The sequence below is a fragment of the Sphingomonas sp. LHG3443-2 genome (genome assembly GCF_049896405.1).
Taxonomy (GTDB): Bacteria; Pseudomonadota; Alphaproteobacteria; order Sphingomonadales; family Sphingomonadaceae; genus Sphingomicrobium.
In genome coordinates this window covers 443,959-552,870 of the sequence record NZ_JAFCUG010000001.1, presented here as the reverse complement: position 1 = coordinate 552,870, position 108,912 = coordinate 443,959, and the positions used below count along the sequence as shown (strand labels likewise).

Annotated in this window: 118 protein-coding genes, 2 tRNA genes and 1 pseudogene (1 of these 121 only partly in view); 61 read left to right on the top strand and 60 right to left on the bottom strand. The window is 66.2% G+C overall.

Annotation, left to right across the window (positions count from 1 at the left end; all coding sequences use genetic code 11):
* Positions 1–19: 19 nt before the first annotated feature.
* The 9 genes from ACP69Z_RS02760 to ACP69Z_RS02720 all read left to right on the top strand — a co-directional run bounded on the left by ACP69Z_RS02760 (position 20) and on the right by ACP69Z_RS02720 (position 8,244).
* Positions 20–2,077 carry a copper resistance system multicopper oxidase gene (locus ACP69Z_RS02760; protein ID WP_426266020.1) on the top strand — a complete coding sequence of 686 codons (2,058 nt, stop codon included), beginning with the start codon at positions 20–22 and terminating at the stop codon, positions 2,075–2,077.
* 526 nt (positions 2,078–2,603) lie between these two features.
* Positions 2,604–3,482, top strand: coding sequence for a copper resistance protein B (locus ACP69Z_RS02755; RefSeq protein ID WP_426266019.1), 879 nt, complete (start codon positions 2,604–2,606; stop codon positions 3,480–3,482).
* 11 nt (positions 3,483–3,493) lie between these two features.
* Positions 3,494–3,979, top strand: coding sequence for a YybH family protein (locus tag ACP69Z_RS02750; RefSeq protein ID WP_426266018.1), 486 nt, complete (start codon positions 3,494–3,496; stop codon positions 3,977–3,979).
* Positions 3,928–4,695, top strand: coding sequence for a DUF2231 domain-containing protein (locus ACP69Z_RS02745; protein ID WP_426266017.1), 768 nt, complete (start codon positions 3,928–3,930; stop codon positions 4,693–4,695). Before ACP69Z_RS02750 ends, ACP69Z_RS02745 begins: the two co-directional genes overlap by 52 nt.
* A gap of 11 nt (positions 4,696–4,706) precedes the next feature.
* The gene (locus ACP69Z_RS02740; RefSeq protein ID WP_426266016.1) at positions 4,707–5,198 is read left to right on the top strand and encodes a DUF305 domain-containing protein; all 492 of its coding nucleotides are present in this window, start codon (positions 4,707–4,709) and stop codon (positions 5,196–5,198) included.
* A gap of 21 nt (positions 5,199–5,219) precedes the next feature.
* Complete coding sequence (locus tag ACP69Z_RS02735) at positions 5,220–5,765, top strand: DUF411 domain-containing protein (protein ID WP_426266015.1); 546 nt, start codon at positions 5,220–5,222, stop codon at positions 5,763–5,765.
* A gap of 51 nt (positions 5,766–5,816) precedes the next feature.
* Entirely contained in the window at positions 5,817–6,677 is an 861-nt protein-coding gene (locus ACP69Z_RS02730; RefSeq protein ID WP_426266014.1) for a DUF305 domain-containing protein, read from the top strand.
* Between the two features lie 125 nt (positions 6,678–6,802).
* Positions 6,803–7,507 carry a PepSY domain-containing protein gene (locus ACP69Z_RS02725; RefSeq protein WP_426266013.1) on the top strand — a complete coding sequence of 235 codons (705 nt, stop codon included), beginning with the start codon at positions 6,803–6,805 and terminating at the stop codon, positions 7,505–7,507.
* The gene (locus ACP69Z_RS02720) at positions 7,504–8,244 is read left to right on the top strand and encodes a PepSY domain-containing protein (RefSeq protein ID WP_426266012.1); all 741 of its coding nucleotides are present in this window, start codon (positions 7,504–7,506) and stop codon (positions 8,242–8,244) included. The genes ACP69Z_RS02725 and ACP69Z_RS02720 overlap by 4 nt, the downstream gene beginning before the upstream one ends.
* Positions 8,245–8,323: 79 nt before the next feature.
* Here the strand turns inward: ACP69Z_RS02720 and ACP69Z_RS02715 are convergent, their stop codons facing one another.
* The 7 genes from ACP69Z_RS02715 to ACP69Z_RS02685 form a co-directional block, all read right to left on the bottom strand.
* A complete protein-coding gene (locus ACP69Z_RS02715) occupies positions 8,324–8,917 on the bottom strand; it encodes a cation transporter (RefSeq protein ID WP_426266011.1) in 594 nt (197 codons plus the stop codon).
* 76 nt (positions 8,918–8,993) lie between these two features.
* Positions 8,994–12,230 carry an efflux RND transporter permease subunit gene (locus ACP69Z_RS02710; RefSeq protein WP_426266010.1) on the bottom strand — a complete coding sequence of 1,079 codons (3,237 nt, stop codon included), beginning with the start codon at positions 12,228–12,230 and terminating at the stop codon, positions 8,994–8,996.
* 64 nt (positions 12,231–12,294) lie between these two features.
* A complete protein-coding gene (locus tag ACP69Z_RS02705; protein WP_426266009.1) occupies positions 12,295–13,497 on the bottom strand; it encodes an efflux RND transporter periplasmic adaptor subunit in 1,203 nt (400 codons plus the stop codon).
* Positions 13,498–13,508: 11 nt separating this feature from the next.
* Positions 13,509–14,828 carry a TolC family protein gene (locus tag ACP69Z_RS02700; RefSeq protein WP_426266008.1) on the bottom strand — a complete coding sequence of 440 codons (1,320 nt, stop codon included), beginning with the start codon at positions 14,826–14,828 and terminating at the stop codon, positions 13,509–13,511.
* Between the two features lie 56 nt (positions 14,829–14,884).
* Positions 14,885–15,217 (bottom strand): hypothetical protein, encoded by a 333-nt coding sequence (locus tag ACP69Z_RS02695; protein ID WP_426266007.1) that lies wholly within the window; start codon positions 15,215–15,217, stop codon positions 14,885–14,887.
* Positions 15,218–15,261: 44 nt separating this feature from the next.
* Complete coding sequence (locus ACP69Z_RS02690) at positions 15,262–15,753, bottom strand: methyltransferase family protein (protein WP_426266006.1); 492 nt, start codon at positions 15,751–15,753, stop codon at positions 15,262–15,264.
* Between the two features lie 147 nt (positions 15,754–15,900).
* Complete coding sequence (locus tag ACP69Z_RS02685) at positions 15,901–16,530, bottom strand: cation transporter (protein ID WP_426266005.1); 630 nt, start codon at positions 16,528–16,530, stop codon at positions 15,901–15,903.
* 279 nt (positions 16,531–16,809) lie between these two features.
* Here ACP69Z_RS02685 and ACP69Z_RS02680 point away from each other — a divergent pair, with 279 nt between their 5' ends.
* The 4 genes from ACP69Z_RS02680 to ACP69Z_RS02665 all read left to right on the top strand — a co-directional run bounded on the left by ACP69Z_RS02680 (position 16,810) and on the right by ACP69Z_RS02665 (position 19,169).
* Positions 16,810–17,229, top strand: a complete 420-nt coding sequence (locus ACP69Z_RS02680; RefSeq protein WP_426266004.1) for a MerR family transcriptional regulator — start codon at positions 16,810–16,812, stop codon at positions 17,227–17,229.
* A 65-nt stretch (positions 17,230–17,294) separates the two neighbouring features.
* Positions 17,295–17,684 carry an antitoxin Xre/MbcA/ParS toxin-binding domain-containing protein gene (locus ACP69Z_RS02675; protein WP_426266003.1) on the top strand — a complete coding sequence of 130 codons (390 nt, stop codon included), beginning with the start codon at positions 17,295–17,297 and terminating at the stop codon, positions 17,682–17,684.
* A 287-nt stretch (positions 17,685–17,971) separates the two neighbouring features.
* The gene (locus ACP69Z_RS02670; protein ID WP_426266002.1) at positions 17,972–18,571 is read left to right on the top strand and encodes a hypothetical protein; all 600 of its coding nucleotides are present in this window, start codon (positions 17,972–17,974) and stop codon (positions 18,569–18,571) included.
* Positions 18,564–19,169, top strand: a complete 606-nt coding sequence (locus ACP69Z_RS02665; protein WP_426266001.1) for an HAD family hydrolase — start codon at positions 18,564–18,566, stop codon at positions 19,167–19,169. The genes ACP69Z_RS02670 and ACP69Z_RS02665 overlap by 8 nt, the downstream gene beginning before the upstream one ends.
* Positions 19,170–19,341: 172 nt before the next feature.
* Here ACP69Z_RS02665 and ACP69Z_RS02660 read toward each other — a convergent pair whose 3' ends face one another.
* The 7 genes from ACP69Z_RS02660 to ACP69Z_RS02630 form a co-directional block, all read right to left on the bottom strand.
* A complete protein-coding gene (locus ACP69Z_RS02660; protein ID WP_426266000.1) occupies positions 19,342–21,138 on the bottom strand; it encodes a hypothetical protein in 1,797 nt (598 codons plus the stop codon).
* Between the two features lie 134 nt (positions 21,139–21,272).
* Positions 21,273–21,348 (bottom strand) — tRNA-Phe (locus ACP69Z_RS02655).
* A 45-nt stretch (positions 21,349–21,393) separates the two neighbouring features.
* Positions 21,394–21,570: a DNA gyrase inhibitor YacG gene (locus tag ACP69Z_RS02650; RefSeq protein WP_426265999.1), complete on the bottom strand. Its 177-nt coding sequence runs from the start codon at positions 21,568–21,570 to the stop codon at positions 21,394–21,396.
* Positions 21,554–22,486 (bottom strand): ribonuclease, encoded by a 933-nt coding sequence (locus tag ACP69Z_RS02645; RefSeq protein ID WP_426265998.1) that lies wholly within the window; start codon positions 22,484–22,486, stop codon positions 21,554–21,556. The genes ACP69Z_RS02650 and ACP69Z_RS02645 overlap by 17 nt, the downstream gene beginning before the upstream one ends.
* Entirely contained in the window at positions 22,479–23,051 is a 573-nt protein-coding gene (locus tag ACP69Z_RS02640) for a Maf family protein (protein WP_426265997.1), read from the bottom strand. The genes ACP69Z_RS02645 and ACP69Z_RS02640 overlap by 8 nt, the downstream gene beginning before the upstream one ends.
* A gap of 10 nt (positions 23,052–23,061) precedes the next feature.
* Positions 23,062–23,313, bottom strand: a complete 252-nt coding sequence (infA, locus tag ACP69Z_RS02635; RefSeq protein ID WP_029941555.1) for a translation initiation factor IF-1 — start codon at positions 23,311–23,313, stop codon at positions 23,062–23,064.
* 81 nt (positions 23,314–23,394) lie between these two features.
* On the bottom strand, positions 23,395–24,720 hold the full coding sequence (locus ACP69Z_RS02630; protein ID WP_426265996.1) for a hemolysin family protein: 1,326 nt from the start codon (positions 24,718–24,720) through the stop codon (positions 23,395–23,397).
* Positions 24,721–24,857: 137 nt separating this feature from the next.
* Here ACP69Z_RS02630 and ACP69Z_RS02625 point away from each other — a divergent pair, with 137 nt between their 5' ends.
* Positions 24,858–25,526, top strand: coding sequence for an OmpA family protein (locus tag ACP69Z_RS02625; protein ID WP_426265995.1), 669 nt, complete (start codon positions 24,858–24,860; stop codon positions 25,524–25,526).
* On the opposite strand, the gene ACP69Z_RS02620 is transcribed toward ACP69Z_RS02625, so the two are convergent.
* Genes ACP69Z_RS02620 through ACP69Z_RS02610 form a run of 3 tightly spaced genes read right to left on the bottom strand, consistent with a single transcriptional unit; the run spans position 25,501 to position 26,564 of the window.
* A complete protein-coding gene (locus tag ACP69Z_RS02620; protein ID WP_426265994.1) occupies positions 25,501–25,761 on the bottom strand; it encodes a hypothetical protein in 261 nt (86 codons plus the stop codon). The two genes, ACP69Z_RS02625 and ACP69Z_RS02620, sit on opposite strands and share 26 nt — an antisense overlap.
* Positions 25,758–26,186, bottom strand: a complete 429-nt coding sequence (locus ACP69Z_RS02615) for a nucleoside deaminase (RefSeq protein WP_426265993.1) — start codon at positions 26,184–26,186, stop codon at positions 25,758–25,760. The genes ACP69Z_RS02620 and ACP69Z_RS02615 overlap by 4 nt, the downstream gene beginning before the upstream one ends.
* A 45-nt stretch (positions 26,187–26,231) precedes the next feature.
* A complete protein-coding gene (locus ACP69Z_RS02610) occupies positions 26,232–26,564 on the bottom strand; it encodes a hypothetical protein (RefSeq protein WP_426265992.1) in 333 nt (110 codons plus the stop codon).
* A 149-nt stretch (positions 26,565–26,713) separates the two neighbouring features.
* Between ACP69Z_RS02610 and rpmB the strand changes: the two genes are divergently transcribed.
* Positions 26,714–27,004: a 50S ribosomal protein L28 gene (rpmB, locus tag ACP69Z_RS02605; RefSeq protein WP_426265991.1), complete on the top strand. Its 291-nt coding sequence runs from the start codon at positions 26,714–26,716 to the stop codon at positions 27,002–27,004.
* Between the two features lie 49 nt (positions 27,005–27,053).
* On the opposite strand, the gene ACP69Z_RS02600 is transcribed toward rpmB, so the two are convergent.
* From ACP69Z_RS02600 to ACP69Z_RS02585, 4 genes are all read right to left on the bottom strand, one after another.
* A complete protein-coding gene (locus ACP69Z_RS02600) occupies positions 27,054–27,914 on the bottom strand; it encodes an esterase-like activity of phytase family protein (protein WP_426265990.1) in 861 nt (286 codons plus the stop codon).
* Positions 27,915–28,155: 241 nt separating this feature from the next.
* Positions 28,156–29,976 (bottom strand): cobaltochelatase subunit CobT, encoded by a 1,821-nt coding sequence (gene cobT / locus ACP69Z_RS02595; protein WP_426265989.1) that lies wholly within the window; start codon positions 29,974–29,976, stop codon positions 28,156–28,158.
* Positions 29,977–30,981 carry a cobaltochelatase subunit CobS gene (gene cobS, locus ACP69Z_RS02590; RefSeq protein ID WP_426265988.1) on the bottom strand — a complete coding sequence of 335 codons (1,005 nt, stop codon included), beginning with the start codon at positions 30,979–30,981 and terminating at the stop codon, positions 29,977–29,979.
* 9 nt (positions 30,982–30,990) lie between these two features.
* Complete coding sequence (locus ACP69Z_RS02585) at positions 30,991–31,683, bottom strand: winged helix-turn-helix transcriptional regulator (protein WP_426265987.1); 693 nt, start codon at positions 31,681–31,683, stop codon at positions 30,991–30,993.
* A gap of 61 nt (positions 31,684–31,744) precedes the next feature.
* Here ACP69Z_RS02585 and ACP69Z_RS02580 point away from each other — a divergent pair, with 61 nt between their 5' ends.
* Genes ACP69Z_RS02580 through ACP69Z_RS02545 form a run of 8 tightly spaced genes read left to right on the top strand, consistent with a single transcriptional unit; the run spans position 31,745 to position 37,126 of the window.
* A complete protein-coding gene (locus tag ACP69Z_RS02580; protein WP_426265986.1) occupies positions 31,745–32,191 on the top strand; it encodes a VOC family protein in 447 nt (148 codons plus the stop codon).
* Position 32,192: 1 nt separating this feature from the next.
* Positions 32,193–32,894, top strand: coding sequence for a glutathione S-transferase family protein (locus ACP69Z_RS02575; protein WP_426265985.1), 702 nt, complete (start codon positions 32,193–32,195; stop codon positions 32,892–32,894).
* Between the two features lie 19 nt (positions 32,895–32,913).
* On the top strand, positions 32,914–33,633 hold the full coding sequence (locus tag ACP69Z_RS02570; protein ID WP_426265984.1) for a DUF1428 domain-containing protein: 720 nt from the start codon (positions 32,914–32,916) through the stop codon (positions 33,631–33,633).
* Between the two features lie 3 nt (positions 33,634–33,636).
* A complete protein-coding gene (locus ACP69Z_RS02565) occupies positions 33,637–34,431 on the top strand; it encodes a VOC family protein (RefSeq protein ID WP_426265983.1) in 795 nt (264 codons plus the stop codon).
* Between the two features lie 11 nt (positions 34,432–34,442).
* Positions 34,443–34,934 (top strand): VOC family protein, encoded by a 492-nt coding sequence (locus ACP69Z_RS02560; RefSeq protein ID WP_426265982.1) that lies wholly within the window; start codon positions 34,443–34,445, stop codon positions 34,932–34,934.
* On the top strand, positions 34,927–35,649 hold the full coding sequence (locus ACP69Z_RS02555; protein ID WP_426265981.1) for a dihydrofolate reductase family protein: 723 nt from the start codon (positions 34,927–34,929) through the stop codon (positions 35,647–35,649). Before ACP69Z_RS02560 ends, ACP69Z_RS02555 begins: the two co-directional genes overlap by 8 nt.
* On the top strand, positions 35,646–36,350 hold the full coding sequence (locus tag ACP69Z_RS02550; RefSeq protein WP_426265980.1) for a glutathione S-transferase family protein: 705 nt from the start codon (positions 35,646–35,648) through the stop codon (positions 36,348–36,350). The genes ACP69Z_RS02555 and ACP69Z_RS02550 overlap by 4 nt, the downstream gene beginning before the upstream one ends.
* A gap of 23 nt (positions 36,351–36,373) precedes the next feature.
* Positions 36,374–37,126, top strand: coding sequence for an SIMPL domain-containing protein (locus tag ACP69Z_RS02545; protein ID WP_426265979.1), 753 nt, complete (start codon positions 36,374–36,376; stop codon positions 37,124–37,126).
* Positions 37,127–37,130: 4 nt separating this feature from the next.
* On the opposite strand, the gene ACP69Z_RS02540 is transcribed toward ACP69Z_RS02545, so the two are convergent.
* A complete protein-coding gene (locus tag ACP69Z_RS02540; RefSeq protein WP_426265978.1) occupies positions 37,131–37,715 on the bottom strand; it encodes a DnaJ domain-containing protein in 585 nt (194 codons plus the stop codon).
* Between the two features lie 76 nt (positions 37,716–37,791).
* Here ACP69Z_RS02540 and ACP69Z_RS02535 point away from each other — a divergent pair, with 76 nt between their 5' ends.
* The 7 genes from ACP69Z_RS02535 (at position 37,792) to ACP69Z_RS02505 (ending at position 44,147) form a co-directional block, all read left to right on the top strand.
* On the top strand, positions 37,792–38,043 hold the full coding sequence (locus ACP69Z_RS02535) for a BolA family protein (RefSeq protein ID WP_426265977.1): 252 nt from the start codon (positions 37,792–37,794) through the stop codon (positions 38,041–38,043).
* A complete protein-coding gene (locus tag ACP69Z_RS02530; protein WP_426265976.1) occupies positions 38,040–38,942 on the top strand; it encodes a pirin family protein in 903 nt (300 codons plus the stop codon). Before ACP69Z_RS02535 ends, ACP69Z_RS02530 begins: the two co-directional genes overlap by 4 nt.
* Positions 38,939–39,538: a hypothetical protein gene (locus ACP69Z_RS02525; protein ID WP_426265975.1), complete on the top strand. Its 600-nt coding sequence runs from the start codon at positions 38,939–38,941 to the stop codon at positions 39,536–39,538. The genes ACP69Z_RS02530 and ACP69Z_RS02525 overlap by 4 nt, the downstream gene beginning before the upstream one ends.
* Entirely contained in the window at positions 39,535–40,434 is a 900-nt protein-coding gene (locus ACP69Z_RS02520; protein WP_426265974.1) for an alpha/beta fold hydrolase, read from the top strand. Before ACP69Z_RS02525 ends, ACP69Z_RS02520 begins: the two co-directional genes overlap by 4 nt.
* Before the next feature lie 11 nt (positions 40,435–40,445).
* On the top strand, positions 40,446–40,913 hold the full coding sequence (gene nusB, locus ACP69Z_RS02515; RefSeq protein ID WP_426265973.1) for a transcription antitermination factor NusB: 468 nt from the start codon (positions 40,446–40,448) through the stop codon (positions 40,911–40,913).
* The gene (gene thiL, locus ACP69Z_RS02510) at positions 40,910–41,845 is read left to right on the top strand and encodes a thiamine-phosphate kinase (RefSeq protein ID WP_426268032.1); all 936 of its coding nucleotides are present in this window, start codon (positions 40,910–40,912) and stop codon (positions 41,843–41,845) included. The genes nusB and thiL overlap by 4 nt, the downstream gene beginning before the upstream one ends.
* A gap of 142 nt (positions 41,846–41,987) precedes the next feature.
* The gene (locus ACP69Z_RS02505; protein WP_426265972.1) at positions 41,988–44,147 is read left to right on the top strand and encodes a sodium-translocating pyrophosphatase; all 2,160 of its coding nucleotides are present in this window, start codon (positions 41,988–41,990) and stop codon (positions 44,145–44,147) included.
* Positions 44,148–44,216: 69 nt separating this feature from the next.
* On the opposite strand, the gene ACP69Z_RS02500 is transcribed toward ACP69Z_RS02505, so the two are convergent.
* The 5 genes from ACP69Z_RS02500 to purD all read right to left on the bottom strand — a co-directional run bounded on the left by ACP69Z_RS02500 (position 44,217) and on the right by purD (position 48,049).
* Positions 44,217–45,392: a prephenate dehydratase domain-containing protein gene (locus ACP69Z_RS02500; RefSeq protein WP_426265971.1), complete on the bottom strand. Its 1,176-nt coding sequence runs from the start codon at positions 45,390–45,392 to the stop codon at positions 44,217–44,219.
* A gap of 342 nt (positions 45,393–45,734) precedes the next feature.
* A complete protein-coding gene (locus tag ACP69Z_RS02495; RefSeq protein ID WP_426265970.1) occupies positions 45,735–46,322 on the bottom strand; it encodes a hypothetical protein in 588 nt (195 codons plus the stop codon).
* Entirely contained in the window at positions 46,315–46,449 is a 135-nt protein-coding gene (locus ACP69Z_RS02490) for a hypothetical protein (protein WP_338501815.1), read from the bottom strand. Before ACP69Z_RS02490 ends, ACP69Z_RS02495 begins: the two co-directional genes overlap by 8 nt.
* Positions 46,449–46,796: a hypothetical protein gene (locus ACP69Z_RS02485; RefSeq protein WP_426265969.1), complete on the bottom strand. Its 348-nt coding sequence runs from the start codon at positions 46,794–46,796 to the stop codon at positions 46,449–46,451. Before ACP69Z_RS02485 ends, ACP69Z_RS02490 begins: the two co-directional genes overlap by 1 nt.
* The gene (gene purD, locus ACP69Z_RS02480) at positions 46,793–48,049 is read right to left on the bottom strand and encodes a phosphoribosylamine--glycine ligase (RefSeq protein WP_426268031.1); all 1,257 of its coding nucleotides are present in this window, start codon (positions 48,047–48,049) and stop codon (positions 46,793–46,795) included. The genes ACP69Z_RS02485 and purD overlap by 4 nt, the downstream gene beginning before the upstream one ends.
* On the opposite strand from purD, the gene xseA reads away from it, so the two are divergent.
* From xseA to ACP69Z_RS02465, 3 genes are read left to right on the top strand one after another with little or no spacing between them, the layout of a single operon-like run.
* Positions 48,048–49,430, top strand: a complete 1,383-nt coding sequence (gene xseA, locus ACP69Z_RS02475) for an exodeoxyribonuclease VII large subunit (RefSeq protein WP_426265968.1) — start codon at positions 48,048–48,050, stop codon at positions 49,428–49,430. The two genes, purD and xseA, sit on opposite strands and share 2 nt — an antisense overlap.
* A 15-nt stretch (positions 49,431–49,445) precedes the next feature.
* Positions 49,446–49,652 carry a DUF2093 domain-containing protein gene (locus ACP69Z_RS02470; RefSeq protein ID WP_426265967.1) on the top strand — a complete coding sequence of 69 codons (207 nt, stop codon included), beginning with the start codon at positions 49,446–49,448 and terminating at the stop codon, positions 49,650–49,652.
* Entirely contained in the window at positions 49,649–50,890 is a 1,242-nt protein-coding gene (locus tag ACP69Z_RS02465; RefSeq protein ID WP_426265966.1) for an aspartyl/asparaginyl beta-hydroxylase domain-containing protein, read from the top strand. The genes ACP69Z_RS02470 and ACP69Z_RS02465 overlap by 4 nt, the downstream gene beginning before the upstream one ends.
* A gap of 9 nt (positions 50,891–50,899) precedes the next feature.
* On the opposite strand, the gene ACP69Z_RS02460 is transcribed toward ACP69Z_RS02465, so the two are convergent.
* Positions 50,900–51,421: a hypothetical protein gene (locus ACP69Z_RS02460; RefSeq protein ID WP_426265965.1), complete on the bottom strand. Its 522-nt coding sequence runs from the start codon at positions 51,419–51,421 to the stop codon at positions 50,900–50,902.
* A gap of 331 nt (positions 51,422–51,752) precedes the next feature.
* Here ACP69Z_RS02460 and ACP69Z_RS02455 point away from each other — a divergent pair, with 331 nt between their 5' ends.
* The 3 genes from ACP69Z_RS02455 (at position 51,753) to ACP69Z_RS02445 (ending at position 56,327) form a co-directional block, all read left to right on the top strand.
* Complete coding sequence (locus ACP69Z_RS02455; RefSeq protein ID WP_426265964.1) at positions 51,753–54,737, top strand: TonB-dependent receptor domain-containing protein; 2,985 nt, start codon at positions 51,753–51,755, stop codon at positions 54,735–54,737.
* 94 nt (positions 54,738–54,831) lie between these two features.
* Positions 54,832–55,557 carry a 2OG-Fe(II) oxygenase gene (locus tag ACP69Z_RS02450; RefSeq protein WP_426265963.1) on the top strand — a complete coding sequence of 242 codons (726 nt, stop codon included), beginning with the start codon at positions 54,832–54,834 and terminating at the stop codon, positions 55,555–55,557.
* A 32-nt stretch (positions 55,558–55,589) separates the two neighbouring features.
* Positions 55,590–56,327: a 2OG-Fe(II) oxygenase gene (locus ACP69Z_RS02445; protein ID WP_426265962.1), complete on the top strand. Its 738-nt coding sequence runs from the start codon at positions 55,590–55,592 to the stop codon at positions 56,325–56,327.
* Here ACP69Z_RS02445 and ACP69Z_RS02440 read toward each other — a convergent pair.
* The 4 genes from ACP69Z_RS02440 to ACP69Z_RS02425 form a co-directional block, all read right to left on the bottom strand.
* Positions 56,324–57,214: a class I SAM-dependent methyltransferase gene (locus ACP69Z_RS02440; protein ID WP_426265961.1), complete on the bottom strand. Its 891-nt coding sequence runs from the start codon at positions 57,212–57,214 to the stop codon at positions 56,324–56,326. The two genes, ACP69Z_RS02445 and ACP69Z_RS02440, sit on opposite strands and share 4 nt — an antisense overlap.
* Positions 57,211–58,980, bottom strand: a complete 1,770-nt coding sequence (locus tag ACP69Z_RS02435; protein WP_426265960.1) for a tetratricopeptide repeat protein — start codon at positions 58,978–58,980, stop codon at positions 57,211–57,213. Before ACP69Z_RS02435 ends, ACP69Z_RS02440 begins: the two co-directional genes overlap by 4 nt.
* A 43-nt stretch (positions 58,981–59,023) precedes the next feature.
* A complete protein-coding gene (gene clpB / locus ACP69Z_RS02430) occupies positions 59,024–61,624 on the bottom strand; it encodes an ATP-dependent chaperone ClpB (protein ID WP_426265959.1) in 2,601 nt (866 codons plus the stop codon).
* A 63-nt stretch (positions 61,625–61,687) separates the two neighbouring features.
* Complete coding sequence (locus ACP69Z_RS02425; protein WP_426265958.1) at positions 61,688–62,515, bottom strand: hypothetical protein; 828 nt, start codon at positions 62,513–62,515, stop codon at positions 61,688–61,690.
* A gap of 60 nt (positions 62,516–62,575) precedes the next feature.
* Here ACP69Z_RS02425 and ACP69Z_RS02420 point away from each other — a divergent pair, with 60 nt between their 5' ends.
* From ACP69Z_RS02420 to ACP69Z_RS02410, 3 genes are all read left to right on the top strand, one after another.
* Complete coding sequence (locus ACP69Z_RS02420) at positions 62,576–62,896, top strand: polyhydroxyalkanoic acid system family protein (RefSeq protein WP_426265957.1); 321 nt, start codon at positions 62,576–62,578, stop codon at positions 62,894–62,896.
* 69 nt (positions 62,897–62,965) lie between these two features.
* On the top strand, positions 62,966–64,273 hold the full coding sequence (locus ACP69Z_RS02415) for an FAD-dependent oxidoreductase (protein ID WP_426265956.1): 1,308 nt from the start codon (positions 62,966–62,968) through the stop codon (positions 64,271–64,273).
* Between the two features lie 72 nt (positions 64,274–64,345).
* Positions 64,346–64,422 (top strand) — tRNA-Pro (locus ACP69Z_RS02410).
* A 28-nt stretch (positions 64,423–64,450) separates the two neighbouring features.
* On the opposite strand, the gene ACP69Z_RS02405 is transcribed toward ACP69Z_RS02410, so the two are convergent.
* Positions 64,451–65,758, bottom strand: coding sequence for an MFS transporter (locus ACP69Z_RS02405; RefSeq protein WP_426265955.1), 1,308 nt, complete (start codon positions 65,756–65,758; stop codon positions 64,451–64,453).
* A gap of 111 nt (positions 65,759–65,869) precedes the next feature.
* On the opposite strand from ACP69Z_RS02405, the gene ACP69Z_RS02400 reads away from it, so the two are divergent.
* The 10 genes from ACP69Z_RS02400 to ACP69Z_RS02355 all read left to right on the top strand — a co-directional run bounded on the left by ACP69Z_RS02400 (position 65,870) and on the right by ACP69Z_RS02355 (position 75,999).
* Positions 65,870–66,640 (top strand): Crp/Fnr family transcriptional regulator, encoded by a 771-nt coding sequence (locus ACP69Z_RS02400; RefSeq protein WP_426265954.1) that lies wholly within the window; start codon positions 65,870–65,872, stop codon positions 66,638–66,640.
* A 130-nt stretch (positions 66,641–66,770) separates the two neighbouring features.
* Positions 66,771–67,949 carry an inositol-3-phosphate synthase gene (locus tag ACP69Z_RS02395; RefSeq protein ID WP_426265953.1) on the top strand — a complete coding sequence of 393 codons (1,179 nt, stop codon included), beginning with the start codon at positions 66,771–66,773 and terminating at the stop codon, positions 67,947–67,949.
* Positions 67,931–68,878 carry a hypothetical protein gene (locus ACP69Z_RS02390; protein ID WP_426265952.1) on the top strand — a complete coding sequence of 316 codons (948 nt, stop codon included), beginning with the start codon at positions 67,931–67,933 and terminating at the stop codon, positions 68,876–68,878. The genes ACP69Z_RS02395 and ACP69Z_RS02390 overlap by 19 nt, the downstream gene beginning before the upstream one ends.
* On the top strand, positions 68,875–69,981 hold the full coding sequence (locus tag ACP69Z_RS02385; protein WP_426265951.1) for a methyltransferase domain-containing protein: 1,107 nt from the start codon (positions 68,875–68,877) through the stop codon (positions 69,979–69,981). Before ACP69Z_RS02390 ends, ACP69Z_RS02385 begins: the two co-directional genes overlap by 4 nt.
* On the top strand, positions 69,981–70,979 hold the full coding sequence (locus ACP69Z_RS02380) for a Gfo/Idh/MocA family protein (protein WP_426265950.1): 999 nt from the start codon (positions 69,981–69,983) through the stop codon (positions 70,977–70,979). Before ACP69Z_RS02385 ends, ACP69Z_RS02380 begins: the two co-directional genes overlap by 1 nt.
* Entirely contained in the window at positions 70,970–71,788 is an 819-nt protein-coding gene (locus tag ACP69Z_RS02375; RefSeq protein WP_426265949.1) for a hypothetical protein, read from the top strand. Before ACP69Z_RS02380 ends, ACP69Z_RS02375 begins: the two co-directional genes overlap by 10 nt.
* Positions 71,785–73,281 (top strand): YcaO-like family protein, encoded by a 1,497-nt coding sequence (locus ACP69Z_RS02370; RefSeq protein WP_426265948.1) that lies wholly within the window; start codon positions 71,785–71,787, stop codon positions 73,279–73,281. Before ACP69Z_RS02375 ends, ACP69Z_RS02370 begins: the two co-directional genes overlap by 4 nt.
* Complete coding sequence (locus ACP69Z_RS02365) at positions 73,278–74,108, top strand: sugar phosphate isomerase/epimerase family protein (protein ID WP_426265947.1); 831 nt, start codon at positions 73,278–73,280, stop codon at positions 74,106–74,108. Before ACP69Z_RS02370 ends, ACP69Z_RS02365 begins: the two co-directional genes overlap by 4 nt.
* Positions 74,109–74,152: 44 nt before the next feature.
* Positions 74,153–75,313 carry a glycosyltransferase family 4 protein gene (locus ACP69Z_RS02360; RefSeq protein WP_426265946.1) on the top strand — a complete coding sequence of 387 codons (1,161 nt, stop codon included), beginning with the start codon at positions 74,153–74,155 and terminating at the stop codon, positions 75,311–75,313.
* Positions 75,310–75,999: a PIG-L deacetylase family protein gene (locus ACP69Z_RS02355; RefSeq protein ID WP_426265945.1), complete on the top strand. Its 690-nt coding sequence runs from the start codon at positions 75,310–75,312 to the stop codon at positions 75,997–75,999. The genes ACP69Z_RS02360 and ACP69Z_RS02355 overlap by 4 nt, the downstream gene beginning before the upstream one ends.
* A 3-nt stretch (positions 76,000–76,002) precedes the next feature.
* On the opposite strand, the gene ACP69Z_RS02350 is transcribed toward ACP69Z_RS02355, so the two are convergent.
* The 9 genes from ACP69Z_RS02350 to ACP69Z_RS02310 form a co-directional block, all read right to left on the bottom strand.
* Positions 76,003–76,311, bottom strand: coding sequence for a hypothetical protein (locus ACP69Z_RS02350; RefSeq protein WP_426265944.1), 309 nt, complete (start codon positions 76,309–76,311; stop codon positions 76,003–76,005).
* Positions 76,308–76,865: a hypothetical protein gene (locus tag ACP69Z_RS02345; protein WP_426265943.1), complete on the bottom strand. Its 558-nt coding sequence runs from the start codon at positions 76,863–76,865 to the stop codon at positions 76,308–76,310. Before ACP69Z_RS02345 ends, ACP69Z_RS02350 begins: the two co-directional genes overlap by 4 nt.
* Before the next feature lie 4 nt (positions 76,866–76,869).
* Complete coding sequence (locus tag ACP69Z_RS02340) at positions 76,870–78,354, bottom strand: S10 family peptidase (RefSeq protein WP_426265942.1); 1,485 nt, start codon at positions 78,352–78,354, stop codon at positions 76,870–76,872.
* A 93-nt stretch (positions 78,355–78,447) separates the two neighbouring features.
* A complete protein-coding gene (locus ACP69Z_RS02335) occupies positions 78,448–80,316 on the bottom strand; it encodes an autotransporter domain-containing protein (protein WP_426265941.1) in 1,869 nt (622 codons plus the stop codon).
* A gap of 103 nt (positions 80,317–80,419) precedes the next feature.
* A complete protein-coding gene (locus tag ACP69Z_RS02330; RefSeq protein ID WP_426265940.1) occupies positions 80,420–80,722 on the bottom strand; it encodes a GNAT family N-acetyltransferase in 303 nt (100 codons plus the stop codon).
* Positions 80,719–81,996 carry a fumarylacetoacetase gene (gene fahA, locus ACP69Z_RS02325; RefSeq protein ID WP_426265939.1) on the bottom strand — a complete coding sequence of 426 codons (1,278 nt, stop codon included), beginning with the start codon at positions 81,994–81,996 and terminating at the stop codon, positions 80,719–80,721. The genes ACP69Z_RS02330 and fahA overlap by 4 nt, the downstream gene beginning before the upstream one ends.
* Positions 81,993–83,282: a homogentisate 1,2-dioxygenase gene (gene hmgA, locus ACP69Z_RS02320; protein WP_426265938.1), complete on the bottom strand. Its 1,290-nt coding sequence runs from the start codon at positions 83,280–83,282 to the stop codon at positions 81,993–81,995. The genes fahA and hmgA overlap by 4 nt, the downstream gene beginning before the upstream one ends.
* A gap of 68 nt (positions 83,283–83,350) precedes the next feature.
* The gene (locus ACP69Z_RS02315) at positions 83,351–83,563 is read right to left on the bottom strand and encodes a hypothetical protein (protein ID WP_426265937.1); all 213 of its coding nucleotides are present in this window, start codon (positions 83,561–83,563) and stop codon (positions 83,351–83,353) included.
* A gap of 61 nt (positions 83,564–83,624) precedes the next feature.
* Positions 83,625–83,891 (bottom strand): KTSC domain-containing protein, encoded by a 267-nt coding sequence (locus ACP69Z_RS02310; protein ID WP_426268030.1) that lies wholly within the window; start codon positions 83,889–83,891, stop codon positions 83,625–83,627.
* A gap of 105 nt (positions 83,892–83,996) precedes the next feature.
* Here ACP69Z_RS02310 and ACP69Z_RS02305 point away from each other — a divergent pair, with 105 nt between their 5' ends.
* The 3 genes from ACP69Z_RS02305 (at position 83,997) to ACP69Z_RS02295 (ending at position 90,782) form a co-directional block, all read left to right on the top strand.
* Positions 83,997–85,187 carry a hypothetical protein gene (locus ACP69Z_RS02305; RefSeq protein WP_426265936.1) on the top strand — a complete coding sequence of 397 codons (1,191 nt, stop codon included), beginning with the start codon at positions 83,997–83,999 and terminating at the stop codon, positions 85,185–85,187.
* Between the two features lie 111 nt (positions 85,188–85,298).
* Complete coding sequence (locus tag ACP69Z_RS02300; RefSeq protein ID WP_426265935.1) at positions 85,299–89,921, top strand: NAD-glutamate dehydrogenase; 4,623 nt, start codon at positions 85,299–85,301, stop codon at positions 89,919–89,921.
* 12 nt (positions 89,922–89,933) lie between these two features.
* Positions 89,934–90,782, top strand: a complete 849-nt coding sequence (locus ACP69Z_RS02295) for an ATP-grasp domain-containing protein (RefSeq protein WP_426265934.1) — start codon at positions 89,934–89,936, stop codon at positions 90,780–90,782.
* Here ACP69Z_RS02295 and ACP69Z_RS02290 read toward each other — a convergent pair.
* The 5 genes from ACP69Z_RS02290 to ACP69Z_RS02270 are packed head-to-tail and all read right to left on the bottom strand — an operon-like array spanning position 90,779 to position 96,591.
* The gene (locus ACP69Z_RS02290) at positions 90,779–91,018 is read right to left on the bottom strand and encodes a ribbon-helix-helix domain-containing protein (RefSeq protein ID WP_426265933.1); all 240 of its coding nucleotides are present in this window, start codon (positions 91,016–91,018) and stop codon (positions 90,779–90,781) included. The genes ACP69Z_RS02295 and ACP69Z_RS02290 overlap by 4 nt on opposite strands.
* Before the next feature lie 2 nt (positions 91,019–91,020).
* Positions 91,021–91,743 carry an acetoacetyl-CoA reductase gene (gene phbB / locus ACP69Z_RS02285; RefSeq protein WP_426265932.1) on the bottom strand — a complete coding sequence of 241 codons (723 nt, stop codon included), beginning with the start codon at positions 91,741–91,743 and terminating at the stop codon, positions 91,021–91,023.
* A gap of 29 nt (positions 91,744–91,772) precedes the next feature.
* Positions 91,773–92,780 (bottom strand): ferrochelatase, encoded by a 1,008-nt coding sequence (hemH, locus tag ACP69Z_RS02280; protein ID WP_426265931.1) that lies wholly within the window; start codon positions 92,778–92,780, stop codon positions 91,773–91,775.
* Between the two features lie 5 nt (positions 92,781–92,785).
* Positions 92,786–94,927 (bottom strand): molybdopterin cofactor-binding domain-containing protein, encoded by a 2,142-nt coding sequence (locus ACP69Z_RS02275; RefSeq protein WP_426265930.1) that lies wholly within the window; start codon positions 94,925–94,927, stop codon positions 92,786–92,788.
* Complete coding sequence (locus ACP69Z_RS02270; protein WP_426265929.1) at positions 94,924–96,591, bottom strand: class I adenylate-forming enzyme family protein; 1,668 nt, start codon at positions 96,589–96,591, stop codon at positions 94,924–94,926. The genes ACP69Z_RS02275 and ACP69Z_RS02270 overlap by 4 nt, the downstream gene beginning before the upstream one ends.
* Before the next feature lie 72 nt (positions 96,592–96,663).
* On the opposite strand from ACP69Z_RS02270, the gene lgt reads away from it, so the two are divergent.
* Genes lgt through ACP69Z_RS02245 form a run of 5 tightly spaced genes read left to right on the top strand, consistent with a single transcriptional unit; the run spans position 96,664 to position 100,067 of the window.
* Entirely contained in the window at positions 96,664–97,536 is an 873-nt protein-coding gene (lgt, locus tag ACP69Z_RS02265) for a prolipoprotein diacylglyceryl transferase (RefSeq protein WP_426265928.1), read from the top strand.
* A 17-nt stretch (positions 97,537–97,553) separates the two neighbouring features.
* A complete protein-coding gene (locus ACP69Z_RS02260) occupies positions 97,554–98,510 on the top strand; it encodes a class I SAM-dependent methyltransferase (protein ID WP_426265927.1) in 957 nt (318 codons plus the stop codon).
* Positions 98,507–99,010: a GNAT family N-acetyltransferase gene (locus ACP69Z_RS02255; protein ID WP_426265926.1), complete on the top strand. Its 504-nt coding sequence runs from the start codon at positions 98,507–98,509 to the stop codon at positions 99,008–99,010. The genes ACP69Z_RS02260 and ACP69Z_RS02255 overlap by 4 nt, the downstream gene beginning before the upstream one ends.
* Positions 99,007–99,774 carry a peptidoglycan editing factor PgeF gene (gene pgeF / locus ACP69Z_RS02250; RefSeq protein WP_426265925.1) on the top strand — a complete coding sequence of 256 codons (768 nt, stop codon included), beginning with the start codon at positions 99,007–99,009 and terminating at the stop codon, positions 99,772–99,774. The genes ACP69Z_RS02255 and pgeF overlap by 4 nt, the downstream gene beginning before the upstream one ends.
* A 47-nt stretch (positions 99,775–99,821) precedes the next feature.
* Entirely contained in the window at positions 99,822–100,067 is a 246-nt protein-coding gene (locus ACP69Z_RS02245) for a hypothetical protein (RefSeq protein ID WP_426265924.1), read from the top strand.
* A 13-nt stretch (positions 100,068–100,080) separates the two neighbouring features.
* Here the strand turns inward: ACP69Z_RS02245 and ACP69Z_RS02240 are convergent, their stop codons facing one another.
* Together ACP69Z_RS02240 and ACP69Z_RS02235 are read right to left on the bottom strand one after the other, a co-directional pair.
* Entirely contained in the window at positions 100,081–100,653 is a 573-nt protein-coding gene (locus ACP69Z_RS02240) for a DUF1993 domain-containing protein (RefSeq protein ID WP_426265923.1), read from the bottom strand.
* A 179-nt stretch (positions 100,654–100,832) separates the two neighbouring features.
* Positions 100,833–101,033 (bottom strand): hypothetical protein, encoded by a 201-nt coding sequence (locus ACP69Z_RS02235; RefSeq protein ID WP_426265922.1) that lies wholly within the window; start codon positions 101,031–101,033, stop codon positions 100,833–100,835.
* Positions 101,034–101,284: 251 nt separating this feature from the next.
* On the opposite strand from ACP69Z_RS02235, the pseudogene ACP69Z_RS02230 reads away from it, so the two are divergent.
* Positions 101,285–101,643 (top strand): annotated as a pseudogene (locus ACP69Z_RS02230) (DUF2200 domain-containing protein).
* A 57-nt stretch (positions 101,644–101,700) separates the two neighbouring features.
* Here the strand turns inward: ACP69Z_RS02230 and ACP69Z_RS02225 are convergent.
* From ACP69Z_RS02225 to ACP69Z_RS02210, 4 genes are all read right to left on the bottom strand, one after another.
* Positions 101,701–101,925 (bottom strand): hypothetical protein, encoded by a 225-nt coding sequence (locus ACP69Z_RS02225; protein ID WP_426265921.1) that lies wholly within the window; start codon positions 101,923–101,925, stop codon positions 101,701–101,703.
* On the bottom strand, positions 101,922–102,065 hold the full coding sequence (locus ACP69Z_RS02220; RefSeq protein ID WP_426265920.1) for a hypothetical protein: 144 nt from the start codon (positions 102,063–102,065) through the stop codon (positions 101,922–101,924). Before ACP69Z_RS02220 ends, ACP69Z_RS02225 begins: the two co-directional genes overlap by 4 nt.
* 156 nt (positions 102,066–102,221) lie before the next feature.
* The gene (locus ACP69Z_RS02215) at positions 102,222–102,488 is read right to left on the bottom strand and encodes an excalibur calcium-binding domain-containing protein (RefSeq protein ID WP_426265919.1); all 267 of its coding nucleotides are present in this window, start codon (positions 102,486–102,488) and stop codon (positions 102,222–102,224) included.
* A 91-nt stretch (positions 102,489–102,579) separates the two neighbouring features.
* Positions 102,580–103,170 (bottom strand): hypothetical protein, encoded by a 591-nt coding sequence (locus tag ACP69Z_RS02210; protein ID WP_426265918.1) that lies wholly within the window; start codon positions 103,168–103,170, stop codon positions 102,580–102,582.
* A gap of 77 nt (positions 103,171–103,247) precedes the next feature.
* On the opposite strand from ACP69Z_RS02210, the gene ACP69Z_RS02205 reads away from it, so the two are divergent.
* Positions 103,248–103,535, top strand: a complete 288-nt coding sequence (locus ACP69Z_RS02205; RefSeq protein WP_426265917.1) for a hypothetical protein — start codon at positions 103,248–103,250, stop codon at positions 103,533–103,535.
* Positions 103,536–103,580: 45 nt separating this feature from the next.
* Positions 103,581–103,862 carry a hypothetical protein gene (locus tag ACP69Z_RS02200; protein ID WP_426265916.1) on the top strand — a complete coding sequence of 94 codons (282 nt, stop codon included), beginning with the start codon at positions 103,581–103,583 and terminating at the stop codon, positions 103,860–103,862.
* Here ACP69Z_RS02200 and ACP69Z_RS02195 read toward each other — a convergent pair.
* The 5 genes from ACP69Z_RS02195 to ACP69Z_RS02175 form a co-directional block, all read right to left on the bottom strand.
* The gene (locus ACP69Z_RS02195) at positions 103,852–104,286 is read right to left on the bottom strand and encodes a hypothetical protein (protein ID WP_426265915.1); all 435 of its coding nucleotides are present in this window, start codon (positions 104,284–104,286) and stop codon (positions 103,852–103,854) included. The two genes, ACP69Z_RS02200 and ACP69Z_RS02195, sit on opposite strands and share 11 nt — an antisense overlap.
* Complete coding sequence (locus tag ACP69Z_RS02190) at positions 104,274–104,507, bottom strand: helix-turn-helix domain-containing protein (RefSeq protein ID WP_426268029.1); 234 nt, start codon at positions 104,505–104,507, stop codon at positions 104,274–104,276. Before ACP69Z_RS02190 ends, ACP69Z_RS02195 begins: the two co-directional genes overlap by 13 nt.
* 169 nt (positions 104,508–104,676) lie before the next feature.
* Positions 104,677–105,090 (bottom strand): hypothetical protein, encoded by a 414-nt coding sequence (locus ACP69Z_RS02185; RefSeq protein ID WP_426265914.1) that lies wholly within the window; start codon positions 105,088–105,090, stop codon positions 104,677–104,679.
* A 41-nt stretch (positions 105,091–105,131) separates the two neighbouring features.
* A complete protein-coding gene (locus ACP69Z_RS02180) occupies positions 105,132–106,184 on the bottom strand; it encodes a ribonucleotide-diphosphate reductase subunit beta (protein WP_426265913.1) in 1,053 nt (350 codons plus the stop codon).
* A 51-nt stretch (positions 106,185–106,235) separates the two neighbouring features.
* Positions 106,236–106,613 carry a PepSY domain-containing protein gene (locus tag ACP69Z_RS02175; protein WP_426265912.1) on the bottom strand — a complete coding sequence of 126 codons (378 nt, stop codon included), beginning with the start codon at positions 106,611–106,613 and terminating at the stop codon, positions 106,236–106,238.
* A gap of 94 nt (positions 106,614–106,707) precedes the next feature.
* On the opposite strand from ACP69Z_RS02175, the gene ACP69Z_RS02170 reads away from it, so the two are divergent.
* Positions 106,708–106,965, top strand: coding sequence for a DUF2171 domain-containing protein (locus tag ACP69Z_RS02170; protein ID WP_426265911.1), 258 nt, complete (start codon positions 106,708–106,710; stop codon positions 106,963–106,965).
* A gap of 71 nt (positions 106,966–107,036) precedes the next feature.
* Here ACP69Z_RS02170 and ACP69Z_RS02165 read toward each other — a convergent pair whose 3' ends face one another.
* Both ACP69Z_RS02165 and ACP69Z_RS02160 read right to left on the bottom strand, forming a co-directional pair.
* Positions 107,037–107,261 (bottom strand): hypothetical protein, encoded by a 225-nt coding sequence (locus ACP69Z_RS02165; RefSeq protein WP_426265910.1) that lies wholly within the window; start codon positions 107,259–107,261, stop codon positions 107,037–107,039.
* Between the two features lie 198 nt (positions 107,262–107,459).
* Positions 107,460–108,912, bottom strand: the 3' portion of a protein-coding gene (locus tag ACP69Z_RS02160) for a ribonucleoside-diphosphate reductase subunit alpha (protein ID WP_426268028.1). It continues 431 nt past the right edge of the window; the window shows 1,453 of its 1,884 coding nt (coding positions 432–1,884); its start codon lies off the right edge, out of view; its stop codon occupies positions 107,460–107,462.

The following is a 108,912-nucleotide window of genomic DNA, read 5'->3' as shown; positions in this document are numbered from 1 at the left end:
GACTCCGCAAGGATCCTACATGTTTGATAAGCTCGCTCTCGAGCGGCGCCAGTTTCTGCGCGCCGCCGCCCTTGGCGGTGCCGGCGTCGGCTTCGCTGCTGCTATGCCCGCCTGGGCACAGACCGTGTCTCGCGGGATCGCTCGGCCGCTACCTACTGTTAGCGGCTCTGATATCGCTCTGACGATCGGCCAAGTCGCCGTGAAGGTGGACGGCAAGGTTAGCCGCGCCATCGGAGTGAACGGCACCGTGCCAGCTCCGCTCGTCCGCCTCAAGGAAGGTGAGCGTGTACGCCTGCGGGTGCAGAACACGCTTGATGAAGAGAGCTCGATCCACTGGCACGGGCTGCTCGTGCCTTTCCAGATGGACGGGGTTCCAGGCGTCAGCTTTCCAGGCATCATGCCTCGCTCGACCTTCACCTACGAGTTCGCGGTCCCTCACTACGGGACCTACTGGTACCATTCGCATTCGGCCTACCAGGAGGAGGATGGCCTTTATGGCCCGATCGTAATCGATCCGGCCGGGCCTGATCCTGTCGCTTACGACCGCGAGCACGTGCTCGTCCTCTCCGATCACACGCCGCTGAGCGGCGCCACCGTCTACAAGAAGCTGAAGCAAATGGGCGGTGGCTACTTCAACCACCAGCGCCTGACCCTCTCGGGTGCGCTTGCCGGCCGCGACATGCCTGCCAAGGAGCGGCGTGAATGGGCCAAGATGCGGATGGACCCCGCCGACATCGCCGACGTCACTGGATCGACCTACAATTTTACGGTCAATGGCCACGGACCTTACGACAATTGGACGGGCCTGTTTCGTGCCGGCGAACGCGTGCGGCTTCGCATCATCAACGCTTCGGCCCAGACGAACTTCAATGTCCGCATTCCTGACCTGCCGATGACGGTCGTCCAAGCGGATGGTCAGAATGTCCGCCCCGTTACCGTGGATGAGTTCCAGATCGGCGTCGCTGAAACGTTCGACGTGGTCGTCACCCCCGGGGACCGCGCCTACAGCTTCGTCAGCGAGGCGATCGACCGGTCTGGAATGGGTCGAGCCACGCTTGCGCCGCGCGAGGGGATGTTCGCGCCCGTTCCACCACTCCGCCCCCGTCCCCTGCTCACCATGAAAGACATGGGCATGGATATGAGCGGCATGGCGGGGATGGATCATGGCGGGATGGCCGGCATGAACCATGGCGGTATGGCCGCAGACGGACCAAACATTCCGAACGTTGCCGTTCGGCGAGGTGTCGATCCCTCGGCTGAGCAGAACGCGTCCCGCAATCTGTGGAAGCTGACGGGCTGGAAGGAGCCCACCGACCACGGAACGATCAAGGCTGCCGCCGGAGCGGCCGTAGCAGCCACGATGAGCGGCATGGGCCATGCAGCCATGGGTCATGGCGCTGCTGGACCCGCTGCGGCTGGCTCGATGGCTGGAATGGACCATTCGGCCATGGGACATGGCTCTTCGACGCAGGGTGGCGCCATGCAGGGTATGGATCACGGATCCATGAGCATGCGTGATTTCAAGAACGCGCCTCAGGTCGACAAGAACCCCGGTGTCCAGTCCATCTCGCCGATGCCGATGGATCGAACTGGCGAGCCACCGCAGGGCCTTGAGGGCATGGATCACAGGGTACTTACCTATCGTGATCTAGTGGCCCTTCAGCGCAATCCCGATGTCCGCGCACCGACCCGCCAGTTGGAGATTCACCTAACCGGAAACATGGAACGCTACATGTGGGGCTTTGATGGCAAGAAGCTCAGCGATCCCGCTGATCCCATTCCATTCCGGCTTAACGAACGGGTGCGTGTCACATTGGTGAATGACACCATGATGCCCCACCCGATCCACTTGCATGGGCATTTCTTCGAACTGGTCACTGGCCATGGTGCTTACGCCCCTCGCAAGCACACCGTGAACGTGCCGCCAGGAGGCAAAATGACGTTCGACGTGACCGCCGATGCGGCCGGCGACTGGGCGTTCCACTGCCACAACCTCTACCACATGACTGCCGGGATGATGCGGGTCGTCACCGTGCGCCCCTTGCAGGGAGACATGCAAAATGACCTCGCCTCTTAAGCTGGCTCTGCTTGGAGCCGCAGCGGCTGTCGTGCCGGCAGCACCTGCAGCAGCGCAACATGCAGGGCACAGCAATCAGCCTGCCGCAAGTACGTCAGCGCAGTCTGCTTGCCTTCCGGAGCATGCCGCCATGGGCCACTGCACGCCCGCGCCGGTTCGACCCGTGCAAAGACAGCAGCCCGGGGCAGGAACAAGGCCTGCTTCGACTTCAGCCGCACAGTCTGCCTGTCCGCCCGAGCATGCAGCCATGGGCCATTGTACGCCGGCCCCCCAACCTCAGCCGACTCTGCCCCCGCAGCAACAGGCTTCGGGAGCTGCGCCGGCTCGATCGACGCCTTCGCAGGCGACCTGTGCGCCGGAACATGCCGCGATGGGACATTGCACACCCGCAGCTCCAACAACGGTGCAGGCAGCGCCTGCTCGAACGACCCCAGCTGCTCCTGCAGCTGCAACGGGTCAGACCGCTTGTCCGCCCGAGCATGCGGCGATGGGTCACTGCACGCCCTCGGCGCCACAGGCTCAGTCAGTGGCCAGCCCCAAGACCCAGTCTGCGCCAGCTCAGGCGGCCTGTCCGCCTGAGCATGCAGCCATGGGTCACTGCACGCCGAGTCCGGCCCAAGGCTCGGGTCAATCCAGTGCTGCGCTCGAGGGCACCAACCTTCCGGCCGGAAACGCGCCGCCGCCGCCTGTACCCACCGCCGATGCAGCGGACGCATTCTACGGCCGAGCGGCCATGGACATGGGGCGTCACCACCTCGAAGAGTTCCATGGCGACCAGAAGTTCTTCCAGGTCTTGAACAACATCGCTGAATATCGAGCTGGGAAGGGCGCTGATGGCTACGGCTGGGAAAGCGAAGCCTGGTACGGCGGCGACATAAACCGGTTTTGGCTCAAGACCGAGGGTGAAGGCGCCTTTGGTGAGGGCATCGAGAGCGCTGAGGTGCAGGCCCTCTACAGTCACGCCATCGACCCATACTGGAATGTGCAGGGCGGGCTTCGCTATGACTTCAAGCCGAACCCATCGCGCGTGTACGCCACCGTGCAGTTGGAGGGACTTGCCCCCAGCTTCTTCGACGTTGAGGGCGCGCTCTTCCTGTCGAACAAGGGCGAGCTCTCCGCTCGCGTTGGTGGCTATTACGATCAGCGCATAACGCAGCGGCTCATCTTGCAGCCAAGGGTTGAGTTCGACTTTGCCGCTCAGAATAGCCGAGAAATCGGGGTAGGCGCTGGGCTATCCAAGGCTGAGTTCGGTGCTCGCCTTCGATACGACATCAGGCGTGAGTTCGCTCCCTACATCGGTGTTCAGTACGAGCGCGCTTTCGGCAGAACCGCCAGTTACAGGCGAGCCGAGGGCGAGAAGGCGGGCGCTCTCCAGCTGCTCATCGGCGTACGAACCTGGTTCTAAGGAGAGGCTAGATGAAGCACGCATTTTTGCTCAGCGTCGCACTGCTCGTTGCGTCCCCAGCTGTTGCTCAGCCCAGTCGAGCGCTGCCAGCCGCAGCCCAGCGCGCTGAAGTCGCGGCAATCAAGACCGTTCTTGCGCAGTACAAGGCTGCGATTGAGAAACTTGACGCGTCCAACACCGAGCGCTTGTTCATGAAGAACTCTGCGATATTTGAAACCGGCGGTGTGGAGGGTACATACGTCAACTACCTTGCGCATCACCTCGGTCCCGAGTTGCGCGAGTTCAGGTCATTCCGCTTCTCGGACTACAAGGTGGATGTTCACCTGCTTGGACCAGCGGCAGCCCACGCGGTTGAGACCTACAAGTACCGCATCGAGACCAAGGGCGGCGAAACCGTGGATCGCGTCGGCGTAGCGACAAGCGTCCTCCGCAAGGACGATGGTCGATGGAAGATCGTCATGATGCACAACTCGGGCCGAAAGCCACGCACGCAATGACCCTCACTCAACTTGGCAGACCAGTCTGGCGCCAGCTGATCATCGGCTTTGTGCTGCTTTGGGCTGCGTTAGTGGTGCTCTCGGCCTCGGCCGCTGCTCATGAGGGCCACAAGCAGCAGCGCCAGGCGCAGTTGGCTGCACAGCAGCGACTGCAGCAGCAGCAGCAAGCCGCTTCCGCTCAGATGCAGCAGCAGCCGCAGACGCAAGCCTCTTCCGCTCAGATGACACCCGGCGAGATGCACGAGAACATGGGTGAGATGATGATGACACCCACAGATCGTTCGAAGTTAAGCTTCCTTGAACGTCTGCGGACATGGCTGGGCGCCTTTCACTCGATCGTCGTGCATTTCCCGATCGCATTCTTCCCGGCCGCCCTATTCACAGCAGTGGTGGGCAGGCGACGACCGGCTTTCGGTGCCCCGGTTCAGTTCCTGGTGGTCGCCGGCGGAGTCGTCGCGCCATTTGCGGCGCTTCTTGGCTGGTTGAACGCTGGCTTCGAGCTGAACGATCCGGATCGCCTGTTGCTTGCACATCGCTGGCTTGGAACGGCGATCGGTCTCGGGGGACTTGCGCTAGCACTCTGGGCTTGGCGTCGACCGTGGGAAGATCGGGGTGCCGGCATGGTCCTCTCGCTCTCAGTCATGACCGCCGCGATTGCCGTCCAGGGCTGGTTCGGCGGGTCGCTAATCCATGGGATCGCACACCTGAACTGGTGAGGAGTTAGGACATGCAGCAGTCACAGCACCACAATGGAGAGATGAACGATCCCGCAATGATGCGACGGCACTACTGGCTGCTCGCGCTGAATCTCGCGATCAGCTTGGCCATTATGTACTTTGTCATGTTCGCGATGATCAACTCGCTTGGCGAGTTCATCCAGAATGTGAACTTCTTCTACATGGCTTTGATGATGTGGGCGCCGATGGGCTCGCTCATGCTGATCATGATGGGCGGCATGTATAAGAACAAGCGCCTGAACATGGCGCTTCACGCCCTCTTCGCCGTCATTCTAGTGCTGTCCTTCTTGGCGACGCGTCAGCAATGGCTGGTCGGCGACAAGCAGTTCCTGCGCTCGATGATCCCGCATCACTCCGGTGCGATCCTGATGTGCCGCGAGTCGACGATCAAAGACGCCGAGATCAAGCGTCTATGCGGGGAGATCATTCCTGCTCAGCAGCGTGAGATCGACGAGATGAAGCAGATCATGGCGCGGATGTAAGCTGGCCATCGGAGATAAGTCATGGAAGTCCGACATTTAGCGTACAGGCAATGGAAGGTTGCCGCCTGTTGCTTGCTGATGAGTGCATCGCTTGCGGGTTGCGGCAGTTCCGAGCCCGCCAGCAACAAGGTAGCTACGGCTGAGCCAACAATCACTCAAGCTCAAGCTGCTACGCCGACGAAAGCCGAAACCATCACCGTCTTTCGAGACCCGAACTGCGGCTGCTGCTCGCTCTGGGCCGAGAGAGCCCGGCAGGCCGGATACGATGTGCGGGTGACGGATCGGCCAGACATGGCTTCGGTGAAGCAGCGCTATGGCGTGCCGACGGACCTAGCTTCCTGCCACACCAGCCTCGTTGGCGGCTACGTTATTGAAGGTCACGTTCCCGCTGAGGATGTCGACAGGCTGCTTCGCGAGCGTCCGAAGGACATCAAGGGGATTGCGGTAGCAGGAATGCCTTCTGGGTCACCTGGCATGGAAAGTCCGGATGGCACGAAGGAACCATTCAACGTGGTTGCATTCGGTGCAGACGGTCGAACTAGCCTCTACCGATCAGTGAAGGGCTGATCGGCCGAGACATACAAGACTTGAGCGGGGCGGCTCTCAAGGAGAACGAACATGAACAAGGTAACGAAATTCACGGCTCTGCTGATGGCTACGGCCGGGTTGGCAGCGTGCGGATCGCAAGCCGATAACCAGGTTGCTGCGAACGAGCCAGCGATGGATGCCAATATGGCGGCAGGTAACTCCATGCAGATGAGCGGGCCATTTGCGGAGGCCGAGATGCGCATGGACGAGCAGATGATGGCTGCGGTTGGCAGCGACGTCGGCCAGAATTGGCTCAAGAAGATGATCGTGCACCATCAGGGGGCGATCGACATGTCCCGCATCGTTCTGGACCAGAACCCTACGGCCGATGTCGCAAAGATGGCGCGCGAGACGATCGCCAAGCAGGGTAAGGAGATCGAGGATCTCCAGAAACTTGTTCAGGAGGGTGCGCCCGACCAGCGTAGCGCTGAGCTGTACCGATCGGCTATGGTGGACATGCACCAGAAGATGATGGCGGCGTCGGGCGCGGATGTCTCGCAGACCTACATGCGCAAAATGCTGGAGCACCATAAGGGTGCTGTGGCGATGTCGGACGTAGCTCTTGCGAACGGAGTGACAGGCACGCTTCGCAGCCAGATCCAGAAGACTCGCGCGGATCAGCAGAAGGAAATCGCCATGGTTGAAGCCATGCTGCGGGGCGAACCGATGCAGAGCGCGATGCAGCAATCGGGAGCGAAGACCGCTGCGCAGGCCAAGGCAGAACCCGCACCGGCAGATACGGCTAAGGCCGAACCGAAGGATAAGCCGAAAGCCACATCAGCTGCCCGTCCGGCCGAGCCGAAGGCAAGCGCGACGCCTCCTGCAAAGGCCGAACCCGCCCCTGCGGCATCGACTTGCGCTCCAGAGCATCGCGCAGCAGGGCACTGCTGATCGGATGACGAGGTGATGGGCTCGATTGGCGCGAGCCTATCTCTGCAGCCATCCTCACAAGGAAGGGGCCGGCAGTGACCTGCCGGCCCGCCACCAAACTCGTTGGGGGGAGCGATAATCATCTGATGCGCAGCCACGTGGTCGCCCGTAAAACACACAAGTGGCTTGGCCTCTTCGTCGGCCTGCAAGTGGTCATCTGGTCACTTAGCGGCGTCTACATGACCGTCGTTCATATCGACACGATCCATGGCGATCACTTCGTGCGCCATCAGCAGCCACCGGGCGTAGATGCGGCAACGCTGAGAGATCCGATCGCCCTTGCTTCGTCCTCCGGTGCCGAGAATGTCCGTTTGGCGTGGATTGATAGCCGACCGGTCTATGTCCTGACCGGTCAAGCTGGTGAGCAAGTTGTCGACGCTAGAAACGGGAAGGCTGTTGCCCGTCCAATGGAGCAGCAGGTCCGGGCGCTCGCCCGCTCATACTACACCGGCCCCGAGCCAATCTCGTCTGCGAGGCTGATCACCGACATTCCGGGCGAGATAAGGGGCCGGAAGCCGCCGCTCTGGCGCGTGGAGTTCGCGCACTGGAACAAGCCGACGCTCTACCTCTCGCCGACGACCGGCGAATTGATTTCACGTCGTCATGAGCTTTGGCGTATCTTCGACTTCGTCTGGATGCTGCACATCATGGACTATGATGAGCGCGAGAACGTCAACAACCTGGTGCTGCGTGTTTTCACCTGGGGCACCGTCCTGCTCGCCCTCTCAGGTGCCTGGCTTCTGCTCTATGCCTTCCCGAGAAAAAAGAAGAAGGGAGCGGCACGAGCATGACCATCAAGTCGATCTGGCTCCGTCGCATCCATAAGTGGGTTGGCCTGATCATCGGCGTTCAATTCCTGCTGTGGGCAATCAGTGGCACTGCCATGGCGTTGCTCAACATGGAGGAGGTCGCCGGGGGCAAGCGAGGCGGACAGAGCACGCCGGGGCTGCGAGCCACGCCAGTCGCGTGGCCACGGGTCCAGCAGGCGCTCGCTGGCCAGTCTGTAACCAAGGTGTCGCTCCAGCCGCTGCCTTGGGGCCAGCACCTACTGGTGACTTCCCCAAACGCGGGTGCCCGCCTGTTCAACGCTGCTACCGGCTTGCCAGTCCAGATAGGGGAGCGCGAGGCTCAGCTAATTGCTGCCGCTGCTCATCCGGATCGCGCAGTCGTTGCCCATGTGACGCCGCTCACCGAATTGACGCTGGCTGTTCGAGAACACCAATTACCGATTTGGCAGGTCGCATTCCGCGACGACCGACACAGCAGTTACTATGTGTCAGGCACTACCGGCGCGGTCCTGGAACGCAGGAATGACACTTGGCGCTGGTGGGACTTCTTCTGGATGCTCCACAACATGGACTATGCCAAGCGCACCAGCTTCAACCACCCGCTCATAGTGACTTTTGGCATAGCTATGGCATGGTTGGCGGTGACAGGCTTTTGGCTGCTATTCCGTACTATGTGGCGACACGATCTCACATGGCTGAAGTTTTCCAGGGGAACTCCTTCGGGCGCGCGCACTCGATAATTTTGGTTTGGCGGGCAGGTGATCCTTCGCTCAATGTCCGAGACTGGCCAAGAACGGTGATCAGGCACAAGAACTCTCCCTAGTGCTTCGCCTCATGGTGCGCATCGTGGAGGATCTCGATGCCGCCTTTGAATGCGATGACTGCGATACCCACTGCCACAACCAGGTCGGGCCAGTTCTGCCCTAACCAGAGCACAAGACCTCCTCCGACCAAGATGCCGCCGTTCGAGATGAAATCATTAAAGCTGAAGGTGGTGGCGGCGCGCATGTTCACGTCAGGCTGCCGAACCCGCTTCAGCAGGATCAAGCACCAGAGGTTCACCCCTGCGGCGATCACCGCCATGATCATCATGGTCGTGCCAATGGGGTCCGAGCCGGCGACATACCTTCTTCCGGCGTCCACAAGAACGCCGACCGCGAAGATCAAAAGCAGAATGCCGGATACTCGCGCCGCGCCCCGCTTCCACACTGGCCCTCGAGTGAGCGCCAGAAGGCTCAGGGCATAAACCAGCGCGTCGGATGAATTGTCCAGACCGTTTGCGATCAGCGCGCTCGAGCTGGCGAAGACACCGGTGGCGAAGAAGCCCACAGCGATCGCAACGTTGAGTGCCAGGACAATCCACAGCGTCTTGCGCTTGTCGGCGCTGCCAAGGTCGAGGTTGCTCTCGCTCATGACCGCCGGTTCCAGTTGGCTCGCTCGCTCAAACTGTCTTGCAGCATGCTCTTCTCCCTTTTTGTCGCGGGGTCATTCAAGCCGGCACCATCGCTACGGAACCGGCTTCCTTCTCCGGGGAACGCCCCGGACTAGCTTTCAGAAGCAGCTTGGTGATGGCGGGCAGCACCAGCAGCGTCAGCACAGTGGACGTGATCAGGCCGCCGATCACCACGGTGGCGAGGGGCTTCTGGACCTCAGCGCCCTGACCGGTCGCAAGCGCCATCGGGACGAAGCCGAACGACGCGACGAGTGCCGTCATCAGCACGGGGCGAAGGCGGGTAAGGGCGCTCTCCCGGATTGAAGCTTCGAGCGGCTTGCCGTCTTCTTGCATTTCCACGACTGAACTCATCAGCACCAGCCCGTTCAGGACGGCGATGCCGGACAGAGCAATGAAGCCCACGGCCGCTGAGATCGAGAAAGGCAGGCCTGCAAGCGCCAGCGCGAACACGCCGCCGGCGAGCGCCAGCGGGATGGCCGAGTAGATGGCCAGCGCCGGCCTTACCTTGCCCAGTGCCAGGTAGAGGAGCAGGAAGATGAGCGCGAATACCGCTGGCACCACGAGCATCAGGCGGCGCGAGGCGGCCTGCAAATTCTCATACTGGCCTCCCCACTCGACGAACGATCCCGCAGGAAGCTTGACCTGATCAGCGATCTTCTCCCGTGCATCGGCCACGAAGGAGCCGAGGTCGGTGCCCCGCACATTTGCCTGCACGATGACCCGTCGCTTGCCATTCTCGCGGCTGACCTGGTTCAGACCATCTGACAGGCTGAAGCGGGCAAGTTGCCGAAGCGGCACGGCGAAGCCGCTCTCGCCATTTTCGACGACGACCGGGAGCGCGCCGATCGCCTCCAGATCGTTGCGGGCCGTGTTGGGCATCCGGACGACGACGTCGAAGCGGCGGTCGCCCTCGAAGACGATCCCGGCATCACGGCCGCCAAGGGCCGCCGCCACTGTGTCCGACACCTCTTGGAGCGTCAGGCCGTAGCGAGCGATCGCGTCACGGTCGAACTGGACGTCGAGGGTGGGGAAACCCTCCGTCTGCTCGACCTTCACGTCGGCAGCCCCCGGCACCGTGCGCAAGACGCCAGCGACCTGCTGCCCGACGCGTCCCAGGGCCTCGACGTCGTCGCCGTAGATCTTCACCGCGACGTCGCTGCGAACCCCGGCGATCAGCTCGTTGAAGCGAAGCTCGATCGGCTGGCTCATCTCGTAGGCGTTGCCGACAAGCGGCTTCAGCTTGGCCTCGACCCGCTCGATCAGGTCCTCCTTGCTGTTCACGCCAGCCGGCCATTGATCCTTGGGCTTCAGGATGATGAAGGAGTCCGAGATATTCTGAGGCATCGGGTCGAGGGCGGCTTCGGCTGTGCCGGTCTTGGCGAACATGTGCTCGACTTCCGGGAGGCTGGCCACGGCCCGCTCAATGCGGCGCTGGAACTCGAGCGACTGGTCCAACGATGTGGACGGAACGCGAGCGGAGAGGATTGCGATGTCACCCTCGTCGAGCTGCGGAATGAACTCTCGGCCGAGCTGGGTGAACAGCAGGGCGGCCGACGCGAAGATTCCGATGCCCGCACCGATCACCGGCCAAGGCTTGGCAAGGGCACGGTCGAGCAGCGGTGCATAGCGCTGCTTGGTCCAGCTGATCGCCCGCACCTCTTTCTCATCCACCTTGCCCCGGACAAGGATGGCGACCATCGCCGGCACGAAGGTGAGGGAGAGGATGAAGGCGCCCGCCAGCGCCAACATGACCGTGGTGGCCATAGGCGAGAACATCTTGCCCTCCACCCCGGTGAAGGTCAGCAGCGGCGCGAAGACGAGGAAGATGATCGCCTGACCGTAGATGGTTGGCCGGATCATTTCGCGTGACGCCTGGAAAACCTCCTCCAGACGCTCCGCCAGATTGAGGAGGCGTCCTTCCGCATGTTGCCGCTGGGCCAGGCGACGCAAGGCATTCTCGATGATGATGATCGACCCGTCGACGATCAGACCGAAGTCGAGGGCCCCGAGGCTCATGAGATTCCCGGACGTGCCGGTAGCGTTCATCCCGATCGCCATCAGCAGGAATGACAGCGGAATGACGAGCGTGGCGATGATCGCCGCGCGGATGTTGCCGAGCAGCCAGAACAGAATGGCGATCACCAGCAAGGCGCCGATCAGCAGGTTTTCTTCTACCGTGCTGATGGTCGCATCGACGAGCTTGGAGCGGTCCAGCACCGGGTGCACTACGATGCCCGTCGGTAGCGAGCGCGTCAGTTCTTCGAGGCGATCGCCCACCGCAGCGGCGACGGTTCTGCTGTTGCCACCGGCCCGCATGAGGGCGGTGCCAACGACGATCTCCTCCCCGTCCTCGGTTGCAGCGCCCGTGCGGAGGTCGCCGCCGATACGGACGTCAGCGATGTCGCGGACAGCAATGGGCACTCCGCCACGCGTTGTCACGGTGGCGCGGGCGATCTCGTCGAGTGTGCGGATGCGCCCATCGGCGCGGACCAGGAAAGCTTCCCCGCCTCGCTCGTAGAAGTTCGCGCCGACGGACACGTTCGCCCGTTCGAGCGCCTCGGCAAGCTCGGTGAAGGAGACCCCCAGCGTCGCCATCTGAGATGGATTGGGCTGGACCACATACTGCTTCTCGTAGCCGCCGATGGAATCCACCCCGGCGATGCCGTCGACGGACGTCAGCTGGGGTCGGAGGATCCAGTCCTGGACAGTGCGGAGATAGGCGAGCTTCGCGGTCTCATCGGTGAGCCGCTCACCCTCGGGCGTCAGGTAACTCCCGTCCGGCTGCGGTCCGGGCCGTCCTGCAAGCCGGGGCACATCGCGGGTTCCTGCGGGCGCAAACTCGACCACATACATGAAGACCTCGCCGAGCCCGGTCGTGACCGGTCCCATGCGGGGTTCGACGCCCTCCGGCAGGCTTTCGGACGCGGCGGTAAGGCGCTCCGCAACCTGCTGGCGGGCGAAATACAGGTCCGTGCCGTCCTCGAAGATTGCGGTGACTTGGGAAAAGCCGTTGCGGGAGATGGACCGTGTGCTCTCGAGTCCGGGAATTCCGGCCATGGCGGTTTCGACCGGAAAGGTGACCAGCCGCTCCATGTCGAGCGGGCCGAGCGCCGGGGCGACCGTGTTGATCTGCACCTGCTTGTTGGTGATGTCGGGAACCGCATCGATGGGCACTTTGAGCAGCTGGCTGACGCCAAAGACGGCAACCAGCGCCGTCAGCAGCACCACTGCCCAGCGGAAGCGGATGGAGGTCCGAAGGAGGCGTTCGATCATGACTGTTTCCTGCGACGTCGTGCGTCGGCCTGTGCGAGGGTGAGCTGAGCGGCGTGAGTCCGGATCAATGATCGTCCGCTTCGGCGCCGAGCTGCGACTTCAGGGCGAAGGCGTTGCGGGTCACGACCATCTGACCGGCTTCGAGCCCGTCGACGATCTCGACCCTTCCTCCGCTCCGAGTGCCAAGCGTGACCGGAACCGCCTGGACGCCGCCCTTCACCGTGACAAACACCATGTCGCGGCCTTCGATCTGCTGGACAGCTTCCTCAGGCAGGATGATGCCGCGCTGCTGGCTCCCGCGTGGGACAATGCGAACCCGAACGCCTTGACCCTGGGTCAGCCCGCCTGGGGCGCCGCTGAGCTGAAGCACGACGGTGGCGGTGCGGCTTTCAGCATCAAGGGCCGGGGTCACGGACCGGACCCGCGCTTCGACCACGCCGCCGGTGGGCAGCTCTACCTGGGCCCGGTCGCCGGGCTGAATGCGCTGCGCATCGCTCACCGGAACGGAGGCGTCGATCTGGAGCCGGCGGGGGTCGGCCACGTTGAACAACTCGGCTCCGGCTGAAACGTAGGCGCCGAGCTGGGTATCGACCTCGGTGATCCGCCCGCCGATCGGACTGCGAACGGCCAGGTAGCGCCCGCCGCCGGTCACGCCGGCGGCACTGACGGCCGCTTCGGCCCGCTGCAGTTCGGCTTCTGCGGTGCGCTTGGCGGCAACGGCTGCCTCCAGATCCTGCCTTGCCGTGATCTTGGCATCGAACAGGCGCTGCTCGCGGGCCGCAGCGGCTCGCGCAGCTTGGGCCCGGGCCGCTGCCGCATTCTGCTCCGCCACAAAGGCAGCCGCCTCTCGGCTCTCCAGAAGCGCCACCGTTTCGCCGGCCGCGACCGGATCGCCAAGGCGCTTGTTGATCCGTACCACCGCACCATCAGCCCGTGCGGTCAGGAGCGCCTGACCTTCGGGCGGAGCGGCGACCGTGGCCTGCGCAATGACTTCGCTCTGGAGCGCGCCGGGCTCGACCCGCTCGAGGGCGATACCGCTGGCCGAGAGGCGCTCGGGCGTCAGCGGGACGAAGCCCTCAGGCCCATGCTCCTCTTCTGTCTCGTCGGCCGGTTCCGCACTGGTTTCCACCGTGGGAGCGGGGTCGCTCATCGAGCGCCCGATCAGCACTCCTCCCACTCCAGCAACCAAGGCTGTGGCGGCAATGCCGGCGAGCAGGCGGTTCCTGTAGGTCAGGTTAATGATCTTAAGATCGCGAAGGATCGGCATGTGGTGTGTTCCTATCGAGCAGCGATGCGGCCGAGTTCGGCCGTCGCCAGCGCGAGGGCGAGCCGGGCATCGGTGAGCGCGGTGCGGGTGGCGGTGTAGGCGTTCTGGGCATCGAGGAGTTCGAGCAGGGTCGCCCGCCCTTCAGCATAGGAGCGCTCGGTGAGGCGCAACGCTTCCGTTGCTTCCGGAACGGCCGAGGACTCGAGTGCATCCACACGCCGTTGCGCCGCCTGCACATTGGCGATGGCGTTCCTGGCCCGTGCGGTCGTGGCTGCGATCGCCGTGGCCCGGCGGGCCTCTGCTGCGGCGATCCCAGCCTGCGCTGCATCGATGTTGCCGCGATTGCGGTCGAACACCTGCAGGGGCATCGACACACCCGCTACCAGCCCGAAGTCGCCGGTCTCCCGGACGTGGCGCACGCCTACCCCGACTGCAGGATCCAGCCGCCGTTCTGCGAGCTGCTGGCGGAGAACCGCTTCGGCGGCGGCGCGCTCCGCATCGGCAAGGCGCACTTCCAGGCTGGCTTCCGCGTTGATCGTCTGCGGCTTGAGGTCAAGCAGCTGTCCGCTGACCTCCGCGACGGGTTCACGCACACCGAACAGGGCGGCGAGCGAGGAGCGGGCGGCCAGCTCATCGGCTTCCGCGACTTCCCGCTCGGCTTCGGCCTGCGCGAGAGCCGACCGCGCCCGTAGCGCTCGAAGTGGCGGATCGCGGCCCGCATCCACCAGGATCTGCGCCATGCGGGCGAACCGCCGAGCCCGCCCCACGCTTGCGGTCGCCTGGGCGAGCCGCTCGCGGGCAGTCAGGGCCCGGGCGAACTGCTCCCGCACCTGCTGCGACAGGTCGGCCCTGGCGATCGCCAGGCGTAACTGCTGAACGGTCAGCTCGGCTTGAGCCGCACTGACCCGGGCGGAGCGGCGCCCCCCAAGGTCCAGCCGCTGATTGACCGCAAGGGTCGCTTCGGTCGAGCGGAGACCGCGCAGCTCCCCGGTTCCGGCGAAGTTCTCGACCTCGAAGCTGAGCTCGGGATTGCTTCGGACGCCGGCCTGACGGGTTCGGGCTTCCGCCGCCGCCAGATCGGCCTGAGCGGCAACGATCGCCGGCGACCGGGCATTCGCCTCCTCCAGCGCCTGAGCGAGGCTGAGGCTGCCTGGAAGCGGCCCAGTGCGCGGTGCGGCTGGCGGCGGCACCACAGGTGATGGTGGACCCGCCGGCGCCGTGGACACCGGGCGGCCGACGGTCGGGCTGGCGGGATTGCCAACCTGAGCGGAAGCGGACGAGAACGCCCCTCCCGCCGCCACGACCAGGGTCGCGGCTGCAACAAACTTCATGGTGGAATACTCCTGACATCTGCAATCGAGCCCGGGGTGCCGGGCTTGAGTCAGTGTCAGGCGATTGGAGGCCTCAGTTGGTTCTCGGGCTCGCGGCCCGGCACTCCGGCAGCGGGGTCACCGAACAGGTTGGTGCGCCGGACCGGGGCCAGCGCAGCCGCTGAAATATCCGTTGGGGCGGCGAGCTGGTGGCCGCCACAAGAGGTATGATGATGGGCGACACCCTTGTCCGAGCTGGCTGGGGTCTGGTCGGGGTCGCCATCGTAGTGCCCGGTCGTTTCCGCCCCCACTTCGATGCAGTCGAGCCGTTCGGCCGCGTGCACCGTCGTTCCCGTCCACAACATGAGAACGAGGAGCATGGCGCTGACAATGGCGGTCAGGCGGGGCATGGGGCGGCGCCATAGCAGCCGCGAGCGCGATTGGGAACGCGACGCTACAGCCATCGCCGCACCTGCTGCTTGTAGGACCGATATTCATCGCCGAAGCAGCGCTGGAGATAGGCTTCTTCCCGCCGGATGACGAAGCGGTCGATCAAGGCTGCCGCTACCAGGGACAGGAAGACGGCACCGAGGCTCTGGCAGAAGATCGCGACGCTCAGGGACAGGATCGTCATGCCCAGATACATCGGATTGCGGGTGAACCGGTAGATGCCGGTCACCACCAGCGCACTCGCGGGCTGCCACGGCTCCGGCCGAGTCCGCCGCCGCCGAAAGAGGTTCAGCGCCGCGCCGAGCAGACCGAGCGCCGCCACCAGCAGCAGAATGGCGAAGACCTGCGGCACCCCGAAGTCGTGGAGGTGCATGTCGATGGCGAGGCCAGCTGCGACCGAGCTCGCGAAGATCAGGGGTGGCGGCAAGAAAACCCGAGGGCTGTCCGTCTGACCAGAGGTGCCCTGACGATCGCCGCCGCTCCGAACTTCGTTCATGCCGTCTTCCCCGTTCTGGCGCGCTCGTCCGATTGATGATCGTCAAGCTGGGCCGCAGGAGCCGCCAACCGGAAGTATGCGGCCAGCAGCAAGCCTGCCAGCAGAAAGCCGAGTGCGCCCCACATGTGAGCCCCGAGCAATGGGCGATCAGGACGCATGAGCAGGCCGGTGGGCGAGTTCGCCCCTCGCTTGAGCCATGATCTGCAGGCCGCCCCAGATGCCCAGCGTCGCCATGATGCCCGCGACGATGAGGTCCGGCCAGGCGGTGCCGGTGCCGAACACGCCGGCTGCGGCCGCGATCACGGCCAGATTGCCGATCGCATCATTGCGCGAGCAGATCCAGACCGATCGCATGTTGGAGTCGCCAGAGCGGAAGCGGAACAGCATCAGAGCGACACCGACGTTTGCCAAGAGCGCAAGCGAGCCGATAATCCCCATCGTCTCCGGCTGCGGGCTCGAGCCGTTCCACGCGGCCCAGCTGGCACTGACGAAGATGTAGGCGCCCAGCAGCACCAGTGTCGCGCCCTTGAATAAGGATGCGCGGGCTCTCCACGCCAGCGCCAAGCCGGCGACCAGCAGCGAGATGGCGTAGTTCGCGGCATCACTGAAGAAGTCGAGCGCGTCGGCCTTCAGCGCGTGGCTGTCGGCAGCTGAGCCGGCGTATAGCTCTATCGCGAACATCCCGGCGTTGACGATCAAGGCAATCCACAAGGCCCGGCGCCAACGCGGGTCGACCGTGATCTTCTGAGTGTCGGATACGCAGCTGTTACAGGCCATTTGTCACCTCGACCGAATCGGAGCGACCCGTATATGGTCCCTGTAGCGGCTACAGGGTCAATGCTGTGGTTTCCTAATCGCCCTAGAGCATCCAGCGTAGCGTCAGCAGGCCATGTTGCTCCCGCTGGCACCCGTCTGGACGCCCACTCGGCTGGCCGTTGTTCAAGCGGTGCCTAGTGAGGCCGCCGACGGTATGGCGACTGGGGCAGCTGACAAGATAAGGAAAGAGTCGACGGTCTCGGGTCTTGCGCACTAACGCCGGGCCGAGGGGACACTGACATGGGAATGAAAATCGGTCAGCTTGGAAAGGCGACCGGGACGAACGTCGAGACCATTCGCTACTATGAGCGAATTGGCCTCTTGCCGCAGGCGGACCGCACCGGCGGAAATTACCGAGACTATGGCCCGCAGGATGTCGAGCGACTCACATTCATCCGGCACGCGCGCGGGCTTGGTTTCGAGATCGCGGATATCCGATCCCTGCTGGATTTATCTGAACAGCCGGATCAGGACTGCGGAGAAGCTGACCGCATTGCCACAGGCCACCTTGCTGCGGTCGAGCGGAAGATTTCACAACTGAAGAAGCTCCAAGCCGAGCTCCGGCGTATGATCTCACAATGTCGTGGCGGCCAGATATCCGATTGTCGCATCATGCAGGCACTCGCCGACCATGAGCAATGCGAGACAGATCACGCTTGAGAGCGTAGGCCGTCAAACCTTGTAGTCACTGTAAGCTAGCACGATGTCGGCTCTGTTCGTTAAACGTGACGCGGAGGCTGGCGGTGCAGGAGCTAGGTAGAGATGAGCTTGAAGCCGCAGGGATGCGAACCTTCTTCCGCATCGCGGAGAAGTGGAGGCTCAGCGAGGCAGAACAAGCAGCGATCATGAATTTGGAAGCTGATCAACTACGGTCGGCCCGAGCGTCGGAAGCGGCGCGGATGAATGGCGACACACTGGAGAGGCTGTCGCACGTATTCGGCATCTTCAGAGCGATCAACACGCTGTTGCCGAACGTCTCCCGAGCCGACGCCTGGATGCGCGCGCCTAACCATGCACCGATCTTCGCGGGCCGTTCGGCCGTGCAGCTAATCGCAAGCGGACGCATCGAAGACCTTCGCTTGGTTCGCCGCTACCTTGAGGCCGAGTGCCAATGATCCGTTTCGACACGCTCAGCGGCCATTCATTCCCGCAGACCTTGTAGTTACTACAGGGTTAACCTACCTCCCTCCGTGGCCGCGTCGTTGCGGGCGAAAAAAGGGAGCGTGGAATGCAAGAGACAATTGCCTGCACTGCTGCTGAGGTTGAGTTTGAGCCGGCATTCGGGCGTGCACCCGAAAACAGCAATGTTCCGCTTCGGGATGTGGCTCTTTGTGACCCCCTCGAGCCGGACAGCCCTTCGGATATCCGGGTCACCCTGACACATCGCCAAATAGGCAGGCTGGTGTTTGTAGCGGCCGAGACTGGATCGCGTTTCGCCCGCGAACGGTCCAAGTACGATCCTGCGGCCTGGATGGCTGCCCCAAGACATCTCTTCGGCGGTCACAATGCCCTGACCGCCTGCGTGGATCGCACCATGTTCATGCGAGCCCTTGTGCTCCATGGCGCGACACCGGCTTACGACATGAGTCCGGAGGAGATGGCGCTCCTCCTGTCGCCTGAAGACGGCGAGGCTGACGAGATCGTGGTTGAGCCGATGGGTCGAGCAGAGGATGGCTCTGCTCCGGGACCTCTCCTGTTCCCTTGGCCGGCGGCTTTGTTCACCGCGACCTGCGTGGAGCAGGAAGCAGGCGGCGCACTCCATGTGTTTTTTGCCACCTTGGCCTCGGACGAGAGCCAAGTCCGTGAGCAGCTGCGGCACCGTCTTGGAGGCCGAATTTCATACATTGCCGATGTCGAGAAGGGGTTTGATCCCTCGCAGCCGGTCGCGGCGTCGCTGCTGTCAGAAGCGATGGTGTACCTTGTGGAGCAAATCGCAAGCGAGCCTACGTCCACTCTGGCCGCCGGCTTCAACGTCCTTGTCGAACATCGCTTCGGTGCCTGACCTTCCTGCGTACCTGACCGGATCAGGCGCAAGGGCGATCGCCTTCGATTGTTATGGCACTCTCCTCGCAATTAGGGACGAACGTCGACCGTACGGGCGACTGGCCGCCCTGGCAGGACGACGGTTGAACCCCTCGCCGATGACTTCGAGGATGACATTGCGGGACGTGGTTTCCCGCAATGTCATTCCGATCGAACTCGATGACGGCACCATCGAAAGGCTTGAGGCCGATCTGCAGGCGGAGCTTGCTTCGATCGAGCCATTGCCGGGTGCCCTCGACGTTCTGGGCCGACTTCGCGAGCGCGGATTTCGACTTGCCATCGTGTCCAACCTAGCGGCGCCCTACGCCAAGCCGATCAAGCGTTGGCTTGGACCGCTCATCGACGTGCAGGTGCTATCCTTCGAGATTGGAGCGGCGAAGCCATTGGCGGTAATTTACGAAGAGGCGTGTCGCCGTTTGGGCCTTCGTCCCTCGGAGGTCCTGATGGTCGGCGACTCGCTCCGGAACGATGTCGCCGGTCCGATGGCTGCCGGCTTGCAAGCTCGCCACCTCAGCCCGGGCGCTACCTTGCGGGAGCTTCTGAGGGACCTGCTCTGAACAAAAAAGGCCTTGACCATCGGTCCAAGCCCTTGATGTTCTAACTGGAAAGATGGACCTTAATCGTCCTTCTCGGGTAGACGCATCGTCATCATCGTCGTCCTTCGCTTACCCTCCGCAGCGACCGCTTCCGCTGCGTGTGCATATGTTTTGGGGCCTAACGTCCTAACAATCAAGCCGGTTCAACTCCATTTCCTTGCCCTTCAGCCGCTTCGTCCGGCTCCACTGCCCTTTGTGCATCACGCATCATGATGCGTTCGTTTGTCGACCAAGGCTCGCGCCGCTGCGGCGAGTTCAGGAGCTCGATGACCTTCTTGGCGGCATCCAATGCCAAGCCTTTCTCGCCGAGCTGTCCGTAAGCTTTGCTAACGGTATCCCAGTGAGCGGCGTTCTCCGCCGCATTCTCGGCCAGCCTGGCAACCATGTCCTTCAGCTTGGCGATGTCGAACCCGCGCTCGTCCAAGTCGGACTGCTGGCCGCCATATGCGCGGTAGTCCAAGAGGTAGTAGACCAGGTTGTTGCGAGTTTTCGACGCCTCGCCTGGGTCACCTTCGGCAGCTTGGAGCGCCTCCTTCGTAAGGTCGATTGCCTTGAGGATGCTGGCGAGTGCCTGCTCATCCCCGTGGGACCCGGCGCTTCTGAGTTGTTGGACTGCATCTTCCCAGATCGCGAAGGCGAGCAAGCGCGGGGCTGCCGAACGAAGCCAATGATCCTTGCCGAGATCGGAATTCGGGAGGGCATCAACGGCTGCCTGATATTTGCTGCGGGCGGCGGGCTTGTCCCCGAGTTCATCCAAAGTCCGGGCAAGCCGGTACAAGGGAGCTACCCGGTCGGGGAACAGGTCGGCCATGGTCGAATATATGCGGCTCGCCTCCACGAGGGTGGCGTTCCCGCTCGCTCCAGCGAGTTCATTACCGATATCGAAGAGTAGAAGGGCGCGCTCCATCTCCAGGACATAAAGCACTTCGTTCTCGTGATCCCGGGGGAGACCTAGACCACGGACCTTGTCCGCCGCTCGGATCAGGTCCCCTGCGACCCGCCGCCTGGCTGTTCGCAAAGAGCCCGACCCGTTCGCACCATCGATGCCGTCCTGGGCGGCAGTCACCGCTTTGTGAGCGATCTGCTTGGCGTTCTCGTCCAGGTTCAGGATGTTGTCCAAACGGTCGACGGGCCGCTCGGATCGACGGGATGCCTTCGCCCGGATGCGCTTGTCGCCGTCCATCTGAAGCTTGATCTGGTCACCATATTGGGCGAGCCCGTCGATCAGCGTCTTCATGACGTTCAGATGTGCTTGGTTGAGCTCTAGCCTCTGCGCCGCCGCGCCGTCTGGACCATCTCCTTCCGTTTCGCGCTTGTACTTGAGGCCGTGGTCGATCTCACCCCAGACGTCCTCAAGAGCGGTGCGGACCTGGATCTCGACTGGGATGTCACGATAGCCAGTCCGGTACTTCCCCCGACACCAGACCACGATGTGAATGGACGTGTAGTTCTCGGGCGTGACCTCGACACGGCCGGCGAAGCCGAAGGCTTGGCAAAGGGCTTCCACACGGCCGGGTAGATCCTGCGCATCGCCGTGTGGATTGGTCGAATAGATGATAATCTCTTCGATGCCCTTCGGACTGAAGACACTATCCGGGTCCTGGGGGCCCGCCTCGATCCGCTCGAACAGCACTGGAAGAATATCGAGGGCGTCTAGGCGGTAGAGAGTCACGATTCGCAAGCCGACCAGATCCCGCAAGCTGGAGACGGAGTATTCCGGCTTGCCGCCCTTCCGCTTCCGCAGAACCTTCTCGACGACCTTGTAGTCCTCCTTGACGCGGACCTTCACTGCGTAGGCGAGATCGCTGATCGACGGTGCACCCGTGTTCATCTCCAGGACCAGACGTTTGCGTACGTCGTCGGCTCCCCGGAGTGCATCCATTGTGTCGAGATCAAGCGTGGACGTGTCTTCTGCGCTCTGTTCGGTCATGATCACCCGCTGCAAGCCGGGCGTCCACGTAAATAGTGCCGCACGATTCGGGAAGGTTCGTCGAACGACTGAAACTGGTTGCGGAGCAAGTGCGTGCAACATCGGCGCAGCTTAGCCGCAGCTTCACAGGAGGGTGGTGCCCAGAGCCGGGATCGAACCAGCGACACTGCGATTTTCAGTCGCATGCTCTACCAACTGAGCTATCTGGGCCCACGTGCTTCGCGGGCAGGCCGTTTGGCCTTGCGAGCGGCTCCCCTAACGGGCGCCTTCGTCGCTGTCCAGCCCGGGATCGGCCGGCGGGCCAGGAAGTCGATAACCTTCGCCAAGCCATTGCAGCAGGTCACGATCCTTGCAGCCGCGGCTGCAGAAGGGGGCATGGTCCTTGGACGCCGGCTTGGCGCAGAGCGGGCATGGCTTAGAGGCGTTCGGCATGTCCGCCCGAGATGGCGAGCGAAGCGTCCTCACGCAAGCCGACATTGCCGCCGACCTGGCGGCCGAGCTGGTCCAGCCATTCAGGCCGCAACGCTGCGGCGACCGCCGGGTGACAGGCGAGGCGGATCGACCCGACTTGCCGCGCCGCGCGGCGTAGCAGCGCGCGGGCCTCGAAGCCGGGGCGGTCGGCGGCAAGCTCGAACAGGCTCGGGCCTCGGCGCGGACGCACGATCTGGAGAAAGCCGAAGCCGTTCACCGCGGTGCGCTCGAAGGGCTTTTCCAGCCCGGCGTCGATCAGCTCCCCGAGCTTCTGGCGAAGCTCGCGCCCGCTGATTGTGGGGAAGTCGATCCCGATCGAGCCGCCGATCGCGTGACGCCGGATCGCCGCCGCCGCCGCCCGTGCCGCGCTTCGGGCGAGGTCCTCGGCCCGCCCGGTCCCGTCGACGTCGATCAGGGTCATGGCGGGGGTCACCGACACCCTGAGCGTGCCGCCGGGAAAAGCGATCGTTCCGCTGCGGGCTTCTTCCAGCAGGTCCGACCAACCGGCCGCCTCAAGCAGGTCGTCCGGCGCCGGAAAGGGGATGTCATTGCCAGTCGGAAGGGCCGACACCGTGCCAGCCTCCACCACACGGCCCAGCGGCCGCTTCCACGGCTCGGCGCCCGGGATCGGCTCGCGGGTGACCTCGATCAGCGCCTTCGCGCCCTCATGGCGCCCGCCAGCGCCGCCCGGCAGCAGGAACTCGCTTGCACCATCAGAGGCAAGCGCCTGCGGCCGCACCTCCTTGATCCGCACCTCGCGCAGTTCGCCGGCACGGGGGCTGCCATCGAGATGAATGCGGGCGTCGGTAATCTCGCCATTCGCGATGCGGACCCAGCGCTCCTCGCCGATGCCGCGCTCGACCAGCCAGTCAGGCAAGCGGATAGCCTGCGCTCTTCAGAAGGTGCCGGGTTTCGGCGACCGGCAGGCCGACCACGTTGGACCAGCTTCCGGCGATGAAGCGGACATAGACCTCGCCATAGCCTTGCAAGGCATAGCCGCCCGCCTTGCCGCGCCATTCGCCGTGGCCGGCGTAATAGTCGATTTCTTCGGCCGAGAGGTTCTTCATCGCGATCACCGTCTCGACCAGCCGGGTGCGCAGCTTCTGCCCAGGCGCGGCGAGCGCGACCCCGGTCAGCACCTTGTGGCGACGGCCGGAGAGCAGCGCCATGCATGTCCGCAATGTCGCTTCGTCCTCGACCTTGGGCAGGATCCGGCGCCCGACCGCGACCACGGTGTCGGCGGCGAGCACCAGCGCATCGGGCTCGAGCGCAGCGACCGCGGCCGCCTTTTCGCTCGCCAGCCGCAGCGCGTGCGGACGCGGCAATTCGCCCTTCAATGGCTCTTCGTCGATGTCGGCAGGGCGGATGGCGTCGGGGGTGACCCCGATGCGGGCAAGCAGATCGACCCGGCGCGGGCTCGCCGAAGCGAGGACCAGGCGCATGGGCGGCGCCTTAGCCGTTATAGCCCGGCGGGCCGCCGCGGCCCGGCATGAAGCGGTAGGTGATGCGCCCCTTGGTCAAGTCATAAGGGGTCAGTTCGACCAGCACTTCGTCGCCGGTCAGCACGCGGATGCGGTTCTTGCGCATCTTGCCGGCGGTGTGGCCGAGGATTTCGTGGCCATTCTCGAGTTCGACGCGGAACATCGCGTTGGGCAGCAATTCGACCACCCGTCCACGCATCTCGAGAAGTTCTTCCTTGGCCATGCAGATCCTTTTGAGAGAAAGATAAAAGAGTAAGTCGCGCGGGCCCTTAGCGGCAGATGCGCCGAAAGTATAGGTGAGCGGTCATTCCGACGCGGGCCGGCGCTTCGCCTTGCGGGTCACCAGCAGCTTGTCGATCTTCCGCCCGTCGAGGTCGACGATCTCGAAGCGCCAGCCGTCATGATCGAAATACTCGCCCGTCTCGGGCAGATGCTTGAGCACGGCCAGCGCAAAGCCCGCAACGGTGGAATATTCGCGGTCGCCTTCGAGATTGATGCCGAGGTGATCTTCGAGGCAGTCGGCGGTGGCCGAGCCGCTGATCAGCCAGCTGCCATCCTCGCGCTCGACCAGCGGCGGATCATCGTCTTCCGTGTCGTGGGCGAAGGTCCCGGCCAGCGCCGCGAGGATCGAGCCCGGCGTCACGATGCCGTCGAGATGGCCATATTCGTCATGCACCATTGCCAGCGGCACTTCGGCCGACCGCAGCACGCCCAGCGCGTCCATCGCGTCCATGACGTCGGGGATGATTGGTGCCTTGCGGGCCAGCGCACGCAGGTCGAGCGCGCGGCCTTCCAGCAGCGCGTCCAGCATGTCGCGGGTCTGGACCACGCCGACGATCTTCTCGACCGACCCTTCCGCCACCGGCAGGCGGCTGTGCGGCGTGTCGGCAAGCGCCGCGCGCAGAGCCTCGGGGCTGCTGTCGATGTCGATCCAGTCGACCTCGGTCCGCGGCGTCATGACCTCGCGCACCGGGCGGTCGGCGAGGCGGACAATGCCGCTGATGATCGCGCGCTCGGACTCTTCCAACACGCCCGCTGTCTTGGCTTCGGCGACTACCAGGTGAAGCTCCTCTGCGGTCACGTGGTCGCGGTTCTCGCGGTCGAGCCCGAGCAGCTTGAAGATGCCAGCGCTGCTCTTGTCGAGCACCCAGACGAACGGTGCCGTCAGCTTGCTCAGCCACAGCATCGGACGGGCGACCGTGACCGCGATCGGCTCCGGGCTGCGCAGCGCGAATTGCTTGGGCACCAATTCGCCCACCACCACCGAGGCAAAGGTGGTGAGCACGATTACCAGCCCGAAGCCCAGGGTAGTCGCGGTTTCAGCATCGAGTCCAAGCCATTCCAGCCGCTGCGCCACCGGCGTGCCCAGGCGCGAACCCGACAAGGCGCCGGTCAGGATACCGATCAGGGTGATCCCGATCTGCACCGTGGACAGGAAGCGGCCGGGATCGGCGGCGAGCTTCAGCGCGATCTTGGCGCCGCCGCTGCCGCTCTTGGCGAGCGCTTTCAGCCGCGCCTCACGCGCGGAGACGATCGCCAGCTCGCTCATCGACATCACGCCGTTCAAGGCGATCAGCGCGAGGATCAGGACCAGGTCGAGCCAGGGGAAAGGGAGCAGGGTTCCGCTCATCGGGTGGTCAGCTTCTAGCCTTCAAGAAGGGGGAGCGGCAAGCGCGTCGATCGTTGTGCTGGTGGAACATCCTACCAGACCACCGGTTTCACGTGTCTGCACAAAATGTCGATCAACAAGATGGAGTGTCCTTGATCATGACCAAGGGGAAGAAACTCACGGCGGGTCTGCTGACGGCCTCGCTGATGACCACTGCGGCCTGCACCACCAACCCCGAGACCGGCAACCGCCGGATCAGTCAGACCGGCCTTGGCGCCATTCTCGGCGCGGCGGGCGGCTATCTCCTGGGTGACATCGTCGGCGGGCGCAACAGCCGCACCGAGCAGATCATCGGCGCCGGGATCGGCGGCCTCGCGGGTGCCGCGGTCGGCCGCTACATGGACCAGCAGGAAGCCGAGCTGCGCCGTGAGACGGCCGGCACCGGCGTGGACGTCATCCGCCAGGGCGACGACCTGATCCTCCGTATGCCGAGCGGGATCACCTTCGCCTACAACCGCTACGACATCCAGCCGCAGTTCCAGTCGACCCTGAACGAGGTGGCGAGCACGCTTGCGACCTACAACCAGAGCTACATCGACATCTACGGACATACCGATTCGAGCGGGTCGGACGCTTACAACCAGACGCTATCCGAGCGCCGCGCCGAATCGGTCGCGAGCTATCTCGCAAGCCGCGGCGTCGTCCGCGCCCGCATGGCGACCCGCGGTTTCGGCGAATCGCAGCTGCTGGTGAACCCGGAAACCAGCGAAGCCGACCGCGCGGCCAACCGCCGCGTGGAGATCAAGGTCGTTCCGCTGCGTCAGTAATCTCGTCGGAGGCGCTGCGCTTCGTCGTAGCGCCTCCCTCCTTCGCCAGTTGCCGGCGGCTGGCTTGCTCGGGCGCCCAGTCGATTTTCAGCCACAGCACGAAGGCGAACAGCGGCAACAGCAGCAAGGCCGCCACAAGATTGCGCGGCTGGGGGGTGCGAGACCCCTCCCACCACCAAACCCCCGCAGCGACCAGCGCCAGGAACAGCGCATAGAGCGCGACCTTGCCCTTCATCGCCGCTCCGCGAAGAAGCGCCGAAGCTGTGCCGCCGCTTCCTCCTCGCCGATCCCGCCCAGCACATCGGGACGATGATGGCAGGTCGGCTGGCCGAACAGCCGCGGTCCGTTGACCACCGCGCCGCCCTTGGGATCCTCGGCGGCGAAGCGCAGCTCCTTGATCCGCGCCAGCGCAATCGCCCCGGCGCACATCGCGCAGGGCTCGAGGCTGACCCACAGGCTGCACTCGTCAAGCCGGCTGGTGCCAAGCGCCACCCCGGCGGACCGGAGGGCCACCATCTCGGCATGCGCGGTCGGATCGCTCCCGTCGCGCATCCGGTTACGGCCTTCCGCGATGATCGTGTCACCGCGGGTCACCACGGCCCCGACCGGCACCTCGCCCGCCCGCGCCGCTTCGGCGGCAAGGTCGAGTGCGCGGCGCATGGGAAGTGGTAGCGGGAAGCCCATCCGCCCCCGCTACCGCGCCTCTTACTGCTGCGTCGAGTCGGTGGTGGCGGGCTGCTGGCTGTTCTGCACCGGCTGGGTCTGCGGCTGCGGCTGCTGCGACGCATTGCCGTTGCCACCGGGCGCCACGCGAATCTCGGGCACGGGAATGGTCGCCTTGCCGCTGCCGACCTCGATCCGCCCGGTCTGCACCTCGAACTCGGGCTTCTGGCCGCCCTTCACAACGACACCGTCACTGCCGACCGCGACCCCCGGGGCCTGCGCAGGCTGGGTCTGATTGACATTGACGAAGCCCGTCGCGACCAGCGCAATTGCGCCCACGATCAGCAGGATAAGGATAAGGATGACGGCGCGCATCGCGAGAAAACTCCCTGTTCGTTTCGCCTCAGCAACGCACGGGATGGGGCGGGGTTGCGGTTGACTGGTCGGGACCAAGCCGTTAGGGGGCAGCGCTTTCCGGGAGCTTCCATACGGGAGCACCCTCGACCAATCACGGGATAGATCCAATGGCGCGCGTGTGCGAGCTGACCGGCAAGGGCCGGCAGGTGGGCAACAATGTTTCCCACGCGAACAACAAGACCAAGCGGACGTTTCTGCCGAACCTGCAGAACGTGACGCTGATCAGCGACGAGCTCGGCAAGAGCGTCAAGCTGCGCGTCTCGACCCACGGTCTGCGTTCGGTGGAGCATGTCGGCGGCCTCGACAACTGGCTGACCAAGACCAGCGAAGACAAGCTCGGCCCGGATGCGCGCAAGCTGAAGCGCGAGCTCGCCAAGAAGGCCAAGGCCGCGGCCTGAGCCTGGCGGCCGGGCGCTGACCTGGCCGACCGCTGCTTCCTGAGATCAACTAGGCTCCGGCTCTTGCCGGGGCCTTTGTTGTGTCCAGCGTCATCCGCAGCAGCAAGGTCCGCCGCCAGCCATCATTATCGGTGACCGCCCACAGGATGGTGCGGCCATCCGGTTCCCGCTCGGCAGCAAGTCCCTCCACATTGTCGAACGGCCCCAGCGGCAGCGTCGCAAAGTTGCGCAGGCGATAGCCGCGCCCCAATCGCTCCAGCCACGCGAGTTTGTTGGTCAGGCCAAGGAGACCGATCTCCCGCACCGCAACGACGATTCGCCCATTCGGCAGCCGCACCGCATCGGCGATCCCCCCGGTGGCGCCAGCAAGTGGCACTTGCTCGGGCCTTGACGAGTCGCCCACGCGCAGGGCGAACCGTCCCCCCTCGTGGAGCAGCAGCAACGCACCGCCGCTCCGCTCCTCGACCATCGCCTCAATGCCCTTGTTCCGGCTCCAGCGGGCAGACGGCAGGACTACGGGCAGCCGCTTGGCGCCGGCGTTACTGTTGAAGCGCCACAGGCTGTGCCGGCTTTCGAAGGCTACCAGTCGACCTCGTCCATCAGGGTCGACGATCATTGCTTCCGAATCGCGGTATTTCTTGAAGGTGGGATAGCCCGGCCCGTCCGGCAGATCGCTCACCGCCGCGGGTGAAGCGCCGCTACCCGGCCGCGCAAAGGTCACCAGCGCCCCGCTATCACTCAGTGCCTGCAAACGACGGTCCGGCAGCACCGCGAGCGCCGACAGACCCATGACGCGCACGTCATCGGCAGTCAGGGTCCAGGCGTCGGTGATGGTGACCTGACCGCCCGCTTCGCCGCGTAACTCAAGGGGCTCAAGGGTCAGCCGCGCGACCCGCTCCGGCTGTGGCACTCGGTCCGGCCACTCCGTCCGGCTGTCGCTGCCAACGAGCAAAAAAGCCCCCGCGATCAACAGCTTGCTGAACAATCGCTGCAAGCGCCATTCAGGCATGTTCAACCGTGAATCGCGCATATGGAGTTCAACGGATGGGCTTTTCCCCCTGTCGGCCCCTCCGCCCCTGTCCCTCGCGTAGCGTATCGAGGGAGGGCCCGACGGTCGGTTGCGTATCGCCGTCGGGCCCGTCCCGGGGCCTTCACTTATTGAGATCGAACAGCCCGGCGAGCTGCTCCACCAGCGCGCCGCCAAGCTGCTCCGCATCCATGATCGTCACTGCGCGGCCATAATAGCGCGTGACATCGTGGCCGATCCCGATCGCCGCCAATTCAACCGGCGAGCGGCTCTCGATCCAGCCGATCACCTGCCGCAGATGCTTCTCGAGGTAAGCGCCGCCATTGGCGCTGGCGGTCGAATCGTCGACCGGCGCGCCGTCGCTGATCACCATCAGGATGCGCCGCTCCTCCGGCCGCGCCAGCAGGCGGCCGTGCGCCCACAGCAGTGCCTCGCCGTCGATATTCTCCTTGAGCAGCCCTTCGCGCATCATCAGCCCGAGGTTCTTGCGGGCGTGGCGATAAGGCTCGTCTGCGCGTTTGTAGACGATATGGCGAAGGTCGTTGAGGCGGCCGGGCGCCGGAGGGCGGCCTTCGGTCAGCCAATGCTCTCGGCTCTGCCCGCCCTTCCAGGCGCGGGTGGTGAAGCCGAGCACCTCGGTCGCGACGCCGCAGCGTTCCAGCGTTCGGGCGAGGATATCGGCGCAGATGGCCGCGATCGAGATTGGCCGCCCGCGCATCGACCCGCTGTTGTCGATCAGCAGGCTGACGATGGTGTCCTTGAACTCGGTCTCGCGCTCGATCTTGTAGGAGAGCGAATGCCCCGGCGAGACGATCACCCGCGCCAGCCGGGCGGCGTCGAGCAGCCCTTCTTCCTGGTCGAAGTCCCACGAGCGCGCCTGCTGCGCCATCAGCCGCCGCTGCAGGCGGTTGGCGAGCCGGGTCACCACACCGCTGAGCGCGCCCATCTGTGTGTCGAGATAGGCGCGAAGCCGGTTTAGCTCTTCCTCATCGGTCAGGTCCGAAGCCTCCACCACTTCGTCGAAGCGCGTCGTGAACGGGCGATAGTCGCCAGCCAGCTCGGGCTCGTTGGGGCGGCGGTTCGGCCGCGCCGCGACATTGCTGTCGCCTTCCTGCCCCGGCTCGGCATCCTCGTCGTCGCTGTCCTGTTCTTGCGTATCCTCGTCCTGCTCGTCCGACTGCTCCTGCTCGGCGCGCTGCTCCATCTCGCCGCCCTGCGCGCCGGCGTCCTGATCTTCGTCGTCGTCCTCGTCCTCGCCCTGGTCCTCACCGGCTTCATCGTCGCCGCCTTCGTCGGGGTCGTCCTCGGGCTTGTCCTCGGCTGAAGCGAAGTCGAGGTCTTCGAGCAGCTTGCGGGCGAGCGCGGCGAAGGCGTTCTGGTCGTCGAGCGCCATCGCCAGCGCGTCGAGGTCGCTCCCGGCCTTGTCCTCGATCCATTCGCGGACGAGGTCGAGCCCGCGGTCCGCCGAGCTTGGCGGCGGCGCTCCGGTCAGCCGTTCGCGCGCCAGCAGCCCAAGCGCGGTCGCCAGCGGCACTTCCTCGGCGGTGCGGGCGCGGGTGATCGCGTCGCTCCGCACCCGTGCTTCGGCGAGTTCCGCCAGATTGTCGCGCACCCCCGCCATCGCCCGGCTGCCGAGCGCTTCCACGCGGGCGCCTTCCAGCGCGTCGAACACCGCGCGCGCCTCGACGTCGGCGGGCGCGTTGCTGCCGTGCAGCTTGGGATCATGGTGCCGCAGCCGCAGCGCCACCGCATCCGCCGCGCCGCGCGCTTCGGCGACCAGCTTGGGCGCGAGCCCCAGCCCCGGCGAGACCACCCGGGCCACCCGGCCGCCCTGCGCCCCGCTTTCGGAAGCGAAGGCGACTTCCACCTCGGGATCGCGCGCGATCGCCCGCGCCGTGCCGGCCAGCACGGTGCGGAAGCGGTCGAGAGGCGTTGTTTCGGCCACTCAGGCCTTTCCGGCCACGCTCTCCGGCAGGTCCTTGCCGAACACGCGCTGGTACATTTCCGCGATCAGCCCGCGCTCGCTTTCGTCGCACTTGTTGAGGAACGACACGCGGAAGGCGAAGCCGACGTCGCCGAAGATCAGCGCGTTCTGCGCCCAGCTGATCACGGTGCGGGGGCTCATCACGGTGGAAATGTCGCCGTTGATGAACGCCTGGCGGGTGAGGTCGGCGACCTTGACCATCTGCTCAACGGTCTTGCGGCCGTCAGGCTTGTCATATTCGCCCGACTTGGCGAGCACGATCTGCGCCTCGGTTGCGGCGGGCAGGTAGTTCAGCGTGGTGACGATGTTCCAGCGGTCGAGCTGACCCTGATTGAGTGCCTGCGTCCCGTGATAGAGGCCGGTGGTGTCGCCAAGACCGATGGTGTTGGTCGTCGCGAACATGCGGAAATTGGGATTGGGGCGGATTACGCGGTTCTGGTCGAGCAAGGTGAGCTTGCCCTCCACCTCCAGCACGCGCTGGATCACGAACATCACGTCCGGACGGCCCGCATCATATTCGTCGAACACCAGTGCCACCGGATGCTGCAGCGCCCACGGTAGCAAGCCTTCGCGGAACTCGGTCACCTGTTGGCCGCCGCGCAGCACAATGGCGTCCCGCCCGATGAGATCGATGCGGCTGATATGCGCGTCGAGGTTGATGCGAATGCACGGCCACTTCAGCCGGGCTGCCACCTGCTCGATATGAGTCGATTTGCCGGTGCCGTGATAGCCCTGGACCATCACCCGGCGGTTGCGCGCGAAGCCGGCGCAGATCGCGAGCGTCGTGTCCGGATCGAACACATAGGCGGGGTCGAGGTCGGGCACCCGCTCGTCCGCTTCGGAGAAGGCCGGAACCTCCATGTCGCTATCAATGCCGAAGGCGTCGCGCACCTTCAGCATCTTGTCGGGCGCGCTCATCAGCGTGTTCCCGCTGGGCATCTGATTTTCGTTCGACATGTCGGCCATGAAGGGCCCTTAGCTGGCGCCCCGCGCGGTCTCAACCTTGGGGGGCAGGGTGAAGAGGGTGAGGAAACGCCTTGCGAGCGCTTCGTCTCCACCGAAAGCGAGACCTTCGGCAGGGGCTCCGCCATAGACCACGGCGGCGATCTGTTCGGGCGATCCGGCGATCGTTGCATCAACCCCGACCAGCGGGCGCCGTTCGACCTCCAGCGTCCGGTCCCTCACCGTGACGACAAAGCTGTCCTCGCCGTTCAGCACACCGATTCGGCCGGCAAAACCCTCGGCCTTGGCGGGGTCGATCATCGTGCGAAAGCTGATCATCAAGGACACGGGGCTCAGCGGTAGCGTCGCGTCATGACCTGGGCTCCGCGCGGCGAAGCGGCCGAGAGTCTGAAGCACCGGCTCGATCTCCAGCCCCCATTCGGTCGCCTCGTACGCGTCGCGCGCCGCGGGCGGGGGCAGGCGGATCTTGCGCAGAAGGCCGCGCCCCTCGAGCTCGTCGAGCCGCTGCTTCAACACATTGGCGCTGATTCCCGGCAGATCGCGCCGCAGGTCCGAGAAGCGACGCGCGCCCAGCATCAATTCGCGCATCACCAGCAGTGCCCAGCGATCGCCGACCAGTTCCAGCCCATGCGCGGTGCCGCACGCATCGCCATACCCGCGGCGCGGCTCAATCGACCGCTTGGAGGTTAGTTTTTCTAACTGCACGGTTGCAATGTAATACTTTCAGGAGCATCCTTCAATGGCACCGAGTCGCCAGGAGGAACCGATGGCCCGCATGATCTTCATCAACCTGCCGGTCGCGGACCTGGCCCGGTCCAAGGCCTTTCACGAGGCCATCGGCTTCAGGAACGAGCCCAAGTTCAGCAACGACCAGGGCGCCATGATGGTTCTGAGCGACACGATTTCTGTCATGCTGCTGACCCACGACTTCTATTCCACCTTCACCACCCGCCCGATCGGTGACACCCATCGCGAAAGTCGCGTTCTCCTCTGCATGTCGTGCGACAGCCGTGAGGAAGTCGACCAGATCATCGACAAGGTGGCCGCCAACGGTGGCAAAATCGACCAGTCGCCCAAGAGCGAGGCGGAACCCGGCGGACCGATGTACGGCCGCGACTTCGAGGATCCGGACGGCCACCAGTGGGAGCCGATGTGGATGGACCCGACCTTTGCCGAACAGGGCGCCCACCCGGCCGAGACCGTGGAGGCCTGAGGTGGCGACACCCACTATCACCGCGTTTGACTGGGTTCCCGACTTCGCCAAGGGCCAGGTCCGCGACTTCCGCGTCCGCTGGGCGCTGGAGGAGGTCGGTCAGCCCTATGAGGTGCGATACCTCTCGCAAGGCGAGCAGAAGGGTCCGGAGCATCGGGCTCGCCAGCCCTTCGGGCAGGTGCCGACCTATGAAGAAGACCGGCTGACCCTCTTCGAATCCGGCGCCATCGTCCACCACATCGCGTCGCAGTGGCCGGGGCTGTTCCCCGACGATGCGGCGGGCCGCGCGTTAGCGATCGAATGGATGTTCGCTGCCCTCAACACGGTTGAGCCGCCGATTGGTGAGCTTGCCTATGTCGACATCTTCGAAGCCGACAAGCCGTGGTCGAAGCCGCGCCGCCCGGCGGTCGAGGAGCGGATCGCCAGCCGCCTCAAGGATGTCGCCAAGCGTCTCGGCGACCAGCAGTGGTTCAACGGCGACTTCTCGGCCGGCGATCTCATGATGATCGCGGTGCTTCGGATCATCGAAACCGATCCGCTGCTCACCGCTCACCCGAACCTCGTCGCCTATGTGAAGCGCGGGACCGATCGCCCTGCGTTTCGCCGCGCCATCGACGCGCAGATGGCGGGCTTCACCGGCAGCCCGCCGCCGGGCTTTGCCGAGTGGGAAGCCAAGCTCAAGGCCGGCGCCGGCGCCAACTGATCAGCCAGGAAGACAACCCATGACCTATGTCGAAGGCTTCGTGACCGCGGTGCCCACCGCCAACAAGGACAAATATCTCGCTCACGCCCGCGAGGCGGCTGAGCTGATCATGGAGAAAGGCGCGACCCGCTTTGTCGAGACCTGGGGCGACGACGTGCCGCGCGGCAAGACCAACGACCTGTGGGGCGCGGTGCAGGCCAAGGAGGACGAGACCGTTCTCTTCAGCTGGTTCGAATATCCGGACAAGGCTGCCCGCGACGCCGCCAACCAGAAGATGATGGAAGACCCGCGCATGGAGAGCATGGCGAAGGACATGCCGTTCGACGGCAGCCGGATGATCTACGCCGGGTTCGAGGTCATCAACGAGGAAGGGGCAGGCGGCCGCTTCGGCTATCTCGACGGGGTGGTGGTGCCCACCAGCGCGGACAAGAAGGACGCTTATGTCGCCTTCTGCAAGAAGGCCGCGCAGGTGTTCCTCGAAAACGGCGCCACCCGCGTCGTCGATGCCTGGGGCGACGATGTTCCCGATGGCAAGCAGACCGACTTCAAGCGTGCCACCCAGCTGCGGGACGGCGAAGCGGTCGGCTACGGCTGGATCGAATGGCCGTCCAAGGACGTCCGTGACAGCGCCTGGGCCAAGGTCATGGAGGACGACCGCCTGTCCGGCGACGGGCAGGACCGCGGCATGGATGGCAAGCGAATGATGTTCGGCGGGTTCACGCCGCTGATGGCGACCTGAGCCATGACCGGTCAGCACGGCAGCTTCATCTGGTATGAGCTCATCACTCCCGATTCCGACGCCGCCAAGCGCTTCTACGACGCGGTGGTCGGATGGGACATCGAGCCGCAGCCGGCCGGCCCACTCGATTACCGGATGATCCGGCGCGGCGATGGCGGCAACGCGGGCGGGGTGATGCGCCTTAGCGAAGACATGGCAAGGAACGGCGGCCGGCCTTTGTGGCTGGGCTACGTGTCGTGCGACGATGTCGATGCGACGATTGCCGCGGTCACGGCCGAGGGCGGGCAGGTCCACATGCCGGCGAGCGACATGCCCGGTGTCGGGCGGATCGCGATGATCACCGATCCTGCCGGCGCGCCGTTCTACGTCATGCGGCCGGCCCCGCCCGAGGGGCAGCCCGATGCGGTGAGCGACGTCTTCTCGGTCGATCAGCCGCACCACGTTCGCTGGAACGAGCTCACCACGTCCAACCCGAAGGGCGCAGCCGATTTCTACGGCCGGCACTTCGGGTGGAAGCAGGAAGGCTCGATGCCGATGGGCGACCTTGGCGATTATGCCTTCATCCAGGATGGCGGCACCGGAATTGGCGCGATCATGGGCCTGATCCCGCCCAACACACGGCCGCAATGGTCGTACTATGTCGGCGTCGACGACATCGATCGCGCGGCCGAAGCCGTGCGCGCGGGCGGCGGGCAGGTGCTGATGGGCCCGCACCAGATCCCCGGCGGCGAATATTCGTTGATCGGCGTCGATCCCCAAGGCGCGAGCTTCGGCCTCGTCGGCCCGCGCAAGGCTTAGGAGAGGCAACCATGGAAAAGCTCACCACCGTGCTGTGGTTCGACCACGGCCAAGCCCGCGAAGCCGCCGATTTCTACGCCGCGACCTTTCCCGACAGCCACGTCGGCACCGCCGCCAAGGCGCCATCCGATTATCCCGATGGGCATGCCGGCAACGAGATCACGGTCGACTTCACTGTCCTCGGCCGTGCCTTCTCCGGGCTTAACGGCGGTCCCAATTTCACGCCCAACGAGGCGGTCAGCTTCATGGTCGTGACCGAAGATCAGGCCGAGACCGACCGCTACTGGAACGCCATCGTCGGCAATGGCGGCCAGGAAAGCGAATGCGGCTGGTGCAAGGACAAGTGGGGCTTTTCGTGGCAGATCACCCCCAAGATCCTGCTCGATTGCCTGAGCGCGGGCGGTGACCGCGCGAAGCGCTCGTTCGAAGCGATGATGACCATGAAGAAGATCGACGTCGCCGCCATCGAGCGTGCGGCGGCGGGAGCCACGGCCGATGCGTAAGATCCGCGGCAGCCTGTTCGCCTCGTTGGACGGGGTGGTCCAGGCCCCCGGCGGTCCGAGCGAAGACCCGACGGGCGGGTTTCAGCACGGCGGCTGGCTTCCGCAATTCTTCGACGAGGATGTCGGTGCCGCGATCGATAAGGTGTTCGGCCCGTCCTACGACCTGCTGCTCGGCCGGCGTACCTACGACATCTTCGCCGCTTATTGGCCCTATGTCGGTGGCGAAGCGACCGGCATTGGCGAGGTGTTCGACAAGACCGGCAAGGACGAAGGCGAAGCCGCCGCGGTCCAGATGGGCGAGGACTTCACCCGCGCCGCCAAATATGTCGTGACCCGCGGCCATCCCGATCTCGGCTGGTCGAACAGCCACCGCGTCGGCTCGATGGACGAACTGCGCACGCTCAAGGAGGGCAATGGCCCAGATCTCGTCATCCAGGGCAGCAGTACGCTCTACCCTGCGCTGCTCGCCGCCGGGCTCCTCGACAGCCTCACCGTTATGACCTTCCCGGTCGTGCTCGGCCGCGGCAAGCGCTGGTTCGGCGAGGACACCCCGGCCGAAAAGCTGCGGGTCGTCGAGACCAAGGTCACCCGCACCGGCGCCGTAATCGCCACCTACGAGCCCGCCGGCACCCTCGAGCATGGCTGGGCCGGTCCGCAATCGTCCAGCAGCCGCGAGGAAGCACGGCAAAAGGCGATGGCGGAGGGCCGCTGGTGACCCTCCAGCTCCACGGCCACCCGTTCAGCAGCTACTGCTGGAAAGCGCTGATCCCGCTCTACGCCAACGACACGCCGTTCGAATTCGTGATGATGGCCGGCGACCGCCCATTGGGCGAGCAATTCCCCGGCAAGCATCATCCCGGCGGCCACATTCCGGTGTTGGTAGACGATGGCACGGTGGTGGTCGAGGCAACCTCGATCGTCGAGCATCTTGCCGTCCATCACCCTGGCCCGGCCCCACTCATCCCCGCCGACCCGGCCGAAGCGGCGCGGGCCCGGATGATCGACCGCGTGTTCGACCATTACATCATGGGCAACATGCAGCGGGTGGTGTCCGCCCACTTCATCGATCGCGACCATCCCGAGCTTGGCCTGCGCGAGCAGCCGGTCGAGGCCGAGGTCGCCGGAGGCAAGACCAAGCTCCGCAAGGCCTACGCCTGGGTGGGAGGAGTGGCTCGGCGCGAACCGGCTCCCGCCACACGTCTCGCTCGTCACCTGCGCCGCCGCGCCCTCGCTTTTCTATGCCGACTGGATCGAGGAAATACCTGCCGACTGCCCGCGCCTCCGCTCACTCCGGGCCGAACTCAACGACCTGCCCCCGGTTCGCCGCTGCATCGAGGACGCACGGCCCTATCGCCCTTTCTTCCCGCTGGGCGCGCCCGATCGCGATTGACGACCGCATGTAACAACGTATCATGACGAGGTTCTCAGGAGCTTGCGCCATGCGTCACCTTGCCCTTGCCCTTCCGCTGCTTGCCGCCGCCTGCGCCCCGGCCAACCCCGATCCGCGCGGGGTCGAGAAAGGCGAGACCTTTCTCACCATTTCCGCCACCGGCCGGGCCGAAGCACGGCCCAACGAAGCGCGGATGCAGCTCGGCGTCACCAGCCAGGGCGCCAACGCGGCCGAAGCAAGCCGCCTCAACCGCGAGAAGATGGCCCGGGTCACCGCCGCGCTGACCGCGCTCGGGGTCAAGGCCGACGATCTCCAGACCCGCAACCTGTCGTTGCAACGGATCGACTATGGGAAGGAGCGCGGGCAATTCCGCGCCTCCAACATCGTCGAGGTGCGGATGACCGACGTCGGCCGCGTCGGCGAAGCGGTGACGGAGGTGACCGAAGCCGGCGCCAACGTCGTCGGCGGCCCCGACCTTCGCGTCTCGGACCGCGAAGCGGCCAACCGCTCAGCCTATGCCAACGCCTACAAGGCCGCACGCAGCCGTGCGGAAGCCTACGCCGAAGCGGCGGGACTCAAGATCGTCCGCACGGTGAACATTGTCGACGGCGGCGAATATGGGGCGCCCAGCGCCGGCTACGTCACCATGGATGCCGCCGCGCCGCCGCCGCTGGTCAGCCCGCAAAGCGTGGCTCGGACCGAACAGGCCGCCCCGCCGCCGCCACCCGGCGCGCCCTTCAACCCCGGCGTCAACCGAACCGAAGTCCGCGTCCGGATCGATTTCGCGCTGAAGCCTGCCTGAGGGCTCAGGCGAACGCTGCCGCAGCCTTCAGCGTCTGCCAGGCGTCGATCACCCCGCGCAGCTTCGCCTCGTGCGTCCGGTCGCCGCCATTGCGATCGGGGTGATAGCGCCGGACCAGCACCGAATAAGCCTTTCGCACCGCCGGTAGGTCGGCGTCGCTGCCGAGGCCCAGAACGCCCAGTGCCGCCTGCTCGGCGCCCGAAAAGCGCCTTTGCGCGGCGGGCGCCGCACCCGTTCGCCCGCGGCCGAACCGACCTCGGATCGCCTCCAGCGGATCGCTGAAATCGCTCCACGGCGGCGCAGAATCGGCGCCGCCCGCCGAGGCGAACGCGCGTGACGACCGCTCCCACCCGGCAATCGGCGACTGCGCTGCCTCGATCTCCTCCGGGCTCATGCCCGAAAAGTAGTTGTAGCGCGCGTTGTGCTCGCGAACGTGCTCCAGGCACAGCCATTGCCACGCGCCCGGCCCGTCAAAGGTCGGTGCGGTCAGCGGCGCGCGGAATTCGCCCGGTTCGGAACAGCCCGGCACCGCGCAATGCGCGGCCGCGCCTTCGACCCGGCCATGGAACTTGGGAGAACGGGAAGCCATCAAACCTGTCTTGTCGTGTCAGCCTCGTTATATAGGAGCGATGAACGTCTCTGACATGGGTCCGGTGGCCCGCGAAATGACTGATCGTCTTCAGAAATCACTCGCTCCGACGCGAATGGAGCTGCGCGACGACAGCGAACAGCATCGCGGTCACGGCGGCTATCGCGGCGAAGGCGGGGAATCGCATTTCTTCCTGAGAATGGAGAGCGCAGCCTTTGCCGGCCTCAGCCGCGTCGCGCGCCAGCGGCTGGTTTACAAGGCGCTCGGCGATCTCATGCACCACCAGGTCCACGCGCTGGCGATGGAAACGAGGGCTCCCGGCGAATGAACAACGACAGCACCATCCTGATGAGTCTGGCGCCGGTCAGCCATGACCTCGGCGGGTTCAAGGTCCACCGCACCCTGCCGCATAAGCAGCGGACCATGGTCGGCCCGTTCATCTTCTTCGACCAGATGGGCCCGGCCCGGCTCGGCGTGGACGAGGGGATCGACGTCCGCTCGCACCCCCACATCAACCTCGCCACCGTCACCTACCTGTTCAAGGGCGCCCTCGACCACCGCGACAGCGTCGGCTCGGTGCAGCGGATCGAGCCGGGCGCGGTCAACCTGATGACGGCCGGCAAGGGCATCAGCCATTCGGAGCGCTCGCCGAGCGACGAGCGGGCGCACGGCCCGATGCTCGACGGCATCCAGACCTGGCTGGCGCTGCCGCAGGACAAAGAGGAGGTCGACCCCGCCTTCGAGCATACGCCGGTCGACCGGATGCCGCTGATCGAGGGCGAGGGCAAACGCCTGCACCTCATCATGGGCGAGGCGTTCGGCGCGCGCTCGCCCGTGACCCAGCATCACCCGACCCTCTACGCCGCGCTGAGGCTGACGCCCGGCGCGAGCATCGAGCTCGAGCGCGAGGCCGACGAGCGGGCGATCTATCTTCTCGAGGGCGACCTTGCGGTGGATGGCGAGAACGTCGACCGGATGCACCTCGTCCTGCTTCGTCCCGGCACCCGCCCGGTGCTGCGGTCGACGACCGGCGCACGGCTGATGATCTGCGGCGGCGCCCCGATGGACGGCGAGCGCCACGTCTGGTGGAACTTCGTCTCCTCCCGCCGCGACCGTATCCAGGAAGCCAAGCGCGCGTGGAAAGCGGGCGAGTTCGCGCTTCCCCCGAGCGACGATCACGAATGGATCCCGATTCCCGAAGTGCCGCTGACCGTGAGCTACCCGTGAGGGCGCTGCTAGCCCTTGCGCTTCTGCTCGGCGCCGCTCCAGCAGTCGCCCAGCCGAAGCGGGACATCTATGCCTGCTCGGCCGAGGTTAGGAGCGGCCCGACCCGCGCCATCAGCACTCGTGAGATTGCCCCCCGGGGCCAGCTTCGCGAAACCCGCACCAGCTTCCAGACGAGTTTCGCCGGCCCGCCGACAGTGATGATGAGCGCCGAGTGGAACACGCCGGGTCTGCCCGAGGTCGCCCGTGGTCGCTACAGCTTCAGCGTGGCGCGCATCGATCCGGCAGCCGAGGCCGCGCAGCTTCAGCTCCTCATTGCTGGCCGACCGGTCGCCAAGAGCGGCTGGGCGGCAGGCCGGCTCCAGCCCGTCATCGAAGTCCGCGGCCGCGAGCTTGGAGCCGCCTGGTTCGCCGGGACCCCGGTCGCGATCCGCCTGGTCGCCCGCGGCGGTCGGCTGCTGAGCACGACGCCGATTGCGCGCGAAGGGGTGGACCGCGCCATCGACCTCGCCCGCCAGGCCAATGCCTCCGTGCTTGCCAAGGCGACCGATTTCCGCCGCCAATGTGGCCCGGCGGCGCAGGTGATCACCGCCGCATGACCCGCTTCACGCGCCATGCGCTCTCGACCGGAATCACGCTGAATGTCGGCGAGGCCGGGCCGGCGGACGGGCCGCCGCTCGTCCTCCTCCACGGCTTTCCCGAATCGCACCGCACCTGGCGCGGGCTCGTTCCGCTGCTTGAGGATCGCTACCGCCTGATCATGCCCGACCAGCGCGGGTTCGCCGGGTCGGACGCGCCGCAGGACCCCAAGGATTATGCGACCGACCGGATCGTCGCCGACCTGTTCGCGCTGGTCGACCGGCTCGGCCTCGACGACTTCACACTGGTCGGCCACGACTGGGGCGGCGCGGTCAGCTGGGCCGCCGCGCTCAGGAACCACCCACGCCTGAAGCGGCTGGTTATCGTCAACGCACCGCATCCGGTGATCTTCCAGAAGAGCCTGATCGAGGACGCCGACCAGCGCGCCGCCTCGCAATATATCACCGCCTTTCGCGCCCCCGGGTTCGAGCAGTTTCCCGAGCGGATCGGCTGGGACGCCTTTTTTGACAAGAGCTTCGAGGGCCATGTCGATCTCGCCTCGATCAGCCCCGAGGAAAAGGCCGAGTATATCGCCGAGTGGAGCCAGCCCGGTGTCTTCGCCGCCATGCTCAACTGGTATCGCGGCGCGGCCGTAATGGTCCCACCACCGGGCGTGACCGTGCCGCTGCCCGACTTCCTGCTGCGCGCCTTTCAAGCCGTGAAGGTGCCGACGCTGGTGGTCTGGGGCATGAAGGACAAGGCGCTGCTGCCGCTCCAGCTCGACGGCCTGGACACGCTGGTCGACGACCTCACTCTCGTGCGCGTGCCCGATGCCGGGCATTTCCTGCCCTGGGAGAAGCCGGAGGCCGTCGCCGGCCCCTTGCGCTCTTTCCTTGAGCGGGCGGAAGGTTCATAGGCGCCGCCCTCATGTCTGGCCCGAAGAAATCCGCCCCCAAGCGCTCCCGCGCCCGTTCGGCCGCCCGCCTCGCCGCGGTGCAGGCCCTTTACCAGCAGGAGATGGAGGGGACGCCGACGCCGCTCCTCCTCAACGAATTTCACAACCACCGCTTTGGCGAGACCATCGACGAAGTGACCATGGTCGATGCCGAGATAGACTTCTTCGACGACGTGGTCCGCGGCGTGACCGCCCGCCGCGAGGAGATCGACGACAAGGTCACCGCCCGCCTCGCCGAAGGGTGGAAGCTCGACCGTCTCGATCGCTCCATGCGCGCGATCCTGCGCGCCGGGACCTACGAGCTGCTGGCCCGTCCCGACGTCACCGTCGGCACGGTGATCGACGAATATCTCGACATCGCCCATGCCTTCTTCGGCGACAAGGACGTGAAGTTCGTGAACGGCCTGCTCGACAAGGTCGCCGGGGACGTGCGGGCCTGACCAGCGAAGCTGGAATCCTCGCCCGCCTGCGGGATCTGGCGACACACCCCGCTGCCCGCGGCCTTGCCGACGATGTCGCGGTGTTCGGCGATCTCGTCCTCACCCACGATACCATCGTCGAGGGCGTTCACTACCTGCCGACCGATCCGCCCGAGAGCGTCGGGTGGAAGCTCGGCGCGGTGAACCTGTCTGATCTTGCGGCCAAGGGAGCGGTGCCGGCCGGTGCGCTGCTGTCGCTGACCCTGCGCGGCGATGACCTGTGGGAAGATCGCTTCCTTTCCGGGCTCGAGCAGATCTTCGAGCAATTCGGCCTGCCCCTGCTCGGCGGCGACACGGTGGCGTTGCCGTCCGGCGCGCCGCGCGTGCTCGGCCTCACCGTGATCGGCAAGGCTGGTGCCACGGTGCCGAGCCGCACCGGCGGGCGCGCCGGTGACCGGCTGTGGCTGGTCGGGCCGATCGGCGACAGCGCGGCAGGCCTCTCGTTGCTGGCCGACGATCCCGAGGCGACCGGATTGCTGGTCGATACCTACCGGCGGCCGATCCCTTTGCTGGCGATTGGCGCACTCATTGCGCCGCACGCCACGGCCATGATGGACGTGTCGGACGGCCTGCTCCTGGACGCCCGCCGCCTTGCCACCGCCAGCGGCTGCGGCCTCCGCATCGACCTCTCGGCTCTGCGGTTATCGCCCGCCTTCATCGCCGAACGCGGGCAGCACCGCGCGGCGCGGATGTTCGCCGCGACCGGAGGCGACGACTACGCGCTTCTCGCCGCACTTCCGCCGGCGCTCAATGCTTTAACGATCCTGAAAGGAACCTCGGTCAATATCGCCTGTGTCGGCGAGTTGACGAAGGACGGGGCCTTCGCGCTCGCCGACGACCTCGGGCCAGTCCCGTTGCCGGAGCGCCTTGGTTATGAGCATCACGCACCCTGACATCCGCCGCTTCGCCATTGCGCTGGTGGGCCTGATCAGCGGCGGGCTTACCGCCTTCCTCCTGACCTGATTTTCCGCGGCTAGACAGGCCCGGTTTGCTCCCTACACTCCCCTCCACAACAGGATGGGGAAAGCATTACCGATGGAACTCGTGTTGATCGCGATCGGCTGCGGGCTGCTCGCTGTACTCTACGGCATCGTCACCTCCGGCCAGGTGCTCCGGCAAGCGCCCGGCAACCAGAAGATGCAGGACATCGCCGCCGCCATCCAGGAAGGCGCGCAGGCCTATCTTGGCCGGCAGTACACCACCATCGGCATCGTCGGCGTGGTCGTCGCCGTGCTGGTTTTCCTCTTCCTCGGGCCCATCGCCGCGATCGGCTTCGTGGTCGGTGCTTTGTTGTCGGGGGTCGCGGGCTATATCGGGATGAACATCTCGGTCCGCGCCAACGTCCGCACCGCGGAAGCCGCGCGGGTGTCGCTCCAGGGCGGCCTCACCACCGCCTTCCGCTCCGGCGCCATCACCGGCATGCTGGTCGCGGGCCTGGCGCTGCTTGCCATCGCCTCCTTCTTCTACGTGCTGGTTGGCCTCCAAGGCCGCGCACCGGATGACCGCACCGTCATCGACGCGCTGGTTGCCCTCGCGTTCGGCGCCTCGCTCATCTCCATCTTCGCCCGTCTCGGCGGCGGTATCTTCACCAAGGCCGCCGACGTCGGCGCCGATCTCGTCGGCAAGGTCGAAGCCGGAATTCCCGAAGACGACCCCCGCAACCCGGCCGTCATCGCCGACAACGTGGGCGACAACGTCGGCGACTGCGCCGGCATGGCCGCCGATCTGTTCGAAACCTATGTCGTCACCGTCGGCGCCACCATGGTGCTGACCGCCTTGCTGGTGAACACCACCGGCGCCGCGCTGACCGCGCTGATGAGCTTGCCGCTGCTGGTCGGCGGCGTGTGCATCATCACCTCGATCATCGGCACCTACATGGTCCGCCTCGGCCGCGGCAAGTCGATCATGGGCGCGCTCTACAAGGGCTTCTGGACCACCGCGATCCTGTCGATCCCGCTGATCTACTTCGCCACGGCTTATGCGCTCGGCGACCTCAACGCCGTGATCGGCGGACCCGAAGCGGCCGGCACCGACCTCACCGGCGCTGCTGCCGATCAGACCAGCGGCTTCACCGGCATGGACCTCTTCTGGTGCATGATGATCGGCCTCGGCGTCACCGGCCTGCTGGTCTGGATCACCGAATATTACACCGGCACCAACTACCGCCCGGTCAAATCCATCGCCAAGGCGTCGGAAACCGGCCACGGCACCAACGTCATCCAGGGCCTTGCGATCAGCCTTGAATCGACCGCGCTGCCGACGATCGTTATCTGCGCCGCGATCATCGGCTCCTACCTCCTCGCCGGCCTGATCGGCATCGCCTTTGCCGCCACCTCGATGCTGGCGCTGGCCGGCATGGTGGTCGCGCTCGACGCTTATGGGCCGGTCACCGACAACGCCGGCGGCATCGCCGAAATGAGCGGCATGGAAGACGAGGTCCGGACCCGCACCGACGCGCTCGATGCGGTGGGCAACACCACCAAGGCGGTCACCAAGGGTTATGCCATCGGCTCCGCCGCGCTCGCCGCGCTGGTGTTGTTCGGCGCCTACACCACCGACTTGAAGGAGTTCTCGGGGGACCTCGGGATCGGCGCCAACGCGGTCGATTTCAGCCTCTCCAACCCCTACGTCGTAGTCGGGCTGCTGCTCGGCGCGCTGTTGCCTTATCTGTTCGGGGCGATGGGCATGACCGCCGTGGGCCGTGCGGCGGGCAACGTGGTGCTCGACGTGCGCGACCAGTTCCGCAACAACCCGGGCATCATGGACGGCACCAGCCGCCCCAATTACGCCCGCACCGTCGACCTCGTCACCAAGGCCGCGATCCGGGAGATGATCATCCCCTCGCTGCTGCCGGTGCTGACGCCGATCGCCGTCTACTTTCTGATCGCCTGGGTGGCCGGCAAGGAACAGGGCTTCGCGGCGCTGGGCGCCCTGCTGCTCGGCGTCATCGTCTCGGGCCTGTTCGTCGCCATTTCGATGACCAGCGGCGGCGGCGCGTGGGACAATGCCAAGAAATATATCGAAGACGGCAATTACGGCGGCAAGGGTTCGGAAGCCCACAAGGCCGCGGTGACCGGTGACACGGTCGGCGATCCCTACAAGGACACCGCCGGCCCGGCGGTCAATCCGATGATTAAGATCACCAACATCGTCGCCCTGCTGCTCCTTGCGGCGCTGGCCGGGCACGGCGGCTGATCACCGCTTCCTGACGAATGAAAGGGCCCCGCCGGATCACCTCCGGCGGGGCTTTTTCATGGGGGCGCCTCAGGCGTAGCTGTGGCGCCGCTCGACGATCACGAAGCGCGTCTCGTTGACCGTCTCGCCCTGCAGATCGCGCTCGAGAATGCCGAGGCCGTGGATTTCCGCCGCCACCTCGCTCCCGATCGCCGCCCACGCCGGGTCACCCGTTCCCGCCACCTGTGCCGCGGCCAGCGCCGTGCTCGCCGCCTCGGTTCGCGCCCATGCTTGTTTGGCGAGATAGGCCTCGCATTGCGACAGCGCCGCCGGATGACTCGTCACCCGCCGGACATCGCCGACACACGCGCCCGGCTGGCCAAGCAGATGCTGCCGCACCTCCATCACGTGCTCGCCGATAATCCGAAGTTCGGGATGGGTCAGCAGCCTTCGATGCTCTTCGATCGAGCCGGCATGGCTGTTGGCGACCGGCACCACCGCCAGGTCGGCCGACCCTTCCCGCACTGCACGCAACACCGCTTCCATGTCGCCTAGGGGCAGCAGCTCATGCCCCGGCAGCAGCTTGAGGCACGCCGCTTCCGAGAAGCTCCCGCGCCCGCCAAGACACGCCACCACGCCTTTGCCCAGCGTGGGCATCATGCCATCCGGCGATGACGAGGGCGCGGCAGGCTCGCCACCCGGCCGCTCCACCCGCCCGAGTTCGAGCGCCCACGGATGCTCGTCGCAGCCGGTCGGATGGCGCGCGATGAGGTCGAGCCCGCCGCGCTCTCGCCAGCATTCCTCGTCCGCGCTGACGATCAGGATCGCCTCGCCGCGCAGGGCTTCGGCCCGTGCCGCCTCGACGCTCGTCGCCCAGGTCGCCGTCACCGCCGCGCCATGTCGTGCCGCAGCCAGCGTCGCAAGCGCGGTGCGGGCGCCTTCCGGTCCCCACAGCAGCACGCGGTAAGGCCGCTGGTGCCTGGCGCTCAGCGCCATCATCGATCGCCAGATCTGGCCGATGTCGTCGGCGGGCACATGCCGCGCCTTGGCGCTCAGCCGCTCCACGATCCGCTGTTCGCGCGCCGGGCGCATCGCCAGCGTGTGGCTGGTGGAAACGTCCTTGACCCGCGCGATCCGGCTCACCTGCCGGTAGCGTTGCTCCAGCAGGCCGAGGATCTGGTCGTCGATCCGGTCGATCTCACCGCGCAGGACGTTGATCGCGGACGCAATGGGACTGACATTCTGGTGGGAATTGATGCTGTTCATGGTTTTTGGCCTCGCCGCGCTTCACCCGCGGTTCGGGGCTCAAGCGCTCTTACTTCGGGTTGATGATCCTCACGTCCGGCACCCCGCAGGAATGCCGGCCGGTAAAGTTCACGCTGACCCGAAAGCGAAGCGTCACGGTTTGAACGGCCCTTGCCGCGGCGGGCTGATCCACGCCGCGATTTTCGAAAGCTGCCTTATCGCACCGATCGATGCAAGCGCCTTGCAATGTAGGAACTGCCCTGCTCACCTCGCCTCCGGTATCGGGAGGGGCTCAGGGCGAACAAAAAGGGCGACCCCGAAAGGGCCGCCCTATGTGAACTTCGAGAACTTCGGCTGAGGAGCTCAGAGCTTCCCGAACGCCGCTTCGTACCCGGCCTGGTCGCCGCGGGCGAGGTAGCCGGCCTGCTCGACGACCCGGTCGCGGCTGAGCCGGCCCTTGAAGGCGCCGAGTTCGCCGTCGATCAGCGTGACCTCCTCGGGGGTCAGGGCGGCGATCTGGTCGAAGCGGGTCAGCCCGCGGTCGGCGAGGATACCGGCAAGTTTGGGACCGACGCCCTTCATGCGCTGGAGGTCGTCGGGGATGCCGTGGCTTCCGGGCAGGTTGGAGTGGACCGGTGCGCCGATCACCTGGCCGATGACGTCGCTGGCGGCCGCCGCGATCTCGTCGCCGACACCATTGCCTTCGCCGCCGCCATCATGGTCGCGGCGTGAGGAGGCGGCCGCCGGTTCCGGGCTCGGGGCGGGAGTAGGGGCAGGGGAGGGCACCGCGCGCTCCTGCTCGACCGCCGCCATGTGCGGCCGCACCGGGGCCTCCGTTCGGCTCAGCGTCACGCGCTGCTTGGGACGGCGGAAGACGACCAGCCCGACGATCAGACCAAGGGCGACCGCGACCAGGATCATCGGCCAATAAGCGTTCAGCAGTTCACTCATTCCACTCATTCCATCCTCTGGACTGACGCCGGCGATGAAGCTCGGCGAGATAGGCGATGACAAGGCCAAGGCCATAGCCGAGCAGGCCCAGCACCGCCGCTTCTACGAACAAGGGCAGGCCCAGCATCAGCGCGGCCCTCCCGCTGCCGGGGCGTTCGCCCGCGGAAAATTGTTGATGACCGGGCTCGCCGGATCCCACCGCACCTCGGCGACGCCCGGCAGCTCTCCGACGCGCTCGACCAGTGCCCGGCGCTGGAAGTCGTCGGCCGGCCCGTTGAGGATGATCCGCCGGGTCAGCGGCGCATCGTCCATCCGGGCGGTGATCTGCGGCAGCTCATAGTAATCGAGCAGGCTGCGCGTCTCGCGTTCGAGGTCGGTGCGCACGTCATTCGCCGCGCCCACCGGGCCATGCCACAGCTCGGCCACGCCGATTGCGGCGAGCGCGCCGAGCCAGAGCTTCCCTTTGCGGTTCATGTTTGCCGCTCCAGCTCGCGCCATCCGATGTCGCGGCGGTGGAAGCCGTCTGCGAACTCGATCGCGTCGACACCCTGATAGGCCCGGGCTCGCGCCTCGGCCAATGTCTCGCCTAGCGCCGTCACCGCCAGCACCCGGCCGCCGGCTGAGAGCAAGGCGCCCGACCCATGCCGAGCGGTGCCCGCGTGGAACACGGTTACGCCCGGCACCCGTTCGGCCGCCTCGACCCCATCGATCAGCCCGCCCTTCTTCGGCCTACCGGGATAGCCCGCGGCGGCGACGATGACGGTCATGCTGACCGCATCCGACATCTCGGGTTGCACCGTGCCCAGCCGCCCTTCGGCGACGCTCAGCAGCAGGGCGGCGAGATCGCCCTGCAAGCGCGGTACGATCGCTTCGCATTCGGGGTCGCCGAAGCGGACGTTGTATTCGATCAGCTTGGGTCCCTCGGCGGTCAGCATCAGGCCAGCATAAAGCAGCCCGGAGAAAGGCGTTCCCGCGCGGACCATCGCCTTGGCGGTTGGACCCACGATCTCGGCCATCGCGCGGTCGCGCAACGCGTCGCTCAACACCGGCGCCGGGGAATACGCGCCCATGCCGCCGGTGTTCGGCCCGACATCGCCTTCGCCGACGCGCTTGTGATCTTGGGCGGAGGCAAGAAACAGCGCCTCTTCGCCATCCACCAGCGCGAACAGGCTCGCTTCCTCGCCTGCCAGAAATTCCTCGATCACCAGCGGCGCGCCGCCAAGATCGCGCACCGCCTGCTCGGCCTCGTCGCGGGTGGTCGCGACGGTCACGCCCTTGCCCGCCGCGAGGCCATCGGCCTTGATCACCACCGGCAGCCCGAACTCGCCAAGGGCTTCCAGCGCTGCGTCGGTGTCCGCCAGTCGCACGAAGCGCGCGGTCGGAATGCCGTTCGCCGCGCACAGGTCTTTGGTGAAGCCCTTGCTCCCCTCCAGCATCGCCGCCGCGGCCGACGGCCCGAACACCGCAATGCCCGCCTCACGGCATGCGTCCGCCACGCCGGCGACCAGCGGCGCTTCCGGGCCGACCACCACCAGCCCGACGTTGCGCTCGCGCGCCAGCGCCACCACCTTCTCGGGGTCGGTGGGATCGATGGGCAGGCACTCGGCCCACCGCGCGATTCCCGGATTGCCCGGCGCGGCAAGAAGCTCGCCGCAGCTGGGCGATTGCCGTAAGCCCCAGGCCAGCGCATCCTCGCGCCCACCGGAGCCCAACAGCAGGATAGTGATGACCGAGTTCGACATGCCCTCCGGGCTCCTAGCCGAGCGAAGCCAAGGCGACAATTCACCCGCGATGAGCGTCGGCGACTTGGCCTCTGCGGTGAAGCGCACGGTGGAGGACCGCTTCGGCCGCATCCGGGTGCGCGGCGAGATCAGCGGCTGGAAGCGGCACAGCTCGGGCCATTGCTACTTCACGCTGAAGGACGACGCCGCGTGCATCGACGCCGTGATCTGGCGCGGGCAGGCGGGCAGCCTCGCCTTCCGGCCCGAGGATGGCGCCGAGGTCATCGCGACCGCCAAGATGACCACCTATCCGGCGCGCTCCAAATACCAGCTGGTGGTCGAGCGGATGGAGCTGGCCGGCGTGGGCGCGCTGATGGCGCTGCTCGAACGCCGCCGCAAGGCGCTCGCCGCCGAAGGGTTGTTCGACGCAGCGCGCAAGCGGGCGCTGCCGTTCATGCCGCGCGTCATCGGGGTGGTGACCAGCCCCACCGGCGCAGTGATCCGCGACATCCTCCACCGGCTCGAGGACCGCTGCCCGACCCGTGTGATCCTGTGGCCGGTGCAGGTGCAGGGCGACGGGGCCGCGTCGAAGATCGCCGCCGCCATTCGCGGCTTTGGCTCCTACGAAACCCGTCCCGACCTCATCATCGTCGCCCGCGGCGGTGGCTCTATCGAGGATTTGTGGGCGTTCAACGAGGAAGAGGTCGTCCGCGCCGCCGCCGAATCGCCGATCCCCCTCATCAGCGCGGTTGGGCACGAGACCGACACCACCCTGATCGACCACGCGTCGGACCTCCGCGCGCCGACCCCCACCGCCGCGGCCGAGATCGCGGTGCCGGTCCGCGCCGAACTGCTTGCGCTTCTGGACGAGCTTAGCACCCGCAAGCGCCGCTGCCTCGGCAAGCGCGCCAGCGATGCGCGGGAGCGGCTTGCCCTCACATCCTGCCGCTGGCCTGCAGCCGACACCCTGCTTGGCCCCAAGCGCCAGCGCCTCGACGATACCGCCGAGCGTCTGCCCCGCGGTCTCGCCGCCCGTGCTCACAAGGCGGAAGCCTTGATGAACCTTACGGCCTCGCGGCTCCGGCCCGATCTCCTCGCGCAGAAACTCTCGCGGGCGAGCGATCGGCTTCAGGCGTCGGCCAAGATGCTGCCCTTAGTTCACCCCGACCGTCCGCTCGGCCGCGGCTTCGTCCGGGTCACCGCAGCGGCCGACGGCCGGACGCTGACCCATGCTGCCGACGCGCGCGCCGCGGCCCGCCTGATGCTCCACTTCGGCGACGGCGAGGTCGCGGCGACGACGGGGGAGGGGACGCCAGCACAGCCCCCCAAGGTTGAGCGCAGCCCCAAGCGCCCCTATGCCCCGCCTCAACCCAATTTGTTCGATTAAGAGGACCAGACGCCCATGTTGATGGCGGGAAGCGGCCGGGAGGCCCGGATCCATTATATGGCAGGCACCTTCCGCCTGCTTTCGGACGGCGATCACGTCCGCTGCGCGATGACGGGCGCGCGCATCCCGCTCGACACCTTGCGCTATTGGAGCGTTGCGCGGCAGGAGCCTTATATCGACGCGGCGGCCAGCCTCGCGGCTGAGGATCGCGCCCGGGGATGAGCCCCGACCCGCGGCAGTCCGGGCGTCTCGCCGAGGCCAGCCGCGCGCGGCAGGAAGGCCGTCTGAACGACGCGCGGAGCCTGCTTGCAGACCTCGTCCGCGACGTTCCGGGCTTCGGCCCCGCCTGGAACATGCTCGGGCTTGTCGAGCTCGATCTCGGCAATGCCGCTGAAGCCGAGACGAGCCTCCGGCGCGCGGTCGACGCCGATCCCGCCGCACCCTTTCCCTTGTTCAACCTGTCCCGCGCCCAGCGTGCGCTCGGTCGGCGCGAGGACGAACTCGCCAGCATCGAGGCCGCCCTCAGCCGCGATGCCTTTTTCCTTCCCGCCGTCCTCGCCAAGGCCGAGGTGCTTCGTGCACTCGGGCGCGAGCCGGAAGCGATGGAACTGCTGCGTCTGCTCTTTTCCGGGCTGCCCGCCGACCTGCAGGTGCCCGAGCCGCTCGCCCGGCAACTGGCCGCCGCCCGCGCCCTCCTCGACGCGCACAACGCACGCAAGCTCGACCACTTCTCCGCTGCCGTCGACACGGTCGCTGCCGCCGATCCAAGCGCGGACCTTACCCGCGCCCGCGCCTTTGCCGAGCAGCGCGCCGGCAGGCGCCAGGTCTTTCAGCAGCGCCCCATGGACGGCCATTTCCCGTATCTCCCGGCAATCGAGTTCTTCGCCCGCGAGCATTTCCCGTGGTTCGCCGAGCTTGAAGCACACACCGCCATCTTCCGCGCCGAATTGCTGAGCCTGTGGGCCGAGGAGAATCCCAACTTTCGCCCTTACGTCACCTACGAAGCCGGTGCGCCGGTCGGCGATTGGGGCGATCTCAACTGGTCGCCGCGCTGGAGCGCGTTCTTCCTGTGGGAGAATGGCGCGCGTCACGAAGGCAATTGCGCGCGCTGCCCGCAATCGGCGGCGATCATCGAGAAGCTTCCGCTGCTCGACATTCCGGGCAAGTCGCCCACCGTCATGTTCTCGATCCTTCAGCCGCGGACCCGCATCCCGCCGCACACGGGATCGAGCAACATCCGCACCACCATCCATCTGCCGCTGGTGGTTCCGCCCGGCTGCGGCTTTCGCGTTGGGGCTGAAACGCGCGAGTGGAAGGAAGGCGAGGCCTGGGCGTTCGACGATACGATCGAGCACGAGGCATGGAACGATAGCGATCAGGTCCGCGCCATCCTCATCCTGGACGGCTGGAATCCGCTCCTGACCGAAGCGGAGAAAGCGGTGTCGCGCCTGATCGGCTAAGCAGCCGTCTCAGTTGATCCGCTTGACCTTGATGCCCCGCTGATTGTTGATGTTGGCGGTGTAAGAGCCAAGCGCCGCACGCCGGATCTTGATCGTCTGCCCCGCCTTCGGATCGACGATGAAATTGCGGGTGTCGGTCTGCGCCCAGCGGCCACCTTCGGCAAGATCGAAGATCCACTTGCCGCCGGGTCCTTCCGCAGTGCGGACGATCCGCGTCTCGATCTCCTGCCCTTCCTCGCTATTGTCTTCGTCACCAAGGATCCGGAGGCTGGGCAGCGTCAGGCCGAACAGCGAGCGGCGGGTCTTGCGAACTTCCTGCCGGTCGAGGGTAACGAGATCACCCTTGGTCTGCGCCTCGCCGAGCGCTGAAACCGAACGATCGAAGCAAGCCAGCCGCGCCGCCGCATCGCTGACCGACCGGCAGCTGAGCACCTCGTTCACGATGGCCGGTGACGTCTTGGTCGCCGATTGCGCCGACGCGCCTCCCGAAAGCCCAAGCGCCGCTGCCGCCACTGCCCAATACAACCGCATTCTCAGCACCTTCCCGCTCCCCGGCGCTCAGTTGCGCCGCTCAGGCCGAGACTAGCAGCAAGACGGCTGGCCGAGAAGCATGTGCTGCGGGCCTATAGGATGCCCATCTCGCCCGCCCGACGGGGCCTCAGCGAACATTTTGCCTCGCAGAGCTTCTGTGACCTTTTTGCTACGGTTCCGTCGCGACGTGGGTTCTGCGGGTCTCGGTCGATTGCCTGAACCGGTGCCCCTGCGTAACAAGCGGCTCCCGTGGGTCATGGCGCATAGTCATTTCCAACGTACTTCGGAGCGATGCTCAGGGGTCAATGGGTTAAGCATAAGGGGATTTCTAATGAGATCGACTCTCCGTCAGCGCCTCATGGCGACGACGCTTTTGATCGGTGCGGCGACCGTCGCCTCGCCGGCTTGGGCCCAGGCCCAAGACAGTTCGCCCGAACCGGCCGCTTCGTCGGAAGCCGATCCGAACGCGGGTGAGCAGGATCCGGGTTCGTCGGGCGTCGACACCGGTGACGTCATCATCACCGGCTCGCGCATTGCGCGCCGCGACCTCACCTCGACCAGCCCGCTGGCCGTCGTGCAGGACGAAGAATTCTCCCTCTCCGGCTCGGTCAACGTCGAGCAGGTGATCAACGCCCTCCCGCAGGTCGTTCCGGGCGCCACCGCCTTCTCGAACAACCCGGGCGGCGGCGTTGCCACCCTTAACCTCCGCGGCCTCGGTTCGCAGCGCAACCTCGTGCTCGTCAACGGCCGCCGCTATGTTTTCTACGATCCCTCGCAGGTCGTCGATCTGAACACCATTCCGGCGTTCCTCCTCGACAGCGTTGACGTCGTCACCGGCGGTGCCTCGGCCGTTTACGGTTCGGACGCGCTTGCGGGCGTCACCAACTTCCGTCTCCGTACCGACCTCGAAGGCGTTCTCGCCGGCGGTCAGGTGTCGATCACCGAAGACGGCGACGGTCGTCGCTACAACGTCTACGGTGCGCTTGGCACCAAGCTCGGCGACGGTCGCGGCAACATCACCATCTACGGTGAATATTACAACCGCGGCTCGATCTTCCAGAGCGGCCGTCCGTTCTCGAACTTCGCGCTGAGCGACGGCGCCACCAGCCTCGTTCCGGGTGGTTCGGCCAACGTTCCGCAGGGCCGTTTTGCCGCTCCGGCGAGCGTGACCGTCAACGGCACCGCCTTCAACATCGCTGCCGGCACCAACTATGTCGGCAACGGCGCGTTCTTCGGCACGCCGGGCGTCAGCACTCCGTACGCGGCCGCCAACGCTTACAACTATGCTCCGTCGAACTACCTGATGGTCCCGCAAGAGCGTTGGACCCTCGGCGGCTACGGCGAGTATGAGGTTGGCGACGGCATCAAGCTGTACGGCGAAGTCGCCTTCATCAACAACCGCGTCGAGAACGAACTGGCGGCGACTCCGGTCACTCAGGGTGTAAACCTCAACCTGGCTACCGTCTGCACCCAGGTCAGCGCTGCTGACTGCACCCAGCTGACCACCATCGCCAACAACCAGGCGGCGGCGGTTCGCGCGGCAACTGCGGCTGGGCTTGCCAACCCGTTTGGTCAGCTTGCTGCTGGTACCGGCGTGGTTCCGGCGCTGTCGGTTCCGGCGACGGGTCCTGCGACCCAGGTCCGCCTGACCGCCAACTATCGCGTGACTCAGATCGCCAACCGCAATGCGGCCGACGATCGTAATGCGTATCGCATGCTGGTCGGCTCGCGTGGTGAGGTGTTCGAGGGCATCAACTACGACCTGTACTACATGTACTCGCGCACCAAGAATGCGCAGGTCCAGGAAGGCAACATCTCGCGTTCGGCGTTTGCCACGAACGTTGCCAACGGCACCTGCAACATCTTCGGTCTGAACCAGCTGTCGGACACCTGCATCGAGAACGTCTCGATCCTGGCTCAGAACCAGGAAGAGTCGGTTCTGCACGTGGCGCAGGGCAGCCTTTCGGGCAACCTGTTCCAGCTGCCGTGGGCGTCGGCTCCGGTCGGCATCGCCGCCGGTGTGGAATGGCGCAAGATGGCCGCGGAATTCATTCCTGACACGGCTCTGTCGTCGGGCGACGTCGTCGGCTTCAACGCCGGTGACCCGACTGCGGGCAGCTACAACGTGAAGGAAGTGTTCGGCGAGCTTCGCATCCCGATCATCGCGGACAGCTTCATCAACCGCTTCGAAATCAGCGCTGCAGGCCGTTATTCGGACTACTCGCTCGACGCGGTTGGCACGGTGCCGACCTACTCGATCGGTGCCGAACTGGCTCCGGTGCGCGACATCACCTTCCGTGCGCAGTATCAGCGCGCGGTTCGCGCCCCGAACGTACAGGAACTGTTCGGCGGCTCGTCGGTCGGCTTCCCGGCTGCGACCGATCCGTGCTCCAGCCGTACACCGGTTGCGGGGCGGACCGATGCCCTGCGCCTGCTTTGCGAGCGGACCGGCGTGCCGCAGGCCAACGTTTTCCAGGCGTTCCTGCAGCCGAACGATCAGATCGAAGGCACGTTCGGTGGTAACCCGAACCTCGAGGAAGAAGTTGGCGACACCTACACCGCCGGCTTCATTTTCCGCCCGTCGTTCATCCCGCGCCTGAACCTTGCGGTTGACTACTACAAGATCAAGGTTGCCAACGCGATCGGCGCAGCCGGTGGCGGCGTCGCCGGCATCCTGAACCTGTGCTACAACGTCATTGCCGACGCCAACAGCGCACTCTGCCAGTCGATCACTCGCGACCAGCAGGGCATCATCTCGGGCGGTCCGAACGTCGTCAACGCAGGTAACGCCAACCTGTCGGCGTTCAACGCAGAGGGTGTCGACGCTCAGCTCGACTACAACGTGCCGCTGAACTTCGGTGTCCTCGGCAACACGTCGCGCCTGAACTTCTACTTCCTCGGCAGCTACACCCGGAAGAACAGCTACACCCCGGTGGTCGGCCTCGACCGCGTGGAGTGCGCTGGGAAGTTCGGCCTGAACTGCGGCAACCCGACGCCGAAGTACAAGTGGTCGAGCCGCCTGTCGCTGCTCGACGGTCCGCTCACCACCACCGTCCGTTGGCGGTATGTGGGCAAGACCCGCGACGACGACGACGAGACGGATTACTTCGTCGAAAGCCTGAAGGCCTACAACCTGTTCGACCTCGCCTTCTCGCTGGGCGTGACGGACACGGCCACGATGACCTTCGGCATCAACAACCTGTTCGACAAGAAGCCGCCGATCATCGGCAGCAACCAGGAGCAGGCCAACACCTATCCGGGCACCTACGACGTGCTTGGTCGCGACTTCTTCGTGTCGGTCAACTTCCGCATGTAAGCGGAAGCGATACGGGAAAGATGGGGCGGTGGACCAACAGGTCCGCCGCCCTTTTCTTTTGGCAAGGCACCACTTGCTGCCATAAGCCTCGCGCATGACGACGGCGGACAACCAACTGAGGCTTTCTGACAAGCTCGACTGGGACGCGTTGGCCAACGCCTATGGCGAAGCGGGCCGCCTTCACGTGCCCGACTTCCTGCATCCCGACGATGCCGCGCTGCTGCACCAGTCACTGCGCAGCCGCTCCGATTGGCGGCTGGTCGTCAATCAAGGCGATCGCAGCTTCGATCTCGACCGAGCAGCGCAAGCGGCGCTCTCGCCCGAACAGCGAAAAAGCCTTGAGCAGGCCGTCCACGCCGAGGCGCGCTACGGCTTCCAATATCTCTACGAGAGCATTCGCGTGCCCGACGCCGCGGCGGAGCGTACCGGTGACGATCCGCTGGTAGCCTTTGCCCGCTTCATGTCCTCGGACCCGGTCCGGCGGTTCCTTCGCCAAGTCACGGCCAGACCAGCTATCGATTTCGCCGACGCGCAGGCAACGGCCTACGGCCCCGGCCACTTCCTCACCGCGCACGACGATGAGGTCGCGGGCAAGAACCGCCATGCCGCCTACGTCTTCAACCTGACCCCGCGCTGGCGGGTCGACTGGGGCGGCCTGCTTCTGTTCGAAGGAGAGGGCGGCCATATCGAGCGCGGCTTCACGCCCTCGTTCAACGCGCTCAATCTGTTCACCGTGCCCCAGCCGCACAGCGTCAGCATGGTAGCGCCCTTTGCCGCCAACCGGCGTTATTCGATCACCGGCTGGCTGCGCGGCGCTTGACGCCGGGCCCAGGCAAAGGAACACCCGCGCCCGTGACCCAGCCCATCACCCTGTTCGAGCTCAACCCCGACCTCGACCGCGCTGCCCTTGCCGCACAGTTCGCGCGCGACGGGCGCATCCAGATCCGCGACTTCCTGACGGACACGGCGGCGCGCAACATCCTGCAGATCCTGTCACGCGAGACACCTTGGGGCCTAGCCTGGCGCGCAGGCGCAGACGGCCCTCATGGCCTTCGCCGGCAGCAGTCAGCCGCCTACACGCCCTCCGATTGGCAACGCCTCAGCACCGCCGTCGCGGCCGCCATGCGGAGCGGCGACTATGCCTTTGTCTACTCGCAATATCAGATCCTCACCGCCGTCCAGCAGGGCTGGAACGAGCACCCCGGGCTGGAGGCGCTGATCGAGCATATCAACGACCAGCCGCTAATGGACCTCGTACGGCAGGTCACCGCCATTCCCGAGCTTCGCAAGGCCGATGCTCAGGCGACGCTTTATGGTCCCAACCACTTCCTGGCGATGCATGACGACGGCCATGTCGGCGAAGGCTGGCGGATTGCTTACGTGATGAACTTCTGCGCCGAGGATTGGCGGCCAGACTGGGGCGGCTATCTCAACTTCTACGACGAGGACGGCGACGTGGTTGCGGGCTTCAAACCTCGTTTCAATGCGCTGAACATGTTCCGCGTACCGCAGCGCCACAACGTCACCTACGTGCCACCATTTGCGCCGGTCGCCCGCTTTGCCATCACCGGCTGGTTCCGCGACCGCTAGGGTCGTTTCGCGTCGACCTGCCACGCGAACACGGGCCCGGTGGCGCCTTCCCGCCTTGGCTCAACAGCGCCGACGACCAATCCCGCCGCTTGCAGTTCACCGCGCACCGTCTCGGCTCCTTCGCCATCTCGCGCCGCCTCGATCAGCGCGTCGAGGCGGGCCAGCTCGCCCGTGACCTTGCCCCTTAGCTGCCGCAACAACTCTGGTGCCCTTGGGCCGCCGAGTTCCACCACCTGAACCATGCCGGTCATGATCTCGGCTGCCGCAGAAGGGCCGGGGAAAAGCCGCGCTGCGTCGCTCGGTGCTACGCGCAGGGCAGGGGGCAGTGGCAGCGAAGACAGTCCGCGCGCCGCGGCGAAGTTGGCGGCCTGAGAGAGCGGCGAGCCCGGCGCCAGCGCCCAGCGCAACTGCTCGCGCCGCGCACGGCCCTGCACGACCACCGGGCTATCTGCGTGATGGATCACCAGCCGCAGGGAGCCGCCCGGCCGAAGTACGCGGGCGATCTCCCGGGCGATCGCAGGCGTGTCGCCATATTCGAACCCGAATTGACTGGTGACCGCGTCCAGGCTGCTCCCATCGAACGGCAGGGCTTCCATCGCCACGCCCGCCATCAGCCGGTTCGATCCCTTGGCCGCGCCGCCTAGATAAGGCGCGCTGTCGACCCCAACCAGCTTCAGATCGGGCCGCACGCTGGCAAGATGCGCCAGCACCGCCCCGTTGCCGGTGGCGAGGTCGAGCACCTTTGCTTCGCGGGGCAAGGAGGCGGCGAACTCGCGCCAGATCTGCGCACAAGCTGCCGTGATCCCCGCCGCGCCCGATGCGCAGCCGCTGCCGGTCGCCGACGTCTCACGCCAATACTGGCCCCACGCCGCGGCGTTGTCGCTCACCGTGCCACCACGTCGAAGGCTGCCGTCAGCCGCTCGCCGGCGGCGAACGGGCGGGTGCCGTGGAACAGGTAGCTCGGGAAAAGCGCCATCCGCCCCGGTTGCGGTTCGATCCGGTGCAGCGGCTCCAGCGGCAGGTTGAGGTTGGCTGGTGCCCCGCCGATCTCAAGCCAGCCTTCCATCGGCGCGGACACTTCCGGCAGGCGAAGGTAAGTGGCGGAGGAGACCACGCCCTTGGTGTGGAAGTGCGCCACGTGGAAACCGCCGTCGGTCAGCCGGACCGACCAGCTGCCTTCGACCACCGGCCGCTGACGACGGTGCCGCAGCAGCGGGTGCGTCGGATCCTCGTCCGGCAGATCACGCCAATAGGCTTCCACTCCGGCGACGATCGCTGCGCGCAGCCGCTGCACCTCGGGTTCGAGCCGTGCCAGCAATCGCCCACGCGTTTGCGTGCCGCCGCGCAAGGACTGGCCAAGCGGATGCGCCTGCGTCTGGTGCAGCCCGCGCAGGCACGCGGCGATGTCGGTGATCTCGTCGTCCGAGAAACCGAGGCTGGAGGTCAGGACAAGCCCGGGCTGCCCGCTCAACCATTCCTTCCGCGCGTCGCCGATCAGGCGCCAGACCACCGCCGTCAGCGCCCACGCCGCGACCGACCAGGGGTTCATTGCCCGCTCCCGTTCGAGCGCGTTGGCCGCCTCCTCGTAGCGCCCGCGGCGAAGCAAGTGCGACGCTTCGTGCAGGTCGCGGTGCGGCACCCCGGTCCCGAGCGCCGCAAAGCGCCTGTCTGCCTCGTCCAGGTCGCCCGCTTCCGACGCGTAAAGCGCGGCAAGCAGCGCGAACTCGGCGTCGTTCCCGCACGCATGCGCAGCGCGCGATGCAGCCTCTGCCGCGCGTTCCGTGAGGTCAGCGCCAGCGTAGCCGGAGATGAGCGCCCGCCAGCCCGCCTTGTCCTGCGGCGCTGCGGCGACGAGCTGCTCAAGTCCGTCGGCAAATCCAGCCACGTCCCCCGCTTCCCACCGGATCCGCGAAAGCAAAGCCTGCCCCTCGCTCCAGACAGGCTGCAGGGTGATTAGTTGCTCGAGATAGGCGATTGCTTCGGCAGGGCGCCCAGCCGCTTCAAGCGCCTGCGCGAAGCCGAGATGCACTTCGGCTCCGCTCACCCCTGAGGCAATGGCATGGCGATAACGTTCCGCCGCATCGCCGGAACCTGCTTCCAGCGCCACGCGCGCCCGCCCATGCAACGCTACCGGACGGCGCGGATCGAGCGCCAGGCTGCGGTCGAAGGCAGCAGAGGCGGCTGCGAGATTGCCCATCTCACGCAGCACACTTCCGCGAGCCGAGTGGAAGCGAGGATCCTGTGCATTCTGCGCAACCAGCCGATCGATTTCGCCGAGGGCCTCGTCCAGGCGCCCTTGGCGCTGCAGCAGTAACGCCTTCGCCAATCGCGCGTTCGCCAGTCCGGGGTTCGCCGCCAGCGCCCGGTCGTAGTGCACGAGCGCCGCTTGCGGTTCGCCCAGCGCTTCCAGAAGATTGCCGTAATTGCTGTTGATCGCCCCGTCGCCGGGAGCGAGCCGAAGCGCGGCTTCGAACGCGGCCCGCGCCGCGCTCACGTCGCCGAGCTTCTTCTCGACCAAGGCGATCAGGTGCAGCACGCCAGGATCGGTCGTGGGTCCGAGCTGCCGGAGGTGCTGCCGCGCCTCTTCCGGACGGCCTGAGGTGAACGCCAGTTCTGCCTTGCGGAACAGGGTGGAGGCGGCGCTGCCCATCATCGGCCGGGCATGCCGCGCGCCTCCATCCCTGTCCAGCCCGGCCTCAAGCCGCCGCCGCGACCTCGCCCGCAGGCTCCAGCACCAGCGCGCCATCGCCTTCGTCGACCCGAACCGCCTGCCCGTCGCGCACACGCCCGGCGAGGATCGCATCGGCCAGCGGGTCCTGCAGATAACGCTGCACCGCTCGCTTCAGCGGGCGCGCGCCATAGACCGGGTCATAGCCGACTCGTCCAAGCCACGCCTTGGCCGCATCGGTGAGGTCGAGCACGATCCCACGCTCCTCCAGCAGCTTTCCGAGACGCCGCACCTGAATGTCGACGATCGGCGCCATGTGGCTGGCCGACAAGCGATGGAACAGGATGATGTCGTCGAGCCGGTTGAGAAACTCGGGCCGGAAATGCCCGCGCACGACCTCCATCACTTGGGCCTCGACCTTGTCCGCCGGTTCGTCCTCGCCGAGGTTGGCGAGATATTGCGAACCGAGGTTCGAGGTCAGGATGATCAGGGTGTTGGTGAAGTCCACCGTCCGCCCCTGCCCATCGGTCAGCCGCCCGTCGTCCAGCACCTGGAGCAGGATGTTGAAGACGTCGGAATGCGCTTTCTCAACCTCGTCGAACAGCACGACCTGATAGGGCCGACGCCGCACTGCCTCGGTCAGCGTGCCGCCTTCCTCGTAGCCGACATAGCCCGGAGGCGCGCCGACCAGCCGCGCGACGCTGTGCTTCTCCATGAACTCGCTCATGTCGATGCGGACCATGGCGGCGGGATCGTCGAACAGGAATTCGGCCAGCGCCTTGGTCAGCTCGGTCTTGCCGACACCGGTCGGCCCGAGGAACAGGAACGAGCCCAGTGGCCGGTTCGGATCCTGAAGGCCGGCGCGGGCCCGGCGCACTGCGGTCGAAACGGCCTTCACCGCCTCGGCCTGTCCGATCACCCGCTTGCCGATGATGCTTTCCATCTGGAGCAGCTTCTCGCGCTCGCCTTCCATCATCCGCTCGACCGGAATGCCAGTCCAGCGCGACACGACTGATGCGATATCTTCAGCCGTCACTTCCTCGCGCAGCATGGCGTTGGCCTGGCTGTCGTTGGCTTCGGCCAACTTGCGCTCCAGCTCCGGAATGCGGCCATATTGCAGCTCCCCGGCGCGGGCGAGGTCGCCGTTGCGCTGCGCCTGTTCCAGCTCCACGCGCAGCCCGTCGAGCTCTTCCTTGAGCTTGCTCTCGGCGGCGATCTTGTCCTTGTCGCCTTGCCAGCGCGTGGTCAGCTCGGCCGACTGCTGCTCGAGGTTCGCAAGCTCGCGCTCGAGAATCGCCAGCCGGTCCTTCGACCCCTTGTCGGTTTCCTTGCGGAGTGCCTCGCGCTCGATCTTGAGCTGGATGATCCGCCGGTCGAGGTTTTCGATCTCCTCGGGCTTGCTTTCGACCTCCATCCGCAGGCGCGAGGCGGCCTCGTCCATCAAATCGATCGCCTTGTCGGGCAGGAAGCGGTCGGAGATGTAGCGATTCGACAGCGTCGCCGCCGCGACCAGCGCGGCATCGGTGATGTTGATGCCGTGGTGCAGCGCGTACTTGTCCTTCAGCCCGCGCAGGATCGAGATCGTGTCCTCGACCGTCGGCTCGCCCACCATCACCGGCTGGAACCGCCGCTGCAGCGCCGGGTCTTTTTCGACATGCTTGCGATATTCGTCGAGGGTGGTCGCGCCGATGCAATGCAGCTCGCCGCGCGCCAACGCCGGTTTGAGCAGGTTGGACGCGTCCATCGCGCCCTCGCTCTTTCCGGCGCCAACCAGCGTGTGCATCTCGTCGATGAACAGGATGATGTCGCCGGCGGCCTGCCGAACCTCGTCGAGCACGCCCTTCAGCCGCTCCTCGAACTCACCGCGATATTTGGCGCCTGCGATCAGCGAGCCCATGTCGAGGCTGAGGAGCTGGCGGTCCTTGAGCCCGTCGGGCACGTCGCCATTGGCAATGCGGATCGCAAGGCCTTCGGCGATGGCAGTCTTGCCGACGCCCGGTTCGCCGATCAGCACCGGATTGTTCTTGGTTCGCCGGGCGAGCACCTGGATGGTGCGGCGGATCTCCTCGTCGCGGCCGATGACCGGATCAAGCTTGCCCTCGCGCGCCGCGGCGGTGAGGTCGCGTGCGAATTTCTTCAGCGCGTCGTAGCGGTCCTCGGCGCCCTGCGTATCGGCGGTGCGGCCCTTGCGCAGCTGCTCGATGGCGGCGTTCAGCGCCTGCGGCTGCACGCCTGCACGAGCCAGCGCATCGCCGACACCCGTGCCCTTTGCCAACGCGAACGCCAGCAGCATCCGCTCCACCGTGACGAAGCTGTCGCCCGCTTTCTGCGCGAGTTCCTGCGCCTGATCGAGGATGCGAATGGTGTTGCCGTCGAGCGCCGGCGCCGAGGTCGCGCCCGAGCCGGTGACCGCGGGCTCCCGCGCGACAAGCGCGTCCACTTCGCGGCGTGCGGTCTTGAGGTCGCCACCGGCAGCCTGGATCAGCCCCGCGGCCATGCCCTGCTCGTCGTCGAGCAGTGCCTTCAGGATGTGAGCAGGCGCGATGCGCTGGTGGTTCTCGCGCACCGCGATGGTCTGCGCGGCCTGAATGAACCCGCGCGAGCGATCGGTGAATTTCTCGAAATCCATGAGTGTGAGCTTCCCCTCTCTTCTGCGGGGAAGATAGTGTTGCCCATCGGCAACACAAGAGGCCTAGAGCGGCGCGAGCGGGTCCTTGACCGGCAGCGTCGACACACTCTCGCGCGGCTTCAGCACCGGCGTTGCGCTGATGATAGCGGCGGAGGTGCTCTCGCTTGGACCGACACCGCCGGACGGTGCGGCGGCGATCACCGGGGCGGGGATCGTCACCTTGGGGCAGGCGAGGTGGCCATGGTCATCACGGCCCCAGGTGCGATATTTCCAGCTGTCCACGTGGAAACGCATCTTGGTGTAGAAGCCGAGCCCCGCATTGAACCGCGGACCCTGACGCTGGTGCTCGGCGCACAGACGCCCGATCATCGCCTCGCGCCCGATCGGCGTCAGCGGCACGAAGTCGATCGCGCTCATCGACCGATGCACGCTCTCCGGGGCTCCGCCCGCGCAGCGATTGAGCGCGGCGTTGCGGAACACGCTGACCGGCTCGACCGGGCCGACATAGGGCACCACATGATCGCGCACATAGCGGAGCGTGTTGACGATGTTCGCCCATTCTTCCTGCGGCGGGATCTCGAACGGCTCCGCCCGGCAGCGGCGCCAGTCGCTGGCCGTGCGCAGCAATTGCCAGGTCGGCGCAATGAAAGACACGCCGCTTTGCGTCAGGTAATCATGAAACAGCCGGACCTGCCCCAGCCGCCACGGCGCGCTCGCGATCCACTGACGATAGCCGGGTTCGTCCTGACCCGCCTCGACATAATCGGCAAGCGGGTTCCACGGCGCTGGGAGCAGCATGGGCTGCGTGCCTGTCGCCACGCCGGCAACTGGCTGTGCAGGCGCGGGCGCGGCCAGCGAAAAAGCGAACAGGATGGTCAGCAGGCGCCGCATTGCCCCACGATAACGCGGCCAAACTTGAAAAGACACTGAACGCCACTCACTTCGCCGTGCATGAGCACTCAGCCGATCCACGTCGACCTCCCCCACAAGCTCGGTAAGACGGAGGCGCGGCGGCGGATCGCGGGCAATATCCACAAGCTCACCGGCTTCATTCCGGGCGGCGCCGCAGTCACTCACCAGTGGCAGGGCGACCGGCTCGATCTCGACATCGCTGCGATGGGCCAGTCGGTGTCAGCCAAGATCGAGGTCGAGGAAGCGGTGATCCGCGTCCACGTGGCGCTGCCGGGCCTGCTTGGCATGATGGCCAAGCCAATCGAAGCGGCGCTGCGCAGCAAGGGCAGCGAGCTACTGCTGGAAGATCGTTCCAAGTAAGCGCTTGGCGGCGGTGGATTGCATCACTCCCGGCGCAGTGACAGTCTGCCTGCCGGAAGGAACAGGCTTATGCGCCATGTCGCCATTGTCGGATCCGGTCCCGCCGGCTTCTACACCGCCGAAGCACTGATCAAATCGGGCGATGTCGCGATCGACATCATCGACCGCCTGCCCGTGCCCTATGGGCTGATCCGCTTTGGCGTCGCGCCCGATCACCAATCGATCAAAGCCGTCGCCCGCCGCTACGAGAAGGTGGCGCTGACCCCCGGCGTCCGCTTCCTCGGCAACGTTCACCTCGGCGCCGATGTCTCCACCGAAGAGCTGCTGCATTATTACGACGCCGTCGTGCTGGCGACCGGCGCCCCGCTCGACCGCCGCCTCGGCATACCGGGGGACGACCTGCCAGGGGTGGTCGGTTCGGCGGCGTTCGTCGGCTGGTACAACGGCCATCCCGACTTCGCCGACCTCGCCCCGCCGCTCGATCAAAGCCATGCGGTGATCATCGGCAACGGCAACGTGGCGCTCGATTGCGCGCGTATCCTCGCCAAGACCCCGGCCGAGTTCGTCGGTTCGGACATCGTCGCCCATGCCTTCGAGGCGCTGGCATCGAGCCAGATCCGCTCGATCACCGTCGTCGGCCGCCGCGGCCCCCACCAGATCGCCATGACGCCGAAGGAGCTTGGCGAACTCGGCAAGCTCGAAGCCGCCGCCCCGCTGGTCGATTCCGACGATTTCCCGCCCGCCGGCACCGACGCCGCGCTCGATCCCGGCCAGCGCAAGAGCGTCGAACTGCTGCGCGGGTTCGCCGCGTCGCCGCCGGACGGCTCCAAGCCGCGGACGATCAGCTTCGCCTTCTTCGCCAAGCCGCTCGCCATCGAAGGCGACGGCCGTGCCGAGCGGGTGATCGTCGAACGCACCGCGCTCGGCCCCGACGGCCAGGCCCGCGGCACGGGACAGACCTATGAATTGCCCGCTGGCCTCGTCATCAGCTGCATCGGCTACGCTTCGCCGCCGATCCCCGGCGTGCCTTACGACGAGGCGCTCGGCCGCTATGCCAACCGCGAGGGGCTGGTCGAAGACCGCATGTTCGCGGTCGGTTGGGCCCGGCGTGGGCCGACCGGCACCATCGGCACCAACAGACCTGACGGCTTTGCGGTGGCGGAAGCGATCGATGCCGCGTTTCCGCCGGGAGGGGCGGACAGCGGCCGCGACGGTGCTGCCGGACTCGACCGCCTCTTGGCCAGCCGCGGCTGCGATCCGGTGCTGTTCGCCGACTGGCAAAAGATCGAAGCCGCCGAAGTCGCCGCCGCCCGCACCGGCGCGCCGCGCGAGAAGCTTGTCCGCGTTCCCGATCTGCTCAAGGCAGGCGGCCATTAGGCGCTTGCGTCGGTGAGAACCGCCCCCTAAAGACCGCCCCGCCTTGGTTCCCGCTTCAACGCGGGTTCCGGTCGGGGAGTAGCTCAGCCTGGTAGAGCACTGTCTTCGGGAGGCAGGGGCCGGAGGTTCGAATCCTCTCTCCCCGACCACTTTCTTCTGACCGCCGCCGCCACGCGATCAGTTCGCGCTCGCCTCTCGCAAATAAGCCGCCGACAGCCGCCGGTACGAGCCTGACCGCAACGCGAGCAGCGCCGCGACCACGCCGAGCAGCCCGGCAATCGTAAACATCAACGCCATGCCGCGTTCGGGCCCCGTGCCGTACCAGCTGCCCACTGCCCGCGCGCCGGCGCCGGTGGACATGAAAGGAATGACAAAGATCTGCGTCAGCGGTCCGACCACGAAGGCAGTGAGGGGAGCAGCCGCCTGCTCGACCGATTGCGCAAAGCCGAACACGCGCCCCTGACGTTCGAACGGGACCAGTTTCTGCAGCGCGGTCTGCTCGGCAGCTTCGGCAAAGGGAAACAGGAACAGCCACACGAAGCAGCCGATCCCCAGCGCCACAATCGACGATTGCAGGGTGAACACCGCTGCCACCGACCACACGATCACGTTCACCAGTAGCAACGTGCGCAGCGGATTGCGGGCGAGGCCGACGCGCGAGATCACGAAGCCGCTCAACACGAAGCCGCACGACACCACCGCCCACAGCAGGCCCCATTGCTGCACGCTCATCAGCGACAAGCCATAAGCATCGAGCAGCGCCATGAAGACGCCGCCGAGGAGGTTGTTGAATGAGGTGAAGAAGATCAACGCGAACAGGCCCGGCACCGCGGCGATCACCGCGATCGTGCCGCGAAGGTCGATCTTGCTGCCCGTCTTCTCCTCGGTGGCAGAGGCGGGCTCCTCGTCGAAGCGCACGGTCAAAAGGTGCACCAGCGCCACCGCGGTAAGCGCGAGCGCGACCAGCAAGGTGCCTTCCATCCCGCTCCAGCCGACCAGGAGACCGCTCGCCGCCGAGGTAACTACGAAGCCGACCCCGTTGACCATGCCTACGAGGCCGTTGGCCTTGGCTCGTTCCGGCTCGGGGATCATCGCGGTGACCAGCGTCGGGAGCGCGATCATCCGGATGTTGCCCGCAATTACGCCGCTCATCACCAGCACGATGAACAGCCACAAGGGCCAGTCACCCTCGTCACTCATCCGCGCGTCGGGAAGGGCAAACCGGGCGGCATAAGCGAGCGCATAGAGAGCGAACGACGCCGCGCTCGACGCCAGCATGACATGCTTCTTGCGATGGTGGTCGACAAGGCTTCCGAACCACATGGCGAGACCCGCGGTGAACAGCATGTAGATGCCGCCGACGACCCCGGTCACCAGCACCGACCTTGTCTCGAGAAAAGCCCAGAACACCAGTGCGAACCACACCGTGAAGTTGGTTACGTTCTGGATCAGGCTGTTGACAAGGATCAGGTGAAAGGGACGCATCCGGCCTGTCTTAGAGGCAGCCCTTCGTTCCGGCCAATCGGCGGCGAGCCGTCACCCATGTCCGCTCGGCAAGACTTGAATGGCAGCTACCCACTCCGTCATAGAAGCGGCATGTCCTCGGCTCTCGAACAGCGACTCGGTCAGCATCTCACCCTCAGCTTCGCCGAGCGGGACGCCCTGCAATGGCTGGAGCGGCGCGAACGGCATTTTGCGGCGGGCGAGGTCGTGGTTCGCGAAGGCGAGACGTTCGACCTCCTTCACGTGGTCGCCTCGGGCTGGCTGCACGGCTCGGTCAAATTGCCCGATGGCGCGCGTCAGATCCTGCGCTTCTATTTCGTGGGCGACGTCACCACGACCTTTTCCATCGCCTGGGGCTACAGCGCGGCGACCCTGACGGCAGTAAGCGCGTGCACGCTCTACGAGTTGCCGCGCCAACTGCTCGGCCGGCTGTTCCAGGAGCATCCGCGGCTTGGCGCCATGTTGTTCGGGATCAGCGCTTCGGAGCAGGTCGCCATGGCCGACCGCCTGACGTCGGTCGGACGGACCGACGGGCAGACCCGCGTCGCCACCTTGCTGCTCGACATCTATTCGCGCCTTCGGGTGGTCGATCAGCTCACCGGCTCGGCGTTCGAGCTCCCGCTCACCCAGCAGGATCTTGGCGATGCGGTCGGGCTGACCAAGGAGCATGTGAATCGCTCGCTTCGCGCGTTGGAGAATACCGGCCTCCTGGAACGCGACGGCAAGATGATCCGGATCAGCGATGTCGAAGCGTTGGCCGAGCTGGTCGGTTTCAAGGACCGCTACGGGCATGTGGCCACCGACTGGCTGCCGCCAACCGCCAACCGAAGTGATCTGAATCAACGCGCTACGGCCGCGCAATGACCTAGATCATCGGTTCTGAACAAATGTTCATCTAGCCCAACAAAGTTCGGGCCCGCCGCCGCCTGCCGGCTCTTCCTCATGCAAAGGCTTCTCCTGACATTCGGGGGAGGAACGTCGGGGAGAAGAGCTCATGGCCGGTCGTTTGGGTGTAGCCATCGTGGGAGTAGGCGGCGCCGTCGCGACCACTGCGATTGCGGGCGTGGAGATGATCAAGGCCGGGTCGAACAGCCTTGCCGGACTGCCGCTCGCCGACCGCACCGTCAGCGGCATGGCCGGCTACCGCGACATGGTTTTCGGCGGCTGGGACCTGGCCGATGAAACGCTCGATCGCTGCGCCATGCGCCATGGCGTGATCGGCGAAAAAGAGCTGTCGGATGGCGCGTCCTCGCTCAAGGGCATGAAGCCGTGGCCAGCGGTCGGAAGCACCGACTTCTGCGCCAATATCGACGGTGGCAACAAGATCGCGGCCGACAGCCACCGCCAAGCCGTGGACATCATTCGCGGCGATCTCAAGCGCTTTCGCACCGACCAGCAGCTCGACCGCGTGGTGATGGTGAATCTCGCCTCGACCGAGCGCGTACCCGACCTCCATGCGCCAAGCCTTGCCAACCTCGATGCGTTCGAGCGCGGGCTCGATGCCGACGACCCGGCGATCAGCCCCGCGATGCTCTATGCCTACGCCGCGATCGGCGCGGACACGCCTTACGCCAACTTCTCGCCCTCCGTCGCGGCTGACGCGGCGCCTCTTGCCGACCTTGCCCGCAAACTCAACGTCCCCGTTGCGGGCAAGGACGGCAAGACCGGGCAGACGATGATGAAGACCGTCATCGCCCCTGCGCTCCGCCAGCGGGCGCTGCACGTCGACGGCTGGTTCTCCACCAACATCCTCGGCAACTCGGATGGCAAGGCGCTGGACGATCCCAAAAGCCTGCAATCCAAGCTCAATACCAAGACCGAACTGCTGGAGCACCTCCTCGGCTACCCGGTCGAGGACCACATCGTGATGATCCACTATTACCGCCCGCGCGGCGACGACAAGGAAGCGTGGGACAATATCGATGTCACCGGCTTTCTCGGGCAGAAGATGCAGCTCAAGGTCAATTTCCTGTGCAAGGATTCGGTGCTTGCAGCGCCGCTGGTAATCGAGATCGCGCGTGTGCTCGGCCTTGCACAGGAGCGCGGCGAAGGCGGCGTCCAGGAGCAGCTCGGGATATTCTTCAAGGCGCCGCAGACGCGTGACGGACGCGACGCGGAACATGCCCTGTTCGAGCAGCAGCTGATCCTCGACGAGTGGCTGGGCCGCAGCTGATGCTGCAGGCAGCACGCGGGCGCGACGTGCCGGCGGAGGTGACGGGCGCGGCGGCCCTGATGCCGCTGTTGCGAGAGCTTGGCCACCTCAAGCGGATAACCTCGGCCGGACGCGCCGGCTCGATCGCGACACGCTTGTTCGGGCAGGCCTGGAGCGCGCTGATTGCCGGTGCCGAGCCGGGCGACGTCATGCGCGGCACCGTCGCCGCGGCGTTGGCGGCGGCGCGGCTGGGTGATCTCGACGCGGCGAAGCTTCGGGAACTCGGTTTGACGCACGCCGAAGCGGTGGAGGTGCTACAGCGCAGCTTCGATGCCGTGGCAGAGGAAGTCCATGCAGGGCTCGCCGCCGACCTGCGTGCGGCGCTTGGAAACGACGTCCCTTCCAACCGGCTGCCGCCGTTCGTGCTTGCTCTCAGCGAACAGCCGCGCGCCGGGGTGACCTGCCCCGGCAAACCGCGGCTGATGCTGCAACCGGCCGAGAACCATGCCGAGCACAGCATCACCGTGGCACTCTACGCCGTGCTGCTGTCGCCGCTCTACGACGCCGATCCGTCTCAGGCCTTTCTCGCCGGCATTGGCCACCATTTCCACAACGCCGCCATGCCCGACAGTGGCTTCACCGGCGAGGTCATGCTGGGCGACCTGCTGGACGGTGTGATCGAACGTGCCCGCCTGTTCGCCATGGCAGAGCTTGCCCCGGACCTGCGCGCCCGCTTCGCCGAAGCACTCGCGCCAATCGGCATTGCGGAAACGCCGGAAGGCCGCTGCTTCAACGCCGCCGACGTGATCGACCGCGTGCTGGAGATCGAGCAGCATCTGGTCACCCGCGAAGCGACCATGGAGAGCGTGCTTCACGAACATCATCTGGTGCACGCCGGCCCCGTCAAGGACTTCCACGATCGCACGCTGGCCGAGGGCGGCCTGCTTTGATCGAGCTCGTATCTCCGCTCAGCGGAAAGCCGCTTCACCGCGACAGCGCGCACTCGCTGAGCGACGGAACCAGCGAGCGCTGGCCGGTGATCGACGACATCCCCTATCTTCGTGTCGGCTCTGAGGAACTCGCCGCGAGGTTGCTGGCGCATCTCGACAGAGGCGAGTCTTCCGCCGCACTCGTGCTGCTGCTGGCGGAGAACGATCGCTGGTGGAACGAGCCGCCACCGCCACCCGCGCAGCTCCGCGACCTCGTCGACCGCCGCGGGACGCTGACCCTGCGCGAGGCGATGGCGCTGCTCGGTTGGGGCCGGGTCGGCGACTATTTCGCGCATCGCTGGAGCGACCCGACCTATGTCGCGGGGCTGGCGCTGCTCGACGCGCACTGGACCGCGCCCGCTACCGCATTCGAGCTGGCATGCGGGATCGGCCACTATCTGCGCGCGCTCTGTCAGGTAGGCGTCCGGGCGATCGGCGCGGATCTGGTATTCGCCAAATTATGGGTCGCGCGCCATTGGGTCGCACCGGAAGCGGAGCTCGTCTGCTTCGATGCCGAGCAGCCGTGGCCGGTGCGGCTACGGACCGACCTCGCCCTCTGCCACGACGCTTTCTACTTCCTCGGCAACAAGCCGCACGTCGCAGCGCAGCTCCTTGAGGCGGCCGCTACCGTTGCACTCGCCCATGTCCACAACAGCCAGCACCCGAACCTGTCGACCGGCGAGGGGATGACGAGGCTCGAAGTCGAGGACCTGTTCCCCGACGCAACCCTCTACGCCGACGAGGAACTGACTGCCTGCGGAGCTTCGGGCCGCCTGCCGGAGCCGTTCCACGGCGACAAAACCGAAGCCTTCGGCATCGCCATCGGACCACCCGCGTCCGAGCCCGGGCCCCTCGGCATGCCGCTGAGCGGCGCATCACTCACCCGCAATCCGCTGTGCATCGGAGGCGCGCCTGCCTGGCCGAGTGAGCGCTACGCCGACGAATATGGCGGACGCGTCACCTACGCCTGCCGCGCCGACTTGCCCGATCGCACGCTCATGGCGCCTGAATGGATCGACGCTGTGCGCCGCCGCGAGCTGGTCGACTTGCCGGAGCGCTGGTGATGAGCTTTCGCTGGGGTATCGCCGGGTTCGGCTGGGTCGCCCGCGACCACATGCTGCCAGCGATCGCTGCCGCGGGGCACGAGCTCGTCGGCGTCGCCGATCCGTCACCCGCTGCTCGGATCCGTGCGGAGCAGGCTGGGACCCCCGCCTGGAGCGGGATGCACGATCTGCTGCAGCAGCGGCCCGACGCCATCTACATCGCAACTCCCAACCACCTTCACCTGCCGCCCGTCGCCGAAGCTGCTGCCAGCGGCACCGCCATCCTTTGCGAAAAGCCGATTGCCGCGACCCTCGACCAGGCCGAAGCGCTGGTGTCGGCGGCGCGCGGGATCACCTACGGCACCGCTTTCGACCAGCGCCATCATCCCGCACACCGAGCCATCCGAAAGGAGGTCGCCGCCGGCACGATCGGACAGGTGACCGCCGTGCGCATTGCCTATGCCTGCTGGGTCGATCCTGCATGGCGACCACCGGGCCAGGTGGAGGCCTCCAACTGGCGCGCCGATCCGCAGGCCGCCGGCGGCGGCGCTGTGATCGATCTTGCCCTCCACGGCCTCGATCTCGCCGAGATGCTGGTCGGTGAGCCGCTAGACCGGTTGCAGATCACGCTTCAGCGCCGGGTGCACGATTATCCGGTCGATGACGGCGGCATGCTGATCGGGCGGTTCGCGAGCGGCGCGCTGCTGCAAAGCCACGTCGCCTACAACTGCCCCGAAGTGCTGCCCCGCCGCCGGCTCGAGATCCTCGGCGACCGCGGCATGATCGTCGCGCTCGACACCATGGGACAAAGCGCGGGCGGCTCGGCCGAGCTCATCTGCGGCCGCAGCGGAACGGGCAGGTCCATCCCGTTCGATCCCGGCTTGTCGCCCTTCACCGCCCAAGCGCTCGCCTTTGCCGCAGCAGTCAGCGGCGCGGCCCACGATTTTTGCGGCGAACGCGACCTCAGGCTGATGCGTCTGTTCACCGCCGCGCACGAGGAGGCCCGGGGATGCCTTTGAGCCACTATGCCTGTGCGAACTGCGGGTTCTGGCAGCTTCATTTCGCGGTCCCGCCCGACTGCCCGGTATGCACCGACGTCCGCAACGACCTGCCGGAGGACGGCTGGCACTTCCTGCCCGAAGCCGAGGTTGCCGCCACCCACGACGGCACGGTCCGGCAGGTTGCGGACGATCTGTGGGCCTTCACCACCGCGCCCAATCTTGGCCTCGCGGGGACCGGCTGGTTGATCGTGCGCGAGGGTGGCAACATCGCCTTCGAAGCGGCGCCTTATTATTCGGCGGTCATGCTGGAACAGCTGCGCGCATTCGGCGGCATCCGCTTTCTCGCCGCCAGTCACGCCCACGGCTACGGCGCGCTGTTCCAGCTTCAGCGCGAGTTTGCGCCCGAGCTGCTGGCGATCCAGCGTGAGGACCTTGGCATGACCAAGGCGTTCCGGGTCACCGCGCCGTATGACGACGCGCTGGAGCTTGCGCCCGGCTACGTCCTGCATCTCGTCGGCGGGCATTATGCGGGACAGGCGGTGCTCCACGACTTGGCCCAACGCCGCCTGTTTTGCGGCGACATGTTCAAGGTCGACCAGGACAAGGACGGCCGCTCCCACGCGATCAGCAGCCACAAGGCCTTTCACAAGGACATTCCGCTCACCCATGCCGAACTCAGCCGCTACCGCGAGGTCATCGCCCCGCTCGCTTTCGACGCCGTGCTGACGCCGTTCGAATATGCGCCGGAAGTCGGGCGCGACACGGCACTTCGCGTCCTCGACGAAGCGCTGTCGCGGCCGCCGGGCGTCAAGAGGATGCCGCTGTGACCGGCCTGCCGCCGCATCTGCCGCCCGCGGCCGCTGCCTACCGCGATGCTTTCCCGCCGGGAGAGCTGGTCGCCTTTCCGCTGACCGAGCTCGACAATATCGGCATCCCGGTCTGGGTGGTGGCATTGTTCCCGGACGATCCGGCGCTCGACGGCATCATGCCGTATGGCGTCGGCTACGGCCGCGACGAAGGCCAGGCGGTGCTCGGGGCACTGGGCGAAATCGCCGAGATGGTGTTCCCGACGCTCAGCCTGTCCGCGCGAACCAAGACGCGCGGAAGCTATGTCGAGCTCGCCACCGTGCTGGGCGAGAGAAGCGTCGCCGATCCGCTGACCCTGTGCCTTCCCGCCGGCTCGCTGGTCGGCCGCCACACGCCGCTCGACTGGGTGGAAGCGACGCGGTGGGGCGACGGCTCCACCGTGCTCGTGCCGATCGACCTTGCGGCCTATTCCTCCAAGGAGCTGTCGCCGCATTACCGTCCGTTCACCACCATCATCTCCAACGGGATGGGCGCCGGTCCCGACCTTGAATGGGCGGTCGGGCATGGCTTGCTCGAGCTCCTGCAACGCGACGGCAACGGCCTCCTGTTCCGCGCGCTCGATCAGGGCGTGCTGCTCGATCTTCCGGCTGCGCTTCCGCCCCAGACCCAGGCGCTGCTGCATCGATACGAGGCGGCGGGGATCGAGATCATGCCCAAGTTCGCCACTGATGAATTCGGCATCGCCAACCTTTATTGTGTCGGCCGCGAACGGGGCGAGCGCGAACCGCCCACCCCGATCATGCTGACCGGTTGCGGGGAAGCCGCGCATCCCGACCGCGGACAGGCGCTCGACAAGGCGCTTTGTGAGTTCGCCGCCTCGCGGGCCCGCAAGGCATTCGCCCACGGCCCTCGCGCGCTGGCAGAGCGCGTCGCGCCGGCAGGCTATGTCGAGCGTTTCCTGGCGCGGAGCGGCGCTGCGGCCAAGTCGAGCGACCCGCGCGCGTTTCGGGCAATGGCCGAGTGGACCCAAACGCCGGCGCGGGAGCTTGCCGGTTGGCTTTCGGACAATGTCCATTCCGTGCAGCGCCGCAAGAGCTTCGCCGAGCTGCCCGCCGCTACCATCGACGACGGCTCGGCCCGCGCCCGGGCAACCATCGACGCTGTCACCGCGGCGGGCATGGACCTCCTCTACGTCGACATGTCCCCGCCCGGCGTCGACCTCGCCTGCGTCAAGGTGATCGTGCCCGGGCTCGAAGTCGAAACGATGAGCTACGCCCGGATCGGCGAGCGCAATACACGCAAGCTTCTTGATCGTGATCTCGGGCTCGTCGGCTTCGGCCCGACCACGCCTGCGCGCCGTCCTGTGCGGCTGACGGAGGAGGCGCTGGACCGGCTCGGCGGTCAGCCTTGGTTCGACGTGGAGCGCGCGGCCGAGCTGGTGGGCCCTCTGTACCCGCTCTACCGCGAACCCGAAGCCCATCATGTCGCCGCGGCGGTGATGGAGCCGGCATGACCCTGCGCCTCGCCTACAACACCAATGGCGCGTCCAGCCATCGGCTGGACGATGCGATCTGGCTGATTGCCGACAGCGGCTACCAGGGTGTCGCGCTGACGCTTGATCACCATCATCTCGACCCCTTCGCGGACGATTGGCAGCAGCAGGCCGAGCGGCTGAAGGGCCGCCTCGACGATCTCGGCCTCGGAAGCGTGATCGAGACCGGCGCCCGCTACCTCCTCAGCCCGCGGGAGAAGCATGAGCCGACCCTGCTCAACCCGGCGGCGGACGGGCGGGCGCGGCGGGTCGAGTTCCTTTGCCGATCCATCGACATCGCAGCCATCCTCGGCAGCGAGACCGTGTCCTTCTGGGCCGGCGTTCCCAAGCCAGAGGTCCCGCGCGAACAGGCGATGAGGTGGCTTCACGACGGCCTCTGCGCGGTCTGCGACCATGCGGGTGAGAAGCAGGTCGCCATCAGTCTCGAACCCGAACCTGGGATGCTGGTCGAAACGGTCAGCGACTATGCCGTCGTCGCCGAGCAGCATCCGTCGCTTCGCCTGGCGCTCGACACCGGCCATTGCCTCGTCACCCAGGACATTGCGCCCGACCAGGCGGTTCGCGACTATGCCGACCGGCTCGGCACGGTGTCGGTGGAAGACATGAAGATCGGCGACCACACGCACCTGCCGTTCGGCGAAGGCGACATGGACCTTCCCGCCGTGGTGGCCGCGCTGAACGCCATCACCTTCACCGGCCTCGTCTGCGTCGAATACAGCCGCGAAAGCCCCCGCGCACATCTCGCCATTCCCCAAGCCGCTGCCGCCTTGCGAGCCGCGGGCGCGTGAGAATTTGTTTCGTCAGTCGGCGTTATTTCCCGGCAATCTCGGGCATGTCGATCTACGCCCAGAACCTGCTCGAACAGCTGGTCGCGGGCGGGCACGAGGTGACCATGATCAGCCAGTTCCGGGGCGACGCCTTCGGGGCCCGCGTTTACGGCGGCGGCCCGCCGCCGGAAGTGCCGGGCGTAAGGGTAATCGGGCTCGAACAGCGCGGCGAGCAGGACGGCGGCGACTTCGAGCGCGACATCGACGAGATGGTGGAAACCATCGTCGCCGAGCATGGGCGGCAGCCCTTCGACATCCTTCATGCACAATATGGCTATCCGACCGGCTGGGCCGCCCTGCTCGCTTCGCGCCGGATCCGCGTACCGACAATCGTCTCTATCCAGGGCGGCGACGGGCACTGGGTGGGGAGTTGCTGCGAGACGCACGCCCAAGCGATGGTGCGGGTGCTGGACCATGCGGGCGCGCTGCTGATTGGTGGGCGCAGCTTTGCCGGCGAGGTGAGCGAGCGGCTCGGCACCGCGCCTGAGCGCTTCACCATTGTCCCCGGCGCGGTCGATACGCGCCGCTTCACGCCGGGACCGAGCCTGGCGGCAGAGCCGATCCGCATCCTCTATCATGGCAGGGTCGACCGCCGGAAAGGCGTGCTCGACTTCCTCCATGCGCTGCCGATGGTCGCGGGCGAGTGGCAGGCGACGGTGTCGGGCGTCGGACCCGATTTCGAGGCGGCCAACGCGCTGGCGCTGCACCTCGGCCTTGGGAATCGCGTCGCGTTCACCGGCTATGCCGACTATGCGGCAGTGCCCGCGCTTTACCGCCGCCATCACATCTTCGCTTCACCGACCTATGCGGAAGGCTTCTCCAACACGATCCTCGAGGCGATGGCGAGTGGTCTTACGGTGCTGTCGTGCCACTCGGTAGGTGTGGTCGACTGCATCCGCGATGGAGAGAACGGCCTGCTGGTCGCGCACGGCGACATCACCGCGCAGGCCGAGGCGCTGTCGGCGCTGGTGACCCACGCCGGCCTCCGATCGCAGCTAGCCGCCGCAGCGCTGGAAGAATGTCGCGCTACCTACAGCTGGGAAGAGGTCGGGCGGCAGATCATCGGCATCTATCAGGCGCTTGCGGGCTCGCAGCCGGATCTCGCCTTCACCCCGGACCTTCCTCGCTCCCCCTGCCGCTTTCGGACTGAGCCGCACCTTTTGTGACGACGCTGCTCGCCATTTCCCCGCACCTCGACGATGCGGTGTTCTCCGTCGGCGCAACGCTTTGGCGCGCGGCGCGGCGCGGGTGGCGCGTCGTGGTGGCGACCGTCTTCACCGGCAACGTCGCGCAGCCCACCGGCTTTGCGCTCGTCTGCCAGCTCGACAAAGGGCTCACGGACGATGTCGATTACATGGCGCTGCGCCGCGCGGAGGATGAGGAGGCCTGCGCTCGTCTCGGCGCCGACGCCTTGCACCTGCCGCTGCTGGAAGCGCCCCATCGCGGCTACGAAAGTGCGCCGACGCTATTTGGCGACGTAAGCCCTTACGATCCCGCAAAGGGCTACGTTCGGGACGCGATTGCCGCTCTCCTTGCCGACCTCCGCCCCGACATCCTGCTCGCTCCGCTGGGCATCGGCGGCCATGTCGATCATCTGGTGGTGCGAGACGCGGTGGCGGAGCTGAACAACCCGCCGACCACCTTGCTGTGGGAAGATTGGCCCTATCTCGATCGCTCGGATCTACCCGCGCGAGACCAGGCCCTGGGCATTCCTGCCGGCCCCGACGCGCGAGCCGCCAAGCTCTGCGCCTGCGCCGCTTACGCCTCGCAGCTCGGCTTTCAGTTCGGGGGCAAGGCGGCACTTCGCAACCGGCTCGCCAGCCAGCAAACCGAGTGGCTGCACCCCGCCTGACGATCAGTCCCGCGGCAGCGCGCGCAGGCGGCGATGAAGCGCGCGGTCGAGATCCTTGATCTGGAAGTTCTGCGGATCGTCATGCGCCTGCGGCAAGCCGTGATCCATGGTCGCATGCTGCGCCGGGATCAGCCACGATCCTGCGCGTACACTGAGCGCGATGTAGAGCAGCGCCAAGCGGTCATACTGCCGCGCGCTGAAGCCGGGTTTCGGTGCGATCGCATCGTTCCAGCCGTCGATCGCGGGATCGCGCCGGCGCGGCATGACCGTTTCGACGTGCAGGAACAGGCCCTTTGCAGGAAGCCCGATCACTCGCGTCTCGAGCTTGGTCGCGCGCCATGGCCGCACAAGGGCTGGCCGACCAGCACCTGCCCGATGCGATTGAGGAAAAGGTGCGCGACTGGAAACTTCTCGGGATCGGCACTGGCCGGAAAGTAAGGCGCGAAGCTGTTCACCCGTGCGTCACCGTCGATGTCGGCCGGAAACGGCTCGTCACCGTAGAAGGGCGTGCTGGTGTCGTGGATGACGAAATAGCGGGCCAGCGGGGCGGCGGGGTCGCCGTCGCGGGCGCGTGACACAGGCTGGTCGAGGCTGCCGATGTCCATGCGTTCGGCGGTGAGCAGCTGTGCCACGGCGTCGCGACTAGGGAGCGGTATGCGGCCCTCCATGACCCGCGAAAGCGTGCCGGGCAGGCGTTTCGGCGAGGCAGCCAAAGCGCCGCGCTTGCCGACCGGCTGCATCAGGCAGCGCGCCTGCTCGGCCGGGGTGCCCGCGAAGCTCAGCTGGGCGACATCAAACCGGCACAGCCCGACGATTGCGCTCGGATCGGCGGCTTGCATCGCAAGGGCGGCGAGCAGCAGCGACATGGGCTCAGCGTGCGCGGATGAACTGACGCAGGTCGCGGCTGAGCTTCACCCGGTCCTCGTCGCGCACGTACATCATGTGCCCGCTGTCGTAGTAATGATAGCTGATGCGGTCCTGCGGAATGCCGGTGCGGCTGAGGCTATATTCGGCGCCGAAGAAGGGCGTCGCCATGTCATACCAGCCCTGGCCGACGAACACGCGCAGTCCGCTGTTTTCGCGCAGCGCGGTGCCGATGTATGGCGCGACATTGACGTATTGGTCCCCGTCGCCGGTGGCCCAATCCCACGGCCGGACCGAACGTCCGATCGCCTGATATTCGCGGTCGGTGCGGAACTTCAGGCTGTCGCGGGCCCAGCTGTTGATGGCGGCGGTGTAGCCAGCGTCGATGCCGAAGAAGCTCGGGTCGTTGTCCGGTCCTTCGCCGGCATTGTCATAGTCGCGCCCGGTGTAGCGTGTGTCCAGCCGGCCGACGGTCAGCCCGCGGTCGCGCAGCAGCTCCTTGTAGAAGCGGCCCGGACTGACGCGGAGATCGGTCTGGTCGAGATAGGTTTCGCTAAGCCCGGTCAGCTGCGCTAACCGGCGGCGGACGGCGGCGCGTTCCTCGGCGCTCGCCTTCTGCCCCTTGAGGAGGAAGGACGCATACGGCCCAAGCGCGAACTGCCGCGCGGTTTCGGCGATGACAGCGGGATCGCCGGCCGGCGCCTTGCCGTGGAAAGCGGCTGTCACGGCGAGCGACGGCAAGGTAGTGATGTAGCCGACCTCGTTGCCCGGGGATTCCGCGCGGCCGCTGTAATCAAGGATGGTCGAGATGAGGATGATGCCGTTCAAGCCGACATCGTTGTAGGTCGTGTTAATGAGCTGATTGGCGACTGCGGCGGAGCGAAAAGTGCCGTAGCTTTCGCCGCCAAGATATTTGGGGCTGTTCCAGCGCCCGTTCTCGCCCAGCCAGCGGCGAATGACTTCGGCGACGGCCTTGGCATCCTGCTGCACCCCGAAATAATTCTTCGGGTCGCCGCCCGGCAGCAGCACGGAAAAGCCGGTACCGGGGGGATCGATGAACACCATGTCGGTGACGTCGAGCAGGCTGTCGGGGTTGTCGACGATCGGATAGGGCGGCGCACCGTCGTCGCGCGCATCGCTGGGGATGGCGACGCGCTTCGGCCCGAACGCACCCATCTGCAGCCACACCGAGCCCGACCCCGGGCCTCCATTGAACAGAAAGGTCACCGGGCGCGACGGGTCACGCGGTTCCTTGATGTAGGCGGTGGTGACGATCGCCGCGTCGGGCACGCCATCCTTGTTCTTGAGGATCGTTTCGCCGATCGTGGCGGAATAAGCGATCCGCTGCCCGCCGAAGCTGCCGCTATGCCGGGTGGTGACCACCTGCGGCTGGTAGGCGCGCGCTTGCGCAACCTTGTCGTCCTTGTCCTGCGCGAAAGCCGGAACGGCGACACACGCCAGCGCAGTCGCGGCGAGGAAAACATGCTTCATCGGTGATCGGCCCCTGATTGATCGGGGGCCATCATGGCGCGGCGGGGGGCAAGCGCAAGCCAAACCCTCCGCCGCGCCACGGCGGTTCAACCGTCAGAAGCCGACGCGAACGCCGCCGTGAACGGTGAGTTCGTTGCCGTCGTCCTTGCCGGCGGTGGTGCTGGCCGTGACGTCGAGCTGGATGTTACGCGCCAGCTGCGCCGAAGCGCCGCCAGAGAAGCGCGAATAAACGCTCTGGTCGCGCTCACCAAGGTTGAAGCGATTGACGATGATCGGCGCCGAGGTCTGGCTGAAGGTGAGGGTCCGGCTGTCGCCCTTCAGATCCTTTTCGAGCATCGCCGAGGCGAACGGACGGAGGATGCTGCCGTCGGCGTCAAGGTCGCCGCGAAGCTCGATACCGGCGCTTCCGACCAACGCCGAATAACGCTGCTTGCCGACGTTGAGGGTCAGCGCCGCGTCACCCGTTTCGGTATAGGCGTCGACCTTGGCCCGCGCCCAGTCGATCGCCGCCACCGGGCCGATGCGCAGCGGCCCCACGCCAGCAAGGAAGCCGGCCCTGGCCCCCGCGACGACGTGGCTGCCGTCGGGCGAGGCCGTCATGTTGTCGATCACGCCCGCGCGGGTGATCTCATAATCGGAGCGGCCGTAGCCGGCATGACCCTGCACGAACACGGGACCAAGCGCATAAGCGGCATAAACGCCGCCCTGCCAGGCGTCGCCGTTGATCCGCGCGATGGCGTTGTCGAGCCTGGCCTTGCCGCGGGAGAGGCCACCGGCAACACCGATCAGGCCGTTGCCGCCCAGGCCCAGTTCCACGCCGATCGTGGCCCCGACGCTGTCCATATCAAACGGGTCGGCAGTGAAGCTGCGGTTCACCTCCCGGCTGAAGCTGTCGCCCATGACGAAGAAGCGAACGCCTTCAAGCACTTCGCCATCGCGCGGCGAGCCCAGGTCCAGGCGGCTGTTCAGCGTGCGCCCGAACTGGCGCGCATTGTCGAGCGCGAGGTCGGTAGTGGCGCCGAGGTTCAGCGGCGCCTGCAGCTGGCGGAAGGAGTAGCGGCCGACGATCGCGAACCCGGCAGCGGTAAGGTGCACCTGGTCGAAATAGAAGAGGTATTTGTCGGCTTCGCCCGGCGTGGTGAAGCAGGACGTGTTGGGCAGCGCCGGGCAAGCCAGACCCTGAAGCCCATAGGCACCGTAATTGGACTGGACGCGATTACCGATCAGCGTGAGGTCGGTGTAGTGGACGACCACACCATTGGCTGCATAGCCCGCCAGCGTCTGCTGGATCGCCGGGTTGAAGGCGTTGGCAAAGGCGTTGCGGACGGCGCGCGCATTGGCGTCGTTCAGCACTTCGGGCAGGCCGGCGCTGTCGCCAGCAAGGAAGCTGACCGTCTGCGCGCCGCTGCCGACCAGCAGGTCGAGACCGGCCTTGGCCTGCGCTGCCGCGCGGGCGCCTGCCGCCGGAGCGCCGGCGAGCGAACCCTGGACAACCGGACCGCCCGCAACGGTGCCGCCGCGCTGCTGGTAATCGCGCGCGTCATTGCCGCCGATGTTGACCAGCAGAAGGTCGCCCGCGCCAAGCTTGCCGCTGACCGTCGGAAACGGGCTCGGGCCGCCGCCGGCGAGGAAGCGGGTATATTCGGTCGCAAAGCCCGGCAGGCCGGCGGTCACGTTGCTGTTGTCGGTCTTGGCCCCGCCGATCGCGAAATTGTCGACCGGCACGTTGCCGAGCAGCGCGGCGAGCGTATCGACATAGTTGGTCGAATTGGAAAAGCGCCCCTGCGGATAGGCGATCGGGAAGGGCTGGCCGCCCAGGCGGAAGGCGTTGCCGAAATCGACATAGCTGTCGCCAAAGGCGACGATGCGGGTGATCCGCTGCGCCGACGCAGGGGTTGCAACCGAAAGGGCCAGAACGGCAGTGGCGCCAAGCAGGGCGCGCGCGCCAAGACGCTGAATCATGTGTGTTTTCCTCCCCGGCCACTAACGGCCCCAGGCGCGTAGCTATGCCTCTCGTTGCGGCGGGCTGACAAGTGGCCTCCGCGCAACAGTGATGCGCTTGCTGCTAGACCCCGAGTGCCCTGGCGAAACCGGGGTCAAGGAGGTCGTGCACCTCGGCGTGCCGCTTCATGTAATTGGCGTAGAAGGTGCAGGCCGGGATGACCTTCAACCCCTCGGCCCGGGCCCAATCAAGCGACGCCTTGGCAATTGTCGAACCGATGCCCTGACCTTCGTGATGCGGAGGCACGACGGTGTGCGGAAACATGACCTTGCCGTGCATCGGGCGATAGTCGGCGAAGGCGATGGTGCCGTCGTTGAGATGCAGTTCGAACCTTTGTTCGGCCTCGTTGCGAATGACGGCCTTCATGCGACCACCAATCCCCTGCATTCGCCAAGCCCGATCGACACGTAACCCTCGGCCTCAGCGCGGGCGGTGAGGATCAGTTCGTCGCCATCCTCAAGGAAGCTTCGCGTCTCGCCGGTCGGCAGGGTCAGCGGCGCCTTGCCGCCCTGACTGATCTCCAGCAGCGAGCCGAGACCATCGGGAGAGGCGGTCGACAGCGTGCCGGTGCCGATGAGGTCGCCCGGCTGGAGATTGCAGCCATTGCAGCTGTGATGCGCGATGATCTGCTCGGCGGTCCAATACATGGCGTCAGCCGCCGTGCCTTCGCTCAGGCGATGCGGTGCCATCCCGGCGTCGCGCATCTTCTGCGTGGTCAGCGCTGCGCTGACGGTGAGGCCCAGGCCTGGCTTGTCCGAACCGCCAGCGAGGTAGGACAGGGGCTCGGGGTCGCCTTCCGGCCGAGTGAAGGCGGCGGTCATGAACGGCGCCATCGCCTCGGGCGTCAAGACGAACGGCGACACGCTGGTCAGGAAGTTTTTGGCGAGGAAGGGCCCGAGCGGCTGATATTCCCACGCTTGAAGATCGCGCGCCGACCAGTCGTTGAGCAAGCAGAAACCGGCAATCGCGCCCTCCGCCTGATCGATCGGGATCGCTTCGCCCAGCGCGTTGCCGGGTCCGACCCAGATGCCGAGTTCGAGCTCATAGTCGAGCCGCCGCGAGGGGCCGAACACCGGCGCGTCGGCTTCGGGGGGTTTCCGCTGTCCGCTCGGGCGCACCACCGGCTGGCCCGAGACCCGGACGCTGGATGCGCGGCCGTGGTAGCCGATCGGCACATATTTATAGTTGGGCAGCAGCGGATTGTCGGGGCGGAACTGCTTGCCGACGTTTGTCGCGTGATGGATTCCGACGTAGAAGTCGGTGTAGTCGCCGATCAGGCACGGCAGGTGCATGGTCGCTTCGGACTGGCCGAGCAGTGCGGCTTCGACCGTGTCGCGATGCGCTTCGTCCGATAGCAAGTCGGACAGCCGTTGGCGTAGCGCCACCCGCGGACCTGCGCCAAGCGCTAGAAAGGCGTTCAGCACTGGCTGGGCGAGCTCTTCCACCCACGCGTCGCCGAGCGCGTCGGCGATCGCGGGCAGGTCGAGCAGGAAATCGCCGATCGCGACGCCCACGCGCCGCTCGCGTCCTTCGCTGGAGAAGATGCACAGCGGCAGGTTCTGCACCGGAAAGTCGCGGTGCCCTTGCGCGCTTTCCACCCAGCTGGTGCGGGCGGGATCGTGGGTGTCGTCGATCCTCATGGCAGCCGCGCCTTGGGGAAGTCGGCCCAGGCGGCGTCATAGTCGGGCTGCGCGCGGCCGAGCGCTTCTTCCGGCACTTCGAAGGGCCAGCAACTTTCGATCATGAAGGCCATGGTCCCGTCGATCTTGTGGGGTTTCAATTCGGCTTCGCTGGCGCGGCGCCAGGTTTCGACGTCGGGTCCGTGCCCGCTCATCATGTTGTGGAGGCTGAGGCCGCCCGGCTGGAATCCCTCGGCCTTGGCATCGTAGGCGCCGGTCAGGAGGCCCATGCATTCGCTCATCACGTTGCGGTGGAACCAGGGCGGGCGGAAAGTGTCTTCGGCGACCATCCAGCGCGGCGGGAAGATGACGAAATCGACGTTGGCCCGGCCCGCCATGTGCGACGGCGAGGTCAGCACGGTGAAGATCGAGGGATCGGGGTGGTCGAAGCTGACCGTCCCGATCGCGTTGAAGTGCGACAGGTCGTAGCGGCAGGGCGCGAGATTGCCGTGCCACGCGACCACATCCAGCGGCGAATGGTCGAGCGTGGTCTTCCACAGCTTGCCACCATATTTCTGGATCAGTTCGGTCGGCTCGTCCTTGTCCTCGAACCACGCGACCGGCGTCTCGAAGTCCCGCGGATTGGCGAGGCCGTTGGCGCCGATCGGCCCGAGGTCGGGAAGGCGGAAGGGAGCGCCGTAGTTCTCGGCAAGGTAGCCGCGGGCGGCACCGTCGGGGAGCGCGACCTTGAACCGCACCCCGCGCGGGATCAGCGCGATCTGACCAGGCCCGATCCCGATCCGGCCAAGTTCGGTCAGCAGCTCGAGACGGCCTTCCTGCGGCAAGATCAGCAGCTCACCGTCGGCCGAGACGAACACGCGATCCAGCCGCTCGGCGTTGGCGGCATAAAGATGCACCGCCACTCCCTCGAGATCGGCCGGCGCGCGGTTGAAGACGGCGGTGGTCAGCCCGTCGATGAAGTCGGTTCCGGTGTCAGGCTCTGCCAGCGGATCCCAGCGCAGGCGATTGGGCGCGAGCGGACCCGAAGCGCGGCAGGCGAGCCGCGGCGCTCCGTCGTAAGGCGCAAACGGCCGATGATCCGCGCTCGGCCGCAGCCGGTAGAGCCACGAGCGCTTGTTCTCATGCCGCGGCATGGTGAAGGCGGTGCCGGACAGTTGCTCGGCATAGAGGCCGAAGGCCGGACGTTGGGGAGAGTTGCGGCCCTGCGGAAGGGCGCCGGGCACTGCCTCAGTGGCGACATGCCCACCGAAGCCGGCCACATAGGCGGGAGAGGAGCTGGTCAGCATGGCACCCGCTCTAGGCCGGTGGAGCGGGGGAGGGAAGCGTTCGGTCCGCTTCCCTCCCCGCGTGCCGGTTAGTTGACGTTTACGTTGATCTCGTCCGGAATCACAGTTTTGGAGCCGCCGAACGTGCCATTCGAATAAAGCAGATAGCCGATCACCAGCACCGCCAGCAGGACCACGATCGCGATCAACCCGCCGCTGCCGCCGCCGCGGTCGGTATTCACCACTGTGGTGCGCTCGACCACGCGGCCATCGTCCACGCCATCACCGTTAAGATCAGCCATCGCCCTTGAACTCCTGTTGTTGCGCCGAAACGAACGAAGGCGGCGACCAACCGTTCCGGGCTCAGTCGTTCACCGCGCGAGGTGTCCGTTTTTGGTCACGCAAGGGATGGCAATCGAAGCGGCCGCGGATGGCACGGTTGAAGTAGGAGCCCTTGGACGACGCGGAGGCGAACCCTTCCGCCACCTCGGGCGGGACACCGAGGTACAGATAACGCCGCCCGCTCGCCAGGCAGAGCTCGAGCGCCTTGTGCTCAGGCCAGTAGAGCGCGCCATTGATGAGGCTGCTGTCCATCGCCGCGGAAACGAAGCGCCGCGCCAGTGGATTCATCACATGCGACAAAGGGATTCCCACGCGAGTCGAACCGCTATACTTAACCCCTTGGTAACCGCGTCGGCGCTAATTGCATCCTTATTGGGGGTAATGGACCGACGCATGGACCTGAGCTTTTCACCTGATCTGAGCCTCGATCACGAGCCGATCGACATGGCTGCAGCCATCGGAACGGATGAGCGGCGAATGCATGTGCGTGCCTATAATTACTGGGCCTCGCTCCTCAACGGGCGCGACTTCCCGTCGATCGAGGACCTGGATGGCCGCGACGTCCAGGACTTCGCGGATAATAGCCTGCTGCTCGATTTCACCGCCGGGTCCGACAATCCGGTTACCAGCTTCATCGGTGCCGCGCTTCGCACCGAGTGCGAGATCGGCGACGAGGTCCGCACCCTTGCCGACGTGCCGCCACGCTCGCTGCTGAGCCGTTTGACAGACCATTGGCTGCAGATCGTCGCCAATCGCGCGCCGATCGGGTTCGAGGCCGAGTTCACCAACCAGCGCGGCGATGACATCTGTTATCGCGGCATCCTGATGCCTTTCTCCTCCGACGGAGAGACGATCGACTTCATTTACGGCGTCATCAACTGGAAGGATGCCGTCTCCGCGCCTCGGCCCGACCCAGTGCCGCAGGTGGCGTTCGCCGCTGACGAGGACGTGCTCGAGCTCGTCGAAGAAATGGAGCCCGAGGACCCTGCGCCGCTTGGCGAGGATGCAGGGCTTGCCGACCGCCTGTCCGCCGCGCGCGAAACGGTGGAGGTTCTGAAGGCCGCCGACGGACGCAGCCGCGCCGCGCTCTACCGCGCCCTGTCGCTCGCTTATGATTTCGCGGTCGCAAGCCGCCGCGTACCCGATGACTATGCCGAGCTGCTCGACGATGCCGGGATCAAGGCACAGGCGCGCGCGCCGATGACGCCGATCGTGAAGCTCGTGTTCGGCGCTGATTACGACAAGGCGCGGCTGACCGAATTTGCCGCAGCGCTCGCCCACGCCGAACGCTGCGAGGTCGACTTCGAAGGCTTCCTGCCGTTCATCGAACGCTTTAACGGCGGCCTCAAGGGGCTGGTCGCGGCGGAACGTGATGCCCGCAGGCCCGAGCCGCGGGTCGATAATCGCGGTGACCGCGCGCGGGTGCGCCTTCGCTCCGCCGCCCCGCAGCCGCTCAGCAGCCTTGCCGGCAACGACGAATTCACGCTTGTCCTCGTCCGCCGCGACGCCAACGGCAAGGTCGAGCCGGTGTGCGCCGTGTCCGACATGAGCCTCCTTGAAAAGGCGCTCCACCGCCTCGCCTGACGGGCGGCTCCGGGGTGAGCGGCGGACCTTTGCGGGGTCCTGCGGGGTTGTGACTGGCGGAGGGGGGGTCTAGACGCCCCCGTAATCTCACCTGGGAGCGTAAAAACGATCATGGCGGCTGACCCCCGCGTGTCCGCGTCGATGGCGGATGCCTTTTCGAAAGCCCTTCTGGACAACGCCCTGCCCGGCGAAACCGAGGGCTTCACCGCGGCCGAGCAGGCGGAAGCCGCGGCCTTTATCGCCGAAGCGGCAGCGACCCGCCGCCCGGGCGAGATCGCTTTGAAGCTGCAGTCAGTTGGCGGCGAAGCGGCCCGGCGCCTGATGCGCCTGGTCATCATCAACGACGACATGCCGTTCCTGGTCGACAGCGTTGCCGCCGTGATCGCGGGGCATGGCCTGACGGTGCACCGCTTGCTGCACCCGATCGTGCACGCGAGCCGCGATGGCGAGCAGCTGACCGGCCTTGGCCAGGGCCAGGCGGAATCGATCATCTACGTCGAACTGGACCGCGCCGACGCTCGCGGCCGGCACGAACTGGTGCTGGAAATCGAGAACGTCCTTGCCAACGTCCGCGCTGCGGTGCGCGACTGGAAGACGATGGTCGCCATCATGGCCGAGGACGCCACCTCGGTTGCGGGCGCCGACCCAGAAAGCGCTGCGCTGCTGGGCTGGCTCGCCGACAACAATTTCACGCTGCTCGGCCACAAGCGGGTCGGTGCCGATGGCGCGCTCGCCAACGGGCTCGGCATCCTGTCGGGCGAGGGCATCGACCTGTGGAGTGTCGAAGACCTGCGCGGCCTGCTGGACACGCTTCGGCAGGACCAGCGGCCGGTGCTGATGCTGAAGGCCGACCGCCTGTCGCCGGTACACCGCCGGGTGCCGCTCGACGTGGTGGTGGTTCGCCTTCCCGACGGGACGCTGTCCATCCATGCCGGCCTGTGGACCAGCGCCGCCCTGCGTAGCTCGCCTGCCGAGATTCCGGTGGTGCGCCAACGCCTGTCCGCGCTTGACTCGGAGCTTCGCTTCGCCCCCGCAAGCCACGGCGCCAAGGCACTTGCCCACGCGCTGTCGAGCCTTCCGCCTGATCTTCTGGTGTCGTTCGGCGAGCGTGAGGTTCGTGCTGCGGCGTTGACAGCGATGAGCCTCGCCGATCGCCCCCGCCCGGCGCTGCTGCTGCTTCCAGGCGCGCTTTCTCGCCACCTGTTCGCCTTTGTCTGGCTGCCGCGCGACGAACTGAGCACCACCCGCCGCCTGGCGATCCAGAAAATGATCGAGGAAGCCGTGCTGTCCTCGGTCACGAGCTGGACGGTCGAGCTTGGTGACGGCGACCTGGCGCTGATCCGCCTGACGCTCGGCTATTCGGCGTCGCGCCCGCTTCCCGATGTCGCCGAACTCGATCGCCAGCTGGTCGAGATGGTCCGCGGCTGGGCCCCGGCGGTTGAAGCCGAGCTGACCGAACGGGTCGGAAGCGGCCGTGCGACGCGGCTTGCGCTCACCTACCTGCCCGGCGTGCCCGAGGATTATCGCAGCCGCGAGCGGGCCGAGGAAGCCGCTTCCGACATCCTTCGCCTGTGCGCGCTTGAAGGCAGCGACGACCGCGACGTGCGTCTGTTCCGGGACCTGTCGGATCGCCCGGGTGAAGTGCGCCTGAAGCTGTATCGTTCGGGCGGGCTGGTGCCCCTGTCCGAAGCGGTGCCGGTGCTGGAAAATTTCGGGTTTCGCGTCATTGAGGAGCTGCCGACAGCACTCGGCGAGGATAGCCGGCTCGGCCATATCCACGATTTCGGCCTCGAACTCGACGCCGATGCCGGCGAGCTTCTTGCCCGGACCGATGTGATCGAAGGCGCCATTGCAGCCGTTCTCCAGCGTCATGCCGAAGATGACGAATTCAACCAACTGGTGCTGTTCGCCGGGCTCGATCCCCAGCCGGTGGTGTGGCTGCGCGCCTGGTTCCGTTACCTGCGCCAGACGGGCGTCGCCTACAGCCTGGTCACCGTGGTGGATGCGCTGAAGCGCTCGCCCGCTGCCACCCGCGCGCTGGTCAGCTGGTTCGCCGCCGCCCACGATCCCGCCCGGGCCGACCGCGCCGCTGCGGTTGAAACGCAAAAGGCGGCGTTCGAAGCCGCGCTGAACAGGGTCAAGTCGATCGACGACGACCGGATCCTGCGCCTGCTGCGAAGCGTGGTGGAAGCGACGCTTCGGACCAATGCCTTTGCGCCGCGCGCCGGCGAAGCACTGGCGTTCAAGCTTGATCCGACCCGCGTGCCCGGCTTGCCTGCGCCGATCCCGTATCGCGAGATCTGGGTTTACAGCCCGCGGGTCGAAGGCATCCACCTGCGCGGCGGCCCGGTTGCCCGCGGCGGCCTTCGCTGGTCTGACCGGCGCGACGATTTCCGCACCGAGATCCTCGGCCTGATGAAGGCGCAGCTGGTCAAGAATGCGGTGATCGTGCCGACCGGCGCTAAGGGCGGCTTCTACCCCAAGCAGCTGCCCTCGCCCGCCACCGATCGTGAAGCGTGGCTGGCCGAAGGCACCGAAAGCTACCGTATCTTCATCCGCTCTTTGCTGTCGGTCACCGACAACATCGTCGAGGGCAAGGTCGTCCATCCCGACGGCGTGGTGATCCACGACGGCGACGACCCCTACTTCGTGGTCGCCGCCGACAAGGGCACCGCAACCTTCTCCGACGTCGCCAACGCGATCGCGCTGGAACGCGGCTTCTGGCTCGGCGACGCGTTCGCGAGCGGCGGCTCGAATGGCTACGACCACAAGGCGATGGGCATCACCGCCAAGGGCGCGTGGATCAGCGTCCAGCGGCACTTCCTCGAACTGGGCATTGACATCCAGTCGGAGCCGGTGACGGTGGCGGGCTGCGGCGACATGTCGGGCGATGTGTTCGGCAACGGCATGCTGCTGTCCAAGGCGATCCAGCTGGTCGCCGCGTTCGACCATCGCCACATCTTCATCGATCCGACGCCCGATCCGGCGGCGAGCTGGGAAGAGCGCAATCGCCTGTTCCAGCTCCCGCGCTCGAGCTGGGACGATTACGATCGCAGCAAGCTCAGCCCCGGCGCAATGATCGTGCCGCGCAGCCAGAAGGAAATCGTGCTGACGACGGAAGCCGCGGCGGCGATCGGTGTGCAGCCGGGTTCCTTCGATCCCGCGACCCTGATCAGCGCCATCCTCAAGGCGCCGGTGGGACTGATGTGGTTCGGCGGCATCGGCACTTACGTGAAGGCGCGGGCGCAGGCCAACAGCTCGGTCGGCGATCCTGCCAACGACGCGCTTCGCGTCGATGCGGCGGACCTCCGTGCCAAGGTGCTTGGCGAGGGCGCCAACCTGGCCATCACCCAGGCCGCGCGGATCGAATTCAGCGAGCATGGCGGGCGCTGCAACACCGACTTCATCGACAATTCGGCCGGCGTCGATTGCTCGGACAATGAGGTCAACATCAAGATCCCATTGAATCAGGAAATGCTGGAAGAGCGGCTGACGCTGGACGCACGCAACGCGCTACTGGAAAGCATGACCGACGAGGTCGGCGAACTGGTGCTGGACGACAACCGCCGCCAGACGCTTGCGCTGTCGGTTGCCGAGCGCGGCGGGGTCGCGGCGCTTCCGGTGCAGGTCCGCACGCTTGAACTGCTGGAAGCCGCCGGGCGCCTCGATCGCAAGGTCGAGGGGCTGGAGACCAGCGACGAGCTGCTGCGCCGCGCCGGCGACAATCGCGGCCTCACCCGGCCCGAACTGGCGGTGCTGCTCAGCCTCGCCAAGCTCAGCCTGCAGGATGCGGCGGAAGAGCTGCAGCTGGCCGACGATCCGCTGATGCACGAGCAATTGCTCGCCGCCTTCCCGGTGCCGCTGCGCGAAGCGCATCGCGATGCGCTGCTGCGCCACCGCCTTCGCAACGAAATCGTCGCCACCAAGGTCGCCAACCGCTTCGTCAATCGCCTGGGGCCGAGCGTCGCGCTCGACCTCACGGAAGAGGACGGCAGCTCCTTGCCGCAGGTCGTCACCGCCTTCCTCACCGCCGAGCGGCTGCTGAAGCTCGACGTCCTGTGGCAGCGGATCGAGGATGCGCCGGTCAGCGAAGCGGTGCGCCTCGACCTGATGGCGATGGCTGCCCAGAGCATCCGGGCCCACATGAGCGATATCCTTCGGGCGGGCGGCGGCGAAAGCAACGTGTCCGAGCTGGTCGCGCTGCTGGAACCCGGCCTGACCAAGATCGACGCCGCTGCGCGATCGATCATCCGCGACGAGGTGAAAGCACAGGCCGTGGCGCTGCGCTCCTCGCTCGAGACCCTTGGCGCGGGTGAGGCGATCGTGCGCGGGCTGGTCAAGCTGTACGAGCTGGACGGCGTGTTCGGTATCGCTGGCCTGGCGGCGCGCAAGAACATGGACGCGCTGGAGCTGACCCACGCTTATGTCCGCATCGGCGAAGCGCTCGGCATCGACTGGGCGCAAAGCCAGGCGCTGAAGCTGCAGCCGACCGATCAGTGGGAGCGGCTGCTGGTCGCGGGCCTGCTCAACGAGTTCGAGCAGTTGCGAATCGAGTGGCTGTCACGGGTGCGCGGCGAGGATCCGGTGCAGTCGGTCGAACGCTGGGCCGAGCGGCAGGCGAAACGGATCAACCAGTTCCGCCGCCTCATCTCGCGTGCGCGGGCCGGGGGCGCGGTGACGGTGCCGATGCTGGCGCAGATCGCCAGTCAGGCCCGGATCCTGCTTGCCCGATAAGGAAGGCCGTTGATGCGCCTCGCGATGCTGACCCCCGCGCCGGATTACGACGCGGAATGGCGCTGGGCGTTCGACGTCGAGGCCGAGGCCCTGCGCGCGGCGGGCGCCGAGGTGGTGGGCGTGCCGTGGACCGAGTTCGGCAGCCCGGCCGGGTTCGACCTGGTGCTGCCGCTGGTAACCTGGGGCTACCACCTACGCCACGCCGAGTGGCTGGCATTTCTCGATCGAGCCGAGGCCGAGAGCTGGCCGATGGCCAATCCGCCGCAGCTGCTGCGCTGGAACAGCGACAAGGCGTATCTGGCCGAGCTCGGTCGCCAAGGGCTGGCGAGCGTGCCGACGCTGGAGGTCGATCATCTGAACGAAGCGGCGCTGGCTGCGGCGCACGGGGTGCTCGGGACCGACCAGCTGGTGATCAAGCCGCCGGTCTCAGCCGCGGCGTGGGGCACCTACCGGCTGGGGCCAGGCCAGCCGGTACCGACCGAGGTGCACGGAAGCCGGATGCTGGTCCAGCCGTGGCTCGGGTCGGTGATCGAAGAAGGCGAATACAGCCTGATCTTCTTTGGCGGCCATTTCTCACACAGCGTGGCCAAGCGGCCTAAGGCGGGCGATTTCCGGGTCCAGCCCGATCATGGCGGCACGACGAAGGCTTGCGAGCTGCCGGATGGCGCCCTTGCCGTCGCCGAGGCTGCGCTAGCGGCAGCACCGACGGCAGCGACCTACGCCCGTGTCGATCTTATCCGCGGCAACGACGGCGGGCTTCAGTTGATGGAGCTGGAGCTGATCGAGCCCGCTTTATTCCTGCATTGCGTGCCGGAGGCTACCAGCCGCTTCGCCGAAGCGGTGCTGGCCGCCGCCGCCTAACCCCCGAGCGCCCGCCCGAACAGCCACTGCCGCAGCGCACTGGTGAGGTTGGGCGGATCGGCGACCTTGAGCCGCGCTTCGTCGATCTCCGCCACCAGCGCGTTCACCGGCATGGCGGCATCGCGTGCGGCCACCTCCAGCGCCCGCCAGAACAAGGGTTCCAGGCTGATGCTGGTCTGGTGACCGCGAATAAGGACGCTTCGTTTGACCGGCGGCGAATAGGTGACGATTTCCACCGTCAGTACATGTGCTGCCCGCCGTTGATGGACAAGGTCGAGCCTGTAACGAACCCGGCATTCTCGTCGACCAGGAAGGCGACGCCGCGCGCGATCTCGTCGGCACGGCCGAGGCGATTGACCGGGATCCGGGCGACGATCTTGCCAAGCACGTCTTCCGGAACCGCCGCCACCATGTCGGTGTCGATATAGCCCGGAGCGATGGCGTTGACGGTCACCCCGGCACGGGCGCCTTCCTGGGCCAGCGCCTTGGTGAAGCCGTGAATGCCCGATTTGGCGGCGGCATAATTGACCTGGCCGTACTGACCCGCCTGGCCGTTGATCGAGCCGATGTTGACGATCCGTCCGTAGCCGCGGCTGACCATTCCGTCCCACACTGCTTTGGCCATGTTGAAGCAGCCACCGAGATTGGTGTCGATCACCTCCTGCCACTTGGCATGGTCCATGCGCTTCATGGTGGTGTCGCGGGTGATGCCGGCGTTGTTGACGAGCACGTCGACGGGCCCAAGCGCCGCTTCGACCTCGGTGACGCCCGCGACACAGGCGTCATGGTCGCTGACGTCCCATTTGAACGACTGGATGCCGGTGCGCTCGGAGAAGGCCCTGGCCCGCTCTTCATTGCCGGCATAATTGGCAGCGACGGTCATGCCGGCGTCGCGCAACGCCACACTGATCGCTTCGCCGATGCCACGCGTGCCGCCGGTCACGATTGCCACTCTCGCCATCAACACTCTCCTCCTCAGGAGAGTCGAGCCTAGGCAGGCACAATCCAACCGGCAAGTTCGCGGCGGACCAAGGCTTCAAGCATCACCATGCCCACTTCGCGGTCGTTGAGGCAGTCGAGCCGGGCGAAATGAGTGCCGCCAGCGCCTTCGAAATCCTCCTTGCCGCGGATGCCGAGCTCCTCGATCGTCTCCAGGCAATCGGCGGAGAAGCCCGGCGCAGCGATGGCGATCCTGGTGATGCCTTGCGCCGGATACGCCTTGAGCACGTCGTCGGTCGCGGGCTCGAGCCACTTGTCGCGGCCGAAGCGTGACTGGAAGCTGGTGTCGACTTCGATTTGCAATCGCTCGCCGAGCAGCCGCGCGGTCTTGCGGCAGTGGCAGTGGTAGGGATCGCCCTTGCGCAAGGTGCGCTCGGGCATGCCGTGATAGGAAAGCAGCAGCCGCTGCGGCGTGAAGGTGAGCGCGGCAAGCTGCGCCTCGATGTCGCGCTGGAGCGCATCGATATAGTCGGCGCTGTCGTAGTAAGGCGGAAGCGTGCGCAGCGCCGGCTGCCAGCGCCTGCCGGCCAGCGTCAGGAAGGCGAGATCGTTGGCGGTCGCGGTCGTGGCTGCGCAATATTGCGGGTAGAGCGGCGCCAGCAGGATGCGCTCGCACCCTGCGTCCTTCATCGCCGTAAGCCGGTCGCTTATGGCCGGGTTGCCGTAGCGCATCGCCCAGTCGACCACCGCCGCATGGCCGATCCGCTCCTGCAGCTTGACTGCCTGCCGCCGGGTGATGGCGGCCAGCGGCGAGCCCTCTTCGGTCCAGACCTGCGAATAAGCATGCGCCGACTTGGCCGGTCGGGTGCGCAACACGATGCCGTGAAGGATGGGCTTCCAGATGGCGCGGGGGATCTCGACCACGCGCCGGTCCGACAGGAACTCGGCCAGGTAGCGGCGAACGGCTGCAGCGTCGGGCGCATCGGGCGTGCCGAGGTTGATCAGCAGCACGCCGACTTTGCGCGGCGGGATCGAAGGGTGATCGGAAGGAGGAAGCATGAAGCTCACGACATTGGGGTAAAGGGCAAGCTTCGCAAGCGCCGGCCGGTCGCCGCAGCAAGAGCGTTGCCGACGGCCGCGGGGGCGGCCGCCGACCCCAGCCCGGATGCGCCGCCCGGCGGCCCGTCGCCAGCTAGCACTTCGACCAGTGTTTCCGGTGCCTTGGCAAGCGTCGGCAACGTCGGTTCGAGCGGCGCGAGGACCCTGCCGTGGCGGAAGGACGGTGCCGTGGCACTCGCCTGCGCGATGGCGGCGAGCATGCCTCCTTCGACCTCGGCCTTGACCAATGCCGGGTTGACCACGCGCCCGCAATCTACGGCCGCGACCAGGCGGTTCACTTGCACTTCGCCGCCTGGACCCACCTGCGCTTGCGCGACCACTGCGATATGACTGCCGTAACCGCTGAACACCGACAATCCCATCTGGCTGCCTAGCCCGCCTCCATCCCATCCGCCAAGCGCCGTGGCGCGAACGAGGCAGCGCACGAGGGGGAGGTTGCCGGCAAGCAGGCTCATCCGCTGGCTGAGCGGATCGCGGCCGCCGATGCGAGCCAGTTCGTCGAGGAAGCTTTCGGTGAAGAAGGTCAGCGCCGGATGCAGCTCGCCGCGGTGATATCCGGTGCGGATCGGCAAGGCGGCGGGCGCGAACTCCAGCGCGACAGCGGAAACGCGGTAGGGGAGCGGCGCGACTGCGTACTGGCGAGGGCCGCCCGCGGTTGAGCCGAGGAGGCGGGCAAAGGCTTCGGCCGTGCTGTCGGCCCCGGCCACTCGCATCCGCCATCCGGCGATCGAACCATCGGGCAGGGGGCGCGCGAACAGGCGGGCGGCGAGGGGTGAGCGGACGGCATCGGAGCAGATTTGCTCGGTGCGGCTGGCCGTCGCCTGCACCGGGCGCCCGCTGCGCTGCGCCAGGGCGGCGGCGATCGGCACCAGCACATTCTCCAGCGCCGCGCCGCCCTGCCCGCCGATAGGCATGGGATAGAGGATGGTGGACTTGAGCGGCACGCCCGCAGCTTCGGCGGCAGCGCGGCGGGCAAACTCGGGTGCCTGCGTCGCCGCCCAGATCTCGAGCAGGCCATCCTTGTACCGCGCCGTGGCGCTGGGCGGCTCGAGGTCGGAGTGGAGCTGCGCGGCCGCCGTGTAGGTGGCGGCAAGCGGGCGGGCGCCGGCGAAGGCTTCGTCGATATCGCCGATGCCGTGCAGCGTTTCGAAGTCGTCGCTTCCCAGTGCTGCATCCAGTGCGGCGATGATTGCGGCGTCATTGCCGCCAGCGGGACCAAGGACGCGGACGCGGGCAGCGGAAAGCGCCTGCTCGGCCGCCCACCAGCTGTCGGCCAGCGCCGCGACCCAGCCTTCGCCCTGCTCGAAGCGGATGCCGCGCGGCGGGGCGCCCTCGATGCTGATGCTCCCGGCCCCGGCACGGCGGACCGCGGCATGGAGCAGGCCCGGCAGGCGAACGTCGCCGGCAAAACGCATCCGTCCTTCCGCTTTGGGCAGCGCGTCGAGACGAGCAAGCGGCTTGCCCACCAGCTCACCCGGAGCGGAGCGAAGGGCGATCTCGCCGCGGGGAAGCGTGCGTGCGGCAGCGCCATCGGCTAGCGCAGCGAAGGCGAGCGACTTGCCCTCGTGCCGGACAAACCCACCGCCGGTGTCGCACTCGGCCGCGTCAACGCCCCACCGGCTCGCGGCTTCGGCGATCAGCAGGTGGCGGGCGGCGGCGGCGGCGAGGCGCATCGGGCGTTCCATCGCGCGGACCGAGGTCGCTCCCGCGGTCACTCGGAAGAGGCCGGGATCAGGTGCGTTCGGCCACGCCCGTGCGCCAGCCAGCCAGCCTTCGGCTTCTGCCAAGCTGTTGTCCCAGTGGCTGCCCGAGCGGGCCGGCGCGACCCCGATGCTTTCCCATGCGGCGCCGAGCTCGTCTGCGGCGATCTGGGCAAGGCCGGTCCAGATGCCTTGGCCGGTCTCCACTTGCGGCACGGCAACGGTGATCTGCCCGTCGCGCCCGATTAGCAGGCCAGGGCCGAGGGCCAGCGCATCGGCCGTCGGCGCAAGGCTCGCGCGCTCGCCCCGGGGCCACAGGCTCCAGGCGACCGCCAGCCCGGCTGCCGCACCGGTGCCGACCAGCAGGGTGCGGCGGGAGAGCTTCAAACCGCGTATTGAGCTTTGAGCGCGACGCGGTCGATCTTGCCGGTGCCGAGGCGGGGCAGGGCCTCGCTCGTGAAGATGAAGCGTTCGGGCACCTTGAAAGAGGCGAGGCGCGGCTCGAGAAAGGCGCGCAAGCTCGCTTCGGTGAGGTCGCTGCCTTCTGCCGGCAGGATCACTGCGACGGGTACTTCGCCCAATCGCTCGTCGGGGGCGCCGAACACCGCGGCTTCCGCCACCGCCTCGCAGGAGTAGACCGCGGCCTCCACTTCGGCCGAACTGATGTTCTCCCCGCCGCGAATGATGATGTCTTTCTTGCGGTCGACGATGAATAGATATCCGTCTTCGTCGAGGAAGCCGACGTCGCCGGTCTTGAAGAAGCCGTCGGCGCTGAATGCGGCCACCGTGGCTTCCGGGTTCTTCCAATAGCCCTTGATGTTGGCGGCGGAGCGGATGCCCACTTCGCCGATCTCGCCACTGGGCAGATGCGCGTCACCGTTCCCGAGGATCGCGACGTCGACATAAGGCAGCGCACGGCCGGTGGACGCGGGCTTGTCGAGGTAATTGCCCCAATAATTGCCGCAGCCGACGGCATTGGTTTCGGTCAGGCCATAACCAAGCGCCGGCTGCGCGGTCTCGAAGCTGTCCTTCAAGCGCTGGACATGCGCGACCGGGCGCGGGGCGCCGCCAGCCGCGATGTCGGTGAGGGTCGAGAGGTCGTAGCGGTCGCGATCGGGATGGCTCATCATCTCGAGGCTCATGGTCGGCACGCCGACGAAATAGGTGATCTTCTCCTGCTCGATCAGCCGCAGCGCTTCGCCCGCATCCCACTTGGGCATCAGCACCATGCCGCGCCCGATGACGAAGCTGTTGAGCAGCACCGGAACCTCCCCCGTGACGTGAAACAATGGCACGTTGAGCAGGGTCTTGGGCGGGTTCTTGGGCGGGTTGCCCGTGCTCTGGAGGATGCCGAGCAGGCACATGATGCTGGTGGCATAGGTATAGGTGCCCTGCGCCACGGCCATGTGGGTCGACAGCGCGCCCTTTGCCCCGCCGGTCGAGCCGGAGGTAAAGAGGATGGTGGCGTCGTCCTCCGGCGCGATCTCCGGAAGCTCGGCATCGCTCGCTTCGCCGCCGGTCAATGGCTCCAGCGCTTGGTCGATCGGGCGCTCGATCGGCAGCGCAATCAGCGGCCACGGTCCGCAGGCGGCGGCGATGCGCTTGGCGCGGGGCTCGTCGGCGATGATCAGCCTGGGCTCGGTGAGGTCGAGCGCATGGCTCATCTCCGCGCTTTGCCACCAACCGTTGAGCAAGGTCGAAATGCCGCCGGCCTTGAGCACCGCCATGTGTGCGACGATCCAGCTCGGGCAATTGCGCATGGCGATGCCGACCCGGTCACCCTTGGCGATACCGTGACGAGCGACCAGCGCGCGGGCGAGATCGTCGGAGATCCGGTCGAGGTCGGCGAAGGTCAGCCGCTCCTCGCCCGCGATCACCGCTTCGGCGGCGCCGTTCAGCGCGCAAAAGGCCTTGAAGAACCCCGGCATGGTCTGCGGAAAGTTGGCGACGATGCGGCGGCCGTCGGCATCCTCGCCGACCACGATCCGTCCCCCCGGCCCGGTGACGGCCGCGAACACGGCGTCATAGCGTTGGTCGAGCTCGGTCGGCATGGGTCACGCGTCTCCTTGGCCTTTGCTTGGGTCCCTCTTATTAGACCTCGGGTCCAAGAGGAAAGACCAGTAATGAACTTGAGCGTCGCAGCGATCGACTTCACCAGGCTCGGGCTCGATCCCGTGGCGCTCAACCTCGGCGTGTTCGAGCTGCGCTGGTACAGCCTCGCTTACCTCGCCGGTATCTTCCTTGGCTATTGGTACCTGCTCAAGCTGATCAAGCAGCCGGGCGCACCGATGGCGCGGCGCCATGCCGACGACCTCGTGTTCTATGCATCCTTGGGCGTGATCCTTGGCGGGCGCCTCGGATACGTCCTGTTCTACCGCCCGGGCTTTTATCTCGAAAACCCGCTGGAGATCATCAAGCTGTGGGACGGCGGCATGAGCTTCCACGGCGGCGTCATCGGAACCAGCATCGGGATCATCTATCTCGCGTGGAAAGAGAAGCTGCAGTGGCTGCGGCTGCACGATTATGTCGCCTGCGTGGTGCCGATCGGGCTGTTCACCGGACGGCTCGCGAACTTCGTCAACGCCGAGCTGTGGGGCGCGCCGACCAACGTGCCGTGGGCAGTGCGCTTTCCTGAGGTGGTAGCGGGCGTAGTTGTGCTCGGCCCGCCGCGGCATCCGAGCCAGCTGTATGAAGCGGCGCTCGAAGGCATCCTGCTGTTCGCCATTCTTGCCGTCATGTTCTGGCGGACGCGCGCCCGCTACCAGCCAGGCATGCTGGTGGGCGCATTCCTGTTCTTCTATGGCGTGTTCCGCTTCGGGGTGGAATTCATCCGCGAGCCCGACAACCACTTGCGCGAATTCGCCGAGATCACGGGGCTGCACATGGGCCAGTGGCTGTGCGTGCCGATGATCCTTGGCGGGCTGTACCTGATGGCGACCGCCAAGGGACGGCGGCAGCGGGTGGAGAGCATCGCGGGGCAGGAGAGCGTCGCCTGACGCCCTTCGCGCGCGCCTTGCAGGAGCGGCTGCGCAGCGACGGACCGCTCAGCGTCGAGGCCTACATGGAGGCCTGCAACGCTTATTATTACGCGACTCGCAACCCGCTTGGCGCGGCGGGCGATTTCACCACCGCGCCTGAAATCAGCCAGATGTTCGGCGAACTGGCCGGGGCGGCGCTGACCGATGTGTGGCGGCGAGCAGGGGCGCCGGCAAACGTGCGCTACGTCGAGCTCGGGCCGGGCCGGGGCACGCTGGCGAGCGATGCGCTGCGGGTGATGCGCAGCGCGGGGCTGACGCCGCCCGTCCATCTGGTCGAAACCAGCCCGACTTTGCGCGAGGCACAGGCGGCGCTGCTCGGCGAAGTCATCCATCACGACAGCCTCAACGACCTGCCCGGCGACGCGCCGTTGCTGGTGGTGGCGAACGAGTTCCTCGACGCGCTGCCGATCCGTCAGCATGTCGACGGGATCGAGCGGCACGTCGAATGGATCGGCAACGGCCTGGCGTTCGATCGCGACGGCGAAGTGACCGAAAGCTCGCCTGCCCGAGATGAGGCGGTGCAGGCGCTGAGCGAAGGGCTGGTGGCGCTCGGCGGCGTGGCGCTGGTGATCGACTATGGCCACGAGCGGAGCGCGGCGGGTGACACGTTGCAAGCCGTACGGAGCCATCGCTTCGCGCCGGTGCTGGCCGACCCTGGCGACAACGATCTCACCAGCCACGTCGACTTCCAGCGGGTGACCGAGGTGGCGCGGGAGGCTGGCGCCTTTGTCGCCGGCCCGGCCGAGCAGGGCGCCTGGCTCGAGCGGCTCGGCATTCAAGCGCGCGCCCGGGCGCTTGCCAACGCTTCGCCGGCGCGCGCGGGAGAGATCGAGGCGGCGCGCGCGCGGCTGTGCCGCCCCGACCAGATGGGCAGCCTGTTCAAGGTGCTTGCCATCCACTCGCCCGAATGGCCAAAGCCGGCCGGGCTATGATCATTCGACCCGCCACGGCTGCCGACCTGCCCGCCATCGACCAGGTGTTCCGCACCAGTTTCTGCGACACCTTCGCGCACCTCTACGATCCGGCCGACCTTGCCGCTTTCCTCGACCGCTTCACCGCCGATGCGTGGCGGGCGGAGTTCGACGATCCGGCGCATGCCTTTCAGGTCGGTGAGATGGATGGCGCGGTCGTTGGCTACGCCAAGATCGGCCCCAGCAAGCTTCCCCACGTCGATCCCGAAGGGCTGATCGAGCTGCGGCAACTCTACCTCCTCAAGGCCGCGCATGGGACGGGCTTGGCGCACGGGCTGATGAACTGGGCGTTGGACGAAGCCAAGCTTCGCGGAGCAAAACGGATGGCGCTGTCGGTGTTCGGCGAGAACTGGCGGGCGCAAGCCTTTTACGAGCGCTTCGGCTTCGAGGATCGTGGGCCTGTGACCTTCATGGTCGGCAGTCATGCCGACGAGGATCGGGTCTGGGAGGCGCAGCTGTGAGCGTCCCGGTCTGGCGGGCGCGTAGCCTGACCGACCTGCCGCACGGCTTCCTCGGCCGCGCCGGCGGGGTCAGTGAGGGCGCGATGGCGAGCCTCAACTGTGGCTGGGGCAGCGGCGACGACCGTGCGCTCATCGTCGAGAACCGCCGCCGCGCGGCTGACGCCGTGCTGCCGGGCGCGGCCATCGTCTCGCCCTATCAGGTGCACGGCACCGGGGTGCTGGAAGCCGGCAACTGGTCGGACGATGAGCGGCCGCATGCCGACGCGCTGGTGACGGACCGGCCCGGCATCCTGCTCGGCATCCTCACCGCTGACTGCGCACCCCTTCTGTTCGCCGACCGCGAGGCAGGGGTGGTCGGCGCAGCGCACGCGGGCTGGCGCGGTTCGCTGGGCGGGGTTTCAGAAGTGACCGTCGCGGCAATGGAAAAGCTCGGCGCGGAGCGAAGCCGGATTGCTGCGGCGATCGGCCCGACCATCACCCGGACAAGCTACGAGGTCGATCACGCCTTCCCCGAACCGTTCCTGGCTGCCGATCCGGATACCGAGCGCTTCTTCACGGACGGTCCGGCGGGGCGCCCGCATTTCGACTTGCCCGCCTATCTGCTCCACCGGCTAGCCGCGGCGGGGCTGCGGCAGGTCGAGACGCTGGGGCTCGACACCTATGCGCGCGAAGAGGATTTCTATTCCTTCCGCCGCGCGACGCACCGCGGCGAGCCAAGCTACGGCCGGCAGATCAGCCTGATCGGTTTGCCGCCCGCCCGCTAACTTCTCGGCAAGGGCTTGGCCTTATGGTCGAGGCCATGGCGCAACCCTTGCCCGTCCGGAAACAGGCCGTCGATCTTGCCGGGGGACCGCGCAAGGTGGGCTCGCGCATTCGCCGCGCGCCGCCGCCGCCGCCCGAAAAGAAGCTCAGCGCCGCCGAAGTGCGGGAACGTGAAGCATGGGTGATGGGGATCGGCATCCTGGCCGTCGCCATGGCGCTGATGGTCGTGGTGCTTGCCGCCGCGCGCTGGGCGGGATGGAGCCCGTCCGATTACGCCATTTCCCTCGATCTCTGAGTATTGAGGGGGCTCAGCCGCCGGGCATGGTTCCGGGGCGAAGATAAGCGAACAGATAAGGCACGTAATCCTGCTTGCCGAGCGGCACGCCGGCGCTGCGCAGCAGGGCATAAGCCATGCCGGTGTGGAAGCTGACTTGCGGCAGCGCCCAGTCGCGGACGAAGGTGAAGCCGGTCATGTCGAACACCATGCCCATCGGCAGCGCGTGCGCGACCGGGCGATCGGCGGCGGCATCGAACTCGCCCGGCGCAACGCCTTCAAGAAAGGCGAGCGTGTCGGCAAGGGTCGCGCGATGCTCGGCAAGGGTGCCGGTGTCGTCCTGCTTCATCGCGGCGTGGGTGCGCAGCGCCACCGTCTCGCCCGGGGTCTCTTCACCCCGCAGCCGATGCACCGCCTCACGGGCCTGGAAGGCGGCGATGCGGACTTGCGAGTGGAGGGGGAACATATCGACCGCCAGGCGGACAGCGAGCAGGGCCTCGGGGTCCTGGCCGTGGGCGGCGGCGTGAGCCTCGCCCTTGGCCAGCCACTGCGACAGCGCGCCGAGCTGATTGACGAGGGTGGGAACGAGAAGCTGGGTCAAGGTCATCGCAGCGCTATGCGGCGGGACGGGCCAGCGCGGCAAGCGAAGTTCACGAAGTTCACATAGGGCGCAGCTTTTTCGCGCCCGCGCCCTTGCTCTGCGTCGGGCAGAACGCGCCCCGAACCCTGCTACGAAAGCGATTCCTACATCGCAAGGGGCCGCGCCGCCCGGCGCCGCGGCAAGCCCTAGCGGGTCTGCTGCGCGTCGGGGGTGAGGGGCGCGAGATCCTGGTCGGAGGGCGAGCGCTCCAGCCGCTCAGTCAGCGAGCGATAAAGATGCGCGAGCTTTTCATGCACCGCAGCGATCTCGGCCGTCGGGGCCTCAGCGGCACGGGCCTGCTCGTCCGCGATGCGCTTGGAGTAATAGGAAAAATCTTCTGAAGACATGACTGTCTCCCTCGTTGCTTAGCGGGGAGCTCTCACCTGTCTCTCGTGCACCGGCGCGCTAGTGGATTTACCGGTGCTGCCGATTGTGTAGCGCAAGTTTGTGACGGATGCGAGTCAAGCGGGTTGGAGCGGGACCTGAGCGCGGCAAGATGCTTGCTCTATGTTGCTGCCCGGCGCGCTCCCCTCACTTTGGGCGTTCGACCGCGCTATCGTGCTCGGCCCAGGGATGAAGCCAAGAGAGCCCCGCGCCCATGCACCGCATCTTCACCACCAGCGTCGCCAGCGTGCACGTCCATTATGTCGCCAAGGCGGAGAAGAAAGGGCGGACACGCGCCGAAGTGGACGAGATCCTCCGCTGGCTGACCGGTTACAGCCAGGCGGCGCTGGAGCGGGCGCTGGCTGAGGGCGCCGACTTTCGCACCTTTTTCGCCGAAGCGCGGCGATGAACCCAGCGCGGCTGGCGATCACCGGCAAGGTCTGCGGGGTCGCGGTGGAAGCGGTCGAAGACCCGCTGATGCGTGAGATCCGCACCGTCGACAAGCTGGTCGACGAACTGGCGCGCGGGCGGCCGATGGCGAAGATCTTGCGGAGTGACGCGGAGGCGGGTTGAGCCGGGGAGGCCTCGGCGCCCGCCCTTCTGATCGAAGAGCGGGCGGGCGGGTGTCGCTCAGGCGCGCGAGAAAGCCGGGCGGAAGCGTTCGCGCCGGGCGTCGTGGGCCATGAGCTTGCCCTTGAACTTGGTCGTCATCAGCGCGGCGCCGGCGCTGCTCTGGCAGACGAGGCGGGTGCCGCCGTCGGGCAGCTTCTCAAGGGCGGAGATGCCCACGTCGGCCGCGTCGCACTTGGCGATCACGTCGCTTTCGGCGAGCTTGAGGAAGAGAACCCGGCTCATGAATTGGCCGCCTGACGGCGAGCAGCGATGCGGTGGCCATAGGCTTCAAACAGGCCAAGATGCGCCATGCACGACGATTCGCAGGTAGCCGCCCGCGCCCGCGCCAGCGAGACGCCGCGGCGCCAGTAGAGATAGTTCATGTCCATGAGAAAACAGCTCCATGCCGGTAAGCAAGAGCGCGTTGAGGTCTCTCAGCCGCACGGGCTTACGAGGCCGATCCGTGCGATGAGAGGGGTGTAGCACGGGTGGGGGTGGATGGCTAATTGGCGGCGCTATGCTGAACCCGGGGATGCTGGTCAGCGGCGGACCGGCTCGCAGGCGAGGCCGTCATTGTCGCCGTCCATCCACGGCCGATACCCTGGCTGGCCGCGCCGCAAGGGGGCGAGGCCGCGTTGGCGGACTTCATTGCAGCCGGAATAGGTCACGCTGGCTTCGGCAGGTGTTAGCGCCCGGTAGTTGCCCTGAAGGTTATTCTGCCTTGGCGCGCGGTAGGACTGCGCGGCGTGTGCGATCGTCGCCAGCGAGGGCAACAATACGAGGGCGGTGATGACGAGGTTGCGCATGGGCGCGAGGGTAGGCGATCGAGGGTTGAGAAAGAGTTGCCACTGCCTTCGCCGGTCTTGCGCTCGTCCTGAGCCATCACGCTAGTAGCGGCTAACGTCGCCCCCGGAGCGCCTCCACCACCTGAGGGCGCAATGTCCACTCGAAATGTTGATCTTCCTCCCGCCGTTCCATGCTGCGGTGCAGGCTGGCCGAGTCGACGTCATCGTTGAGGCGTCCGGCCGAGTCGGCCAGAGCGGTCGTCCAGATGGTAGTGCCATCGTCCCGTGTTCGCGGGTTGAAGCTAAGATCGACTGCAACGGCCTGACCGAGCAGCCCATATTGAAGATTGGCCGCACTCCAATTCGCATAGCCGGCCGCAGCAGCGAGTTCAGTCGCTGTGAGGCAGTGGTCGGGGGCGTCGAGATGCGCTTTCAACATCGCTTCGTGTCCCGGCGACATCTTCACGCGAGCGAATGCTTCTGCATATTCCAAGGCAGACGGGCAGCCATCCTTGCCTCTTCCCTCTGTGATGGTGGCGTCGCGGGCGTCGAGTTTTGCCTTCATAGCGGCCAAGGCGTCGTCGGCATCGTCAGCTACCTCACGCTCGCCTACTTCCCGGCCGTCGAGATCGGCCCGGCATTGCCAGAGGTGGCTTCGTGGCCAGGTTTTCAGGATGTACTTGCGGTAGGCTTGTTCCTGCATGGCTATTCTCCGCTCGGCCGATCCGAGTAGAAGACAAGGCGGACCCCTAATCAAGTCCGGGGTAACAAAGGGGGCGAGTGACGCGGACCTGGACTGTGCAGCAGTTGGACGAGCTTGGCCGGGTGCGGCTCAGCGCCACGTTCTTCATGCGCGACATGCTGCATAGCGAGGTCGCCTCGGCGCACCGGCTGAGCAACGCGCCGGACGATCCCGAGCTAGCGGTCGCGGCGGGGACTCGGCTGTGCGAGGAGCTGCTGGAGCCATTGCAGGGAAGGTGGGGGCGGCTGGCGATCCGCTCGGCCTATCGCAGCCGCGAGGTCAACGCGCTCGGCAATGCGATGCAGAAGGCGGGCAAACCCGGCTAAAATTGCGCGTCGAACGAGAAGAATGCGGCGCACCATATCTGGGACATGCGGGACAAGGACGGCTGCATGGGCGCGACCGCCTGCGTGGTGATTCCGGCCTTCTGGGACGCGCATCAGGAGCCCGGCGACTGGCAGATCCTAGCGCGCTGGATCGACGACAACCTGCCTTATTCGAGCCTGTTCTTCTTTCCGACGCTATGGGCGGTGAACATCAACTGGCACGAACGGCGAGTGCGGCGGGTGCATAGTTATGCGCAGCCTAGAGGGCGGTGGACGCGCGTAGATGAATATGCACTAGTCAAGACAAGGCTCGTGCCTATCCTCTGACAACCTCAACTTCGAACTCCTCTTCGTACGTCTTTCGAACTCTCAAGCGCCTAATCGAACGCACGCCATTCGCGCTAACGCGCGCCTCAAGTAGCGCGTTCTCAGCAAGCTCAAGGTGGTCTAGGTCGAAGGTGCTCGTGCAGACCCAATCATCAAGATCATCACTATTGACCTTCTTCAGCTTCTTTTTCGAGGAAAATATTTGCTGACGATCGCCGTCATTCTCCACTGTGATATCTAGCTGCGCTTCAAACTCGCTGATGCTGCTCGGCACATAGAAGAGGGAAACATACGTCAAGTCCCCAGACATCGGAAACTCATCAACCATCACTACCGAAGACAACACCCCTAAGAACATAGGCTTGCCGCCAATTTCTTGGCGTGCGTCCTCGCAGAAAAAAGCGCAAATCTCTAACTGCGACATTTAGACAATGCCTCGTGGAGTTCATCAAACGTGACTTCGAGAGCAGTTTTGAGTGCAACTAAGTTATCATAGCTTGGCCTGTCGCGTCCTGCTTCCCAACACGAGAGTCGCGGCTGGGTGGTGCAAACTAGCTCTGAGAGCTCCCCCTGAGTGAAGCCCTTGAGCTGCCGTAAATCACCCAAATCAGCGTATCCGCGCTTCGTAACGCGCTCTCTTGCCATCTCAATGCGGGCCTGCCGTACTGCGCTAACTGTAGCCGGATCACTAAGTCTTTGAGACAGCAAAGAGGAAAGCGTTGAGAAACCTTCGGGAGGTGCGACGTTATAAGTTTGACGCATGTGAAAGGCATGCGCCGGACGTGGCCGCCTTCTTGCGGCATACTTGCCTGAGTTATCGGCCCCAGAGCCCAAAGCCCAATTTATCATAACTTTCTTTCAGACGTGCCACAAATTGCGGGTCGTTCTCATAGTCTTGATCCCGACGCATTAGCCCGAGAACCGCTACAGTACGTGAGCGACGATCTCCGGCGGTGATCAAACGCCAAGCTCCGACATCCACTAATTTCAGTCGGAAAACATTCAATCCCTCATCCTGCAGATGCCAAAATGGCGAGATGTCCTGGACCTCATGATCTGAATACCGCTCGTCGATCAACCGTTCGCAAAGGCCGGAATTCCCATCAAGCTCTTGCAGAAATACAAGGATCCTTGGGTAGGCATACGAGTCTTCAGTCTGGCAACGATCAAGATCGTCGCCAAGCTCATCAACGCTCAGAAGGGTAAATCTACGGTCTACTTGGCTCATTTATATCGATCACGGTATAAAGGTCAATCCGTTCTCGAAGCCTACTCCGCCGCCACCCCAGCCGTGTCGAACAACCCGCCCTCAGCTTCCGCCGCCGGCGCGTCGTTGGCGACCTTGGCCTTCTGCCGGCGGTCGAAATTGTCCCACACCTCGTTCCAATTCCCCTTGGTCGCGGCCTTGGAATATTCGGTCGCGCGCTGCTCGAAGAAGTTGGCGTGCTCGACGCCGTTCAGCAGCGGGGCGAGCCAGGGGAGGGGGTGCTCGTCGATCATGTAGATCGGCTGGAAGCCGAGTTGCCCCAGGCGCCAGTCGGCGATGTAGCGGATGTACTTCTTGATCGACTTGGGCGTCATGCCCTCGACCGGGCCCTGCTCGAACGCTAGGTCGATGAAGGCGTCCTCGAGGCGGACGGTCTTCTGGCACTGGTCGATGATCGAATCCTTGACGTCCGCGGTCAGGCAGTCGCGCTCCTTCACGAAGGCGTGGAACAGCTTGATGATGCCCTCGCAGTGGAGGCTTTCGTCGCGGACCGACCAGCTGACGATCTGGCCCATGCCCTTCATCTTGTTGAAGCGCGGGAAGTTCATCAGCATCGCGAAGGAGGCGAACAGCTGCAGGCCTTCGGTAAAGGCGCCGAACATGGCCAGCGTCTTGGCGATGTCGGCGTCGGTGTCGACCCCGAAGGTGTTCAGATAGTCGTGCTTGTCCTTCATCTCCTTGTACTGGAGGAAGGCGCTATATTCGCTTTCGGGCATGCCGATCGTGTCGAGCAGGTGCGAGTAAGCGGCGATGTGCACCGTTTCCATGTTGCTGAACGCGGTCAGCATCATCTTGATCTCGGTCGGCTTGAACACCGAGCCGTACTTGTCGTGGTAGCAGTCCTGCACCTCGACGTCGGCCTGGGTGAAGAAGCGGAAGATCTGGGTCAGGAGGTTGCGCTCGTGGGGCGTGAGTTTCTGCGCCCAGTCGCGGCAGTCTTCGCCCAGCGGCACTTCTTCCGGCATCCAGTGGATCTGCTGCTGGCGCTTCCAGAATTCGAAGGCCCAGGGATATTCGAAGGGCTTGTAGGCCTTGTTGGCTTGAAGAAGGGGCATCGATTTACCTCCCGGGTGATCAGAGACGAAGATGGGTGGGCGAGGGCCGGGTCACCAGAAGAACCTGCCGCCGCGCTTGGCCGAGCCAGCGCGTCCGCGGAACATCTGGATATACAGCCAAAGCCCTGAAAAAGCGAAGAAAATGAGTGCGGCGCCGGACAGCATGGCAAGTGCGGTGCCGAGCGAGCCGAACTCTTCGCCCGAGTGAAGGTGGTGCATGAACCCGACCCATGCGCGGGCGCTGTCGGGCGCCGGCTTGGGGCGGCAGGTCATGGTTTCGGGGCAGGTGAAGCCGGCGGGCGCGGCGGCAACCGGGGCGGGCTGTCCGTCGGCGACGATGGCGGCAAGGTGGCTCATCAGGCCAGTGACCGCGATGAACATGATGAGGAGGCCGAACAGGACGCTCAACCAGCGGTGCCACTTACGCATGCGAGGGGCTCCGCGAGAAACGAAACGGTTGTGCATCGAAACCTCTGACCGGACGTTCAGCGGTCAACCAACCCCCAGGAGCAGGAGTAGCAGCATGACCGACACCAGCCAGATCCGCGAGCATATGGAAGTGATCGGCGCCGATGGCGTCCATGTCGGCACGGTCGACAAGGTGGAAGGCGACCGGATCAAGCTGACCAAGAAGGACAGCGGCGCCGAGATCGAGGGTGCCGAGGGCGCGCATGCCGGGCATCACCATTTCATCTCGACCGGCCTCGTCGCCGAAGTCGAAGGCGACAAGGTCCGGCTGTCGGCAACGGCCGCCAACGCGCAGACCTTTGTCGAGGAATAAGCGCGCCGTGCCCTCGTCCGAGTGACGCGGGCGCAGGGTCGATGACGCGGGGGCGGCTGGGCTGGAAAGGCTCATGCCGCCCCCGTCTCGTTGGCGAATTCAGGATAGGGCTCGGTCGTCGCATAGGCGATGGCAAAGCCGCCGAGCACCAGCCCGAAGGCGAGCAGCATCATGCCGGCAATCAGCTGCGCGGTGGACTTGCGCGATTCCCCGACCCGCCCCCGCAGCGCGGCGATCAAGGTGAGGAGGCCCATCAGCGCGCTGAGGCCGCCGAGTATGAGGAAAAAGATGTTCATGGCCGCCCCAACGCCCGTGACGCGGCGATCGTCACGGTAGCCTCCGGTTGCGGCTGCGCAGCAGGAGATAGGCGCCGGCGAGCAGGGCAATGAGGATCACGATCTTCAGCATGGGGAAAACCTCCTCCTTGCGTCCTGGCGGATCGGCGCCGCCGTTTCGCTTGCCTCCCGCGGTGCAGGAGGCAAGCGGCTACGGCCTTATTGGCAGGCCAGGCACTCGTCATAGTCGGTGCTGGCGGCGAGCTCGTACTTGGGTGCTTCGGCGGTGTTGTCGGCTTCGACCCCGCCCGCAAAGCCCGCGCGCTGCACCGACTTGGAGCGAAGATAGTAGAGCGACTTGATGCCGAGTTCCCAGGCGCGGAAGTGGAGCATCATCAGGTCCCACTTGTCGACGTCGGCCGGGATGAACAGGTTCAGCGAGGTCGCCTGGTCGATGTAGGGCGTGCGATCGGCCGCAAGCTCGATCAGCCAGCGCTGGTCGATCTCGAAGCTGGTCTTGTAGGTCGCCTTTTCGTCGTCCGTCAGGAAGTCGAGATGGGCGACGCTGCCGCCCTGTTCGAGGATCGAATTCCACACCGCGTCCGAGTTCTTGGACTTCTCGATCAGCAGCTTTTCCAGATACGGATTGCGGATCGAGAAGGAGCCCGACAGCGTCTTGTGGGTGTAGACGTTGGCTGGGATCGGCTCGATGCAGGCCGAGGTGCCGCCGCAGATGATCGAGATCGACGCGGTCGGAGCGATCGCCATCTTGCAGCTGAAGCGCTCCATCACGCCCATGTCGGCGGCGTCGGGACAGGGCCCACGCTCGGTCGCGAGGTGAAGCGAGGCTTCGTCGACCTGCGCCTTGATGTGCTTGAAGATCTTGAGGTTCCAGCTCTTCGCCATCGCCCCTTCGAACGGCAGGCCGCGGGCCTGGAGGAAGGAGTGGAAGCCCATTACGCCGAGGCCGACCGAACGCTCGCGCTCGGCGCTATACTTGGCCCGCGCCATCTCGTCGGGCGCACGGTCGATATAGTCGGTCAGGACATTGTCGAGGAAGCGCATGACGTCCTCGATGAACTGCTTGTCGCCGTTCCACTCGTCCCAGGTTTCGAGGTTGAGCGAGGACAGGCAGCAGACCGCGGTGCGGTCCATGCCGAGGTGGTCGCGGCCGGTCGGAAGGGTGATTTCCGAGCACAGGTTCGACGTCGACACCTTGAGCCCGAGGTCGCGGTGGTGCTTCGGCATCGACCGGTTCACCTGGTCGATGAAGATGATGTAGGGCTCGCCCGTCGCGAGGCGGGTCTCCACCAGCTTCTGGAACAGCGAGCGCGCATCGACGGTGCCGCGCGGCGAGCCGTCCTTGGGGCTGCGCAGGGTGAATTCGCCGCCTTCACGGACGCATTCCATGAACTCGTCGGTGATCAGCACGCCGTGGTGGAGGTTCAGCGCCTTGCGGTTGAAGTCGCCCGAGGGTTTGCGGATTTCGAGGAATTCCTCGATTTCGGGGTGCGACACGTCGAGATAGCAGGCAGCCGAGCCGCGGCGCAGCGAGCCCTGGCTGATCGCGAGGGTCAGCGAGTCCATCACCCGAACGAAGGGAATGATGCCGCTGGTCTTGCCGTTGAGGCCGACCGGTTCGCCGATCCCGCGCACCGCGCCCCAATAGGTG

Bases quoted from the DNA above. Each gene is read 5' to 3' on its own strand.
- ACP69Z_RS02760 (WP_426266020.1), top strand. From the start codon at position 20: ATGTTTGATAAGCTCGCTCTCGAGCGGCGCCAGTTTCTGCGCGCCGCC.
- ACP69Z_RS02750 (WP_426266018.1), top strand. From the start codon at position 3,494: ATGAAGCACGCATTTTTGCTCAGCGTCGCACTGCTCGTTGCGTCCCCA.
- ACP69Z_RS02745 (WP_426266017.1), top strand. From the start codon at position 3,928: ATGGAAGATCGTCATGATGCACAACTCGGGCCGAAAGCCACGCACGCA.
- ACP69Z_RS02740 (WP_426266016.1), top strand. From the start codon at position 4,707: ATGCAGCAGTCACAGCACCACAATGGAGAGATGAACGATCCCGCAATG.
- ACP69Z_RS02735 (WP_426266015.1), top strand. From the start codon at position 5,220: ATGGAAGTCCGACATTTAGCGTACAGGCAATGGAAGGTTGCCGCCTGT.
- ACP69Z_RS02730 (WP_426266014.1), top strand. From the start codon at position 5,817: ATGAACAAGGTAACGAAATTCACGGCTCTGCTGATGGCTACGGCCGGG.
- ACP69Z_RS02725 (WP_426266013.1), top strand. From the start codon at position 6,803: ATGCGCAGCCACGTGGTCGCCCGTAAAACACACAAGTGGCTTGGCCTC.
- ACP69Z_RS02720 (WP_426266012.1), top strand. From the start codon at position 7,504: ATGACCATCAAGTCGATCTGGCTCCGTCGCATCCATAAGTGGGTTGGC.
- ACP69Z_RS02715 (WP_426266011.1), bottom strand. From the start codon at position 8,917: ATGAGCGAGAGCAACCTCGACCTTGGCAGCGCCGACAAGCGCAAGACG.
- ACP69Z_RS02710 (WP_426266010.1), bottom strand. From the start codon at position 12,230: ATGATCGAACGCCTCCTTCGGACCTCCATCCGCTTCCGCTGGGCAGTG.
- ACP69Z_RS02705 (WP_426266009.1), bottom strand. From the start codon at position 13,497: ATGCCGATCCTTCGCGATCTTAAGATCATTAACCTGACCTACAGGAAC.
- ACP69Z_RS02700 (WP_426266008.1), bottom strand. From the start codon at position 14,828: ATGAAGTTTGTTGCAGCCGCGACCCTGGTCGTGGCGGCGGGAGGGGCG.
- ACP69Z_RS02695 (WP_426266007.1), bottom strand. From the start codon at position 15,217: ATGCCCCGCCTGACCGCCATTGTCAGCGCCATGCTCCTCGTTCTCATG.
- ACP69Z_RS02690 (WP_426266006.1), bottom strand. From the start codon at position 15,753: ATGAACGAAGTTCGGAGCGGCGGCGATCGTCAGGGCACCTCTGGTCAG.
- ACP69Z_RS02685 (WP_426266005.1), bottom strand. From the start codon at position 16,530: ATGGCCTGTAACAGCTGCGTATCCGACACTCAGAAGATCACGGTCGAC.
- ACP69Z_RS02680 (WP_426266004.1), top strand. From the start codon at position 16,810: ATGGGAATGAAAATCGGTCAGCTTGGAAAGGCGACCGGGACGAACGTC.
- ACP69Z_RS02660 (WP_426266000.1), bottom strand. From the start codon at position 21,138: ATGACCGAACAGAGCGCAGAAGACACGTCCACGCTTGATCTCGACACA.
- ACP69Z_RS02650 (WP_426265999.1), bottom strand. From the start codon at position 21,570: ATGCCGAACGCCTCTAAGCCATGCCCGCTCTGCGCCAAGCCGGCGTCC.
- ACP69Z_RS02640 (WP_426265997.1), bottom strand. From the start codon at position 23,051: ATGCGCCTGGTCCTCGCTTCGGCGAGCCCGCGCCGGGTCGATCTGCTT.
- infA (WP_029941555.1), bottom strand. From the start codon at position 23,313: ATGGCCAAGGAAGAACTTCTCGAGATGCGTGGACGGGTGGTCGAATTG.
- ACP69Z_RS02630 (WP_426265996.1), bottom strand. From the start codon at position 24,720: ATGAGCGGAACCCTGCTCCCTTTCCCCTGGCTCGACCTGGTCCTGATC.
- ACP69Z_RS02625 (WP_426265995.1), top strand. From the start codon at position 24,858: ATGACCAAGGGGAAGAAACTCACGGCGGGTCTGCTGACGGCCTCGCTG.
- ACP69Z_RS02620 (WP_426265994.1), bottom strand. From the start codon at position 25,761: ATGAAGGGCAAGGTCGCGCTCTATGCGCTGTTCCTGGCGCTGGTCGCT.
- ACP69Z_RS02615 (WP_426265993.1), bottom strand. From the start codon at position 26,186: ATGCGCCGCGCACTCGACCTTGCCGCCGAAGCGGCGCGGGCGGGCGAG.
- ACP69Z_RS02610 (WP_426265992.1), bottom strand. From the start codon at position 26,564: ATGCGCGCCGTCATCCTTATCCTTATCCTGCTGATCGTGGGCGCAATT.
- rpmB (WP_426265991.1), top strand. From the start codon at position 26,714: ATGGCGCGCGTGTGCGAGCTGACCGGCAAGGGCCGGCAGGTGGGCAAC.
- cobS (WP_426265988.1), bottom strand. From the start codon at position 30,981: ATGGCCGACATGTCGAACGAAAATCAGATGCCCAGCGGGAACACGCTG.
- ACP69Z_RS02580 (WP_426265986.1), top strand. From the start codon at position 31,745: ATGGCCCGCATGATCTTCATCAACCTGCCGGTCGCGGACCTGGCCCGG.
- ACP69Z_RS02570 (WP_426265984.1), top strand. From the start codon at position 32,914: ATGACCTATGTCGAAGGCTTCGTGACCGCGGTGCCCACCGCCAACAAG.
- ACP69Z_RS02565 (WP_426265983.1), top strand. From the start codon at position 33,637: ATGACCGGTCAGCACGGCAGCTTCATCTGGTATGAGCTCATCACTCCC.
- ACP69Z_RS02560 (WP_426265982.1), top strand. From the start codon at position 34,443: ATGGAAAAGCTCACCACCGTGCTGTGGTTCGACCACGGCCAAGCCCGC.
- ACP69Z_RS02555 (WP_426265981.1), top strand. From the start codon at position 34,927: ATGCGTAAGATCCGCGGCAGCCTGTTCGCCTCGTTGGACGGGGTGGTC.
- ACP69Z_RS02545 (WP_426265979.1), top strand. From the start codon at position 36,374: ATGCGTCACCTTGCCCTTGCCCTTCCGCTGCTTGCCGCCGCCTGCGCC.
- ACP69Z_RS02540 (WP_426265978.1), bottom strand. From the start codon at position 37,715: ATGGCTTCCCGTTCTCCCAAGTTCCATGGCCGGGTCGAAGGCGCGGCC.
- ACP69Z_RS02535 (WP_426265977.1), top strand. From the start codon at position 37,792: ATGACTGATCGTCTTCAGAAATCACTCGCTCCGACGCGAATGGAGCTG.
- ACP69Z_RS02530 (WP_426265976.1), top strand. From the start codon at position 38,040: ATGAACAACGACAGCACCATCCTGATGAGTCTGGCGCCGGTCAGCCAT.
- ACP69Z_RS02520 (WP_426265974.1), top strand. From the start codon at position 39,535: ATGACCCGCTTCACGCGCCATGCGCTCTCGACCGGAATCACGCTGAAT.
- nusB (WP_426265973.1), top strand. From the start codon at position 40,446: ATGTCTGGCCCGAAGAAATCCGCCCCCAAGCGCTCCCGCGCCCGTTCG.
- ACP69Z_RS02505 (WP_426265972.1), top strand. From the start codon at position 41,988: ATGGAACTCGTGTTGATCGCGATCGGCTGCGGGCTGCTCGCTGTACTC.
- ACP69Z_RS02500 (WP_426265971.1), bottom strand. From the start codon at position 45,392: ATGAACAGCATCAATTCCCACCAGAATGTCAGTCCCATTGCGTCCGCG.
- ACP69Z_RS02495 (WP_426265970.1), bottom strand. From the start codon at position 46,322: ATGAGTGAACTGCTGAACGCTTATTGGCCGATGATCCTGGTCGCGGTC.
- ACP69Z_RS02490 (WP_338501815.1), bottom strand. From the start codon at position 46,449: ATGCTGGGCCTGCCCTTGTTCGTAGAAGCGGCGGTGCTGGGCCTGCTC.
- ACP69Z_RS02485 (WP_426265969.1), bottom strand. From the start codon at position 46,796: ATGAACCGCAAAGGGAAGCTCTGGCTCGGCGCGCTCGCCGCAATCGGC.
- xseA (WP_426265968.1), top strand. From the start codon at position 48,048: ATGACCGAGTTCGACATGCCCTCCGGGCTCCTAGCCGAGCGAAGCCAA.
- ACP69Z_RS02470 (WP_426265967.1), top strand. From the start codon at position 49,446: ATGTTGATGGCGGGAAGCGGCCGGGAGGCCCGGATCCATTATATGGCA.
- ACP69Z_RS02465 (WP_426265966.1), top strand. From the start codon at position 49,649: ATGAGCCCCGACCCGCGGCAGTCCGGGCGTCTCGCCGAGGCCAGCCGC.
- ACP69Z_RS02460 (WP_426265965.1), bottom strand. From the start codon at position 51,421: ATGCGGTTGTATTGGGCAGTGGCGGCAGCGGCGCTTGGGCTTTCGGGA.
- ACP69Z_RS02455 (WP_426265964.1), top strand. From the start codon at position 51,753: ATGAGATCGACTCTCCGTCAGCGCCTCATGGCGACGACGCTTTTGATC.
- ACP69Z_RS02450 (WP_426265963.1), top strand. From the start codon at position 54,832: ATGACGACGGCGGACAACCAACTGAGGCTTTCTGACAAGCTCGACTGG.
- ACP69Z_RS02435 (WP_426265960.1), bottom strand. From the start codon at position 58,980: ATGATGGGCAGCGCCGCCTCCACCCTGTTCCGCAAGGCAGAACTGGCG.
- clpB (WP_426265959.1), bottom strand. From the start codon at position 61,624: ATGGATTTCGAGAAATTCACCGATCGCTCGCGCGGGTTCATTCAGGCC.
- ACP69Z_RS02425 (WP_426265958.1), bottom strand. From the start codon at position 62,515: ATGCGGCGCCTGCTGACCATCCTGTTCGCTTTTTCGCTGGCCGCGCCC.
- ACP69Z_RS02420 (WP_426265957.1), top strand. From the start codon at position 62,576: ATGAGCACTCAGCCGATCCACGTCGACCTCCCCCACAAGCTCGGTAAG.
- ACP69Z_RS02415 (WP_426265956.1), top strand. From the start codon at position 62,966: ATGCGCCATGTCGCCATTGTCGGATCCGGTCCCGCCGGCTTCTACACC.
- ACP69Z_RS02405 (WP_426265955.1), bottom strand. From the start codon at position 65,758: ATGCGTCCCTTTCACCTGATCCTTGTCAACAGCCTGATCCAGAACGTA.
- ACP69Z_RS02400 (WP_426265954.1), top strand. From the start codon at position 65,870: ATGTCCTCGGCTCTCGAACAGCGACTCGGTCAGCATCTCACCCTCAGC.
- ACP69Z_RS02395 (WP_426265953.1), top strand. From the start codon at position 66,771: ATGGCCGGTCGTTTGGGTGTAGCCATCGTGGGAGTAGGCGGCGCCGTC.
- ACP69Z_RS02380 (WP_426265950.1), top strand. From the start codon at position 69,981: ATGAGCTTTCGCTGGGGTATCGCCGGGTTCGGCTGGGTCGCCCGCGAC.
- ACP69Z_RS02375 (WP_426265949.1), top strand. From the start codon at position 70,970: ATGCCTTTGAGCCACTATGCCTGTGCGAACTGCGGGTTCTGGCAGCTT.
- ACP69Z_RS02365 (WP_426265947.1), top strand. From the start codon at position 73,278: ATGACCCTGCGCCTCGCCTACAACACCAATGGCGCGTCCAGCCATCGG.
- ACP69Z_RS02360 (WP_426265946.1), top strand. From the start codon at position 74,153: ATGTCGATCTACGCCCAGAACCTGCTCGAACAGCTGGTCGCGGGCGGG.
- ACP69Z_RS02345 (WP_426265943.1), bottom strand. From the start codon at position 76,865: ATGTCGCTGCTGCTCGCCGCCCTTGCGATGCAAGCCGCCGATCCGAGC.
- ACP69Z_RS02340 (WP_426265942.1), bottom strand. From the start codon at position 78,354: ATGAAGCATGTTTTCCTCGCCGCGACTGCGCTGGCGTGTGTCGCCGTT.
- ACP69Z_RS02335 (WP_426265941.1), bottom strand. From the start codon at position 80,316: ATGATTCAGCGTCTTGGCGCGCGCGCCCTGCTTGGCGCCACTGCCGTT.
- ACP69Z_RS02330 (WP_426265940.1), bottom strand. From the start codon at position 80,722: ATGAAGGCCGTCATTCGCAACGAGGCCGAACAAAGGTTCGAACTGCAT.
- fahA (WP_426265939.1), bottom strand. From the start codon at position 81,996: ATGAGGATCGACGACACCCACGATCCCGCCCGCACCAGCTGGGTGGAA.
- hmgA (WP_426265938.1), bottom strand. From the start codon at position 83,282: ATGCTGACCAGCTCCTCTCCCGCCTATGTGGCCGGCTTCGGTGGGCAT.
- ACP69Z_RS02315 (WP_426265937.1), bottom strand. From the start codon at position 83,563: ATGGCTGATCTTAACGGTGATGGCGTGGACGATGGCCGCGTGGTCGAG.
- ACP69Z_RS02310 (WP_426268030.1), bottom strand. From the start codon at position 83,891: ATGAATCCACTGGCGCGGCGCTTCGTTTCCGCGGCGATGGACAGCAGC.
- ACP69Z_RS02305 (WP_426265936.1), top strand. From the start codon at position 83,997: ATGGACCTGAGCTTTTCACCTGATCTGAGCCTCGATCACGAGCCGATC.
- ACP69Z_RS02300 (WP_426265935.1), top strand. From the start codon at position 85,299: ATGGCGGCTGACCCCCGCGTGTCCGCGTCGATGGCGGATGCCTTTTCG.
- ACP69Z_RS02295 (WP_426265934.1), top strand. From the start codon at position 89,934: ATGCGCCTCGCGATGCTGACCCCCGCGCCGGATTACGACGCGGAATGG.
- phbB (WP_426265932.1), bottom strand. From the start codon at position 91,743: ATGGCGAGAGTGGCAATCGTGACCGGCGGCACGCGTGGCATCGGCGAA.
- hemH (WP_426265931.1), bottom strand. From the start codon at position 92,780: ATGCTTCCTCCTTCCGATCACCCTTCGATCCCGCCGCGCAAAGTCGGC.
- ACP69Z_RS02270 (WP_426265929.1), bottom strand. From the start codon at position 96,591: ATGCCGACCGAGCTCGACCAACGCTATGACGCCGTGTTCGCGGCCGTC.
- lgt (WP_426265928.1), top strand. From the start codon at position 96,664: ATGAACTTGAGCGTCGCAGCGATCGACTTCACCAGGCTCGGGCTCGAT.
- ACP69Z_RS02255 (WP_426265926.1), top strand. From the start codon at position 98,507: ATGATCATTCGACCCGCCACGGCTGCCGACCTGCCCGCCATCGACCAG.
- ACP69Z_RS02240 (WP_426265923.1), bottom strand. From the start codon at position 100,653: ATGACCTTGACCCAGCTTCTCGTTCCCACCCTCGTCAATCAGCTCGGC.
- ACP69Z_RS02235 (WP_426265922.1), bottom strand. From the start codon at position 101,033: ATGTCTTCAGAAGATTTTTCCTATTACTCCAAGCGCATCGCGGACGAG.
- ACP69Z_RS02225 (WP_426265921.1), bottom strand. From the start codon at position 101,925: ATGAGCCGGGTTCTCTTCCTCAAGCTCGCCGAAAGCGACGTGATCGCC.
- ACP69Z_RS02220 (WP_426265920.1), bottom strand. From the start codon at position 102,065: ATGAACTATCTCTACTGGCGCCGCGGCGTCTCGCTGGCGCGGGCGCGG.
- ACP69Z_RS02215 (WP_426265919.1), bottom strand. From the start codon at position 102,488: ATGCGCAACCTCGTCATCACCGCCCTCGTATTGTTGCCCTCGCTGGCG.
- ACP69Z_RS02210 (WP_426265918.1), bottom strand. From the start codon at position 103,170: ATGCAGGAACAAGCCTACCGCAAGTACATCCTGAAAACCTGGCCACGA.
- ACP69Z_RS02200 (WP_426265916.1), top strand. From the start codon at position 103,581: ATGCGGGACAAGGACGGCTGCATGGGCGCGACCGCCTGCGTGGTGATT.
- ACP69Z_RS02195 (WP_426265915.1), bottom strand. From the start codon at position 104,286: ATGTCGCAGTTAGAGATTTGCGCTTTTTTCTGCGAGGACGCACGCCAA.
- ACP69Z_RS02190 (WP_426268029.1), bottom strand. From the start codon at position 104,507: ATGGCAAGAGAGCGCGTTACGAAGCGCGGATACGCTGATTTGGGTGAT.
- ACP69Z_RS02185 (WP_426265914.1), bottom strand. From the start codon at position 105,090: ATGAGCCAAGTAGACCGTAGATTTACCCTTCTGAGCGTTGATGAGCTT.
- ACP69Z_RS02180 (WP_426265913.1), bottom strand. From the start codon at position 106,184: ATGCCCCTTCTTCAAGCCAACAAGGCCTACAAGCCCTTCGAATATCCC.
- ACP69Z_RS02175 (WP_426265912.1), bottom strand. From the start codon at position 106,613: ATGCGTAAGTGGCACCGCTGGTTGAGCGTCCTGTTCGGCCTCCTCATC.
- ACP69Z_RS02170 (WP_426265911.1), top strand. From the start codon at position 106,708: ATGACCGACACCAGCCAGATCCGCGAGCATATGGAAGTGATCGGCGCC.
- ACP69Z_RS02165 (WP_426265910.1), bottom strand. From the start codon at position 107,261: ATGAACATCTTTTTCCTCATACTCGGCGGCCTCAGCGCGCTGATGGGC.